Here is a 111,878-nt window from a genome sequence, read left to right as displayed (position 1 = left end):
TTGGCGACGGTGTGCCCGTGCCAGTCCAGCGTGACCGGTTCCTCCCAGGTGGCCGACCAGCGGGCCAGGTCGTCGCCGGTGACCAGCCCGGCGTGGGCGTGCCCGCTGGAGTCGCGGAACGGCAGCCGGCTGAACGCGTCGATCGCCTCCGCGACGAAACCCTCCCGCCAGGCATGACGGGCCGCCTCGATCTGCGCCTCGCGGTCGGTACCGGCGGCCCGTCCCGCGTCGACGAGGCGGCGCAGCGTGTCCGCGTACGCCGGGTTGGTGACCATCTCCCCCGGCGCGGGTGGGCGGCCGTGGCGGAGCCAGAGGCGCGCGGAGGTCGGCCAGTGGTCGGTGAACAGCGACCGGACCCGCGCGACGGTCTGCCCGGCGGCGCCGACGAGCGGGTGACCGGCGGCGGCGTAGCCGATCGCCGGTTCCAGCACCTCGGCGAGCGTGCGGGTGCCGTGGTCGCGCAGCAGCAGCAACCAGGCGTCGACAGCGCCCGGCACCACGGCGGCGAGCGGACCGGCGCCGGGCACGAGGTCCAGGCCGAGTGAGCGGAAGTGCGCCACAGTGGCGGCGGCCGGGGCCGGGCCCTGACCGCAGAGCACCCGCGGGGTGCTGTCGGTCGCGGTAGCGAGGATCGCGGGCACCTCCCCGGCCGGGCCGTTGAGGTGCGGCTCCACCACGTGCAGCACGAACCCGGCGGCCACCGCGGCGTCGAAGGCGTTGCCGCCGCGTTCCAGCACGCCCATCGCGGACTGGCTGGCCAGCCAGTGGGTGGAGGAGACCATGCCGAACGTGCCGCGCAGCGTCGGCCGGGTGGTGAACGTCATCGGCGGTGAGCCTACGCGGTGCCCGCGACGTCGGCACGGTTCGTCGCGCCGGCGCCGTCCCCCTCGCCGCCGTCGAGCGGGAACAGGCACGCGGCGTGGTGACCGGGGGCCACCTCGGCCGGCGCCGGGTCGGTCCCGGCACACGCGGGGCGGGCCTGGGGGCAGCGGGTACGGAAGCGGCAGCCGCTCGGCGGGTCCACCGGGCTGGGGATGTCACCGGTGAGCACGATCCGGCGGCGCTGCCGCTCGACCCGCGGATCGGCCACCGGCACCGCCGACAGCAGCGCCGCCGTGTAGGGGTGCGCCGGGTGCCGGTAGATCCGTTCCGGTGGGCCGGTCTCGACGATGCGGCCCAGGTACATCACCGCGATCCGGTCGCTCATGTGCTCGACGGCGGCCAGGTCGTGCGCGATGAACAGGTACGTCAGCCCGAGGTCGCGTTGCAGGTGCCGGAGCAGGTTCATGATCTGCGCCTGGACGCTCAGGTCCAGCGAGGCGATCGGCTCGTCCAGGACGATCAGGTCCGGCTCACCGGCCAGCGCCCGGGCCACGCCGACCCGCTGGCGCTGGCCGCCGGACAGCTCGTGCGGATAGCGCCCGGCCGTGTCGGCGCGCAGGCCGACCAGGTCCAGCAGCTCCGCGACCCGGGCCCGCCGGGCGGCGGCGGACGTGGCGAGCCGGTGCACGACCAGCGGCTCGGCGATGCTGTCGCCGACCGTCCGGCGGGGATCCAGCGACGCCTGCGGATCCTGGAAGACCATCGCCACGTGACGGCGCGTCGCGCGCAGGCGGCGGCGCGACCAGCGGGTCACGTCCTCGCCCGCGACCCGGACCCGGCCGGCGGTCGGGTCGACCAGCCGCAGCAACGCCAGACCGGCTGTGGACTTGCCGCTGCCCGACTCGCCCACCAGCCCGAGCGTCTCGCCCCGGCGTACGGCGAGGCTGACGCCATCCACCGCGCGGACCGTTCCGGCCGGCGTCGGGAAGTGCACCTTCAGGTCGTCCAGCTCGGCGACCACGTCCGGGGTGTCGGCGCTCATCCGGCCTCTCCACGGTAGAAGGTACGGACCGTGTGCCCGTCGCCGACCGGCGTCAGCGGGGGCAGCTCGTGCTCGCAGCGGGGATCGGCGCGTACCGGGCATCGCGGCCAGAACGCGCAGCCGGGCGGCAGGTCCAGCGGGCTCGGCGGCGAACCGGGGATGGCCACCAGGTCCTCGCCGCGCCGCGACGGGTCCGGCCGGGCCGCCAGCAGCGCCCTGGTGTACGGATGCGTCGGGGTGTCGAACACCGCGTCGACCGGCCCCTGCTCGACGATCCGCCCTCCGTACATGACCGCGACGGTGTCGGCGATGCCGGCGACCACGCCCAGGTCGTGGGTGACCCAGACGACGGCCGTGCCCAGCCGCGCCTGCAGGTCGGCGACCAGTTCGATGATCTGCGCCTGCGTGGTGACGTCCAGCGCGGTGGTCGGCTCGTCGGCGATCAGCAGGTCCGGCTCGCAGGCCAGCGCCATGGCGATGGCGACGCGCTGCCGCATGCCGCCGGAGAACTGGTGCGGGTACGCGTCGACGCGGCCCGCGGCCGACGGGATGCCCACCAGCTCCAGCAGCTCCACCGCCCGGTCGCGGGCGGCACGGCGGGTCAGGCCGAGGTGCTCCTCGGCCGCCTCGGTGACCTGCCGGCCCACCGGCAGCACCGGGTTGAGCGAGGTCATCGGATCCTGGAAGACGAACCCGACATGCCGGCCGCGCAGCTTGCGGCGGCGGTCGTCGGGCAGCGCGGTCAGCTCGTCGTCGAGCAGCCGCACCCGGCCGGTGACCGTGGCGGCGCGCGGGGCGAGGCCGGTGGCGGCGAGCAGGGTCATGCTCTTGCCGCTGCCGGACTCGCCGACCAGGGCGAACGTCTCGCCCGGCCGCACCTGCCAGGACACCCCGGCCACCGCTCGGACCGGGCCGTTACGGGTGCCGACGGTGACGGTGAGGTCGTCCACGGACAGCACTGTCGAGTCGGTCATGGGGTGCCGGCGCGGGCTCGGCATGCGCTCGGTGCGCTCGCTCATGGGGTGCTCCTGCGTGCCTCGCCGAGGGTGAGCTGGCGCGGGTCGAGCACGTCGCGCAGCGCGTCGCCGACCAGGTTGAACGCCAGCACGGTGAGGAAGATCGCCGCGCCCGGGAACACGCCCAGCCACCACGCGTCGGTGACGAAGCCGCGCCCGTCGAACAGCATCCGGCCCCAGGCCGGCGCGGGCGGCTGGATGCCGAGGCCGAGGAAGGACAGCGCGGCCTCGGAGAGGATCGCGAACGCCAGCGACAGCGACGTCTGCACGATCAGCGGCGCGGCGATGTTCGGCAGCACGTGCCGGCGCATGATGCGCAGGTCGGACGCGCCGATGGAGACGGCGGCCCGGACGAACACCTGCTCGCGTACCGACAGCACGCCGGCGCGGGTGATCCGGGCGAAGATGGGTGTGTAGACCACGCCGATGGCGACCATGGCGGTGAGCAGGCCGGGGCCGAGCACCGCCACGATGGCCACCGCCAGTAGCAGCACGGGGAACGCGAACAGCACGTCCATGCAGCGCATGAGCACGCTGTCCAGCCAACCCCGGTAGTAGCCGGCGAGCAGCCCGAGCGTCACGCCCGCGACCAGCGCGATGCCGACGCTGACCGCGCCGACCTGCAGCGACACGCGGGCGGCGACGAGCACCCGGCTGAGCACGTCGCGGCCCAGCTCGTCGGTGCCGAACGGGTGCGCGCCGCTGGGCGGGCGCAGCATCTGGTCCACGTCGACGTCGTTGACCCCCGCCGGTGCCAGCCACGGGCCGGCCACGCCGACCACCACCAGCAGCGCCAGCACGATCGTGCCGCCGACGGCGAGCGGGTCGCGGCGCAGCGCGGCCAGGACGCGGCGTCCGGTGCTCTCGGTCGTGGCGCTCACTTGACCGTGATCCTCGGATCGAGGCGGGCGTAGAGGATGTCCACCAGCAGGTTGACCAGCAGGAACAGGGCCGCGACGAGCAGCACCGCGCCCTGCAGGACGGGATAGTCGCGGGCCTGCACGGCGTCGAAGGTGAGTCGGCCGATGCCGGGCCAGGCGAACAGCACCTCGATGACGATGACGCCGCCGAGCAGGCTGGCGAGTTGCACCGCGACCACGGTGACGACCGGGATGAGCGCGTTGCGCAGCACGTGCCGCAGGATCACCACCCGGTTGCGCAGCCCTTTCGCCTCGGCGGTCCGCACGTAGTCGGCGGACAGCACCTCCAGTACGGAGGAGCGGATGAACCGGGTGAGGATCGACGCGGTGACCAGGCCGACGGTGACCGCCGGCAGCGCCACGTGGGTGGCCCACCGGCCGGGGTCGTCGGTGAGCGCCACGTAGCCCGACGGCGGCAGCCAGCCCAGCACCCCGGCGAACAGCAGGATGCCCATGATGCCCATCCAGAAGTCCGGCACCGAGACGCCGAACTGGCTGAACACGCGGGCGGCGTGGTCGACGGCGGAGCCGCTGCGGACCGCCGCGACGATGCCCAGCGGGAACGCGACGAGCAGCGCGAACACCACGGCGGTGACGGCGAGCGACAGCGTGGCGGGCAGCCGTTCCAGCACGATCGCGCTCACCGGCTGGCCGGTGCGGAAGCTGACCCCCAGGTCGCCGGTGAGCGCGTGCCCGAGGTAGCTGGCGTACTGCACGGGTAGCGGCTGGTCGAGGCCGGCGCGCTCGCGCAGCGCGTCGTACGTCTGCGGGTCGAACCGGGTGCCCAGCGCCACCCGGACCGGGTCACCCGGCACCAGTTGCAGCAGGAGGAACACCACGAGGGTCACGCCGACCAGCACGACCGCGGACTGGAGGACCCGCCGCAGGACGAAGCGGGCCATCACTTCGCCAGGGCGACCGACCGGAAGCGGATCGCCCGGTCGGTGCGCACCTCGTAGCCGGACACCTTCTTCGACCAGCCCTGCACGACGTCCGGGTTGTAGAGGTAGAGGTAGCTGGCGTCGTCGACGATCTGCTTCGCCGCCTGCTCGTACGCCTGCTTGCGGGCGCCCTGGTCGGTCTGGGTACGCGCGGCGTCCAGCAGCTTGTCCACCGCCGGGTTCCGGTACTTGTGGAAGTTGAACGTGCCGCTGCTGTGGTGCTGGGCGTAGTAGAACTCGTCCGGGTCGATGTTGCCGAGCCAGCCCAGCATGAACCCGTCGAAGTTGCCCTTGGCCTGCTCATCGAGCCACTGGGCGAAGTCCAGCGTACGGATCTTGACGGTGATGCCGACGTCCTTGAGCTGCGCGGCGATGACCTGCGCGGCGGTGACCGTCTCCGGGTACTCGCTGGTGACCATCAGGTCCATGGTCAGGTTGGCGACGCCGGCCTGGCCGAGCATCTGCTTCGCCTTGCCCGGATCGTGGCTGTAGGGCGCGTAGTCATAGTAGAACGCGCTGGCCTTCGGGATGGCGGTCTGGTTGACGGTGGCCAGCCCGAACTTCGCCGCCTTGGTGATCGCCTCGCGGTCCAGCGCGTAGCCGATCGCGCGCCGCACCTCGGGGTTGTCGAACGGCTTACGGGCCTGGTTGAGCGCCACATACCAGTAGTCGGTGGAGGCCGCCGACCGCACCACCGGGTCGTCGCCGTCCTGCAGCGACTTCACCTGCTGGGGCGGCAGGTTGTCGGTCCACTGGACCTGGCCGCTGCGCAGGTTCTGCAACGCCACCGTCGGGTCCTTGACGAAAGTGAACGTGACGCCGTCCAGCTTCGGCTTCTCACCCCAGTAGGAGTCGTTACGCACCAGCTTGACGCTGTCGCCGGAGGTGTAGCCGGCCACCTTGAACGGGCCGCTGCCGACCGGTGCGGTCTTCACCGCGCCGGACTCCACGTTGGACTTCTCCACGATCGCCACGCCCTTGAACCCGCCCAGGTTCGCCAGCAGGTTCGGCGTGGGCGCGCTCAGCGTCACCACCACCGTGGCCGGGTCGGGCCCGGTGACCGACTTGACGGTGGCGAACTTGTACGCGTTGTTCAGCTTCTCCTTGATGATCCGCTCGTACGAGTAGACGACGTCCTCGGAGGTCAGCGGCGATCCGTCGGAGAACGTGACGCCCTCGCGCAGCGTGAACGTCCAGGTCAGCTGGTCGTCGCTGGTGGTCCACTTCGTCGCCAGCGACGGCACCATCTTCAGGTCGGCGTCCGGCTCGACGAGCGTGTCGTAGACGTTCTCCAGCACCTGGAAGCTGTAGTACGCCGAGGTCTTGTGCGGGTCGAGCTGGTCCGGCTCGCCACCGATCGCGGCGTTGAGGACGCCACCGGCGGCGCCGGCGTTCCCCCCGCCACCGACGTCGACCGCCTCGCCTCCGGTGCATCCGGACAGGACGCCGACGGTCAGTGTGAGTGCGGCGCCGAGCACGCCGAGCTTTTTCCTGGACACAGGCCCCCCTAGCCATTTCCCGGACAAATGAAAGTTTCGGCGAGTCTTCTCTCCGAGCCGGATGATGTCAAACGAATCCAGCCAAATTGACTTGTCAACGAGTGCTTGCCGGTGCGGAGTGAACGATGGTTCAATCCGGGCCCGACCTGAACCGCCACCCGCGCTGGGAGTTGCCGCCGTGACCACACACGAGGTCGTCAACCAGGTTCCGCCGATGGTCGGCCACGACACCGCCGACGACCCGGCGCTGTGCGACGGTGTGACCCGTGAGGGCGCCGGCTGGGCGCTGCCCGGCCTGCACGAGCTGGGCCGGCTCGCCGGTGGTGAGGAGGCGGCCGAGCACGGGCGGCTCGCCAACGAGCACCCGCCGGTGCTGCGCACCCACGACCGGTACGGCCATCGGGTCGACGAGGTGGAGTTCCACCCGTCCTGGCACGAGCTGATGCGTACCGCCGTCGGGCACGGTCTGCACGCGGCGCCGTGGGCCGACGACCGGACCGGCGCGCACGTCGCCCGGGCGGCCGGCTTCTACCTGTGGCGGCCCGACGCCGGGCACGGCTGCCCGATCTCGATGACCTACGCGGCGGTGCCCGCGCTGCGGCACAGCCCCGACCTGGCCGCCCGCTACGAGCCGCTGCTCACCACCCGCGAGTACGACTTCGGGCTGCGCCCGCCGCACGCCAAGCGCGGCCTGCTCGCCGGCATGTCGATGACGGAGAAGCAGGGCGGCTCGGACGTCCGCGCCAACACCACGACGGCCCGACCGGAGCCGGACGGCAGCTACCGGCTCGTCGGCCACAAGTGGTTCACCTCGGCGCCCATGTGCGACCTGTTCCTCACGCTCGCCCAGGCGCCCGGCGGCCTCACCTGCTTCCTGGTCCCCCGGGTGCTGCCCGACGGCACCCGCAACCCGATGCGGCTGATGCGGCTCAAGGACAAACTGGGCAACCGCTCCAACGCCTCCGCCGAGATCGAGTACGAGCACGCGGTGGCGTGGCGCGTCGGCGACGAGGGCCGGGGTGTCCGCACCATCATCGACATGGTCAACCTGACCCGGCTCGACTGCGTGATCGGCGCGGCGGCCGGAATGCGCCACGGTGTGACCACCGCCGTGCACCACGCCACGCACCGGCGGGCGTTCGGCGGCTACCTGGCCGACCAGCCGCTGATGCGCAACGTGCTGGCCGACCTGGCCGTCGAGTCCGAGGCGGCCACCGTGCTGATGCTGCGGCTGGCCGGGGCGACCGACCGGTCGGCGCGCGGCGACGAGGGCGAGACCGCGTTCAAGCGCCTCGCCCTCGCCGTCGGCAAGTACTGGGTGTGCAAGCGCTGGCCGGGGCACGCCGCCGAGGCGCTGGAGTGCCTGGGCGGCAACGGCTACGTGGAGGAGTCCGGGATGCCGCGGCTGTTCCGCGAGTCGCCGCTGAACTCGATCTGGGAGGGCTCCGGCAACGTCGCCGCGCTGGACGTGCTGCGCGCGCTCACCCGGGAACCGCAGGTGCTCGCCGCGTACGAGGCGGAGGTGGCCGCCGCGGCCGGCGCGGACGCCCGGCTGGACGCCGCGGTGCGCCGGGTGCGCGACGAACTGGTCGACCACACCGACCTGGAGCTGCGGGCCCGCCGGGTGGTCGAGCGGTTGGCGCTGGTACTCCAGGGCGCGCTGCTGGTGCGCCACGGCCACCCGGCGGTCGCCGACGCGTTCTGCGCGTCCCGGCTCGACGGCGACCACGGGCAGGCGTACGGGACGCTGCCGGGCAGGCTGGACCTGGCCGCGATCATCGACCGCGCCACGCCCAAGATCGGCTGAGGGCGTGGTGATGCGGCTCGTCTCGGCCCACCTGTATCCGGTCAAGTCACTCGGCGGTGTCGGCGTGGACCGGGCCGACGTCCAGCCGTGGGGCCTGCGCCACGACCGCCGCTGGCTGGTGCTGCGCCCGGACGGCGGCAAACTGACGTCGAGTGCCCTGCCGGCGCTGCTCGGCCTGACCGCCGCGCCCGGCGCCGGGTCGATCACGCTCGCCGCCCGCGACGGCTCGTCGCTGACAGTCGTCGAACCGGCCGACGGGCCGCCCGTCCCGACCGACGTGTCCCGGCTGGGCACGGTCCGGCTCGCCGCCGACGAGGCCCACGACTGGCTCTCCGCACGGCTGGGCCGACCCGTACGGCTGGCCTGGCTGGACGACCCGCACCGCCGGCCGATGTCGGCCGAGCACGGCGGCGGGCCCGGTGATCCGCTGAACCTGTCCGACGCCGGGCCGCTGCTGGTCGCCACGGTGCCGTCGCTGCGGCGGCTGCGGGACTGGATCGTCGAGGGCGCGCTGGAGGCGGCGAGCCCACGCCGGAGCCGCTGGCGATGGCCCGGTTCCGGCCGACTGTGGTGCTGGACGGACCGGCCGAACCGTTCGCCGAGGACGGCTGGAGCCGGGTACGCATCGGCGCCGTCGACTTCCGGGTGTCCGAACGCTGCGACCGCTGTTCGGTGACGCTCATCGACCCGGAGACGCTCGCGACCGGGAAGGAGCCGATCCGGACGCTGTCCCGCCACCGGCGCCACGACGGGAAGACCTGGTTCGGCATCCGGCTCGTGCCGCTGACCACGGGCGAGATCCGGGTCGGCGACGAGTGCGAGGCGACATGAACGCCCGCCCCGACACGGTGCTGCTCGCCCGGGAACCGGTCAGCCCGTCCTGAGCCCGGCGCCACTCGTCGGCCAGGACCGCGTAGACGAGCTGGTCGGCCCAGCCGCCCCGGAACCGGTAGCTGCGCACGTGCCGCGCCTCCCGCCGCATCCCGAGCCGGGCCATCAGGCGGGCGGACGGTTCGTTGTCCGCGTGGCACCGGGCGATCACCCGATGCAGCCCGAACTCGCCGAAACCCCAGTCCAGCAGCGCCCCGGCCGCCTCCGTGGCCAGTCCCCGGCCGCCGTGGCCGGGGTGGAACACGTACCCCAGCTCGGCGGTGCGGTCCGCCGCGCTGCGCCACACCAGCTCGACCGCCCCGATCACCCGCGTGTCGCTGACCACGGCGAGCGTCAGGCAGTCGCCCTCCGCGCGCAGCGCGTCCTCGCCGGCCATCGCGGTCACCGACGCCAGGGACTCCACCCGGGTACGCGGCGCGGCGCCGGCCATCCAGCGGACCACGTCCGGGCGGTGCTGCCAGGCGTGCACGTCGTCGAGGTCGCCGAGCGTGACCGGGCGCAGCAGCAGCCGAGGCGTGCGCAGCGGGTACGCCGGGTGGGCCATCGGGCGATGGTAGGCCGAGCCTAGGGTGGGCCGCATGGTCGTTTCCGCCGACGACGGCAACCCGCTCACCCAGCTCACGCTCGACCGGCTCCGGCAGCGCACCAGCGTGAAGTGGCGGCTGTACCCGCCGGACGTCCTGCCGCTGTGGGTGGCCGAGCAGGACGTGCCGCTGGCCCCGCCGGTGGCCGAGGCGCTGCGCCGGGCGGTCGAGCTGGGCGACACCGGCTACGCGTACGGCACCGCGTACGCCGAGGCGGTCGGCGGGTTCGCCGCCCAGCGGTGGGACTGGGCCGACTTCCCGGTCGGCCGCACCACGCTGGTGCCGGACGTGATGATGGGCACCGTCGAGGTGCTGCGCCTGGTCACCGGCCCGGGCGACGCGGTGGTGGTCACTCCCCCGGTCTATCCGCCGTTCTACGCGTTCGTCTCGCACGCCGACCGGCAGGTGATCGAGGCGCCGCTCGGCACGGACCTTCGGCTCGACCCGGCCGCGCTGGAAGAGGCGTTCCGCCGGGCCCGCGCGATCGGTGACCGGCCGGCGTTCCTGCTGTGCAACCCGCACAACCCGACCGGTGTGGTGCACCGGCCCGGCGAGCTGGCCACAGTCGCCGAGCTGGCCGCCCGGCACGGCGTACGGGTGGTCGCCGACGAGATCCACTCGCCGCTGGCGCTGCCCGGGGCGCGGTTCACCCCGTATCTGACGGTGCCGGGTGCGGCGAACGCGTTCGCGCTGGTGTCGGCGTCGAAGGCGTGGAACCTGGCCGGGCTCAAGGCGGCGCTGGCGGTCGCCGGGCCGGACGCGGCGGACGACCTGGCCCGGATGCCGGAGGAGGTCAGCCACGGCCCCAGCCACGTCGGGGTGCTCGCGCACACCGCCGCGTTCCGGGCCGGTGGGCAGTGGCTGGACCGGCTGCTCGACGGCCTGGACGCGAACCGGGCGCTGCTCGGGCCTCTGCTGGCCGAGCACCTGCCCACCGTGTCGTGGCGGCCGCCCGAGGGCACGTACCTGGCCTGGCTGGACTGCCGGAACCTCGGCGTGCCCACCGAGGCGGGCGACGGGCCGGGGGTGGCGAGCGACCTGGCCGGCCCGGCACGGATGTTCCTCGACCGGGCGCGGGTGGCCCTCAGCTCCGGGCACGTCTTCGGGGCGGGCGGGGCCGGTTTCGTGCGGCTCAACTTCGCCACCTCCCCCGCCGTGCTCACCGAGGCGGTCACCCGGATGGGCCGCGCCGTGCCCGCCTGACCGGCCGCCTGGCGGGCGGCGACGCGTACCCCTGGGTGTCGCCCTCGGACAGGAACGACACCAGCGCCACAGCCCTCGACGCCGCGGTGATCGCGCGCAGCGGCGTGACCACGACGACGCCCGCGTCGACCGTCCAGGTCGCGACGACCCGGCCGGCTCAGGTGGTGGCCTGCCCGTCGATGCTCTCGCGCAGGATGTCCGCGTGCCCGGCGTGCTGCGTGGTCTCGGCGATGACGTGGATCAGCACCCGGCGGATGCTGCGGACCGAGCCCGGTTCGTTCCACGGCGCGTCCGGCACCGGCCAGGTAGCCGACAGGTCCTCGACGGCGGCGACGATCTCCTCGGTACGGGCGGCGACGCGGGCGTACCGGTCCAGGATGGCCGGCAGCGTGTCCTCGGGCAACATCTGGAAGTCCCGCTCCCGGTCGACCGCCCACTGCGGCAGCTCGCGGGCCTGGCCGGACATGAAGTCCGCCCAGGTGACACCCTCGGGCAGGGCGAAGGACATCGCCGACGAGCCCTCGACCACGAACCGCAGCCAGCTCTCCTCGGTGAACGCGACGTGCTTGACCAGGCCGCCCAGGCAGAGCGCGCTGACGGTCGGCTTCTGCCCGGCCTGCTCGTCGGTGAGGCCGCGCACCGTGTTGGTCAGCATGTTCCGGGCGTCGGCGAGCTCGGCCAGCAGATCGGCCCGTTCGGCGTCGAGGGTGGCGGGGGTCGTGGTGGTGCCGGTCATCGTCATCGGTTCCTTCCGGTCCTCATCGGGCACGGGTCCACCCTCGCAGCCGTAGCGGTCAGGATGTGTCCTCTTCTCGAGGCAGAATGCGTGTCGTGCCGAAGACTTCCGCCCGACTGCTCTCGCTGCTGTCCCTGTTACAGGCGCGACGGGACTGGCCGGGGCCGCTGCTGGCCGAACGGCTGCGGATCAGCCCGCGTACCGTGCGCCGCGACGTCGACCGGCTGCGCGAGCTGGGTTATCCGATCGAGAGCGCCAAGGGCCCGGACGGCGGCTACCGGCTGGGCGCCGGCTCGGCGCTGCCGCCGCTGCTCTTCGACGACGAACAGGCCGTGGCGCTGACCGTGGCGTTGCAGACCGCCGCCAACGGCGTGACCGGCATCGAAGAGGCGGCGGCGCGGGCGCTGACCACGGTCCGGCAGGTGATGCCGCCGCGGCTGCGGCACCGGGTGGACGCGCTGCGGGTGGTCGACGTGCAACGCGCCGGCACGCCGGCCCGGCACCGGGTGGAACCGGCGCTGCTGATGACGCTGAGCGCCGCCGTGCACGCCCGCGAGGAACTGCGCTTCGACTACGAGTCGGTGTCGACGTCGCCGCCGGTCCCGGGCCGGCCGCCGCGCCGGGTGCAACCGCACCACCTGGTCACCTGGGGCGGACGCTGGTACCTCGTCGCCTGGGACCTCGACCGCGACGACTGGCGCACGTTCCGGGTCGACCGGATCAGCCCGCGTACGCCCACCGGCCCCCGGTTCACGCCCCGCGAGTTGCCCGGCGGGGACGTGGCCGCGTACGTCGCCGGCCGGTTCAAGGGCGCCACCGGGCCGGGCGACTGGCCCTGCCGGGGCGAGGTGCTCCTCGACCTGCCCGCCCGGACGGTGTCCGGGTGGACCCGCGACGGGATCGTCGAGGAACTGGGCCCCGACCGGTGCCGGCTGGTGCTCGGTGCCTGGTCGTGGGCCGGGCTGGCCGCTGTGCTCGGCCGCTACGACGCCGACATCGAGGTGGCCGGGCCGCCGGAGCTGCGGGAGGCGTTCGCCCGCCTGGCCCGCCGCTACGCCGCCGCCGCGGAGGCCCGGCGCCACGGTTAGCCGGGTGGACGTGGGCGATCGCCGCTAGCTGTGCGGGCGGGCCCGGTTGGTGGCTCGCCACGAGGGCCAGCCCTCCGGCCACGTGTCGGGCCAGTCGTCGCCGCCCTGACCGGGGCCGGCGAACGCGCCGTACCGCGGGCCGACCACGTTCCGCGCCAGGTGCTCGGCGATGTCGGCGACATCGGCTGCGGACAGGCGTACCCGGCCGTAGAACCGGGTGCCCAGGGCCCGGTTCACCAGCGTGGCGCTCCGCTCCTCCGGCAGGCCGGCGGCGGTCAGCAGCCAGGTGAGGACCCGGTCGCACCAGCCCTGCCACCCGTCGTCGTCCTCGACCCAGGCCACCGTCGCGGTCAGCAGCTCGGTGATCGCCGCCTCCCAGGCCGCGACGGTGTCGTCCGGCCCGGCCGCGGCACGCAGCGACGGCAGCAGGCGGCCGAACCGGTCGGCTGTCCCCTCCAGACAGCGCCGCCACCGCGTCAGCTCCTGGGCGACCAGGACCAACGTCTCCTCGGGGCTGGTGACGACCGGCGCCCAGCGATCCCACGTCACGTGCGGGCCCATCCCCCAGCCGGAGGCCCACGGGCCGTACTCGCGCACCAAGGCGTCGGCCATCGCCGTGTTCCATTCCAGCGACTGCTGGCAGGCCCACCGGTAGGCGTCCCAGGCTATCGGATCGCAGGGCCGCAAGGACGGGAAGGCGGGCGCGGCGGGTGGCACCGGGGGCGCCAGGCGCCGTACCACGTCCACCGCGGCGGCCGGGTCGTACGGGTGGGGGGCGGGATCGACCTGCGCCCAGTGGTTCAGCCGGACCACACTCGTCATCACCGCCACTCTAGGACGATCCACGCCTTCGGCGCCGCCCCGACTACTGCTCGCAGCAGGATTACCAGGTCTTCCCGGGCGCCGACTCGTCGCCCGCACGAGCGGCGACCACCACCGAGATGCCGTCGAGCACCCGCTGGAGGCCGAACTCGAAAGCGTGGTCCGGCCCGTACGCCCCGCCGTGCGCCATGCCGGCGGCGGTGCCGACCCGTGCGGCGAGCGGGAAGCTACCGGCCGTCATGAACTTCGCCAGCCACGGCCCGTGCGTCTGCCACCACTGGTCGTCGGTCATCCCGGTCTCGCGTTCCAGCTCGGCCACGTCCAGCGCGACCCGGGCCGCGCTCTTGGCGTGCCCCAGCACGAGCGTGAGCACCGCGTCCATCTCCACGTCGTCGAGCCCGATGTCCGCCACCGCGTGCAGTTCGTAGTCGTACTTGGCGAGCACGTTCGGGCCGAGCACCGGCCGGGTCGTCTCGGCGCGCAACAGCCACGGGTGGGCCCGGTAGAGCGCGAGGTTGTCCCGCGCGATGCGTTCCAGCCGCCCACGCCAGCCACCCGGCACGTCGGACGGGCGCGGCAGGTCGCCGAGGACGGCGTCCACCATGACGTCGAGCAGCTCCGCCTTGCCCGGCACGTACGTGTAGACGGACATCGTGCCCACGCCGAGTGCCTCGCTGACCCGGCGCATGGTGAGCCCGTCGATGCCCTCGGCGTCGGCGATCTCGATCGCGGTACGCACGATCCGGTCGACACTGAGGCCGGGGCCGGCGCCGCGGCTGGCCGGCTCCCGGGTACGCCAGAGAAGGGCCAGGCTGCGGGCGGGATCGGCCTTGCGCCGGCGCTCCTTCGACATGGTGCCGTCATCCTACCGGCCACGCCGGTGAACAGCCGTGGGCGGGACGCCGGAGAAAAGCAGCCCGAGAATTGTTCGGGCAGAAAGAATGGCGGGTTCCCCCGCCACTACCAACATATAGCGCACCCCCGGTCTTGCCGCAAGACCGGGGTGACGGCGCACAATTGCCGGCCGTAACCCATCGCCGAGCCATTCGAAAGAGCCGCGAAGAGCGGAGGCTCGGCCGTGCCCGTGATCGGAGACGAGTTGAACCTGCCCGCCACGAGCGTTTTCGATCTTCCCGAGCGTCTGTCGGCGAAGGCCGACCCGGACCTGATCGCCGCCGACGAGCGGCACTTCGCCGCCATCGCGGACAGCCTGCGCCGCTCGATCGCCGAGTTGACCGACCGGCTCGACGCGACGCGCCGGGCCGCGGGCGGCCGGGGCCGGCAGGCGGTCGACCGGGATCAGGAGGTCCGGCGGCTGAGCGCGCGCCTGCGTACGCTGCGCCGCTACGGCCTGGACCTGTGCCTGGGCCGGATGGTCGGCGCGGACGGCGCGGCCCCGGTGTACGTGGGCCGGCTCGGCCTGACCGACGGCGCGGGCGGCCGGCTGCTGCTGGACTGGCGCTCCCCCGCCGCCGAGCCGTTCTTCGGCGCCACCCACGCCGACCCGATGGGCCTGGTCAGCCGCCGCCGGTACCGGTGGGGCGCAGGCCGGATCACCGACTACTGGGACGAGGTGTTCACCGCCGACGCTCTGGCCGGGCACGCCGCGCTGGACGACCAGTCGGCGTTCATCGCCAGCCTGGGCGCGACCCGGTCGGCGCGCATGCGCGACGTGCTCGGCACCATCCAGGCCGACCAGGACGCGATCATCCGGGCCGGGTCGCGGGGCGCGCTGGTGGTCGACGGCGGTCCCGGCACCGGCAAGACTGTGGTGGCGCTGCACCGCACCGCGTACCTGCTGCACGCCGACCCGCGCCTGGGCGAACGCCGGGGCGGGGTGCTGGTGGTCGGGCCGCACCAGCCGTATCTGAACTACGTGTCGGACGTGCTGCCCAGCCTGGGTGAGGAGGACGTGCAGATCTGCACCCTCGCCGACCTGGTGCCCGAGGGCGCGGCGGCGGCGCCGGAGACCGACCCCGAGGTGGAGCGGCTGAAGGCGTCCGGGGACGTGGTCCGCGCGGTCGACGCGGCGGTGCGGTTCTACGAGGAGCCGCCGTCCGCCGGGATGACGGTCGGGGTCGGGGACAGCGAGCTGCGGCTGACCGCCGGCGACTGGGCGACGGCGTTCGAGGCGGCCGGGCCGGGCGTCGGGCACAACGAGGCCCGCGACGACGTGTGGGAGGAACTGCTGACGATCCTGGTGGAGAAGTACCACGGCGACGAGCCGCAGGAGGCGGTCCGCCGGGCGCTGGGGCGCGACCGGGAACTGGTCACCGCGTTCGGCCGGGCGTGGCCGCTGCTGGACCCGCTCGACGTGGTGGCCGACCTGTGGTCGGTGCCGGCCTATCTGCGCCGGTGCGCCCCGTGGCTGAGCGTCGAGGAGATCCGTACGCTGCGGCGGACCGACGCCCGGGCCTGGACGGTGGCGGACCTGCCGTGGCTGGACGCGGCCCGGCGGCGGGCCGGCGATCCGGAGGCGTCGCTGCGGCGGCGCCGCGACGAGGCGGTGCTGACCGCGCAGCGCGCCGAGATGGACACGGTGGTCGACGCGCTGATCGCGTCGCACGCCTACGACGACGGCGAGGGTTTGATGACCATGCTGTCCGGCGAGGACATGCGCACCAGCCTGGTCGACGAAAGCGCGTTGAGCGCGGCCGATCCGGACCTGCTGGCCGGGCCGTTCGCGCACATCGTGGTGGACGAGGCGCAGGAGCTGACCGACGCGCAGTGGCAGATGCTGCTGGCGCGCTGCCCGTCACGCAGCTTCACCGTGGTCGGCGACCGGGCGCAGGCGCGGCGAGGGTTCATCGAGTCGTGGCCGCAGCGGCTGGCGCGGGTCGGGTTCGACCGGGTCGAGGTGGCGACGCTGACCGTCAACTACCGCACTCCGGCGCAGGTGATGGCGGCGGCCGAACCGGTGATCCGGGCCGTGCTCCCGGATGCCAACGTGCCCACGTCCATCCGTGACGGCGCCCCGGTGCGGTACGGCGACCGCGCCGAGCTGCCCGCGGTGGTGGACGGCTGGCTCGCCGCCCACGCCGAGGGCGTCGCGTGCGTCATCGGCGATCCGGCGTACCCGGCCTGCGACCGGGTCCGGTCGCTGAGTCCGGTGCTGGCCAAGGGGCTGGAGTTCGACCTGGTGGTGCTGGTCGACCCGGAGTCGTTCGGCGACGGGATCGCCGGGGCGGTGGACCGGTACGTGGCGATGACCCGGGCCACCGGCGAACTGGTGGTGCTCACCGGTCCGTGACCGGTGCCCCGGGGGCGGCGCACGGCCGCCGCCCCCGGGTGTGGCTCAGCGGCTCAGCGCCCGGTAGCGGCGCAGCGACAGCGGCAGGAACACCGCGACCAGCACCAGCGGCCAGAGCACCGCCAGCAGCGGGTGGTGCGCGGCCACCCACGAGTCGCCGCCCCAGCCGGGGTTGCCGAACAGCTCCCGGGTGGCCCCGACCGTCGCCGACAGCGGGTTCCACTCGGCGACCGCGCCCAGCCACGCGGGCATGGTGGACGGCGCCACGAACGCGCTGGACAGGAAGCCGAGCGGGAACTCAAGCGTCTGCACGGCGGTGACGGCGCTCTGCCCCTTCACGGTCAGGCCGAGGAAGATACCGACCCAGACCAGCGCGAACCGCAACAGCAGGATCAGCCCGAGCGCGGCGAGCGTGTCTCCGAGGTCGCCGCGCGCCCGCCATCCGACGGCCAGGCCGACCAGCAGCAGCACGGCGAGCGTCACCACCGCGAACATCAGGTCGGCGACCGCGCGGCCGAGCAGCGGGGCCAGCCGGGACACCGGCATGGACCGCAGCCGGTCGGTGACGCCGCGGTCCAGGTCCGCCGAGACCGCCACGGTGGTCATGCTGATACCGAAGACCATTGCCATGGCGAACATGCCGGGCATCAGGAACTCGCGGTAGCTGCCGCCGCCGGGCACCTGGAGCGCGCCGCCGAACAGGTACGCGAACATCAGCACGATCAGGATGTCGAAGCCCAGCGAGCCGATCAGCGGGCCGGGCTCGCGCCGCCAGTGCGCCAGCGCGCGCCCGGTGAGCGTCAGGCCGTCACCGGCCAGGGAGGGGCGCCGGGCCGGGTTCACCGTCGCGGTCACGCGGTCACCTCCACGGCGGCACGGGCGGCGGACGGCGCGCCGGTGAGCTGGAGGAACACCTCGTCCAGGGTGGGTCGCCGCAGCGCCACGTCGGCCACGCCCACGCCGTCGGCGTCGAGCGCGCGCAGCACCTCGGTCAGCGCGCCGGCCCGGTCGCCGACCTGGGCGCTGACCGCCCGCCGGTCCGGATCGACTGCCGGTTCGGCGCGGGCGACGGCGCGCAGCCGCCCGGCGGCGGCGGCCAGGTCGGCGGCGTCGCGGACGACCAGTTCGATCCGGTCACCGCCGAGGCGGGACTTGAGCGCGTCAGGGGTGCCCTCGGCGATCACCCGCCCGGCGTCGAGCACGCAGACGCGGTCGGCGAGCTGGTCGGCCTCGTCCAGGTACTGCGTGGTGAGCAGCACGGTGGTACCGCCGCGGACCAGGTCGCGTACCGCCTCCCACACCTCGTTGCGCCCGCGCGGGTCCAGCGCCGTGGTCGGTTCGTCGAGGAACAGCACCGCGGGCGCGAGGATCATCCCGGCGGACAGGTCGAGGCGGCGGCGCATGCCACCGGAGTACGTGCGTACCGGCCGGTCGCCGGCGTCGGCGAGCCCGAACCGGTCGAGCAGTTCGCCGGCCCGCCGTCTCGCCCCGGCCCGGTCCAGGTGGAACAGGCGGCCGAAGATGACCAGGTTCTCCCGGCCGCTCAGTGCCTCGTCCACGGCCGGGTGCTGCCCGACCAGGCCGATGCGGTGGCGTACCCGGTCGGCCTGGCCCGCCACGTCGAAGCCGGCGACCTCGGCCCGCCCCGCGTCGAAGCGCAGCAGCGTGGCGAGGATGCGGACGGCTGTGGTCTTGCCGGCGCCGTTCGGGCCGAGCAGCCCGCACACGGTGCCCGGCGGCACCCGCAGGTCGAATCCCTCGAGCGCGGATCTGTTCCCGTACCGCTTGCGCAGGCCCTCCGCGAGGATCGCGTGTTCCACGTCTGTTCCCCCTCCGTCGACGAAGGCACTAACGTACAACGTACGGTAGGCCGTCCGCCAGCGGCGGTTCCGCGACGGCGGCCCGGGGCGCGCGCCGCGCCCGGGCCGCCGGGCCTACCGCTTGAGTAACGCGCGCAGGGCCTCGGCGCGGACCGGTCGCCGCGCACCTGGACCGCCTCGACGCCGCACTCGGTACGACCGGCGGTCAGGACGGTTCATGAGAGGCGGCTCAGGCGGAACGCGCCCTCGGCTAGGGTGCGGCGATGGACGACCTGAGACACCTGTTCCGGCGCGCCGCCGACCACGCGGCCGACTACCGGCTGTCGCTGCCGGACCGGCCGGTCGGCGTCCCCGTGGACCAGGCCGCGCTGACCCGGGCCTTCGCCGGCCCGCTGCCGGACGCGCCCACCCCGCCCGAGCAGGTCCTCGCGGAGCTGGTGGCCGCCGCCGAACCGGGACTCGTCGCCAGCGCCGGGCCACGCTACTTCGGCTTCGTCATCGGCGGTGCGCTGCCCGCCGCCACCGCCGCGGACATGCTGGCCGCCGGGTGGGACCAGAACGCGTTCAACGCGGTCGCCTCCCCCGCCTCGGTGGCCGCCGAGACGGTCGCCGGAACCTGGCTGAAGGAGCTGCTCGGCATCCCGGCGACCGCGTCCGTCGGGTTCGTCACCGGCGGGCAGGCCGCCAACACCGCCGGGCTCGCCGCCGCCCGCCACCAGGTACTCACCGACGCCGGCTGGGACGTGGAACGGCGCGGCCTGACCGGCGCACCGGCGGTGCGCGTGTTCGCCGGCGCCGAACGGCACGCGACCGTCGACCGGTCGCTGCGGCTCCTCGGTCTCGGCACCGACGCGCTGCGCGCGGTGCCGGTCGGCCCGCAGGGCGCGATCGACCCGGACGCCCTCGCGGCGGCGCTGCGCGACGCCGGTCCCGGCCCGACGATCGTGTGCCTGCAGGCCGGCAACGTGAACACCGGCGCGTGCGACGACCTGCGCCGCGCCTGCGGCCTGGCCCACCGGTACGGCGGCTGGGCGCACGTCGACGGCGCGTTCGGACTGTGGGCGGCGGCCAGCCCGGCCACCCGGCACCTGGTCGACGGGCTGGCGGCAGCCGACTCGTGGGCCTGCGACGGCCACAAGTGGCTGAACCTGCCGTACGACACGGCGTTCGCGTTCTGCGCCCGGCCCGACGCGCACGCGGCGGCCATGTCGCTCGCCGCCGCGTACCTCGTGGGTTCCGGCGGGGTGCCCGCGGGCGCGGACCTGACTGCGGAGTCCTCCCGCCGCGCCCGTGGTCTCGCGGTCTGGGCGGGCCTGCGGGAGCTGGGCCGCGACGGCGTCGCCGCCCTGGTCGAGCGGTGTTGCGCGCTGGCCCGGCGGTTCGCCGACGGGCTGACCGCGGCCGGGTTCGAGGTGGTGAACGACGTGGTGCTCAACCAGGTGCTGGTCGGGTTCGGCGACGACGCGCGCACCGACCGGGTGGTGGCCGCGGTGCAGGCCGACGGGACGTGCTGGGCCGGCGGGACGACGTGGCGGGGACGGCGGCTGATGCGGATCTCGGTGTCGAACGCGACCACGACGGAGGCGGACGTGGACCGCTCGGTCGCGGCGATCGCCCGGCTGGCCCGCTGAGCGGTGTCAGCCGGGCAGACGCAGCAGGTGCCGCCCGGGGAAGGGGCCGCCGTGCTCCCGCTCCCAGGTGGCGAGGTGACGCTTCTTCTCCGCAGGCGTAGGGGCGAGGAAGTCGAAGTAGGCGAGGATCACCGTGCGGGCCTCGTCGACCGTGTACGACGCTCCCGACGGCACCGGTCCGAGGCTGTCCACGTTGACGCCGGTCGGTGTGCAGCGCACCACCGTGGAGTTGCCCTCGTACTCCTCGTAGTCCGAGCGCCCGGACATCACGTCGTCGATGCACTGCAGCAGCTCGAGACAGTCCGGGGCGTAGGTCTGGATGTCGCTGACGAGCTGGGAGGCGAACGGGCGGAAACGCGCGTCACCGCTGGTCATGGTGGGCGCGCCGTTCTGATTGCGCCCGAACTGGATGTCACCCACAGCTAGCGTCCCCCCCACCGGCCAAGCCGAATACCACGTCGTGCCACCGGGATTGTAGAAGCCCTCCACGAGCAGCCCGTTCGCCCGCCCCTGCCATTTGTTCGGGTCGTCCGGGTGCGGGCCGCCGGACCGGAACGCGCCCTCGATCGTCTCGTCGACCCGCTGCGGCGTCCAGTTGTCCGGGAAGAAGGTGCTCGAACCGCGCTTCTGGCGCCAGACACCGCCGTCGTCCTGCACGTCGACGCGAGCGCGGTACGTGCCGTCGGCGTGCCGTTCGAGGATCATCTCGCGGCCGTCCGCGTCGACCCGGACCCGGGCACCCGGCGGGTTCTCTCCCATGAACCGGTGGTGGAAGCCGGTGCCCCGGGGCGGAGTGGCGTTGGTGTTCACGTGGCCGCGGAAGATGTGCGCATAGCGGCGGTGCCGCATCCGGGCCCGGAGCCATTTCTCCACCGGCGTGAAGAGACCGGCCTTTCCCCGCCTACCCACCGAGCACCGCTTCGGTGGCCAGGTTGAGCAACTGGTCGATGAGGACACCGGTGATGAGCTTGAAGATCGGGATCTCCAGCAGGGAGGCGCCGAACGTGACAGCGGCCGTGGCGACCGCCTGCGCTATCTGAATCGCGAGAAGCGTCAGCTGCACGATGACGTTGATCTTCAACGCGAGGACAATCCCGGCGCACACCATGAGCCCGGTTCCGATGAGCGCCGCCGCGGACGCCCCGTCGTCCAGGTTGGTCTTCGCCGAGTCGGCGGCCTGCCAGCTCGTCTGGAAGCGTTCGATGGCGTCGTCGCGGTTCTGGGTCCACATCTGCTGCGCCGACCGATCGGCGTCGGCCACCGGAGCACGGAGCCGGTCCGGGAAGGCGAGCCACGCCTGGCCCATCTCCAGCAGCTTCGTCTCGTCGGCCTCGGGCCACGTATAGCCGAGCATGGCGAGCAGGGACACCAGCTCTCCCGGCAGGGTCATTCCCATGTCAGCCGAGCACCTCACGGAAGCGGCCGAGGCTCTCGGCGATCATGCGTTCGGTCTCCTGGTAGTTGAGACCCATCACCCGGCTCAGCTTCCCGATGTCCTCGATCTCGACGAGGTTCGCCTCGTAGCTCTCCAGCGCCAGGTCGCGGATCGTCTCGTACACCATCCCGATGAGCGAGCCGAGGTCGTCGTTGCCCCACGGGGTGCCGAAGGCCGCCAACTCGGCGTCGAACGCGGACAGTGCGGCACGCAGACGCTGCGCCGAGGCGACGATGTCGTCGCCCGCCCCGATGATCGATTCGGGATCGATCTCGATCTCGCGGGCCATCAGCGCTCCCCTCCGTCGATCATCGTCCCGGCTCCCGGATGGTCCGCATCACGCCGGTAAGCGCGCCGGTGAGCGCGGACATCTGACGGACGCTCGCCTCCTGCAACTCGCGCAGCCGCGCGTCGAGCACGGCGGAGCCCAGCCCCTGCGGCGCCGAGACGGAAGGCTGGCCGCCAGCGCGTCGAGCACCTCGGGCGGACAGCCGCGCCGATGCCGTGCGTGGTAGGTCGCCACCTCACCGCCGAAGCCGTCGCCACACCGGCAGCCTGCCCGCCGTGGCGGTTCCGAGGCCAGCGGTTCTGCTCAGGGCACGCACCCGACCGCCTCGACCGCCGCGCCCGTCCCCCTGCGCGCCGCAGGTCGCAACTGCCGTACGGCATCCGCACCATCGCCTCCGGTCCCGATCGCCTACCGTTCGGGGATGGACACCCCGTCGGCGTCGAGCGGTGAGCCGTCCTGCGCACGGTCGGTCTCGACCACTGTCAGTCGCACGACCACGTTGCCGTCGTTGTCAGGGAAACGGCTGAACGTCATCAGGACGAACCCCAACCGCTTGGTGCCCCGTACGGCGTTGTCGAGGGGGGTCATGCCGACGCCCTCGACCAGCCACTCGTAGACCGGCTGCGCGTCCTCGTCCCGCCAGCCCTTGAAGCGGGCCTGGTGAACCGCCAGGGTCAGCTTCTCGGCCAGGTACGACGGGTCGCACACACTGACGATCGTCAGGTCGAGTTCCTCGAACCGGTGCCCCGCCCCGAACTGCCATCGGACCCGCACCTCGCGGACTCCCGGGGTCAACGGACGCCCGAGGAACATCCAGAAGTAGGTCTCCGTGACGGGCGCTTGGGTGCTGAGCCAGTTCTCCCGGTCCTGCTCCAGCACGATCCAGGGTGCGGGGACGTCGTTGAACTCGTCGGCCCACACGACCTCGGGGATCTCCCAGTCCTCCCACCAGGACCGGACCCGATCCCGGTTGGCCAGGAACTTCGCCCGTAGCTCCTCGTGCCGGCGGCGGCGTCCGAACATGATCGATCACTCCCCGTGGTCCCAGTCGAGGCCCCAGATGCGGACGGTGCCCTGGAAGTCGCCGGTGACGACGGTGCTGAAGGAGCCGTCGGCGCGTACCGCGTTCACCCAGGCGAGGTGACCGTGCAGCGTGCGGATCCGGCGTCCGGTTCGCAGGTCCCAGACGTCGACGGTCTGCTCGCCCGGGTCTCCCGCGACGGCGAACGTGCCGTCGGCGGACACCGCCACGTTGTCGATCCCGTACCCGGGGTGGTCGGGATCGCCGACGGCCCTTCCGTCGAACACCAGGTCTCCGGTCGCGGTGTGCCAGACGACGAAGCCCTGCTGACCGGCGATGGCGGCGAGGCGACGGCCGCCGGTGAAGGACAGGGTGGCCGAGGAGGTGTGCTTCACCCACTGGATCTCGTACAGCGGGCGCCGGTCACCCGGTCGCCACGCGGTCAGGCGGGTCATCCCGGCCATCAGCAGCACACCGGAGGCGAAGCGGATCTCCGTGTGCGCGTCGACGTGCGGGAAGGTCCGCACCAACTTTCCGGTGTCCGTCGACCGGACCTCCACGGTGTTCGTGTCGCCCGTTCGCAGGTGCACGGCGATCAGCCGGGATTCCTCGTCGGCCGTGACGCCGGCGATGGTGCCGCGCCCGGTACGGACCGTCGCGACGCAGGCGGCGGCCTCCAGCGACCACACCGTCGCCAGGCCGTACCCGAATCCGACGGTCAGCAGGTCGCCGGAGAGATCGAGCGTCGTGGTCCCCTCGTCGCTGGGCAGCGCACCGGCGACCCGGATCCGTGGCTGGAACGTCGCGGTGTCGTGACAGGCGACCGACCCGTCCGAGTAGACGACGACCAGATCGCGGTCGCCCCTGGCGAAGCGCAGCGTGGTGGCGGGGTTGCGTTGCTGGGTCACCGAACCCGTCTTCTCAAGGGTCTCCAGGTCGAAGATCTCCACCTCGTCGACGTTGGCGGGAAAGGCGAACAACCTGCCGGAATCACTGACGTCGAAGGTTCCGCGGGTGAGCATGATGTCGGACAGCTCCTGCTGCACCCAGACGCCGGCCAGCCCGGTGCGCCGCAGATCCCGGCCGGCGGCCCGGGACGCACGGCGCAGGCGCGGGTGGCGGTGATAGCCGGGAATGGCCCTGGCCTCGCGGATCGCCTCCGCCGCCGCCCGTCGCCCCCCGGACTCGATCAGCGCTTCGATTCGATCCATGACCTGCTCGAATGCGCTCTCCTCGTGGGCGAGGACACCGACCGGGCGGGGTGGCGCGTACGACCACGGGGCGAGGTGTCCGCTGAGCGGCATGGGCAGGCGGGACAGCGAGGTCTGGCCGCGGGGAAAGCCCACCGACTCGGCGACGACGGCGTACCCGCAGTCGCCGCTGAACGTCGTCGCGTCGCGACGCGTACCCCGCTCGAAGTCCTTGTCGAAGGTGCGGACGCAGCGGCGGTTGGCCAGTTCGAGGACCTGGAGGTCTCCGGTCCCGGGGTCGACCAGCGCCCAGCCCGCACGGCCCGAGACGCCGAGCAGGTCGTAGCTCGTCAGCCAGGGAATCTCCCACTGGCGCGGCCCGTCCCAGACCCGCATGTCCACCGCCATCAGCGAGCGGAAGCCGCGCCTCAGGACGGTCGAGCCGTCCGCTGCCACTGCGACCTTCTGGTGGTCGGGCTCCACCTCGTCGGGAGGTATCTGCAGGCCCCGCATCCGGGTGCGACGCAGCGGCCACCACTGCTCCACCCGGTGGTCGACCCCCGAGTGGACACGCCCCAGCGAGGCCGAGACGAGCACCTCGGCGTCCGGGCCGAGGACCACCCGGGTGATCCTGCCCTGGTGGGGCCGGATGTCGGCAACCGTCTCCCACGTGCCGGCGCGGAGGACGAGGACGCGGCCGTCGGCCGTGCCCACGGCCGCGAAGCCGCCCTCGGGGCTGAGCGCCACGGCCGTGCCACCCTCCCACCGGCCGTCCGGCTCGGCGGCTCCGTCCACCAGGCGCCACGCCTCGACCACGGCATCCCGGTGGCAGACCAGGATCCGGGTGCCGGCGTGGTCGATGGCGACATCGACGGGAACCCGACCGGAATCGGCGAGTTCGGCGACGACCCGGCCGGTGAACGCGTCCCAGATCCGCACCCGGCCCGACTCCTCCGCCACCACGACGTGTGTCGCGTCGTGGTCGCAGGCCATGGCCACGACCGTGCCGGACGTGCGCCCGAACACCTCAAGGGTGCCTCTCGGCTCCAGCCGGGCGCAGCGTTCCCGCGCGACCGCGATCTCGGGTGAGCCCGGGTGCTTCCGGTCCGCCTCGGTTAGGTGGCGGGCGGCGAGGACACCGTCGCCGCGTTCCATGTGCACCATCGCGGCCAGGTAGTCCGCCTCCCAGGAGTCGCCGGTGGCGCGCAGTTCCGACAGCAGCGTCTCGTCGGTGACCAGGCCGTCGGCCCACCTGATCAGCCCGTGGTTGTAGACCGCGCGGACGTTGTTCGGGTCGATCGTCTTGGCCCGCTCGAACAGCTCGATCGCCCGGCTCTGCTCACCGAGGTCCCACAGCGACAGCGCCTTGTTGGACAGGCCGTCGGCCCGAAGCGACGGCGGGACCTGGCCGGAGTGCGGGTAGGGGCTTCCGGTGCCGTCTGCGTACACGTCCAGGAGCACGGCCTCCGCCTCGGCGGTGTCGCCGACCCGCGACCGGGGATCGCGGTCGAGGCAGCCCGCCAGCAGGTCTCGCAGCGCCGGCGGGAGATCGTCGCGTAGTTCGGCCAGCGCGTCCGCACCGTCGTGGCCCCACTTCCAGAGCCGGCGCCCGTGCAGCAACTCGATCACTGTCAACGCCCAGGACCACATGTCGCTGGCCCGGCCGATCCGGCCCGCCGGATCGACCTGTTCCGGCGAGCAATATTGCGGGGTGAAGCCGCCGAGCGTCGCGTACCCGGTCTCGTCGCCACCCTGCGGGGGCGAGGAGACGGATGCCTTCGCCTTGGCCGTGCCGAAGTCGGTGACCCTCGCCGTCTCGCCGTCGTACATGACGTTTGACGGCTTGACGTCCTGGTGCACCAGGCCCGCCGCGTGGGCGTGCCCGATGCCGCGCAGCATCTGGATCGCCACGTCGAGCGCCCGCGGCAGGTCGCGGCACCGGCCGTCCCGGACCGCCGCGGTCAGGTCCCCGCCCGCGACCCATTCCGCGAAGATCACCGGGTACGCCCCGACGCGCTGTACGTAGTTGCAGCCGACCACGTTCGGGTGCGGGTCGAGGTCGGTCCAGGCCTGCGCCTCCTGGGCGAGCAGGTCGAGGATCCCGGGCGCCGAGGCCAGGTCGGGGCGCGGTGTCTTCACCGCCAGGTCGACGCCCCAGCCGAGGTGATGCGCGCGGTAGACGAACCCCGTGCCGCCGGTCTCGACGACCTCCTCGATGCGGAACGTGTCGAGGACGGTCTCCCCCGGCTGCCACCGGATGACCTGCCCCGCGTCCACGCCGAAGCCCTAGTCGACGAGCGCCACGTAGATCGGACTACCCAGCAGCGTGCCGTTCGCCCCTGGTTTCTCGGCCAGCCGCTTGGCGACGAACTCGACCCGTTGCGCCGGCCCCGGCAGCGCGGCCCCGATCTGCGCCAGCGACTCGTGGAAGCGCTCGTCGTCGAACTCGCCCGGGTCGGCCCGCAGTTCCCGAAGTTTGCGGAACAGGTACGGCGGGACCGATCCGACCGGTTCGGCGTCGCCGCCACCGACCACGTGCGACGCCGATCCGCCGAGGATGACGACCTGGTCGTCGAGCGTCCCCGCGAAGACGACGATGCCGGCGGTCGGGAAGACCTGCCAGCGCATCTCCAGGCAGGCCTGGACGTAGGGGCGTTCCTCGTAGGCGGCGCCGATCTGGTCGGCGTCCTGCAGGTGCCGGATCACCTTCTCCAGCTTGTCGAGGTCGTGGCGCTCGGGTAGGACCGCCTTGCGGCTGTAGCGGACGACCTTCAGGTCCACGGCGAGTTCGGTCTCGTGCTGCGCGGCGGAGGCGACCTGTGCGGCCAGGAGCCCGATCTTGAGGTGCGACAGGTAGAGGTAGTACTTCAGGCTCAAGATGCACTCCGGTTACGGGGAGACGTCCGAGCCCCACCCTACGTGACGCACGCTCGCGCTACTTGCCCCCGATCGACGATTATCGGTATCTGCGCGGAGCGATCTTGTTTGTCGGACCGTTCGTGCAGGATGAGCGCCCTGACGGCGCAGCACTGCCACGTCACCAACCACGACACCCTCGCCTTCGTCGACGCCGGCACCGCCACGAGGGCGGCCGCGGAGATCCGGGCGCTCGCCGCTGCCCGTACGTGGGGCGAAGCCAGTCAGATGACGATGATCCACCTGGAGCACCCGGCCGGCCCGGAGCGCCAGGACGAAGACCCCCTATCCGCCGAGGACGTCAGGGGCTCCGCCGCCAAGCGGTAGCAGGGCGTGCCATTCGGATGATCTCTCCGCTACAGTCCACCCGTACAAGCGCGTAACGACGGGCTTCCGGTCATCGCCGGACACGCCCCCATGCGCACGATCAATTCGTGCTGCCCGGGGGCAAGTCGTGTCAGCCTTTCGTACCTCCGCCGACGGCCTGCTGCGCTACGCGGCCGGCGGCGCACTCGCCGAGCGGATCGCGGAGCACATCGGGCACAGTGTGAGCGCCTCCGAACGGCGGTCCTGGGAGCGGAGTCTGCCGGTGCTCGCCCAGGACCTCGCCGACGCGGGCCTCGGGCAGGTCGAGATGCTGGTGGAGTACCAACTCCCGCTGACCAGTAAGCGGATCGACGTCGTCCTCGCCGGCACGCATCCGAGGACGGCCGAGGACTCCTACGTCGTGGTGGAGTTGAAGCAGTGGTCCCGGGTCGAGTCGTACGAGGGATCCGAGAGCCTGGTCCTGGTCGAGCACGCCGCGACTCCTCGGCTGCATCCCGGGGCGCAGGTCGAGGACTACTGCGAGTACCTGGCGGACTTCCTCGGCGTGCTCGCCCATGCACGTAACCCGATCGCCGGGGTCGCCTACCTGCACAACGCCGTCGACCGCGACATCGACGAACTCTTCGCCCGGCGGCCGACGGAGCAGAGCCGGATCTTCACCAAGCAGCGCCGCGGCCAGTTCCTCGACCACCTGCGCAGCCATCTCGCCCCCGGCTCCGGCGCGGCCGCCGCGGACCGCTTCCTCACCAGTTCGGTACGTCCCAGCAAGCACCTGTTGTCCTACGCCGCCGCCGAACTGAAGGACCGATCCCACTTCACGCTGCTCGGCGACCAGCGCCTGGCGTACGAGTTGGTGCTGCACGCCGTCGAACGCGCGCGCAACGCCGACCGCAAGTCGGTCGTGGTGGTCGCCGGCGGGCCGGGCAGCGGCAAGAGCGTCATCGCGTTGTCGGTGCTCGGCGAACTGGCCCGGCAGCAGCGCTCGGTCATGCACGCGACGGGTTCCCGCTCGTTCACCCAGACGCTGCGCCGCTACGCGGGCAAGGGTTCGACCCGGTTGAAGAACCTTTTCGGCTACTTCAACAGCTTCATGACCGCCGAGCGCAACGGCCTCGACGTACTGATCTGCGACGAGGCGCACCGGATCCGGGAGACCTCGGTCAACCGGTTCACCCCAAAGGCGAGGCGGGAACGCTCGCGCCCGCAGATCGACGAGTTGCTCGCCGCTGCCCGGGTACCGGTCTTCCTGCTCGACGAGCACCAGGTGGTCAAGCCGGGTGAGCTCGGAAACGTCGACGTCATCTCGGCGCACGCGAGGCAGCTCAACCTGGACGTCGAGGTGGTGTCGCTGCACGATCAGTTCCGGTGCGGTGGCAGTGAGGCGTACGAGGAGTGGGTCGTCGACCTGCTCGGCCTCGACGGCGGCAAGCCGTCGGTGTGGGCCGGAGACGGACGCTTCGACCTGCGGCTGGCGGATTCGCCGGCGGAGATGGAGGCGTTTCTGGCCGCGAGGCAGGCGGCCGGGGAGACGGCGCGGATGTCGGCCGGGTACTGCTGGCCGTGGAGCGACCCGCTACCGGACGATTCCCTGGTCCCGGACGTGCGGATCGACGGCTGGGCGCGACCTTGGAACGTCAGGAGTGACCGCAGCGTCGGGGATGCGCCCGGCAGCGCGTTCTGGGCCACCGATCCACACGGTTTCGGCCAGGTGGGCTGTGTCTACACGGCACAGGGCTTCGAGTACGAATGGTCCGGTGTCATCCTCGGACCCGACCTCGTAGCGCGGGACGGCCGGCTCGTCACCCAGCGCGCGGAGTCGAAGGATCCGGCATTCCGCAGCCGGAAGACGCTCAGCGACGCGGAGGCGGACCGCCTGATCCGCAACACCTACAAGGTCCTGATGACGCGAGGTATGCGCGGCACGATTCTGTACTCGACTGACGCCGAGACCCGGGCATGGCTCGACTCGCTGATTCGGGTGGAACGCGATCTCGAAACGGTCTACGAACCCAGCGGCGGCTGAGATCCCGGTAGCGCCCTTCGCATCGATGCGTAGTGCCCCACAACGCTTGCCTCGGCGGCCCGTCCGGGAGTTGGCTGTCGGGTATGGCCCGCATCGCGTACCACGACGCCGACGCCGAGGCGTTCGCCGCGACCCGGCACCTCACCGACGACGGTCTCACGGCCTGGCGGGCCGCCGTCACCCGCCACCTCACCCCGCGCCCGGGGATGCGACTGCTCGACCTGGGTGCTGGGACCGGCGCCTGGGCACGCGCGTTCACCGACTGGTTCCCCGGGGTCGAGGTGATCGCCGTCGAACCGTCGGCGGCGATGCGCGCCCGGTGCGCGTTCGCGCCACTCGTCGCGGGCGACGCCGGGCACATCCCCCTGACCGACGACAGCGTCGACGGCGTGTGGCTGTCCACAGTCGTCCACCACGTGCCCGACCTGGCCGCCGCGGCATACGAGCTGCGCCGGGTGCTGCGGCCCGGAGCCCCGGTGCTCATCCGCTCCGCGTTCGCCGGGCGGCACGAGGCGATCACGCTGTTCGACTACTTCCCCGAGGCGATCCGGGTGCTCGACACGTACCCCGGGATCGCCGACGTCGAGGCCGCCTTCGCCGCCGCCGGGTTCGCCACCGCGGCGGTCGAGCAGGTTCCGCAGGTCACCGCACCGTCGCTGCGGGAGGCGGCGGCCGGCCTGCGCCGGGAGGCGCACACGCCGCTTCAGCTCATCACCGACGCGGAGTACGCCGCGGGCGTCCAGCGGTTGCGCGAAGCAGCAAGGACCCAGACCGGTCCGGTCGTCGACGCCCTCGATCTGCTCGTGTTGCGCTGAAACACGCGGTTAGGGTGGGGCGATGGATCATCGTCAGTGGACGGTCGTCGGAGCCCCGTCGAGTGCCGGTGCCCACACCCCGGGCATCGAGCGCGCCCCGGCCGCCCTGCGCGCCGCGGGCCTGCTCGACCGGCTGGGCGCCGACGTCGAGGACGCCGGTGACGTACCGGGCTTCCGGTGGCGGCCGGATCCCGCGTACCCCAGGGGTCAGAACGCGGGCGCGGTGGCCGCCGTCGCCTCGGCGGTGGCCGACCGGGTCGCGGCGGCGCTGGTGCGGGGGCGCGCGCCGCTGGTGCTCGGCGGCGACTGCACAGTCACTGTCGGCCTGGTCGCCGGTTGCGCGCGGGCCGGGCTGTCGCCGGCGCTGGTGTACGTGGACGGCGGCCCGGATCTCTACACGCCGGAGACCCGCGCGAACGGCAACCTGGACGCCATGGGGCTGGCACACATGCTCGGGTTGCCGGGGACGCTGCCCGAGGTGGCCGGTGTCGGGCCGGCGGTGCCGTTGCTGTCGCCGGATCGGGTGGTGGTGTACGGGGACTCGCTGCCCCGCGGTGACCACGAGCGGGAGCTGGTGGCGGAGCTGGGCCTTACCTACGTGCCGGCCGACGAGGTGCACGCCGACGCGGGGGCGGCGGCGCGCCGGGCCCGGTCGGTGGCCGAGGGCGGGGCCGATCGGTTCGTGGTGCACTTCGACGTGGACGTGCTGAGTTTCGTGGACGCGCCGCTGGCGGACGTGCCGGAGCCGTTCGGGCTCAGCCTCGGCGAGGCGGCGGTGACGCTGGCGGAGCTGGTGGCGAGCCCTCGGTTCGCCGGGTTGTCGGTCACCGAGATCAACCCGGATCATCTGCCCGACGACGAGCTGCTCCCCCGGTTCGCCAGTGTGCTGGCCGGGGCGCTGACCGGGCGCTAGGCGGTCTCCGCGAGATGCAGCGGCAGCACCTTCGCCGCGCTGACCGCCAGGTCGCGGTCGAGCACCTCGTCGCACGGCACGAAGACCATCGCCTGCCCCTCGCCGAGCATCACGTCCTCCTGCCGGGCGTCGGTGGCGCCGCGGAAGACGTACACGGTGACGGTGTGCGGAAAGCCGTCCTCGTGTGGTCGCGGGCCGCTCCACAGCAGGTGCAGCTCACCGGCCGTCAGGCCGGTCTCCTCGTGTAGCTCACGGCGGGCGGCCTGCTCCGGTGTCTCGCCGGGCTCGATGCTGCCGCCGGGCAGGCCCCACTTGTACGGCGCGACCGGCGCGTTGCCGTCGCGGTGCTGCATGAGAATCGCGCCGGTCGGGTCGACGAGCAGGACGAGAGCGACGTCGTATGCGGCCATGTCCTGAGCCTGCCACGCGACACCGGCGACACGCAGTCGCAACTTTCCGCCGCGCGTCTCCACCCAGACATCGAAAGCCTGGTACCTGGAGATCGACATCCACTGGGCGGTCACCGGCGGCATCACCTCCGGCGAGGGCGTCGACGACCCGGAGGGCTTCACGCCGGACGTGATCCGCTCGGCGCAGCAGCGGGTGTTGCACCGCGACCCGGCCACCGGCGGCATCGCCGACCTGGGCACCGGGGTGATCGACTTCGCGCGGATCTTCCGGGGGCACCAGGTCATGGAGTACATCGTGGAGAACGACACCCCTGACGTGACGCCGCAGCGGACCGCCGAGGTCAGCTACCGCCACCTGCGCCGCCAACGCACGGCCCGATCATCCGGGGCGGCGCCCGTCTCCACGACGGGATCCCCCGGCCGGCGTCAGGTCAGGGGCACCCAGGCGAGGGTGGTCATGCCGGACAGGGCGGTCGCCTTGAGACCGGCGTCGGAGACCGTCCAGAGCACGTCGTCGATCATCAACGAGCGGCGGATCGGCGCCCACTCGCCGCCGTCGGCCAGGGCCCCCGGGTGGTCGACGGTGCCGGCGACGGTGAAGCCCTTGTCGCCCATTCGCAGTGCGAGCACACTCCCGGACGGCGGGCGCTTCGTGCCGTCGGCCTGGACGGTGTCCATGCCCGGCTGCCGTACCGGGAGCACCACCAGGCGCTCCGGCGCCCAGTAGAGGAACGCGTGCGGGTCGTGCTCGGCCTCGGACCAGCCGCCGGGGACGTGGTGCTGGGCGACGCGCGCCGGACGGGCCGGGTCGGCCACGTCGAACAGCGACACCTGGGTGCCCGTCACCCGTCCCCGGTCGGTCGCGTCCTGGCCGACCCCGATCAGGCGACCGTCACCGGCCGGGTGCAGGTACGACGAGTACCCGTTGATCTTCAGCTCGCCGGTGACCCGGGGCGCGGCCGGGTCGCGCAGGTCCACGCCGTACAGCGGGTCGGTCTGCCGGAACGTCACCACGTAGCCGATGCCGCCGACGAACCGCACCGCGAAGATCCGCTCGCCCTTGCCCAGGCCGGTCACCGCGCCGACCCGCTTGAGTGTGGCCCCGTCGGCGCGCAGCACGTACACGCCGGACTGCGAGGACGTTCCGCGCCCCCAGGTGTCGCCGGTGGTGGTGGCGACCCGCAGGTGACCGTCCCACTCGGACAGCGCGTACTGGCCGATCAGCCAGCCGGGCACGGACCCGGCGGCGACGAAGCGCGGTGTGCCCGCCACGGTGTCGAACTGGTAGATCTCGGTGCTGATGTCGCGCGCCGCGGACGGTCCGCCCCGCCACATCCGCCAGCGGTGGTCGTTGACGACGTAGAGGCGTGCGCCGTTGCTGTAGACGGCGTCGCCGTCGGCGGCCACGGTGACCGGGTCACCGGAACCCAGCGCGGACGCGCCCAGGTCGAAGCTGAGCACAGTCACCATCGACGCGCCGGAGAAGCCGGCCGGCCGGCTCAATCGGTCGCAGCCCACCCGCCCGGTGCCGACGGTCCGCACGCCGTCGCGGATCTCGTAGCCGGGCAGCCAGTCGTCGAGCGTGGCCTTGTCGATGACCGCGCGGTTGGCCGCGATCCGCTGCGCGTCGGTCCGGTGGCCGGCGAGGTGGGGGAAGTCGAGCCGGGGCGAGGACCGGATCAAGACGCGGGCGGTTGCGCCGACCTGCCGCGCGTCGACCAGAAGACCGTCGATCCGGTACTCCCCCACCACGCGGGGCGGCCCGGCGAGATCCACCAGGACCAGCCGCGCCTGCGCGTTCGTGCGCCGGACCGCCGGACCGCCCGGCACGGGCCCCCAGACAGGCTGTCCGGGACCCAGCAGCACGAGCGCCCGGTCGCCGTGCAGCAGCAGGCTCGCCTCGCCACCGGAGAACGGCTCGGCGTCGGGGTTGAGCGTAAGCCGGCCGGTCACGCGCCGGGTCGCCGGATCGACCACCGACAGCACGCCCCGGCTGACCGTGACGATCCGCTGCCCGTCGGTCTTGACCAGGTCCGGTTCGTCCACGCCCGGTTCGTGCACATTGGTGCCGGAGAAGTCGGGTGTGGACACCGCCGCCGCGTCCTCGGCGGCGCCACCTACCGCCGCCGCCCGTTTCGCGGTGTACGGCACGATATCGCCCGGTCCCAGGCCCCACGGGCCGACCGCCGCCTTCGCGGCCGTGCGGAGCTGCCGCAGCGCCTCGTCGCAGTTGTCGAAGGCCACCAGCCGCAGTCCGCCGGCCGGTACGACCCGCCCGGTGGGCGACGGGTCGGCGCGCGGCGGTGCCGCGGTGCAGCCGGCGAGGACCAACGTGGCGGCCATCATCCACCGGTACGTCCGGGATGCGTGACGGGTCATGCCGGTCAGACGCGGCGGCGACGAGCGCGGTTCCCGGCCCGGCCGCTCAACCGCCGGGCGCGGCGCTCAACCGCCCGCCATCGCGCCGAGAACGATGAACGGCTCCTTGCCGGCGACCACCTCCTCGGGCAGCGGGTCGTCCGGGGACTCGTTGGAGAGGTCCAGCTCGCAGGCGTAGAAGCGGACGAACGGCCGGCGCTTCCCGCTGTGCCGGTCGCGGATCGTGCCCAGGAGCATCGGGTACGCGGCCTCCAGCGCGTCGAGCACCTCCCGCTGGGTGGGCGGCCCGGCCACCTCGACACGGACCTCGCCGGTGACGTGGGCCAGGTTCTTCAGGTGCGCCGGCAGCACCACCCGGATCACGGCAGCACCTGGACCTCGACCGAGAGCACGCCCGGCAGGTCCCGCACGATCGGCGCCCACGTGTCGCCGCCGTCGGCCGAGTGGTAGACCTGACCACCGGTGGTGCCGAAGTAGACGCCGCACGGGTCGAGCGTGTCGACGGCCATCGCGTCGCGCAGCACGTTGACGTAGCAGTGCGACTGCGGCAGCCCCTCGGTCAGCGGCTCCCAGTGCTCACCGCCGGTACGGCTGCGGTAGACCCGCAGCTTGCCCTCCGGCGGGTAGTGCAGCGAATCGCTGGTGATCGGCACCACGTAGATCGTCTCCGGTTCGTGCGCGTGCACCGCGATCGGGAAACCGAAGTCCGTCGGCAGGTCGCCGCTGACCTCCCGCCAGTTGGCGCCGGCGTCGTCGGTGCGCATGACGTCCCAGTGCTTCTGCATGAACAGCGTGTCCGGCCGGGACGGATGCTGCGCGAGCCGGTGCACGCAGTGCCCGACCTCCGAGTCGGTGTCGGGGATCTCGCCCGAGCGGAGCCCCTTGTTGATCGGCAGCCAGCTCGCGCCGGCGTCGTCGCTGCGGAACGCGCCCGCCGCCGAGATCGCCACGTAGATCCGGTCCCGGTCGGCCGGGTCGAGCAGGATCGTGTGCAGGCACATCCCGCCCGCGCCGGGCTGCCAGGACGGGCCGGTCGGGTGCTGGCGCAGAGCGGTCAGCTCGGACCACTTCTGGGCGCCGTCGGTGGTCAGGTAGAGGGCGGCGTCCTCGCCGCCCGCGTACACGGTGTCGGGGTCGTGGCGGGACGGCTCCAGGTGCCAGATCCGCTTGAACTCCCACGGCCGTGGGGTGCCGTCATACCAGAGGTGCTGACCGACCTCGCCGCTGTAGGCGAAGTCGTTGCCGACCGTCTCCCAGGTCCGGCCACCGTCGTCCGAGCGCTGGATCAGCTGCCCGAACCAGCCGCCGGACTGGGACGCGTACAGCCGGTCCGGTTCGGCGGGTGAGCCGGTCAGGTGGTAGATCTCCCAGCCGCCGAAGTGCGGCCCGTCGACGGTCCAGTCGTCGCGCTTGCCGTCCGAGGTCAGGATGAACGCGCCCTTGCGCGTGCCGACAAGTACTCGTACGCCGCTCATGTCTCGTCCTCTCGTCCGAGGGTCATCCCCGCACTGACCGTGCGGCTCACCGGAACTCATCGCTGTCGTACTCCCCGGCTACGACATTTCCGTCCCGACCGCGCGACGGCGGGGCCGCCACGCCGGTGCGGCCGCAATGTCGGGGGCTGCGGCTAGCCTGCTCGCATGACCGGCCCCGGAGACGTCCCACCCGAGCACCTCGACCGACTGCGGCCGGTCTGCCTCGGCCTGCCGGAGACCTACGAGGAGGCGGCCTGGGTCGGCGTCCGGTGGCGCGTCCGCGGCCGCACGTTCGCGCACGTGCTCACCGTCGACCCGGGCCACCAGGCGGCGTACGCGCGGGCCGCGGCGACCGACGAGCCGGTGTGCGTGATGACGTTCCGCTCCCCCGGCGACGAGATCGCCGGGCTGCTCGCGGCCGGGCCGCACTTCTTCAAGCCGGACTGGGCCGCCGACGTGGTCGGCCTGCGGCTGGACGCGGACACGGACTGGATCGAGGTCGCCGAACTGCTCACCGAGAGCTACTGCGTGCTGGCCCCCAAGAAGCTCGTCGCGCTCGTCGACGGGCCGCCGGGGCGGTGACGGCGCCGGCCGGGACTTCCCAGGGCCGAGGCGTCGGCAGTACGGTGGGCGTGGTGTGCCGGGAAGCCTGGTCGGCGGTCGTTGCCCCGCCGGACCCTGGAGCCACGCGATGCGAGCCCACCCCGCTGTACACACCCGTGACCTGACCAAACACTACGGCCGCCTGGTGGCCCTCGACGGCCTGGATCTGACCGTCGCCGCCGGTGAGGTGGTCGGCCTCCTCGGCCCGAACGGCGCCGGCAAGTCCACCACCATCCGGCTGCTGCTCGGCCTCGCCCGTCCGACCCGGGGTCTCGCCCGGATCTTCGAGGTGGACGCGGCGGATGTGCGGGCGGCGCACCGGCTGCTGGCGTACGTGCCGGCCGACGTGGCGCTCTGGCCGCAGCTCACCGGCGCGGAGATCCTCGACCTGCTCGCCGCGACCGGTCCCGGCGTCGACGCCGGCTACCGGGACGAACTCGTCGAGCGGTTCGCCCTCGACCCGTCCCGCCCGGCCGGTGCCTACTCGACCGGGAACCGGCAGAAGGTCGCCCTGGTCGCCGCGTTCGCCACCCGGGCGCCGCTGCTCGTGCTCGACGAGCCGACGAGCGGCCTGGATCCACTGATGGAGCTGCAGTTCCGCCGGGCGGTGGGCGAGGCGCGCGACAACGGGCAGAGCGTGCTGCTCTGTTCGCACCAGCTCGCCGAGGTGGAGGCGGTCTGTGACCGGGTGGCGATCCTGCGGGCCGGCCGGCTCGTGGACATCGCCCCGGTGCCGCAGCTGCGGCGGCTGCACCGCAACAAGGTGACGGTACGGTTCACCGGCTCGGCCCCGGATCTGGCCGGCGTGCCGGGCGTCGAAGCGGTCGAGGAGCGTGACGGGCTGCTGCGTTTCACCCTCGCCGGCCCGCCCGCCGCCGCGCTGCGCGCCCTGTCCGGGGCGGAGATCAGCACCCTGACCGTGCGCGAGCCCAGCCTGGAGGAGATCTTCCTCGACTACTACGGGGAGCAGGCGTGACGCGGCCGGCCGGCACAGCGGTCAGTCTGCTCGCCGTCCGCGGGATCTGGCGGCCGGCCCTCGTCGTGACCGGCGTGACAGTCGGCATGTCCGCCCTGGTGGTGGCCACCTACGCGCGGACCGTCGGCGAGGGCATGGACGCCGCCGCTCTGGAGGCGCTGGCGCGCAACCCCGCGATCCGTACGTTGTTCGGCGAGCCGGTCGCCCTGGACACCGCCGGCGGGTTCACCGTGTGGCGCACCGGCACGGTGCTGGCCGTGCTGCTCAGCGTGTGGAGCCTGCTGGCGACCGTCCGGACGACCCGGGGCGAGGAGGAGGCCGGCCGGTGGGGGCTGCTGCTCGCGGGCAGGCTGACGCCCGCCGCGGTGCTGCGGCGTCACCTGGCGCCGCTGATGGCGACGTCGGCACTGGCGGGGACGCTGCTCGCGGCCACGCTGACGATCGCCGGCACACCGTGGCAGGGTGCGCTGCTGCACGGCGCCGGTCTCGCCTCGGCCGGCGCGTTCGCGGCCGCGTTGGGCGCCGTCGTCGTGCAGGTCCAGCCGACCCGGGCGGGGGCGACGGGCACCGGCCTGGCCGTGCTCGGGGCCGGCCTGCTGGCGCGCATGGTCGGCGACGCCGGGCCGGCGTCGGCGTGGCTGCGGTGGCTGCCGCCGTACGGCCCGCTCGCGCTCACCCGTCCCTACCACGACAACCGGTGGCTGCCACTGCTCGTGTCGCTGACCGCCGTCGTTCTGCTGGCCGGGGCGGCGCTGGCCCTGTGCCGCCGGCGCGACGTGGGAGCGGGACTGCTGCGCCCGCCGGCCGGCCGGGCGCCGCGACGCGGCCTGCTCGGCTCGGTGCCGGCCTTCGCGGTACGACGCGCCCTGCGCCCGCTCGCCGGCTGGACCACCGGCGTCGCCGCCTACTTCCTGCTGATCGGCGTGCTCGCCACGTCGCTGACCGGCTTCCTGGAGGAGAACCCCGCCTTCGCCGACCTCGCCGCGCGGGCGGGCTTCGGCGGGCTCGACCACGTGCGGGGGTACGTGGCCACGCTGTTCGCACTGCTGGCGGTGCCGATCGGCGCGTTCGCCACCGCGCGGTTGCACGCCTTCGTCGGGGCGGAGGCCGCCGGTCGGCTCACGCTGCTGCGGGCCGGTCCGGTCAGCCGGGCCCGGCTGCTCGCCGCCGAGGTGGCCAGCGCGTCCGCCGGGGCGGTGGCGCTGGCGCTGGCCGCCGGTCTCGCGACGTGGCTGGGCACGGCCCTGGTCGGTGCCGGCCTGCCCGTCACCGCCGCCCTCGCGGGCACGCTCAACGTGCTGCCGCTCGCGTTGCTGGGCGCCGGGGCGGCCACCCTCGCCGTCGGGGCGGCACCCCGGCTGGTCGCCGTGCTGGGGATGCTGCCCACAGCCGGCGGTTTCCTGCTGACCGTGGTGGCCGAGAGCGTGCGCGCGCCCGCCTGGATCGGCACGCTGTCGCCGTACGCGCATCTCGCCGCCGTGCCCGACGCGGCGCCGAACTGGACGGCTCAGGGCGTGCTGCTCGCGGCGGCGGTCGCCCTGGCCGCCCTGGGCGGGTGGGCCTACGGCCGCCGGGACCTGGCGGGATGAGTCAGCCGAGCTTCTTGCGCAGCGTCTCGAACGCCAGGTCCGGACGCAGTGGCACGCCGAACCGCTCGTCGCCGTACGGGAACGGGCTCAGCTCGCCGGTACGGACGAAGCCGCGCCGCTCGTACCAGGCGATCAGGTCGTCGCGCTGGACGATCACGGTCATCCGCATCTCGCCGGCGTGCCACTGCTGCACCGCGTGGCGCTCGGCGGCGGCCAGCAGTTCCCGGCCCACGCCGCCGCCCTGCCGGCCGGGCGCGACCGCGAACATGCCGAAGTAGACGTGGTCGTCGCGGCGTTCCAGCTGGCAGCAGGCCACCAGGTCGCCGCCCTGCTCGGCGACCAGCACCACGCCGTCCTTGCCGGTGACCGCCGCGGCCACCATCTCCGGGTCGGTGCGCTGCCCGGCCAGCAGGTCCGCCTCGTGGGTCCAGCCCTGCCGGCTGCGCTCGCCCCGGTACGCCGACTCGATCAGGTCGACGAGGACGGCGACGTCCTCGGGGCGGGCGACCCGGACGGTACGGGGTGCGGGGCTGGTCATGGCGGTTCTCCACGGTCGCGGCGGCGTACCTGGTCAGCGTACGCACGCGGGTGTCCCGGACGGCGGCGGGGACCACCGGGGGCGGACGGTTCGTGGTTCACTGCCCGGCATGGAGACGACTGTCGGCGCGGCGGGCCTGCCCGCGGTCCTCGACCGGCCGTCCGGGCCGGTGCGCGGCGGCCTGGTGGTGTTGCACGGCTCGCACGCCGGGCACCGCTCCTTCTTCCTCTACGAGCACCTGGCCCGGCTGTTGCCTCCGGCCGGGATCGCGGTGCTGCGGTACGACCGCCGCCCGCGGGTGGACGGGCACGACGTGCCACTTGCCGACCAGGCCGAGGACGCGTCGGCAGCGGTGACCGAGTTGCGCCGGCACATCGGGCCGGTCCCGGTCGGGTTGTGGGGTTTCAGCCAGGGCGCGTGGGCGGCGGCGCTGACCGCCACCCGGCACCCGGTCGGCTTCCTGGTGCTGGTCGGGTGCAGCGCGGTCAGCCCGGCCGCCCAGATGCGGCACGGCACCGCCGAGCAGCTCCGCCGCAACGGCTACGGCCCGGCCGACCTCGCCGAGCTGGCCGAGGTGCGGCGCGTCGCCGAGGGCTTCCAGCGCGGCGACGTGCCACGGCCGCTGGCACAGGCCGCGATCGACGCGGCGACGCGGCGGCAGTGGTTCCCGCTGGCGTTCCTGCCGGAGGAGTTGCCCGCGGTGCCCGGCACCTGGACCGACATGGACTACGACCCGGCGCCGGTGCTGGCGCGGCTGACCTGCCCGGTGCTGCTCTGCCACGGCGAGACCGACGCGTGGATCCCGATCGAGGACAGCCTGGCGGTGTGGCAGCGGGCGGCACGCGACGCCGAGCTGACGGTGGCCCGGCTGGCCGGCTGCGACCATGCGCCCACGCTGGGCGGGGGCGAGGGCCTGGACAGCATCGCACCGCAGTACGAGCGGGTGCTCCTGGACTGGCTCGACCGGCGGCTGCCGGTCGACGGCTGGCCCGGCCGTCAGTCAGGGGACCGCAGGCCGGCGAGCAGCAGACCGACCAGCCGGCGCGCGTCGTAGCGCGGGTCGCTGTCCGCGCCGATGCAGAGGTTGCCGACGCCGCGCAGCAGCTGGTACGCGTCGACGTCCCGGCGGATCTCGCCGGCTTCCGCCGCGGCGGCGAGCAGATCGGCGCAGACGGGCACCAGCCGGTCGACGAAATAGCTGTGCAACGCGTCGAACTGCCCGCTGTCGGCGCGCAGCGCGGCGGCGAGCCCGTGTTTGGTGACCAGGAGGTCGACGAAACTGTCGATCCACCGGGTCAGCGCCGCGTACGGGGTGGGCCCCTCGGCGAGGCAGACCGGGCCGGCTTCGGCGCACGCCTCGACCTGATGCCGGTAGACCGCGACGACGAGGTCGGCCCGGGTCGGGAAGTGCCGGTAGACGGTGCCCACGCCGACGCCGGCCGCGGCGGCGATGTCGCGGACCGGGGCCTCGACGCCGGAGGCGACGAAGACCGCGGCGGCGGCGTCGAGCAGCGAGCGCTGGTTGCGCCGCGCGTCGGCCCGGCGGCGGCCCGGTTCGGTGGTGTCGGTCACGTTCGGCGTCTCCTCCTGGCCGGCGCTTGTTAAGCGGAACAGCGTTCCGTATGGTTAACGGAGCAGTGTTCCGCATGGCCATGGTGCCAGGTGGGACGTGAGATCACCGAATCAGGTCGCGCCCGTCGCGGCCACCGGAGGGAAACCCATGCAGTACCGCACCCTGGGCCGCACCGGCGTACAGGTCAGCGCGCTCGCGCTCGGCGCCATGAACCTCGGCCCGATCGGGGGCACCACCCAGGAGGAGGCCACCGCGCTCGTCGGCGCCGCCCTGGACGCCGGGATCAACCTGATCGACACCGCCGACGTCTACGGCAACGGGATCTCCGAGGAGATGGTGGGCCGGGCGATCGCCGGCCGCCGCGACGACGTGGTGCTCGCCACGAAGGCCGCCCTGCCCATGGGCGAGGACCGCAACCGCCGCGGCAGCTCCCGGCGCTGGCTGCTCACCGCGCTGGAGGACAGCCTGCGCCGGCTCGGCACCGACCACGTGGACCTCTACCAGATCCACCGCTGGGATCCGGCCACCAGCGACGAGGAGACGCTGTCGGCGCTCACCGACCTGCGGCAGGCCGGCAAGATCCGGCACTTCGGCACCTCCACCTACCCGGCCCACCGCCTGGTCGAGGCGCAGTGGGCGGCCCGCGAGCATCACCTCGGCCGGTACGCCACCGAGCAGCCCAGCTACTCGATCCTGCAACGCGGCGTCGAGGCGCACGTCCTGCCGGTCACGCAGCACTACGGGCTCGGCGTCCTGGTCTGGAGCCCGCTCGCGTCGGGCTGGCTCTCCGGGGCGATCCGGGCCGGCCGCGAGATCACCACCCACCGGTCCACGTTCATGCCGCAGCGCTTCGACCCGGCGGTCCCGGCCAACCGGGCCCGGCTCGACGCGGTGGAACGGCTGGCCGGTGTCGCCGACGACGCCGGTCTCACCCTGATCCAGCTCGCGCTCGGCTTCGTCACCGCGCACCCCGCCGTGACCAGCGCCATCATCGGGCCGCGTACGCCGGAACACCTGCACAGCCAGCTCGCCGCCGCCGGCACCGTGCTCAGCGCCGACACCCTGGACGCGATCGACGCGATCGTCGCCCCCGGCGTCGACCTGGCCCCGCAGGAGAAGAACGACACCCCGCCCGCTCTGCTCGACCCCGCGCTGCGCCGCCGCTGACCGCTACGCTGCCGCATGGCAGCCGGCCGGCCCACGTTCGGGAGCAGCCGGCTCGGCGATCCCGGGTTCACGGCGGACGACGACACGCCGGCCGCGCGGCAACGCTTCCGGCTGGTCGAGACGCTCTGACGGCGGCCCGGCCCACCGCGCCGCTCACTCGGTGGCGAGCCAGGCGCGCAGCTGGGCGCCGTGCTCGTCCAGCTCCGGGGGCGGCAGGTCGTAGCGGGGCGGCGCCCCGGACAGGCCGATCGGGTTCCGGATGCCCGGCACCCCGCCGGTCGTCACCACCGGGTCCAGGCCCAGGCCCTGGGCCAGCGCCACCCCCTCGGCCACCGAGTTGATCGGGCTGCACGGCACGCCCGCGGCGCGCAGCTCGGCGAACCAGGCCCCGCTGCCGCGCCGGGACAGCGCCGCCACCAGCAACGGGCGCAGCTGGTCGCGGTGCGCGGTGCGGTCGGCGTTGCGGCGGAACCGCGCGTCGTCGGCCAGCTCCGGCACGCCGAGCACCCGGCAGAGGGTACGGAACTGGCCGTCGTTCCCGGCGATCACCACCAGTTCGCCGTCGGCCGTGGGCAGCGGCTCGTACGGCACGATGCTCGGGTGCGCGTTGCCCATCCGGTGCGGCGCCGCTGCCCCCGCGACGTAGGCGCCGGTGTGGTTAACCAGGCCGGACAGCGCCGAGGAGAGCAGGTCCACAGTGACGTGCTGCCCGCGCCCGGTGGACTCCCGGTGCCGCAGCGCGGCCAGGATCCCGACCGCCGCGTGCAGTCCGGCGATCACGTCGAACACGGCCACCCCGGCCTTGTAGGGCGGACCGTCCGCGTCCCCGGTGAGGCTCATCAGCCCGGCCGCGGCCTGCACCATGAGGTCGTACCCGGGCAGGTCGGCGCCCCCGGCGTCGCCGAAGCCGCTGATCGAGGCGTACACCAGGCGGGCGTTGCGGGCGGTGGCCGAGTCGTGGTCGAGGCCGAAACGGCGCAGCGCGCCCGGGCGGAAGTTCTGGATCAGCACGTCGGCCCGGTCGGCGAGCCGGTGCGCCAGCGTCAGGTCACCGGGATCGGTCAGATCGAGCACCAGCGAACGCTTGTTGCGGTTGACCGCCAGGTAGTAGGTGGAGACGTCGTCGCGCACCGGGGGCCGCCACCCGCGGGTGTCGTCGCCGCCGGGCGCCTCCACCTTGACCACGTCCGCGCCGAGGTCGGCCAGGAGCATCGTCGCGTACGGCCCGGCGAGGATCCGGGAGAAGTCGGCGACGAGCACCCCGCGCAACGGACCCGACATGACACCCTCCCTCGCCGCCGACCACGATGACACATACCCGACGGCGTGCCCGGCAGGGGTGGCCGGCCCGGCTACGGTCGCGGTACGCCGGGCGGACACACCGGGATGGGGCGCGCGTGTCACCGCTGAGTCGCCCCGCTGGACCTGGCCCGGCGCTCGCCCGACCCGGGGCAGCAGGTGACCGCGTACGTGGAGGGCGACGGCGTGGCCGAGACGGAGCTGATCGACTTCGTGGCGCGGCACCTGTCCGCGCACAAACGCCCCCCGGCAGGTGCGGCTGCGATGGGCAAGGTGCAGAAGTCCCGCCTGACCGAGGCGTGACCCGCACCCCGCCGGGAACCAGCGCACCGCTTCCGACGACTATCCCTACATGGTGTGTGAGCAGTGGCGGGAAATCCTGTCGGCGCAGCTGGACGGTGAGGCGTCCGGCTCGGAGATCGAGGCGGCCGAGGCGCACCTGACCGGCTGCCCCGGATGCCGCGGCTGGTTCGACTCGGCCGCGTCGGTGACCCGGCGGGCCCGTACGCAGCTCGCCCCGCGGGTGCCCGACCTGGTCGACGCGGTCCTGGCCGCCGCTCCCCCGCCCCGGCCCGGTCGCCGTCACCGGATCACGCTCGGGCTGCGCGGGGCGCTCGGCCTGCTCGGCGCGGTGCAGCTCGTCCTCGGCCTGGCCCAGATCGGCCGGGAGGCGGTCGTCACGCACGCGCACACCTCCGGCCAGCACCTGTGGCACGAGTCGGCGGCGTGGAACGTCGCCGTCGGCGCCGGGTTCCTCTACGTGGCCGCTCGCCGGTCCGCTCCGTCCGGTCTGCTGCCGATGCTGAGCGCGTTCGTCGCGACGCTCGTGCTGCTGTCGGTGAACGACCTGATCACCGGGCAGGTGGCGATGACCCGGCTGGTCAGCCACGGCTTCCTGTTGGTCGGCTGGGCGGTGACGCTGGTGCTGTCCCGCCTCGGCCGACGCCCCGGCGACACCCCGCCCGGTCAGCGCCGGCCGGACCGGTCCCGGTGGGCGCTGCCGGCCGAGGAACCGGCCACGCCGGCGCTGCGGCTGGTGCCGCCCGGCCCGTACCCGGCACAGGCCCGCGACCGGCGCGCCGCCTGACCGTCCGCTCAGCGCGCGGCGGGCCCCGGCCGGTCGCCGTCTCAGCGGGCCCGGCGGTCGCGGGCGTCGCCGGACCAGGCGGCCACCAGGTCCTCCCGGGCGCGGGCCACGCGGGAGCGGATGGTGCCCACCGGGCAGCCGCACACCTCGGCCGCCTCGGCGTAGGACAGGCCGAGCACCTGGGTGGCCACGAACGCCTCCCGCCGGTCCGGCGGCAGCGTGGCGATGAGGCCGCGCAGCACCACCCCGTCCTCCCCGCCGCCGTTCACCGCGCCGGCCGCCTCGGCGGCGGCCTGCCAGTCCGGCAACGCGGCGACCCGGGGACGGGCGATCGCCGTCCGCACGTGGTCCACCGCGACCCGGCGGGCGATGGTGAAGATCCAGGTACGCGCCGACGACCGGCCCGCGAAGCCGGGCAGGCTGCGCAGCGCGCGCAGGAACGTCTCCTGGGCGAGGTCGTCGGCCTCGGCGGGCCCGGCGAGATGGGCGAGGAAACGCCACACCGGTGCCTGGAGGGCCCGGACGAACGCGGCGGCGGCCATCTGGTCTCCCCGGGCGGCGCGTCGCGCCCACCCGGTCACCTGCTCGTCGTCGGCGTCCGCGCTCATCCGCGGCCGACCCGCCGGTCCGGCATGCTCATGCCGGACGGTACGGATGCGCGCCCCGCTCGGTTCATTCCTGGCGTCCCTCCTGCGACGCCGGAGTGCCGGTCGCCCCACGGTTGGTCGGCCGCAGGATGGCAGAAGTTCCCGAACCGGGTCAATCGTCCACGGACGCGGTGACCGGCCCGACCCGCAGGACGCCGTCGGTGAGCGGGGCGCACCGGACACCGCCGTGGCGGCGCAGCGCCTTCCACGTACCGGGAGCGACCACCACGTCGAGCCAGGCGCAGGGCGGCGCGGCCCGGTGGACCCGCAGCCGGACCGGACCGTCGCCGGAGTCGAGCGTGAGCACTCGGCCGACCAGCTCGTCCACGGGGATGCCCTCGGTCAGGACGTTGCGGCGCAGCTGGGTGAGGTCCGCGCCGGGCGGCAGCGACTCCCGCGCGATCAGCGTGACGCTCGCCTGCCGGTGCGCGGGCCGGCCGAAGTAGCGGTCGCCGACGACGCCGAGCCCGGCGCGTAGCTCCACCCGGTCGACCAGCTCGCCGGGCGGCGCGGGGGCGGGTCCGTCCGCCGGGCGGCCCACGTACCGGTGCACGGGCGAGGCCAGCAACTGGACGATCCGCGGCATGCCAGCAGTCTAATCGCGGGCATACCAGCGCCAAACCGGACGATAGCCGCGCTCACGTATCCGCCCTCTCCGCTGGGCGTTGTACCAGGCGTGACGGCGAGGCGACCCGATGCGATCGGAGCACATCCGCAGCGGCGGCTGGCCTGGGCGAGGCGCGAGAACGAGCGCCGGCGCCAGGCGTACGAGTCGGCGGCCCGGATCTGGCGCCGCCGCGCCGAGCACCTCGACCGGCTGTCGATGGAGGCAGCGGGCTTCCGCGGCTGTGCGCTGCCCGGCACCGCGCTGCCGGTGCCGCTGGACGACGGCGAGGTCGTCTACCGGATCCTGCCCGCCGTCGACCTGGTCGAGGCCACGGCCCGGCACCTGCCCGGACTGCCGGCGCCGGGCCGCACGCTGGCCGGCTGTCTCGATCCGGCCGACGGCCCGTTACCGGCGGTACTGCGGGTGGTCGACAGCGGCGCCGCAGTGGTGACCGACCGGCGGGTGGCCTTCGCCGGGCACGACGCCCGGCGGGACTGGTCCCTGCCGGACGTACGCGGCCCCGGGCATCACCCGGACCGGCCGGTCACCCTGCTGCACGACGCCGACGGCGGCACACCGGCGGGCCTGCGCGTACCGGCTGCGGGGGCGGCGAACACCAGGTTCTACCTCACCCTCGCCCACGCTGTCGCCACCGGTAAGCGGCAGGCGATGGTCGAGGACGTCGAGGCGCTGCGGTCCGCCCACCGGGCCGCCCGGCCCCGGCCACCCCGGCCGCTCGGCCCGTGGGACGCCCCGGCCGAACGGGCGCTGTCCCAGCGGCTGGCCGCGGCGGGTGTCGCGGCGGTGGCCGTGCTGCTGGGCGTCACCTCCGCCGGCACCTGGACGGCCACCGCAGGGCAGACCGACCCGGGACACCGCCCAGCCGCCCGCCCGGTCGCTCCCGCCACGACGGCCGCGCCTCCCGTTTCTTCGGCGCCGCCCGCGGCGATCCCGGTCGCACCGTCGTCGCCGGCGGTCCGGCCGGCCCGGTCCGCGCCGCCACCGAAGCGCCCGAACGTGACCCCGGAGTCCGGGGCGCGGGTCCTCACCACCGCACCGCCCGTGGCCGGTTCGCCGCCGGCCCGCGTCGGCGACCACCCGTCGACGCCCGTCGAGCCGCCCGGTTCTCCTGCCGATCAGGTGACTCCGGTGCCGACCGCGAGCCCGACGGGCGAACCGGGTCCGACCGGAGGGCCCGGTTCCACCGGCGAGCCGAGCCCGACCGTCTCGTCCGAGCCGCCGCACCCCTCGGGGTAGCCGAACCCTTAACCCTGTCGATCCTGCACTTACCGCCCTCAAGATTGGCGATTCATGCCGCTTTCGCGGGTCAGCAAGTGCAAGATCGCGGACGTGTGGGTCAGGGGGTGTGGGGGGTGAGGAGGTAGTCGCCGTCGTCGGGGCTCCAGCGCAGTTCCACGGCGCCGCCGGTCGCGGCCGCCTTGCAGAACTGCAGGAAGCTGCGATAGCCGAGCTTCTTCTCGCTGAAATCCGGCCGGGCCCGCCGGAGCTGGTCCTTGAGGCCGGACAGCGCCACCGCGCCGCCCTCGCCCGCGAGGTCGACCACCACCGAGCGGAGCAACCCGAACGCGACCTCCCGGTCGCCCTGTTCGGGAAGCGACACCTCCGGGTCGCCCTTGGCGGGCCCGGCGGCCAGCTCCACCACGTTGTGCGCCGCGAGGTGGCGCAGCAGTTCCCCGAAGGTGCGGAAACCGTAGTCGGACTCGCTGAACGTGGGATCCTTACGCAGCAGTGCGCGCTTGAGCGAGGAGGCTGTCACCTCACCGCTGGAGCTGCCCTGCATGCCGGCCACCGTCTGCACGAGCTGCACGGCGAGCGTGTCGACATCCCGCGCCGACTCGTCCTCGCCCGGTGCGGTCTCCACCGCGCGCTCGGGCACCTGCTCCGCCGGTACGGGACGGGCCGGGCGGGACCGGCGGGCGGCCGGGGGCGGTACGTCGACGCCTTCGAGCCGGTCGTAGTAGAGGAACTCGTCGCAGGCCGGCGGCAGCAACGCGGAGGTGGACTTCTCCACCCCGACGCCGATCACCCGCTTGTTGAGTTCGCGCAGCTTGTGCACCAGCGGGGTGAAGTCGCTGTCCCCCGTGCAGATCACGAACGTGGAGATGTAGCCGCGCTCGAACGCCAGCTCGACCGCGTCCACCGCCATCTTGATGTCAGCCGCGTTCTTGCGCGAGGCGCCCATCCGCTGCGGGATCTCGATCAGCTCGACGTGCGAGCGGGTGAGCATCCGCCGGTCCTCGTCGAAGTACGACCAGTCGGCGTACGCCCGGCGCACCACGACGCGTCCCCGCTCGGCGAGCGCGTCGGCGATCGGCCGGAAGTCGAACGGTCGGCCGCCGTGATGGTCCCGTACGCCCAGGGCCAGGTTCTCGTAGTCGAGGAACAGCGCGATCCGGTCTTCGTGATCCACACTGGCAGCCTAGCCCGGCCGGAGCGCCTGGCCGGTCAGCGCCGCTCGTCGCGGTAGAGCGTCTCGCGGCGGGCCATCCGCTGGATCGCGTAGCTGGCCACCAGCAGCAGCAACGCGAGCACCACCTCGACGCCCGCGACGGTGCCGGTGGCGACGGTGAGACCGAGCAGCAGCAGGATCAGCCCGACGACCGCGAGCAGACCCGCCAGCAGTAGTCGGTTACGCCGTCGCGCCGACCGCTGTGCGTCGTCTGCGCCCACGCTCACCGCCTCTCCCCGGCTCCGGTCTCCGATCCTAGGCGCTGACGGGCATTGCGGTGGCGGATCAAGAAGCCGGGCCGGACGCGAGCGCGTCCGGCCCGGGGTCACGGCGGCGGTCAGTGGATCGGCACGGGCACCTGACGCTTGTCCTCGCCCGGTTCGCCGTCGAGCAGGTGCGAGGGCTCCCGGCGGCGGGGCAGGAACGCGGCCGGGACGAAGGTCAGCAGCACCAGGCCGAACGCGACCCAGAAGGTGGTGGAGAAGGAGTCGGCCGCGAAGTCGAGCCCGCGCTCGATCAGCGACGGCGGCACCGGGAACTGCTGGATCAGCTCGGGCTGCTGCTGGGCGGCGATGGCGAGCTGGGCCTCGGTCAGCGGGGCGCCGGTGGCCGGGTCGGTGGCGCCGGGGATCGGCCGGGAGCCGTTCAGCTCGCTGGTGAGGATGACCGACATGATCGCGGCGCCCACCGAACCGCCGATCTGCTGGAGGATGTTGACGAGCGTGGACCCGCGCGCCACCTCCACCGCGGTGAGCGTCTTGAGCGCCGACGTCATGATCGGCATCATCGTGCCGCCCATGCCGAGGCCCATCACGAACAGCGAGCCGCAGAGCAGCCAGTACGACGTGTCGGTGCCGAGCTGGGTGAAGGTGAAGAAGCCGGCCGCGATGAGCACGAGCGCGAACGGCACCGTCCGGCCGACCGGCACGCGGTCGGCGAGCATGCCGGCGATCGGCATGGTCAGCATCGCGCCGATGCCCTGCGGCGCGATCAGCAGGCCCGCGGCCAGCGTCGTCTCGCCGCGCACCTGGAGGAAGTAGCTCGGGAACAGCAGGCCGGCGCCCATGAACGCGATGATGAACACGAACATGGTGACGGCGGCGATGGTCAGGCTGCGGTTGCGGAACAGCCGCAGGTCGAGCAGCGGGTGCCGGGGCCGGAACGAGTAGAGCACGAAGGCGACCACGAGCGCGCCGCCGACGAGCATCGGCAGCCACACCTTGGTGTCGGCGACGGTGCCGGTCTCCGGCAGCGTGGAAATGCCGTAGAGGAACAGCGCGAGACCCGGCGAGAGCATGAGCATGCCGAGGAAGTCGAACGACTCGGACGGCGCGGCGTTGTCCCGGGGCAGCGCCAGCTGGGCGTAGACGAGCGCGACCAGGCCGATCGGCAGGTTGATCAGGAAGATCCAGTGCCAGCTCGCGACGTCGATCAGCCAGCCGCCGAGGATCGGGCCGGTGATCGGGCCGAGCAGCATCGGGATGCCGAGCACGGCCATGAGGCGGCCGATGCGGTGCGGGCCCGCAGCCCGGGTGATGATCGTCATGCCGAGCGGCATGAGCATGCCGCCGCCGAGGCCCTGGATCACCCGCCAGGCGATCAGCTCGCCGATCGAGTCGGCCGTGGCGCACAGCCCGGAGCCGATGGTGAACAGCGCCAACGCCACCATGTAGAGGCGTTTCGTGCCGAACCGGTCGGCGGCCCAGCCGCTGAGCGGAATCACCGTGGCGAGCGCGAGCGTGTAGCCGGTCATGGTCCACGCGACGCGGGCGTACGTGGCGTCGAACTCGCTCTGGAACGTCGGCAGCGCCACGCTGACGACTGTCACGTCGAGGATCGACATGATCGCACCGAGCACGACGACGCCGGCCACCTTGAGTACGGCGGCGTCGAGCTTCGTCGACGTCGCAACGGGTTGCTGGGTCACTGACGGTCTCCTGGATCCGGTCCGGCGCTGGGAGGCGGTGGCCGTGCCGCGCACCGTCTGCGGAGCGCGGGCGGAACGCGCGGCGGCGTCCGGGCGACAGCGTAGCCATGACCTGGGACGAGGCGCGGCCGGTTTTGCCGACGGGCGAACCGCACCGGCACGGCTCAGTGCCCGCCACCGGCTCGGAAGCGATCCGTCGGCTCGCGGAAAGGGCTGGTGCGCGCCGGTTCGCGAGCCTTGCGGGGGACGACCGGCGGCGGCGACCGTGACGAAGGTCATGCTCCGTCCGGCCGGCTCCAGGAGATGAGCCGGGCCCGCCGCTCAGCCCAGGCCGGCCATCAGCTCGACCTCGGCCGTACGCGAGCGGTCGATGCGGCGGGCGAGGTCGCGTACCCGCTCGCTGGTTCCGGCGGCGACCTGGGCGCGGGCCAGGTCGGCCGCGGTGCGCTGGTGCCGGCTGAGCACGTCGAGCAGCACCCGGTCGGCGTCGGCGGGCGGGGCGGCGCGCAGCCGGGCCAGTCCGGCGGCGGCGTCGCTGTGCCCGGAGTGGTCGTGCCGGGCGGCCGCGGCGGCGGCGGACGGGCCGGCGTCGCGCAACCATCGGCGCATGGTGGCCAGTTCGTCGGTCTCGGTGGCCCGCACGGCAGAGATCAGCGTGCGGATCCGCTCGTCGGTGACCCGGTCGAGGCCGAGCCCGACGATCTCCAGCGTCTGCTCGGTGTGCGCTTCCATCATGGCCAGGAACAGCGCGTCGATCCCGCTGATCGTGGCCTCGGCGCCGGCCGGAGGCGGGGCGGTGCCCGGGAGGGCCGGATCGGCGGCGGGCGGCCCGCCGCACCCGGCCAGGGCGAGCACCGTCGCGAGCAGCGCCGTGGCCGGCCCGGTGGCGGCGGACGCGCGGCGGAGCCGGGGACCGGCCGGCTCCGCCGCGCGGGCTCGCGGGCTCAGATCTGCTGCCACAGCGCCGGTACGTTCGGCGGCTCCCAGCCGGCGATCGCGGTGTGCGCCTGGCGGCAGCGGTAGGTGCGCCCGTCGTAGGTGACCGTGTCACCGACCTGGTACGCCCGCCCGGCGGTCCACGTGCCGCCCGGCGCCGGGGTGCTGGTCCAGCTGGGCGTGGGCGAGGGCGCGGGTGTGGTGGGTGCCGCGGTCGGGGTGGGCGGCGGGGTCGGGTTGCCGCCTCCGCCACCGATCTGGAGGTCGACGCAGGAGTAGAACGCGTTGGCGGTGTCGGAGATGTTCCAGATCGCGAGCAACTTCTGCCGGCCGGAGAAGCCGCCGAGGTTGACGGTGTGCGACACGGTCGCGCCGGGCTGCCGGCCGCCGCCGTCGACCACCGCGACCCGGCTGCCGCCGATCCAGTACTCCCAGTTGGCGGTGGCGTGGCGGGCGGTGTTGACCCAGGTGAACGTGGCGGTGCTGCCGACCGCCGTGGCCGGCCAGTTGCGGCTGTCGTCGTTGAGCACCGCGAACTGGGCGATGCCGGCGTGGCAGCTGCGCAGGCCCTTGGGGCCCTCGACGCTCTGCGGCTCGTACTTGATCTGGCCGCAGTCGGGCACCCGGTTCTGCGCGCAGAGCGCCTGCCGGCTGGGCGGGGAGGAGACGTACCCGTGGGCCTGCGCGGGCGCGGCGAGTGCCAGCGTGCCGGTGACGGCACCGGCGGTGAGCAGCGGGAGGGTGATTCTTCGGCGCATGGTGGCAACTCCTTCGGGGGAACGGAAGGTGCCCCGAACATAAATTAAAGATTGTTAACAGTAAAGACTCCTGTCTATAAATTGAGCGGTACGCACCGAAGTCTCCACCGCCGGCCCGAAGATCGACTTCGTGGACGCGTACTGGTGCCCGGGTGGCAGCGCCGCCGACTCGCTGGCCCGCACCAACCACCTGCCCGACGCGGCCTGGCTGCTGCGCCGGTAGATCACCCGGTACGCCGGCCCGTACGGGCTCAGCGGCGGGCGCGTTCCTCCCGGCCGGCCGGGTCGGCGCTCACCTCGTCGAAGGCGGGCGCGGCGTCGACGGCATCCGCTCCCACCGCCACCGAACGGCCGGGGTCCGGCAGGTCGAGGCTGGACCGCAGGGTGACCGGGCGCAGCAGCAGCGCGGCCACGACACCCACCACCGCGATGGCGGCCGAGATCAGGAAGATGTGCCCCGTCGCGTCTCCGTACGCGGCCCGCACGATCTGCCGGACCGGCTCGGGCAGCGCGTCGAGGTTGAGCGTGCTGCCGCCGCCGGCGGAGGCCGGGATGCCGGCCGCGGCCAGGTCCTCGGTGATCCGGTCGGTGACCCGGCGGGCCAGCACCGCGCCGAGCACCGACACGCCGATGGTGCCGCCGAGCGAACGGAAGAACGCGACCGCGGCGCTGGCCGCGCCGATGTCCCGCAGCGCCACCGTGTTCTGCACGGCGAGCACCAGGTTCTGCATGGTCGTGCCGACGCCGACGCCGACGCCGAACATCGCGAGGCCGACGAAGACCAGTGAGGTCCCGTGGTCGATGGTGCCGAGCATGGCGAAGCCGGCGACGAGCACGACCGCCCCGAACACGATGTACGGCTTGACCCGTCCGGTGGCGGTGATCATCCGGCCGGCGACGATCGAGGAGATCAGCACGCCGACCATCATCGGGATGGTGAGCAGGCCGGCTTCGGTCGGGCTGTAGCCGCGGCCGATCTGGAAGTACTGGCCGAGGAAGACCGCGCCGCCGAACATCGCCATGCCGACCGCGAGGCTGCCCAGGACCGCCAGGGCGGTGGTGCGCTCGCGGACGATGTGCGGCGGCACCACCGGCTCGGCGGCCCGTGCCTCCACCCGGACGGCGAGCGCGAGCAGCAGCACCGCGCCGCCGACCATCGCGCCGGTCTGCCAGGACAGCCAGGCGAACGAGCCGTCGACGAACGAGATCCAGATCAGCAGCACGCTGACGCCGGCGGCGATGAGCGAGGCGCCCAGATAGTCGATCTTGACGTTCGTCCGGCGCACGGTGGGCAGGTTCAGGGTGATCTGGAGCAGGAACAGCGCGACGGCCGCGACCGGCACGCCGACGAAGAAACACCAGCGCCAGCCGAGCCAGGACGTGTCCACGATCAGGCCGCCCAGCAGCGGGCCGCCGACGGTGGCCAGGGCCATGACGCCGCCCAGGTAGCCGTTGTAGCGGCCCCGCTCACGCGGCGGGATCATGGCCGCGATGGCGACCTGCACCAGCGCCTGGAGACCGCCGACGCCGATGCCCTGGAAGGCCCGGGCGGCGATGAGCTGGCCGGCGCTCTGCGCGAAACCGGCCGCCACCGACCCGATCAGGAACACCACGATGGCGACCTGGATCAGCAGCTTCTTGTTGAACAGGTCGGCCAGCTTGCCCCAGATCGGAGTGGTCGCGGTGGCGGTCAGCAGGGTGGCGGTGACCACCCAGGTGTACTGCGTCTGCGAGCCGTTGAGCGCTCCGATGATCTTCGGCAGGGCGGTCGAGACCACGGTGCCGCTCAGCATGGCCACGAAGAGCACCAGCAGCAGACCGCTGAGTGCCTCCAGCGTCTGCCGCTTGCTCATGGGGGCGGCCTCGGCCGTCGTGGTGGGTGCGCTCATGCGCGCGTCCTCCGGGGTGTCGATTCGGGGTGGCGCTTCGTTGCCTCAAGCAATCAACACCAGAAACTGCCTAGTAGGCAAGTTTGCCCACTGAGAAATCCGTCACCTACGCTGGCCGCCATGGACGAGTGCACCGGGCTGCGGGCACGGAAGAAGGCGGCCACCCGCCTCGCGCTGCACGAGGCGGCGCTGTCCCTCGCCGTCGAGCGCGGCCCCGACCGGATCACCGTCGAGGCGATCGCCGACGCCGCGAACGTCTCCCGGCGGACGTTCTCCAACTACTTCGGTGGCAAGGAGGAGGCGCTCTTCCACGGCGACACGCTGCGGCTGCGCCGGCTCCGCACGCTCGTCGCGGAACAACCGCCCGAGCTGTCGCCGTGGGCCGCACTCACCCGGGCCGCGCTGGTGCAGGCCGGGGACGGCTACGACGACCCGGCCGAGCCCTGGCTCAACCGGCGCCGCCGGCTGCACGGTCACCCGAGCCTGGCCGCCCACCAGGTCGGTGCGTACGCGGCCCTGGAGCGGGAGATGGCCGCGGAGTTGGCCCACCGGCTGACCGGCCCCGGCGCGGCGCTGCGCGCCCGGATCGTCGCCGCGACGTTCCTCACGTCCCTGCGGGTCGCCGCGAACGAGTGGCTGGAGCACCCCGGGCGGCCGTTGCGCGACGTGCTGCGCGACGTGCTCGCCCACGCCGCCCCGGCGGCGGGCTGAGTGGTCCCCGGCTCGCCGCTCCCCCGCCGGACCGGTGGCACGCCCGGCGAAAGCGACGCCCCGCCCGACCTGGGCTGACACACTCGTCCGGTGGGTGGCGACCGGTGGCGCAGGGGGCTCGGGCCCGCGACCGGCGTCGCCCCCGCCACCCGGGTCGACCGGTTCGAGATCTTCTTCGACCTCGTCTTCGTGGTGTCCTTCTTCATCATCACGCGCGCCACCGCCGCGAACGTGACCCCGGGCGAACTGCTGCACGCGCTGCTGGTGCTCGCCGTACTCTGGTGGTGCTGGGTGGTGCACAGCGCGGTCGCCGCCCGGCTGCGTCTCGGCGAGGGCTTCGTGCCGATCCTCATGGTGGTCGGCATGGTCGCGCTGTTCACGTTCGCGCTCGCGCTGCCGCAGACGTTCGGCGACCTGGACAAGGGCAGCGCCGGACCGGTCCTGGTCACGATCAGCTACGTCGTGATCCGGCTCGTGCACACCGCCCTGTACCGGTACGCCACACGTGACGATCCGCCGGCCCGGCGCAAGCTGCGGCTGTTCCTGCCGGAGGCCCTGATCTCGGCCTCCCTCCTGCTGGTGGCGGCGCTGCTGCCGCCGCGCGTGTCCCCGGAGGTCGGCCCCTGGCTGCGCGACGGGCTGTGGATCGCGGTGGTGGCCATCCAGTACAGCAGCGGCCTGCTGGCCGGCACCGACGGCTGGAAGATCACCTCGGCCGAGCACTGGACCGAGCGGTACGACCTTATCCTGATCATCGCGCTCGGCGAGTCGGTCATCTCGGTCGGCGTCGGGGGCAACCTGCTCGGCCAGGCCGTGACCTGGCCGGCGATCCCGGCGGCGATCTCCGGCATCCTGTTCACCGCGGCGCTCTGGTGGGCGCACTTCGACATGATCGGCCCGTCCGCCCGGATCGCCCTGCACGCCGCACAGGGCCACGCGCGGGTGACGCTCGCCCGCGACGCGTACGCCTATCTCTACCTGCCCATGATCGCCGGGGTGATCCTGTTCGCGATCGGCGCCGAGGAACTGGTCCGCATCGTCACCGACCCGGCGGGCGGCCCGATGGAGCACGGCCACGGGCCGGCGGTGCCGCTGCTATTCGCCGGCGTGATGGTCTATTTCGCCGCCAACATGGCGTTCCAGTGGCGCGCGCTGCGGACGCTGTCGTGGACCCGGGTCGGCGTCCTGGCCCTGCTCGCCGCGGCGCTGCCGGTCGGCCAGCACCTGCCGGCACTCGGCGCGCTGGGCCTGCTCACCACGATCTGCGTGGCCCTGGTGGCGGCCGAGCTGGTGATCTTCGCCGACTCCCGGGCCGCGTTGCGCCGGCTGATTCACGAGGAGAAGGCCAGCGCCGAGGAGAACGAGGCCGCCTGGCGGGCACGGTGGCACGACGGCGGAGAGAGCGCACCGCACCGGCCTTGACACAGGCCCTAGAGTCTCCGCGTGATCGAGATCGTCACCGAGGTCGACCTGTTCCACCCGCCCGCCCGGATCTGGCGGGCGCTCACGGAACGCGCGTTGCTGGCCAAGTGGTTCGCCGACAGCGCGCCCGGGTCCGACCGGTGGATCCTCGCCACCGCCGCGCTGCCCGGCTACGACAGCGACACCGAGGTGGAGACAGTCGAACTGCGCGCGCCGGACCGGCTGGTGGTCCGCTGCCGGGAGACCGGCCGGGCCACCCGCCTCGCCTGCGACCTGACGTCCACCGCGCACGGCACCCGCCTGTCCGTCCGCGAGGTCCTCGAAGAGGGCGACTGGGACGCCGACGCCCGCGCCGAGCAGCACGAGCAGGCGATCACCGGGCGGCTGCCGGCGATCCTCGACTGGCTGGCGTTCCAGAACGTCGACCTGCGCCGCGCCGAGGGCGGACTGACCGCCGAACTGCCGGTGGTCCGCCTGCTCGGCGACGACCGGCGGCGGCCCGGGCGCCACCGGGTGCTGCTGGCGACCGGCGCGGTCACGCTGATCGCCGCCACGGCCGGGGCGACGGTGTGGGCCACCGTCGGCGAGTCGCCCGCACCGGCTGCGCCGACGCCCACGACCTCGCTGGTCATGCCCTCCAGCGCCACACCCGCCGCCCGGCCCACGACCGCGCGGCCCACGCCCAGCGCCAGCCGCCGCAGCCCGTCGCCCTCGCCGACGCCGTCGCCCACCCCCAGCCGTACGGCGAGCCCGAAGCCCTCGACGGTGGGGGTGCCGCTGAGCGCCACCTACGAGACGGTCACCGACCGGATCTTCGGCTACCGGGGCGAGGTGGTGCTGCGCAATCCCGGCCCGTCACCGCGTCCGGGCTGGACGGTCACCGTGATGTTGCACGACGGCGCCACCGTGGGCGGCGTGGACGGAGCCGAGGCCACTCAGGACGGCGCTGTGGTCACGTTCACCGGCGAGGCGTTGCCGGGCGGCCAGTCCGCCATCATCCGCTTCGACGTCCGCGACCCAAACCCCTCGCACGACGCCCCCGCCGCCTGCGCCACCGGAAACACCCCCTGCGCTCCCGCCTGACCCCCTGGCTCCACCCCCTCCACCCCGTCGATCACGGAGCACCGCGCCGTTGTCGTTGTTGACGAGCTGCCACGACCCGATCGAGGATGCGCGTCAGGACACGTCGTCAGCCACGCGTACGTCTCCGGCGTGACCGGCACCGTCGCGCCCCGATGAGGCCGGCCCGCCCAAGGTGCCCGCCGGTGTGGCGCCGCCCCGGGTGCGCTGGATGAGCACGACACAGGCCAGCACCGCGCCGGCCACCACGAGCGTGCCGGGCGTGACCGCCTCACCGAGCAGCACTGCGGACCAGATCAGCGTGAGCACCGGCTGGACGAGCTGGATCTGGCCCACGGTGGCGATGCCGCCCCGGGCCAGCCCGGCGTACCAGGCGAAGAAGCCGAGGAACATCGACACCACGGTGAGGTAGCCGAACCCGGCCCAGGCGCCGACGCCGCCCTGCGGCCGGTGGACGAGCGCGGCTACCGCAGTGACCGGCACGGTGACCGGGAGCGACAGCAGCAAGGCCCAGCAGATCGTGCGGGCACCGCCGAGTTCGCGGGCCAGCCGGCCGCCCTCTGCGTACCCGAGACCGCAGAGCACCACGGCGGCGAGCAGGAACACGTCGGCCGGGGACGGCGCGCCGCGCAACGAGCCGCCGGCGGCGAGGAACGCCAGCACCAGCGCCAGGCCGGTGGCACTGGCGATCCAGAACAGCGGCGGCGGCCGTTCGCCGGCTCGCAGCACCGCGAACACGGCGGTCGTGGCTGGGAGCACTGTGACGACCACCGCGCCGTGCGCGGACGTCTGCGTGGTGAGCGCGAGCGAGGTGAACAGCGGGAAGCCGACGACGACGCCGAGCGCGACGATCGTCAGCCGTCGCCACTGGTCCCGGGTGGGGCGCGGCGCGCCGGTCAGCAGCAGGTAGGCCCACGCGAGCAGCGCCGCGCCGACCGCCCGTCCGAACGCGACGAACCACGGGTCGAGCGCGTGCACCGCGACGCGGGTGGCCGGCAACGACATGCTGAAGGCCAGCACACCCAGCGCGCCCAGGGCGATCCCGGCGCCCGGTCCGGCCGCTACCGTCACCGGCGCAGTAGCGCTACTCTTTACTGTCATGAATGATGGTAGCGCTATCGACCGCGTGGTCCGGCACCTGGGTGCGCTGGCGGCGGATGCCGCCCCCGGCACGCGGCTGCCGTCGGTCCGGGAGCTGACCGCGCACCATCACGTCTCCCCCGTCACCGTCGCCGAGGCGACCCGGCGGCTCGTCGCGGACGGGCTGGTGGAGACCCGGCCTGGTCGCGGCGCGTTCGTGACGGCCCGGCGCCCCGGTCCACCGCGGGCGGACATGTCGTGGCAGACGGTCGCGCTCGGCTCGCGGCGGGGCGGCGAGGACGAGATGCAGGCGCTGCTGGAGTTGCCGCCGTCGGGCGCGATCCCGCTGACCGGCGGCTATCTCGACCCGGATCTCCAGCCGGCCGCCGCGCTCGGTGCGGCGCTCGCCCGCGCGGCCCGGCAGCCGGCCGCCTGGCAGCGCGGCCCGGTCGAGGGACGCCTCGACCTGCGCGCCTGGTTCGCCCGCGAGGCGGGCGGCGGCCTGCGCGCCGAGGACATGGTGATCTGCCCGGGCGGGCAGGCCGCGCTCTCCTCCACGCTGCGGGCGCTCACCGTCCCCGGCGACACGGTCCTGGTCGAGTCCCCCACCTACCTGGGGGCGCTCGCCGCCGCGCGGGCGGCCGGGTTGCGGGTGGTGCCCGTACCCGCCGACGCCGACGGCGTACGCCCCGACCAGCTCGCCGCCGCGTTCGCCCGCACCGGTGCCCGCCTGTTCTACTGCCAGCCGCTGTACGCCAACCCGCACGGCGCGACGCTCTCCCCCGCGCGGCGCGCCCGGGTCACCGAGGCGGTGCGCGACGCCGGGGCGTTCCTGGTCGAGGACGACTACGCCCGCGATCTCACCATCGACGGCCAAGCCCCGCCGCCGCTGGCCGCCGACGACCCGGACGGGCACGTCGTCTACCTGCGCTCGCTGACCAAGCCCACGGCGCCCGGTCTGCGGATCGCCGCGATCGGCGCGCGCGGACCGGCCGGGGCCCGGCTGCGCGCCGCCCGCCTGCTCGACGATCTCTTCGTGGCCGGGCCGCTGCAGCAGGCCGCCGTGGAGTTCCTCACCGCGCCGGCCTGGGACCGGCACCGCCGCGGCCTGCGCGTCCAGTTGCGGGCCCGCCGCGAGGCGCTGCTCGCCGCGCTGGACCGGCACCTGTCGTCGCCGGCCCCGCGCACCGTCCCCCGCGGTGGGCTGCATCTCTGGGTACGGCTGCCCGACGGCACCGACGACGTAGCGGTGACGACGGCTGCCGCCGCGGCGGGCGTCACCGTCTTCCCCGGCCGCCCCTGGTACGCCGCCGAACCGCCGGCCCCGCACCTGCGCCTCACTTACGCCGCCGCCCCGCCCGAGCAGATGGACGAGGCGATCCGCCGCCTGTCCACAGCCCTCCCTGACTGACCGCAGTGGCGGCTCACCCCCGTCGCATCCACCCCACCGCGGATCGGAGTTCGGCCTGACCGACCTCGGCGGCAACGACGGCGGCTGGCTGGCGCCGTGGCTGCTGCCGAACACCGTCACCTGCGACGACCGATCGCCGGTGGTGCCGCCGCCCCGCCCTCGCGCTGGTGACACGACGCGACCCCCGCCGGACGGGCCGGCGGGGGTCGCGTTCGGGGTCGGTCAGGCCTCGGTGAGCTGGCCGCGCAGCTTGGTCAGCGCGCGGGCGAGCAGCCGGGACACGTGCATCTGGGAGACACCGACCCGGGCGGCGATCTCGCTCTGGGTCAGGTTGCCGTAGAAGCGCAGCGTGAGGATCTTCTGCTCGCGCTCGTCGAGCGTGGCGAGCGCCGGGCCGAGCGAGGCGCGCAGCTCGGCCAGCTCGTACTCGTTGTCCTCGGTGCCGAGCGTGTCGCCCAGCTCGGTGGCGCTGTCGCCGTCGCCGATCGGGGTGGACAGCGAGACCGCGTTGTACGCGCGGGCACCCTCCAGGCCCTCCAGCACCTCTTCCTCGGTGACGTCGAGGTGGGCGGCGATGTCGGCGACGGTCGGAGCCCGGTTGAGCGTCTGGGTCAGCGTGCTGTTGGCCTCGGAGATGCGCAGCCGCAGCTCCTGGAGGCGGCGCGGAACCCGGATGTTCCAGGTGCGGTCGCGGAAGTGCCGCTTGATCTCGCCGAGGATGGTCGGGATGGCGAAGCCGGCGAAGTCGACGCCGCGCGAGGCGTCGAACCGGTCGACGGCCTTGATCAGCCCGAGCGCCGCGGTCTGGGCCAGGTCGCCGGCCGGCTCGCCGCGACCGCTGTAGCGGGCGGCCAGGTGGTTCGCCAGCGGCAGCCACGCCTCGATGACCTGGTTGCGCAGGGCGGCCCGCTGCGGGTGGTCGGCGGGCAGTGCGGCGAGCGCCGCGATCAGCTCGCTGGCGCGGGACTCCTCACCGGTCTGCGGCGCGCGGTGCACCTCGGTGGCGGTCGATCCCATGGTCATCGTGGTCATGCTGCCCTTCCTGTCCTCGGAGAACGGGTGGCCTCCCACACCGGTCGTGCCAGCCACACTAGACCAAAGGCCACCGCCAAATCAACCGAAAGGACGATGGAGATTTCGGGTCATAAGCGGACACTCCCGCTGGGAAGGCCGTCAGCGAGGCAACAGCGGGCGGTAGTCGGCCGCCGTGAGCGGCAGCGCGGAGAGGCTCCCGTCCGCGCGTGGCACCTCCAGCGGCTGCCCGTCCCGGCGGAACGCCACGCTGTACACGTCGGGCCGCTGCGTGAGGCTGCACACGATCTGCCCGAAGGCCAGCACTTCGTCGTTGCGGCCGGTCTCCTCCCCGGCCTGGCGTACGTCGACGGTGGCCAGCGTGCCGTCGAGCGTCGCCCCGGCCACCGCCACCGTGCCGGGCAGAGCCGTGGCCAGCCCTCGACTGCGCTCGCCGCCGTCCGGCCCGGCCAGCAGGTGCTGGAGGTGCGCGTCCACCCCCGGCAGCCCGTTCACCCGGCGCTCGACCACGACCAGCCCGTCGTCGCGGACGAAGCAGAACGGCTCGTCCACCCGCCCGTCCCCGTCGGCGGTCGAGGAGACGGTCGGCGTCGGGAAAGCGCCCGGAGGCGTCTGCACCAGGCGGGGCTCCTCGTCCACCGGCACCCCGCAGCCGGCCAGCAGCACCACTGCGAGCAGGCCCGGCAGGAGCCGCCGGCGGCTCATCGCAGCGCTCCGGGCAGCTCGACCCGGAACCGGGCGCCGGGCTCGCGGTCCAGCACCGCGGCCGTACCGCCGTGCGCGGCGGCGTGCTGCGCCACCAGCGCGAGCCCGAGGCCGGTGCCGTCGGTACCGGCCCGGTCGTGCGCCGCCCGCCCCCTGACGAACCGGTCGAAAATGATCTCGCGGTCACCGGGCGGCACGCCCGGGCCGTCGTCGTCGACCTCCAGCACACCCACCCCGGCACGCCCGCCGAGGCGTACCGCGACCGGCCCGCCGCCGTACCGGTCGGCGTTCTCCAACAGGTTCAGCAGCGTCTGGGCGAACCGGCGCCGGTCGACCCACCACAGGCGCGGGGCGTCGCCGTCCACCGTCACCAGGCTCTCCGGCAGCGACCGCTCCCGGCAGACGGTACGAGCCAGCTCCGCCACGTCGACCGTCTCGCGGTGCGCCGGCTGCTCGGTGCGGGCCAGCTGGATGAGGTCGTCGACCAGGCGCTGGAACCGGGTGACCTCGTCGGCGACCAGGCCCGCCGCGGTGGCGGTGCGTTCGTCCTGGTGCTCCCGGCGCCGGTTGAGCACGCTCGCGGCGGCGGCCAGGGTCTGCAACGGCGAGCGCAGCTCGTGGCTCACGTCGGCGGCGAAGCGACGGTCCCGCTCGATATGGCGCACCAGCTTGTCGACCATCTCGTTGAACGAACTGGACAGGCGGGTGAGGTCGGGATCGGTGGTCGGGTCGAGCCGGGTGGCGAAGTCGCCGGCCGCGATCCGTTCCGCCGCGTCGGCGACCGCTGTGAGCGGCCGCAGGCTGTGCCGGGTGGCGTACCAGCCCAGCGCCGCGCCCGCCCCGGCCACCATGATCGCCACGGCGATCAGCGCCAGCCCCACCACCTGGAACGTCTCCTCGACCTCCCGCAGCGAGGTCAGCTCGTAGTAGCCGAGCGCGCCGGGCAGCGGCACGCCGACCAGCAGCGCGGGCTGCCCGTCGAGCCGGATCCGCTGCACCGCGGGCTTGCCGTCGGCCACCATCCGCTGCAACTCCACCGGCACCGAGCTGGCGCCCACGTCGGCGGTGCGGGCGTACCAGCCGTCGGGCAGGTGCAGCAGCGGGCGGCGGGCGCTGCCGGTGTCGAGCGAGCGCAGCACGGCCACCACGTCCGGGGCGCCGGTGTCCAGGCCGGAGCGGACCACTGCGGCGTCGTAGTAGGCGGCCCGAACCGCGGTGCGCTCCCGCTCGTCGAGCAGCGAGCGCCGGGTCAGGTCGTACGAGAAGAGGGCCATCAGCGCGGACAGCAGCAACGCCCCGACGGCGAACGCCGCGGTGACCCGGGCGCGCAGGCCGGGCCGGGTCATCGCTGGAGCTTGTAGCCGAGGCCGCGCAGCGTGACCAGGTGGCGTGGATTGGCCGGATCGGATTCGATCTTCTGCCGGAGCCGGCCCACGTGCACGTCGACGAGCCGCTCGTCGCCGGTCTCGTAGCCCCAGACCCGGCTGAGCAGCTGCTGGCGCGACAGCACCCGGCCGGCGTGCTCGGCCAGCTCGCAGAGCAGCCGGAATTCGGTGCGGGTGACCTGCACCGGCTGTCCCGAGCGGCGCACCTCGCCGGCCTCCGCACTGATCTCCAGGTCGCCGAAGAACTGGGCGGGCACCGGGCCGGCCACCGTGCGTACGCGCCGGCGCAGCGCCCTCAGCCGGGCGGACAGCTCCTTGATCGCGACCGGCTTGACCACGTAGTCGTCGGCGCCCGCCTCCAGCGCGGCGACGATGTCGTGGGTGTCGTCGCGGGCGCTGATCACCACGACCGGCACGTCGTCGTCGCGGCGCAGCTGACGGATGCAGTCGAACCCGTTCATACCGGGCAGCATCAGGTCGACGAGCACGTAGTCCGCCGGCTTCTCCCGCTGCCGGCGCAGGCCGTCCTCGGCGGTCGGCGCGCCGTACGCCTCGTAGCCCTCCTCCTCGAGGGCGAGCTGCAGCGCGAGCCGGATGCGGTCGTCGTCCTCGATCACCAGTACGGCCGTCATATGGGCATCATGACGGGCCCGGCACGGGTCGCCCAGTCGCGTGGGCCGTTCGTGGCTTTTGTCATCGAACCGTCATACAACCGTCCGGTGACCTCCAAGATCCCTGCGCAGAGTGGGGTCTGACCCGATCCCACCACGGAAGCGACCCGATGCCTGCCAGCCTGCCGTCCCCGCCGGAGTCCGCCGTGCCGCACGTGCGCGTGGACATCAGCGACGAGCTGGACCTCACCGGGCTGCCCGAGGTCGCCCACGTGCTGGACCGCATCCTCGCCCTCCGGCCCCGCGAGCTGACCATCGACCTCGCCGGGTGCCGGCATGTGGACGCCGCCGCCGTCTCGCTGCTGCTGGACGTGCACCGCCGGCTGGCGCGACAGGGCGGCCTGCTCACGCTGAGCAACCCACATCCGCGGATCCGGCGCATCCTGGAGAACTCCGGGCTCGGCGCCGTACCCGTCGTCGACACGCCCCGACCGGCCGCGCGCGGCCGGGCCCGGGTCGCGTCCGCAGCACGCTGAGGAGGAGTGGTGACCAGCAGCACGCTCGTCGGAGCGCTCGTGGTGGGTCTGGCCGTCGGCGGGCTGGGACGGCTCGTCCTGCCGGGGCGCAAGGCCGTCCCGGTGTGGCTGACACTCGCGCTCGGCGTGGCGTCCGCGCTGCTCGGCGCAATCGTGGTCGGGCTGGTGGACCACCGCACCGACGGATCGCCCGTGCTGCCGCTGGTGGTGCAGACCGGCTTCGCCGCCGTGGCGGTCGTGCTGGCGGTGGTCGCCGCCGGCCGGCCGGAGGCGGAGGGGCAGACGCCGCCCGGTACGGGCGGCCGGGGGAAGGAGGAGGTGTGACCGTCGTACCCACCGACCACCTCATGATGCTCATCTGCGACGGCTGCGGCGACAGCGTCACCGGCACGGGCGCCACGCTGCCCGACGCGGAGGTGGTGTGGACGCTCGTGTTCGAGCACGACTGGGTCGGCTCGCCGTTCGCGTCCGGACCGCATCACTGCCCGCGGTGCAGCACCCGAGCGGCCATCGCCGACGACGGTCTGGGCCTGGACGACCTGGAACAGGTCGCCGGCACCCCGGCCGCCCACGACGCCGACCCGGCCACCGCGGTCCGCCGCGCTCTCGACGAGCGTTCCCTGGGCGACGACATGGAACTGGTCGACCTGTCCCGCCTGGAGGTGATCGACTCCGCCGGGCTCAGCCTGCTGGTGCGCGCCCACCAGGACGCCCGCCGCGACGGCCGGCAACTGTGCCTGATGTCCCCGTCGCGGTTCGTGCTCACCGTGCTGCACACCATGCGGCTCGACGGCGTCTTCACCGTCGTCGACGGCCGCGTCCCGGTGCCGGGCCCCGCGTCCCGGCAACCGGTCCTGACCGAACAGAAGGAGCCCTCCCCGTGGTGATGCCCTGGCCGTACCCCGAGTTCCCGTATACCGGCGACGGACCGGAGCCCGACGACGCGGACACCCGGCTCGCATCGCTCGTCGCGCAGCGGCTCAGCGCCGACTGGACCACCCGCCGGCAGCAGATCACCGTGACGGTGCAGAACCGCGTGGTCATCCTCGCCGGCCTGGTGGCCGACCCGGCGACGCGCCTGGTCGCGGCCGAGCTGGCCTGGGACGTGCCGGGCGTGTTCGACGTCTGCAACGCACTGCGGCTCTACGGCGGACGGCGCGGCGGCCGCTGAGCGGCGGCTGTCGCACGCATCGGCATCCGCCTCCACGCCCGGCCGTGGGAGCGCCTCCCAGGCCGCAGCGCCGGGCTTTCCGGGCAGGTTCACGACGGGCACCGTCCGGTCACCATCCAGACGACGGGACCTTCCCGCATGTTCTCGACTCCCCACCGGCACCTGCTCGTCGGCGGCGCGGTCGGGAGGCGGCTTCACCGCGACAGTGGCGGTACGCAACCTCGGCGACCCGGTGAGCAACTGCGCCCCGCCCTGGCCGCCGGACGACGGGTGATCCGGCCCGTACCGTGAAGGGATGACGCCTCCCGCCACCGTGCTGCTGGTCTTCGGCCGTGGGGTGGTGGCCGGCGCGGGCGGCTACCGGCTCACCACGGAGAGCGTCGCACGCACCGAGGCGGCGGTGGCCTACGTCCGCGCGCACGCCGAGGCGTTCCGCCGCGCGCCCGGCGCCCGGGTGGTGTTCACCGGCGGCTGGCCGCACGGCCCGGCCGGCGCGCCCGCCCCGCCCGCCGGATACCGCGAGGCGGAACTGATGCGGGCCCTCGCACGCGCGGCCGGGCTCGACACGTACGCCCGGTCGGCCGCCGAGACCCGCTCCCGCACCACGGTGCAGAACCTCGCGCACACCGTCCAGGACGGGCTCCTCGACACGGCGGAGTTCACCGCGCAGCGCCCGCTCGGGCTGGTCTCCCACCCGTGGCACCTGCCCCGCGTCCGGCTGCTCGCCGCGCGCGTGCTCGGCCTGTCCGGCCCGGCGCTGGCCGACGTGCCGGTGACCTCGCCCGACCCGGTGCCCGTGCGGCGGGAGCGGGCCGCGCGGGCGTTCAGCCGGATCGGCTTCCTCGGTGTGCGCACCCCGGAGGCGTCGCTGCGCCGCGAGCGCGCGCTGACCCGCGCGGCCGACCGGATCGGACGCCTCACGCCCCGCCGGTGATTCACCGCCGCGCACCGGGGGTACGAGCGTCCTCGATCGACCCGGCGGGCCGTACCGGCGGGCGAGTCCACCCGGGAGGTTCCGTGATCGTGATCGTGCCGGTGTACCGACCGGGTGACCGGCTGCCGCCGCTGGTCGGCGACCTGCGCGCGGCGCTGCCCGGCGCGGACGTGCTCGTCGTCGACGACGGCAGCGGCCCGTCCGCCGCCGGGGTGCTGCGCGCGGCCCGCGACCGGGGCGCGACGGTGCTGCGCCGCCGGGTCAACCGGGGCAAGGGCGTGGTGCTTCGCACCGGCTTCCGGTACGCCTCGACGCGCCACCCCGGACGCGACGTGGTCTGTGTGGACGCCGACGGCCAGCACGGCGTGCCCGACGTGTGCCGCGTGGTGGACCGGATGCGCGCCACCGGGGCGCCGGCGCTCGGCGTCCGCGAGTTCGACGGCGAGGTCCCGGCACGCAGCAGGTTCGGCAACGCGGCGACCCGGGTGGCGTTCCGGCTGGTAACCGGCCGGGACGTCCGGGACACCCAGACCGGGCTGCGCGCCTACCCGGCCGCGCTGCTCGGCTGGCTCACCACGATCCCGGGCGACCGCTTCGAGTACGAGATGACGGTGCTGCTGCGGATGGTGCGCGCCGGGCTGCCGGTCGAGCAGGTGGACATCGTCACCCGGTACCACGGCGACAACTCGGGATCGCACTTCTCGGCGCTCGCCGACTCGGTGCGGATCTACCGGCCGCTGGCCGCCTCCGCCGTCGCGCGCGCGACCGGGCGCTCCGAGGTGGACGAGGTACCGGCCATCGGGCTCAGCCCTGCCAGTCCTTCCGCCGCCGGTCGGACTTGTTGAGGACGAACAGCTCGCCCCGGCGCCGGACCATGATCGGGCCGGCCTTGCGCTTGAGCCCGCGCAGGGACGGTCCGGCGGTCGCCTCCCCCATCTCGTCGCCGGGCTGTGGAAGGCTTGTCCGCGTGGCACATCGACAGCCGATCCTTCTGATCGACTCCCCCAGCCTCTACTTCCGCGCCTACTTCGGCATTCCCGAGTCGGCCGCGAAGACCGGCGACGGCCAGCCGGTGAACGCCGTACGCGGGTTCCTCGACATGCTCGCCCAGCTCGTACGCACCCGCCGGCCCGGCCGCATGATCTGCGCGCTCGACCACGACTGGCGCCCGGCCTGGCGGGTCGAGCTGCTGCCGTCGTACAAGGCGCACCGGGTCGCGCCCGAGGGCGGCGAGGTCGTGCCGGACACGCTGTCCCCGCAGGTGCCGATGATCCTTGAGGTGCTGGACGCGCTCGGCATCCCGGCGGTGGGGGCCACCGGCTACGAGGCCGACGACGTGCTCGGCACGCTCGCGGCGACCCAGCCGGGCCCGGTCGAGGTGGTCTCCGGCGACCGCGACCTGTTCCAGCTCGTCGACGACGCGCACCCGGTGCGCCTGCTCTACGTCGGCCGGGGCGTGGCCAAGCTGGACGACTGCGACGATACGGCGGTCCGCGCCCGCTACGGCGTACCGGCCGACCGGTACGCCGACTTCGCGGCGCTGCGCGGCGACCCCAGCGACGGGCTGCCCGGCGTGGCAGGGGTCGGTGAGAAGACCGCCGCCCGGCTGATCGACCGCTACGGCGGGCTGGACGGCATCCTGGCCGCGCTCGACGACCCCCGCTCCGGTTTCGCGCCGGGGCTGCGGGCGAAGCTGGACGCCGCCCGCGACTACCTGGCCGTGGCGCCGAAGGTGGTCCGGGTCGCCACCGACGTGCCGCTGCCCGAGCTGGACCCGGCGCTGCCCACGTCCCCCGCCGACCCGGACCGGCTGCTGGAGCTGGCGCAGCGCTGGAACCTGGCCGGCTCGTGCCGCCGCCTGGTCGACGCGCTGGCGGGCGACCGATCGTGATCAGTTGATCACGAAGGGCGGTCGGTGCTCCGGCGGGACGGGAACGGCGCGCCGGGCTGCGCCAGCGTCGAGCGGGCCCGCAGGCCGACCGGGTCCGGCGCGGGTTCGGCGGCCACCGTCTGCGGCGCCACGTCGAGCCGCGAGCTGACGTACGCGGCCCCGGCGCGGTCGTCGTCCGACGGCGCGGCGAGCAGCGCGTAGACCAGGCCGACCACGCCGAAGACCACTGCCAGCACGATCGGCACCAGCAGGCCACTGACCTCGGTGCCGGAGACCGGGCCGCTGCCCTCGTGCAGGTGCACCGACAGCGCGCTCATGCCGGTGAAGTGCATGCCGTTGACCGCGATGCCCATGACCAGCGCCGACGCGGCGATGGCGAGCCCTCGCCGGACGGTCATCGCCAGCCAGAGCGCCACGGTGGCGGCCACGATCGCGATGACCACCGACAGCGTGACCCGTAGCGGGTCGTAGCCGAGCGAGCCGTCCAGGCGCATGGCGGCCATGCCGGTGTAGTGCATGGCGGCCACCCCGGCGCCGGTGAAGGACCCGCCGACCAGCAGCCGCGGCGCGGCCAGCCGGCCGGTGCCCACGATGGCCAGCCCGATGCCCACCGCGGCCACCGCGATCGCCGTGCTGGCGGCCGTCAGCGGCACGTCGTAACGGATCCGGGTGCCGCCGACGGCGAAGCCCAGCATCGCCATGAAGTGCATGGCCCAGATGGCCGTACCGCCCAGCGCCCACGCGGCGAGCAGACCCCACCAGGCGCGCTGACCGCCGCTGGTGGCGGTCCGGATCCGCCCGGCGCAGACCAGCCCGAGCGCCGAGCCGAGCACCGACAGCGCGTAGCTGAGCGCCGGTGTGATCCACCCGTACTCAAAGTGATTGATCTCGCCCACGACGCCTTCCCTCACCATCGACCGGAGGGCGCCCCACGGCGCGCCCCTGGCAATGATGGGACAGGCCCTGACCAGGGCACACATCGGCCCCCCGATAATTCATCCGGTGGCAGCGCCGTGACGCAGCGGTGCGTCGATTTCCGGCAAGTGGTGACCGAAAGTGACCGTCAGGCGGAGGCGTGGTAGGCCAGTACGCCCCGGTTGACCGCCGCGATGGTCTGCCGGGCGGTGCCGCGCAGCTCGGCCGTGGCACCACCCGAGTCGGCGATCTGCCCGAGCAGGTCGACCACCTGGCGCGCCCAGCGGACGAAGTCGCCCGCCGGCATCTCCCCGTCGATCTGGTGGCCGCTGGCCAGCACCTTCGCCAACGCCTCGCCGCGCGCCCACCGGTAGATCGGCCAGGCGAAGCCGAGATCGGGCTCCCGGGTCACGGCCAGGCCGCGCGCCGCCTCGTCCGCCTCGATGTCGCCCCACAACTCGAGCGTCGCGTCGACCGCGTCGGCCACCCCGCCGCGCGGCAACGACGCCCGCTCGTCGACGTCGCGGCGCGCCTCGAAGACCACCACCGACACGGCGGCGGCCAGCTCGGCCGGGGACAGGCCGTCCCACACCCGGCGGCGCAGGCACTCGGCCACCAGCAGGTCGGCCTCGGTCCAGATCCGTGCCAGCATCCGCCCGGCGTCGGTGACCTCGCCGTCGGCGGCCAGGTAGCCGCGCGCCGTCAGCAACGCGACGATCCGGTCGAAGGTACGGGCCAGCGAGCCGGTCCGCCCGGACACCCGCTGGCGCAGCTCCTCGGTGTCGCGTTCCAGCCGGCGCCGCCGCTCCGCCCAGCGGGCGTGTTCCTCCCGGTCCGGGCAGGCATGACACGGGTGGGCGCGCAGCTCGACGCGGAGCTGGCTGAGCCGGTGGTCCTCCCCCACCGCCTGACGGGACCGGCCACCCCGCCGGCCACCCCGCCGGCCACCGTGCCGGTCCAGGCCGGTGCCGCTGACCGCGGCGGCCAGATCCCGCCGGGCCGCGGGTGAGCGGTGGTTGAAGTGCTTCGGCACCCGGATGCGGGTGAGCACCTCGGCCGGGGTGGTGAAGTCACCAGGGGTGACCCGCCCGGCCCAGCGGTCCTGGGTCAGGACCAGCGGCCGGGGCTCGCCGAAACCGCCGGTGGCCGGGTCCAGCACCACCGCCAGGCCGGCCCGCCGCCCGGACGGCACCCGGATCACGTCACCGACCCGCAGCCGCTCCAGCGAGGCGACGGCCGCCGCCTTGCGCTGGGTCTGCCCCTGCCGGGCGATGGCGCGTTCCCGGTCGGCGATCGCCACCCGCAGCGCGAAGTACTCGTCGAAGTCGCCGTGGTGGCAGGCGGCCTCCGCGCCGTACGCGTCGATGGTCTCGGTGTTGCGCTGCACCTGCCGGGCCAGGCCGACCACCGACCGGTCGGCCTGGAACTGCGCGAACGAGGACTCGAGCAGCTCCCGGGCCGGCGCCGCGCCGACGCTGCCGACCAGGTTGACGGCCATGTTGTACGACGGCCGGAAGCTGGAGCGCAGCGGATAGGTGCGGGTGGAGGCGAGCCCGGCGACGTGCCGGGGATCGGTCTCCGGCGACCAGACGACGACCGCGTGGCCCTCCACGTCGATGCCCCGGCGGCCGGCCCGGCCGGTGAGCTGGGTGTACTCGCCGGGGGTGAGGTCGACGTGGGCCTCACCGTTGAACTTGACCAGACGTTCCAGCACCACGCAGCGGGCCGGCATGTTGATGCCCAGCGCGAGCGTCTCGGTGGCGAAGACGGCCTTGACCAGCCCGCGGACGAACAGCTCCTCGACGACCTCCTTGAACGCCGGGAGCATGCCGGCGTGGTGCGCGGCGAGGCCGCGCTCCAGGCCGTCGAGCCACTCCCAGTAGCCGAGCACCGACAGGTCCTCGCCGGGGATGGCGGTGACCTTGGACTCCACCACCCGGCGGATCTCGGCACGCTCGTCCGGGGAGGTGAGTCGCAGCCCGGCGGCCAGGCACTGCTGCACGGCGGCGTCGCAGCCGGCCCGGCTGAAGATGAACAGGATGGCCGGGAGCAGCCCCTCGCGGTCGAGCCGGTCGACGACGTCCGGGCGCATCGGGCCGCGCCAGCGCGGGCCGCGCCGTCCGCCGCCGGGGCCGGCGCTGCGGCCCTCGCCCAGCTCCAGCCGGCGCATCGTGTCCCGGGTGTAGCGCAGCAACTCGGGATGGACGTCGTGCTTGCGGGCGGCGTCGGCGTCGTGGAAAAGGTCGAACATCCGTTTGCCGACGAGCATGTGCTGCCACAGCGGCACCGGCCGGTGCTCGGAGACCACCACGGCGGTCTCGCCGCGTACGGTGACCAGCCAGTCGGCGAACTCCTCGGCGTTGGAGACGGTGGCCGACAGCGACACGAGCGTGACCGACTCGGGCAGGTGGATGATCACCTCTTCCCAGACCCCGCCGCGGAACCGGTCGGCCAGGTAGTGGACCTCGTCCATGACCACGTACGCCAGGCCTTCGAGGGTGGCCGAGCCGGCGTAGAGCATGTTGCGCAGCACCTCGGTGGTCATCACCACCACGGGCGCGTCGCCGTTTATCGCGTTGTCACCGGTCAGCAGGCCGACCTGCGCGGCGCCGTAGCGGTCCACCAGGTCGTGGTACTTCTGGTTGGACAGCGCCTTGATCGGCGTGGTGTAGAAGCACTTGCGCCGGGTCGCGGGCGCGTCGCCGCCGGGCCGGCCGCGCAGCGCCAGGTGCACCGCAAACTCGCCCACCACGGTCTTCCCGGCGCCGGTGGGCGCGCAGACCAGCACGCCGCTGCCCCGCTCCAGCGCCTCGCACGCCTCGCGCTGGAAGTCGTCAAGATCGAACCCGAGATCCAGCGAGAATTCGTCCAGGGCCGGGAAGGCGGAGGCCTGCGCGGCCCGGCGGCGCGCCGCGGCGTACCGCTCGGCGGGGCTCGACATGGTTCCAAGATTAATCGGTGCCGCCGACGAGTACCGGTCAAGGCCATCCGGCAGGACGATCGGAGCGGTCGGTAGGGTGCACGACGTGCCGGACCGTACCGAACTGCCCCACGTCTCGAGCGGCGCCGACGACGCCGTCCGCCCGGGCCCGTCCCGCCGGCCCGTGGAGGCGGTGCTCTTCGACTTCCACGGCACCCTCGCCCAGGTGGAGGAGCCACTGGCCTGGGTGCTCGCCGCCGCGTCCGCCTGCGGCGTCGAGCTGGACCGGATCCGGGCCACGTCGCTGGCCGACCGGCTGCTCACCGCCGGGCGCGCCGGTGGCCCGCTGCCGGCACGGGTGCCGCCCCGGCTGGCCGAGCTGTGGGCCGACCGTGACCTCTACCCGCACGCGCACCGGGGCGCGTACACCGGGCTGGCCGAGACCGTGGACACCGGCATCGACGGGTTCGCCGACGCGCTCTACGAGCGGGTGCTGGTGCCCGAGGGCTGGGTGCCCTACCCGGACACCGCGCCGGTGCTGGGCGCGCTGCGGTCCGCCGGGGTCAAGGTGGCGGTGGTCAGCAACATCGGCTTCGACCTGCGGCCGCTGTTCGCCGCCTGGGACCTCGACGCGCTCGTCGACGCGTACGCGCTGTCGTACGAGGTGGGGCGCTGCAAGCCGGACCCGGGCATCTTCCTGCGGGCCTGCGGCATGCTCGGCGTCGACCCGGAGCGCACGCTCATGGTGGGCGACACACCGGCCGACGCGGGCGCGGTGGCCGCCGGGTGCGGGGTGCTGGTGCTGCCCTGCGCCGACGCGGGCCGCGCGAACGGGCTCGGCGCGGTGCTGGACCTGGCCGGGGCCGCCTGACCGCTGGGCCGGGGTGAGCGGCGCGGACCCGTCCCGGTCCACCGGCTACCGTCAGGGGCATGACCGGTGCCCACCCCTTGCCGCAGCGTGCGCCGGGACGGCTCGGCGGGGTCGCGCTGGTGCTCGGTGGGGCGCTGTCGGTGCAGTTCGGCTCCGCGCTGGCCGCGCTGCTGTTCCCGCGGACCGGGGTGGCCGGGGCGGTGACGCTGCGGCTGACCGTCGGCGCGCTGCTGATGCTCGTGGTCTGCCGGCCCCGGGTACGCGGGTACGGGCGCCGCGACTGGGCCGCCGTGCTGGCGTTCGGGCTGGCCCTGGCCGGCATGAACTCGATCTTCTACCAGGCGATCGAGCGGATCCCGCTCGGCCCGGCCGTCACGCTGGAGGTGCTCGGCCCGCTGGCGCTGTCAGTGGTCGCCGCGCGTCGGCCGGCCGCCTGGTGCTGGGCCGCGCTGGCGCTGGCCGGGGTGGTCCTGCTCGGGCAGGGCGGGTTCGACCGGCTCGACCCGGCCGGTGCCGCGCTGGCGCTGACAGCGGGTGCCATGTGGGCCGCGTACATCGTCTGCTCGGCGCGGATCGGCGCGCGGTTCCCCGGCGCCGACGGGCTGGCGCTCGCGCTGACCGTCGCCGCGCTGCTCACCCTGCCGTTCGGGCTGGCCGACGGGGGTGGTCGCCTGGCCGATCCGGTGGTGCTGGGGCTCGGTACCGGGCTGGCGCTGCTCGCCTCGGTGCTGCCGTACAGCCTGGAACTGGCCGCGCTGCGGCGGCTGCCGACCGCGACGTTCGCGGTGATGATGAGTCTCGGTCCGGCGATCGCCGCGGTGGCCGGCTGGCTGGTACTCGGCCAGGCGCTGCGCCCGGTCGAGATGCTCGCCATCGGACTGGTGGTCGCCGCGAGCGCGGGCGCGGTCCGCGCCGCCGCGCCGCCGTCTTCTCCCGCGCCGCCCGCGCCGCCCGGAATCGGCCCGCCGGGTGCCGAGGACCCGGCGGTCAGCGCAGCAGCCGCAGCGCCGCCGGCACGGCGGTGACGGTCACCGGCAGGTCGAAGGAGCGCTCCCCGTCGGCGTACGCGGTGATGCCCTCGGCGGACAGCTCCACCGTCCGCGTGCGGTAGACGCGCACCAGCGGGTGCGTGACGTGGGTGCCCTGGTAGATCTGCGGCTTGACCCGCATCAGGGTGCGCCTGTCGAACCGGCCGCCGACCACCACGTCGAGCAGGCCGTCGTGCGGGTCGGCGTCCGGGCAGATCCGCATGCCGCCGCCGTAGCTGGCCGCGTTGCCCACCGCGACCAGCACCGCGTCGATCTCCTGCGTTACCCCGTCGAGGACCAGCCGGTAGCGGCGGGGCCGCAGCCGGGCCAGCTCCACCACGATCGCCAGGTCGTACCGGCGCGGGCCGCGCGGCCAGCGCATCCGGTTGGCGCGTTCGTTGACGATCGCGTCGAAACCGGCCGCGAGCACCGCGCCGAACCAGCGGTCCGTCTCCCCGGGCCGGGACAGCTGGGCCAGGTCGACCGGGCGGGCGCGGCCGGCGGCGAGCGCCGCGGTGATCACGTCGACGGCGGCGATCGGGTCGGCCGGGAAGCCGGTCTCCACCGCGAAGTCGTTGCCGGTGCCCGCCGGGACCGGCCCGAACGCCACGGCCGTGCCGGCTACCGCCTGCATCGCCCGGTGCACCGTGCCGTCGCCGCCGACCGCGACGAGCGCCCCGGCGCCGCCGGCGACCGCGGCGTGGCACGCCGCCTCCGCCTCCTCGGGGGTACGCGCGCGCAGCAGCTCGACCGGGCGGCCCGCTCCGGCGAGGCGCTGAAGGATCCCGGGCAGCAGACCGCGGTGCCGCCCCCGGCCCGCGGTCGGGTTGGCGAGCACGGCGACGGGGCCGGGCGGGACATGATCGTGCGCGGTCACGGCGAGCACCGTACGGCACGGCTCGCGCCGCCCACCAGAGCCAGGTCGCGCCGCGGGCAGGCGGCACACGCCGACGGCGCCCGGCCGGGGGTGCCGGACGCCGTGGCGGGGTGGTTCAGGGGAGGTCGATCGGGCGCAGCACCCGGTTCACCGCGTGCGCGATCTGCTTGTTGCCCTTGTTGATGTCGTACCGCACCACCCACGCGTCGCGGTCGCTGGTGTCGGCATCGACCAGCCGCACCTGCCGGCCGAACCAGTGGTGCTTCACGTCCACCTCGACGGTGGCGCCGAGCGCGGTGGTCAGGTCAGCGCCGTCGGCCGTCAGCGCCGCCTTCCGGTCGATCGTCGCGCCCGGCACGACGTGGTAGAGCAGGACGTCCTCGACGGTGTCCACGCCCAGGCCGGCGACCGCGTCGAACGCGGCCTTCTCGCCGGGCAGCCTCGTCGCGGCGGTGATGTCCCGGACCAGCTCGCGGAACGCGTAGTCGTTCGGCACGAACGCGGTCACCGCGACGGTGCCGTCGGTGAGCACCTTGACCGGCGAGTCCGGCTTGGCCTGCAGCACCGTCAGGACCGCCTTCGTGAGGACGTCGAAGTCCCACGGGTTGTGGTCGAAGCCGCTCTTGTCGGCGGTGAGCACGGCGGCCAGCGACCGCGTACCCGGCTGCTTGGCACCGGCCTGGGCGGGCACGGCGACGGCGGTGGCGCCCACGGCCAGCCGGGCGGCGAGACGAGCGATGTTGTCCCCGGTGGATGCACCCGGATCGACCGACTTCGGGTCGGCGTTCCCCGCGCCTCAGCGCACCACCAGCGGCTTGCTCACCGACGCCACGCCGTCGCCCTTGACCTTCAGCGACCACTCGCCCGCCGCGCCCAGCGTCACCACCGTCTCGGCGGTGCCGTTGGCCTCGGCCTTCATCTCGGCGACCCGCTTGCCCTCGGGGTTGAGCACGTACAGCGTCCGGGCCCCGGCGGTCTTGTTCGTCACCTTGAACGCGAGCTTCTCGCCGGGCTCGGCGATCAGCGCGTCCGCGCCGGTCAGCGCGTCGCCGGTCAGCTCGATCGTCACCGACCGGTCGTAGGCCACCTCGGCCGCGGCGCTGGCGAGGTTGCCGTCGTCGGAGACGGTGATCGTGGTCCGGACACCGTCGCCCTGCCGGCCGGGCTTGCAGGCCACCTCGTAGGTGCCGGTCTGCAGCGACGCGCGCAGGTCGCCGGTGCGGCCCGCCGGCACGTCCGCCACCTCGGCGATCACCTTGGTGAAGGCGTCGCCCTCCCGGCCGTAGACGTAGACCCCGGTGGCCTGCTGACCCCGGTTGGTCACGGTGAACGTGACGGTACCCGGGGTGAACAGCGTGGTGGTGACCTCGCAGCTGGTGTCGGTGGCGGTCACCGGCACCTGCTGTCCTTTCGGCGCGGGCTCGTCGTCACCGCAGGCGGTGAGCGCGGTGGCCGCGCAGAGGACGGTCAGGACGGCGGCGGTACGGCTCTTCATCGGGCTCTCCGGAGCGCAGGTCAGACGGGCTGACCGGAACGGGACGCCGACGCACCCCGGCATACCGCCCGGGGGGCTCGGCGGAGTCAGCAGAGTCTAAGCGGGTACGGCGTCCCGGCAAGGCCCGAGGGCGACCCGATGTCCGTTCCGGGCCGGCCCCGGGACGCGGCGGTCCACGCGAGGGGCATGATGGCGGGCATGCGGCTGGTCTCCCTGCTCCCCTCCGCCACCGAGATCGCGTACGCGCTCGGCCTCGGCGACGACCTGGTCGGCGTCACCTTCGAGTGCGAGGTACCCGCACGCTACCGGTCGGGCACCACAGTGGTCGTCGGCGGCCGGGACACCCGGGGCATGAGTCCCGGCGACATCGACGCGTACGTCCGGTCGCAGGTCGCGGCCGGTGCCGACCTCTACACGCTGCACGCCGGCGCGCTGGCCGGACTCGATCCGGACCTGATCCTCACCCAGGACCTGTGCCGCGTCTGCGCACTGCCCTCGGGCCGGGTCGCCGACGCCGTGGACCATCTGGGATGCCGGGCCGACGTGCTGTCGCTCGACCCGTACACCCTGGACGACGTGCTGGAGTCGATCCGCGCGGTGGGCGCGGCGGCCCGGGTGCCGGATCGTGCGGAGGCGCTGGTCGACGGCCTGCGTGCCCGGCTCGCGGCGGTCGGCGCGGCGGTGGCGGGCCGACCCCGGCCCCGGGTCGCGGTGGTCGAGTGGGTGGACCCGCCGTTCGGCGCCGGGCACTGGATCCCGGACCTCGTCGACGTCGCCGGCGGCGAGCCGGTGGCCACCCATCGCGGCGCCCGGTCCACGCCGACCACCTGGGAGGCCCTGCGGGCCGCCCGCCCCGAGGTGGTGCTGGTCGCGCCGTGCGGGTTCCGTCTCGACGGCGCGGCCGAACAGGCCGCCGCGGTGGCCGGGCACTTCCCGCAGGCGCAGGTGTGGGCGCTGGACGCGGACGGGCTGATCGTGCGCGCCGGCCCGCGCCTGGTCGACGGTGCCGAGACGGCAGCCGCGATCCTGCACCCCGGCGCGGTCCCCCCACCCCACCCCGAAGCCGCCCGCCGCATCACCTGACCCCCCGCCCCGCCCGCCCGCCCGCCCGCCCGCCCGCCGCGATCTTGCAGTTTCGGCCCCGACAAAGAGCGGATATCGGGCACTGGAGGGGCACAAAGTCCAAGATCGACGTGGGATGGGGCGGTGGCGGAGACGCGGACGCCGCCCCCGGGAGGAGGGGACGGCGTCCGGGGGTGCGCGGGTTCGGTCAGGTCATGTCGTCGTAACGGCGCTCGATCGGCTTCGGGGCGACGATCGGCTCGGGTGCGTCGATCGGCCCGGACGCCTCGATCCGGCTGCCCGCAGGCACCGGCTCGTTCGGCAGGTCAAGCGGTGACACCTCGTCGTCGGCGATGCCGGCGTACACCTCACGGCCACGGCCGCGCCGCTTGTCGTTGAGGAACGCCACCCCCACCGCGGCGAAGTAGAGCGCGCAGAGGCAGATCGCCAACGCGCTCATGCCGAACGGGTCCGGTGTCGGCGTGACCACGGCGGCGAACGCGAAGAACACGAACACCGCCACCCGCCACCAGCTGAGCAGCCGCTTGGCGCTGGCCAGACCGACGAAGTTGAGCATCAGCACGATCAGCGGGAACTCGAACGCCACCCCGAACAGCAGGATGAGATTCGTGACGAACGAGATGTACCGGGTCACCTCGAGGTTCGTCGCGATGTCGTCGCCGGAGATGTCGAGGAGGAACTCCAGTCCCTTGGTGGTGACGAAGAACGCCAGCACCGCGCCGGCCGCGAACAGCGGGGCCGCGAGCGCGGTGAAGACGTACGCGTACCGCCGCTCGTGCCGGTGCAGGCCGGGCGCGATGAACGCCCAGAGCTGGTAGAGCCAGATCGGCGCCGCGATGATCAGGCCCACCCAGAGGCCGATCTTGAGGTTCAGCAGGAAGACGTCGGCGACACCGAGCTGCACGAACTTGCACTTGCCGGTCGCCGCGTCGTACGACTGCGGCAGGTCGCAGTAGGGCTTCGACAGCAGCACCCGGACCGGCTCGGCCAGCCAGATGCCGAAGCCGAAACCGACAAGGATCGCCAGCGACGCCCGGAACAGCCGGTTGCGCAGTTCACGGATGTGCTCGATGAGCGTCATCGAGCCGTCGGCCGCGCGCGCGAAACTGCTCGGGCCGCGCTTCTTCAACCCGAAGGCCACGGTGATTGGGGCCCTCTCGGATCAGTTCTCGCGGACGCGCTGCACCGGGTCGGCCGGCGGGGCCACGGGCTGCTGCGGCTGCGGCGCGTACGGCTGCTGCTGGGCGTACTGCTGCTGGGGGTACGGCTGCTGCACGTACGGCTGCCCCTGCACCGGCTGCTGCGGCTGGAGCGGCTGGTAACCGGCCTGCGCGTCCGCCTTCTCGGCGAGGTCGCGGTCGTCGTCGTGCAGGCTCTTGGTCTCGGCCTTGATGATCCGCAGCGAGCGGCCCAGTGAGCGGGCCGCGTCGGGGAGCCGCTTCGCGCCGAACAGCAGGATCAGCACGACCACGAGTACGGCGATGTGCCACGGTCTGAGGGCACCCATGGGAAGCTCCAGTCGCTCTGTGTCGGTGAGGGGTGGGTCGTCGCCCATCGTACGTGTGTCGCAGCGGCTTGCCACCCCTGCGGGCCTGCCGGTGCGGGCCCGATCGGTGAAGTTTCGACCAACCCGAAGTGTCCCGTCAACCGTCCAGGTCCGCGCATTTCTGCGCGTAACCGCCCGGGAACGCGCAGCCGACGCTCACCGGGACGACCGGCGTCGATCAGTCCCCGCGCCTGGCCTTGATCAACGTGATCCGCTCCTGCGCGAGCGCCGCCCGCTCCTGGAGCGACTCGGCCCGCGCCTGCAACTGCTCGGCGGCCGACCGCAGCGACTCGACCTCGGCCGCCCGGCGCTGCAACGCCAGCGCGGACCGGCGCAGCCCGGGCAGGCGGCTCACCACCGGCCGGACCGCCAGGGCCAGTACGACCAGCGCGAACACCACGACCCCGAGCACGATCCACGTCACCACGGCGGTCAGCCTAACGGGTGCCGCCGACGGCTGCCGGATCGGCGCTGCCGGCCGGGGTGGCGTACGCGTCGAGCGCGGCCACGGCCTGGGCGCGGACCTGCTCGGCCAGCTCGGCCGGGGCCACCACCGTCACCTCCGGGCCCAGCCCGAGCACGAACCGCCGGGCCCACCCGAGGTCGGTGACGCGCAGCGACACCAGCCACTGCTCGCCGTCGGCCTCGACCCGCTCGCACGGATAGTATTCGGTGATCCACCGCTCGCCCCGGCCGATCCGCAGCGTGATCAGCGGCAGGTCGGCCGACGGGCGGAACACGCCGTCGCGGAGATCGTGCGGGCGGGCCTGCGGCGGCACCACAGCCTGCTCCGGCAGCTCGGTCACCGCGTCGATCCGGTCGGCCCGGAACAGCCGCACCGCCTCGGCGCGGCGGCACCACGCCTCCACGTACGCCCGGCCGCCGACCATCAGCATCCGCAGCGGGTCGATGGTGCGTTCGGTGGTCTCGTCCCGGGCCGGGGTGTAGTAGGTGATCCGCAGCGCCCGGCCGCGCTCGACGGCGGCGCGCAGTTCGCGTACCCGTGCGGAGTCGCCGGGCAGGCGGACCTCGACCGGCGCTCCCGCCAGGTCACCCGCGGCGTTCTCGATCTTGGCGAGGGCCCGCTCGACCGCCTCCCGGTTCGCCACGCCCGGCGTCTCCGCGAGCATCCGCAACGCCACCACCAGGGCCAGGGCCTCGTCCGGGGTGAGCCGCAGCGGGCGGTCGATCCCGGCGTCGTAGGTGATCGTCACCCGGTCGCCGTCGAACGCCATGTCGATCAGGTCGCCGGGACCGTAGCCGGGCAGCCCGCACACCCAGAGCAGTTCCAGGTCCTCCCGGAGCTGCTTCTCGGTCACCCCGAGGTCGTGCGCCGCCTCGGCGATCTCGATGCCGGGACGGGCCAGCAGGTAGGGCACCAGGTTGAGCAGCCGGGCCAGCCGGTCGGCGGAGGCACGGCCCGCGCGGGCCGCCGGGCGGGTCACCGGGCACCCCCGGTCACCGCGAGCTCGTCGTGGCGGGCCGCGACCTCCTTGAGCCGCTGGATGACCGCCTCTCGCACCTCCGGTGGCTCCAGGACGCGGACGTCCGGGCCGTACCCGACGATCTGGCCGGCCAGGGAGTCGGCGTCGGCGTACGGCAGCACCAGCCGGTCGCCGCCCGGACCGGCCTGGCACTCGACGGCCCAGCGGCGCAGCCCGGCCGCGCGGCCCGGCGTGGCCAGCACCGTGGCCCGGCCGGTGTGCTCCACCGGCCCGGACCAGCGGGCCACATGGCTGATCAGGTCGACCCCGGCGGGCGGCTCGTAGGCGCCCGGCTCGCCGGTCGACCGGACCGTGCCGACCACCCGGGACAGCCGGAAGCAGCGGGTCGCCGCCCGGTCCAGGTCGTGGCCGACCACGTACCACCGGCCGCGCCAGCAGACCACGCCCCACGGTTGCACCCGGCGGCGGGAGGGCGCGTCCCGGTCCGGGACGCGGTAGTCGAAGCTGACCTCGCGCCGGTCCCGGGCGGCGGCGGTGAGCGGCGCGAACGCCGGATCGACCGTCACCATCGGCTCCAGGCCCAGCGTGGCCTGCGGATCGACGTCGATGCCGGCGGCGCGCAGCTTCGCCAGCCCCGACGACGCGGCGGCGGCCAGCCCGGCGTGCTGCCACAACCGGGCGGCGATACCCACGGCGGCGGCCTCGTCCGGTTCGAGCGGGATGTCGGGCAACGCGTACGCGCGCGGCGCGATCCGGTAGCCCGGCTCGGCGTCGAAGACGCTCGCCGTGCCGGTCTCCAGCGGCACACCCAGCTCACGCAGCTCGGCCTTGTCGCGCTCGAACTTGCGCTGGAACGCCTCGTGGTCCTTGGCGTCGTCCGGGTCGTGCTCGTAACCGGGCACGGTCGCGGCGATCTGCGCGGCGGTCAGGAAGCGTCGCGTCGACAGCAGGCAGATCACCAGGTTGACCAGGCGTTCGGTACGGGTCCGGGACACGCCCAAACGCTAGCAGCCCGCGCGTCGGGCGCGGGCACCCGCGCGGCGCGGCGCGGGGGTCTTCGACCCGGCGGCGGGCATCGACCGGTCACAGGGTGATCGCGCGGCGGCACCGGAGGTCAGGACCGCGAGCGTCGGCACGGTCGTGGTGGCCGGCGCGGCGAGCCTCCCCATCGCCGTCGCCAAACTGGTCGCGGGCCTCGTGGCGGGCTTCGCCGTCACGCACGGCGTCACCACCATCCCGGTGCACGAGCACAGCGGCGAGTACCTGCGCCTGACCGCCGCCACCACCGTCAAGGCGGTCTTCGTTGAGGACAGCGCCGCGCCGATCGGCCTGCTGGTCGGCCGCGCCGACCCCGACCGGCTGCACCGGCGCATCGAGCGGGAACTGGCGGACGTGCCGACGGTGGGCCGGGGCGACACCCGATGACCATGTTCCTCTGCCCGGACGACATCCTCGTCGCCGCCAAGGTCGACTTCCGCGACCACGCCACCGGCGCCGAGATCGAGGCCGCCGCCACGCCGCCGAACGCCGGCTCACCGGGCACTTCCCGGAGATCGCGTACGTCCTCCTCGACCCCGCCCGGTCCCGTCCGGGCGGCCGGACCGGCCGCACCACGCAGGACGGGGCGGGCCGCCCGGCCGACGACCGGAACCCCTGACCCGCCCGGGGGCCGTCCCGGCGGCGGCCGATACCGTGCACCGCATGGTGCGATGGCGGTCCGGCACGGTCACGGCGGTACGGCGACGGTGGGCCGGCGCTGCCGAACTCGACGTCGACCTGCCCGACGGCGCCCGCATGCGCGCCCTGGCTTACCCGGCGCTGGTCGGCGAGCCCGAACCCGGCGACCGGGTGCTGCTCAACGCCGGGGCACTGCTGATGGGCCTCGGCACCGGCGGCTACGCGCTGGTCGTGGCGCTGCCCGACCGCCTGCCCCCGGACCCGCCGCAGGCCGGCGACAGCCGCGACGCCGGGCACCTGGTCAAAGCCCGCTACACGCCGCTGCAACCGATCCTGCTCGGCGTGGACGAGGAGGCGTCACCGCACCACGACCGGCTGGCCGCCGCCGACACCGTCGACGGCATGCCGGTGGTCACCGCCGACCTGCACTCAGCGCTGCCGGCGATCCTGGCCGGCGTACGCGCCGACGCCCCCGCCGCGCGGGTCGCGTACGTGCTGACCGACGGCGGGGCGCTGCCGGCCTGGTTCTCCCGCACCCTGGCCGGGCTGGCCGGGCACCTCGTCGGCACGGTGAGCGTCGGCCAGGCGTTCGGCGGTGACCTGGAGGCGAGCACGCTGCACACCGGCCTGCTCGCCGCCCGGCACGTGCTCGACGCGGACCTGACGATCGTGGCCCAGGGGCCGGGCAACCTCGGCACCGGCACCCGCTGGGGCTTCTCCGGCGTCGCCGTCGGCGAGGCCGTGAACGCGGTCGCCGCGCTGGGCGGGCGTCCGGTCGGCTCGCTGCGCATCTCCGACGCCGACGCCCGCCCCCGGCACCGCGGCGTCTCCCACCACAGCCTGACCGCGTACGGCCGGGTCGCGCTGGCCCCCGCGGAGCTGGTGGTGCCGGACGGTCTCGCCCCCGGCCTGGCCGCGGAGGTCGCCGCGGCGCTGGCGCCGCTGGCCGACCGGCACCGGATCGTCACAGTGCCCACCGACGGCCTGGACGCGGCGCTGCGCGCCACCCCGGTCGGCCTGTCCACGATGGGTCGGGGCCTGGACGCCGACCACGCCTACTTCCTCGCCGCGGCCGCCGCCGGCCGGTACGCCGCCGGCCTGCTCGGCTGACCGCGCCGCCGTCAGACCGGCGGGTACGTCCGCGACGAGGTGGCCGGCGGCTCGCGCGTACGCCTCGGGATCGCGCGGCGTCCAGGTGCCCAGCCCGTCGACGTAGCGGTTGAACGTGCAGAACACGGCGATCAGCTCCCGCTCGCCCGGCGTCAGCGTGGAATGAGGAGCGCGCAGCAGCACCTCCGCCAGCTCACCCAGCGGCTTCGCCGGAAGAACCTGGGCCCGCCCGGTCTTTCCATACTGGCCGGAGACTCGACCCCGGCCCCACCGTTCCCCTGACAGGCGTCGATCCCGGCTGCCCCGGGGAACCTGTGCAGCCGCCGTTCAGGAGACCGATCCATGCCACTGCGACAGTTCCCGGACGCGACGCCCGGCGCCGGAGTCTCCCCCCACCGACCCCGGCGCCGGCCCACGCCCGCCCTGGTCAGCGCGGCGGCCGGCGTGCTGCTGGCCGTCCTGTGGTCGTTCGAACTGGTCGACAAGGTCATCGGCGACAACGTCGCGAACACCGTGCTGGGCCACGCTGGCGTTCACGCTGCAGTCGCTCGGCAACATCGTTCTCGTCACCGTCGTCTACTGGGACGTACGCGTGCCGGCCCTGTTCGGCTTCGGCTGGCTCCACCGGATGCCGTACGACTGAACCGACCGGAGACCTTCAGCCGAGGAACAGGATCAACGCCAGCCAGGCGCCCACGATCAGCGCCAACGCCGCCGCCAGCACCCAGGTCGGCACCGTGTAGTCGCCGCGCCTGTTGCGTTCGATCTCGGCCCGGATCTTCTCCCGCCGGCGATCGATCCAGTTGAGCTTCTCGGTGCCGTCCCGGTCCGAGGACGTCTCGCGGCCGGGCCCACCGGCGGATTCGGAAGTGTTCATCGCGACGCCAGCGTACCCGTGGACCGGCGGCCGGTGCCGGGCACCGGCCGCCGCCACGATCACATGCTGGCGATCAGCCGTTCCACCCGCTCGTCGTAGGCCCGGAACGGGTCCTTGCACAGCACCGTGCGCTGTGCCTGGTCGTTCAGCTTCAGGTGCACCCAGTCCACGGTGAAGTCGCGCCGCTTCTCCTGGGCGTGGCGGATGAACTCGCCGCGCAACCGCGCCCGGGTCGTCTGCGGCGGTGTCTCCTTCGCCTCGAAGATCTCCGGGTCGGTGGCCACCCGGTCGACCTCGCGGCGGCGCTCCAGCAGCCCGTACAGGCCGCGCCCACGTCGCAGGTCGTGGTAGGCAAGGTCCATCTGCGCCACCCGCGGGTGCGACAGCGGCAGGTCGTGCTTGCGCTGGTAGCGCTCGATCAGCTTCAGCTTGGTGACCCAGTCGATCTCACGGGCCACCGGGTCCAGGTCGCCGGTCTCGACCGCGCGCAGCACCCGGCCCCACAGGTCGACCACCCGCTTCGCGGTCTGGTCACCGCCCCGGCGCTCCACGAACTCCGTCGCCTTGGCCAGGTATTCCTGCTGGATCTCCAGCGCCGAGACCTCCTTGCCGGAGGCCAGCCGCACCTTGCGCCGGCCGGTGATGTCGTGCGACACCTCGCGGATGGCCCGGATCGGGTTCTCCAGCGTCAGGTCGCGCATCACCACGCCGGCCTCGATCATCCGCAGCACGATGTCGGCGGTGCCGACCTTCAGCAGCGTGGTGACCTCGTTCATGTTCGAGTCGCCGACGATCACGTGCAGCCGGCGGTAGCGCTCGGCGTCCGCGTGCGGCTCGTCCCGGGTGTTGATGATCGGCCGGCTGCGGGTGGTCGCCGACGAGACGCCCTCCCAGATGTGCTCGGCCCGCTGGGACAGGCAGTAGACCGCGCCCCGCGGCGTCTGCAGCACCTTGCCCGCGCCGCAGATGAGCTGCCGGGTGACCAGGAACGGGATGAGCACGTCGGCGAGCCGGCCGAACTCGCCGTGCCGGGACACCAGGTAGTTCTCGTGGCAGCCGTACGAGTTGCCGGCCGAGTCGGTGTTGTTCTTGAACAGGTAGATCTCGCCCGCGATGCCCTCGTCGTGCAGCCGCTTCTCCGCGTCGACGAGCAGCCCCTCCAGGATCCGCTCACCGGCCCGGTCGTGCGCCACCAGGTCGGTCACCGAGTCGCACTCCGGAGTCGCGTACTCGGGGTGCGAACCGACGTCGAGATAGAGGCGGGCGCCGTTGCGCAGGAACACGTTGCTCGACCGGCCCCACGACACCACCCGCCGGAACAGGTACCGCGCGACCTCGTCGGGGGACAGTCGGCGTTGCCCGCGATAGGTGCAGGTGACGCCGTACTCGGTTTCGAGGCCGAAGATTCGCCGCTCCATGATGAGACACTAGCCGCCCGGAGCCTCCGATGGGCAGCGCCGACGCTCGCCGCTTGCGATCTCCCCCGCAGATCGGGGAGGTGGCGGCATCCGTACACGGAAGACCCCACCACCTCGGCGAGGTGGCGGGGTCCGCAGACGAACGTCACTCGGCGGGCTTGTCCTCCGCGTTGCCCTCCAGATCGGCCGAACCCGCCGACGTGGTCGGCTTCTTCGCCTCCTCCGTCGGCACCGTCGGCGTCTTCGCCCGGCCCGGCGCGGGCGCCGTGTCGGCCCCGGCGTCGCCCTCCAGCAGCGCGGTCAGCGCCGCGCCGGTCACCCGCCGGAACGTACGCCCCACCCGGCCCCGGTCCAGGACCGCCACCTCCAGCTGGTTCGCGGCGATCGTGCGGGCCGCCCCGCCCTCGCCGCCGACGCTGCTCAGCGCCTTCACCGCGGCACGGACCGCCTCCGACAGCGACATCTCCGGCCGGTGCTCGTTCTTCAGCACCCCGCTGATCGCCTCGGCCTGGCCGCCCATCGCCATCCGGCCCGGCTCGTCGTTCACCGAGCCGTCGTAGGTCACCCGGTAGAGGGAGTCGTCCTCGGCCGTGGCACCCACCTCGGCCACGCAGATCTCCACCTCGAACGGCTTCGACTGCTCCGTGAAGATCGCGCCGAGCGTCTGCGCGTACGCGTTCGCGAGCGCCAGGCCGGTCACGTCCCGCCGGTCGTAGCTGAGCCCGTTGAGGTCGGCCATCCGCACGCCCGCGCGGCGCAGGTTCTCGAACTCGTTGTACCGGCCGACAGCGGCGAAGCCGATCCGATCGTAGATCTCGCTGACCTTGTGCAGCGTGCTGGACAGGTTCTCGGCGACGAAGAGCACCCCGCCCGCGTAGCTCAGGACCACCGCGCTGCGGCCCCGGGCGATGCCCTTGCGGGCCAGCTCGGAGCGGTCGCGCATGATCTGCTCGGGCGAGGCGTAGAACTGCATGGCCACGGCGGCGGTTCTCCTTCTGCGGGACTGCTGACTCGGTGGACGGTGGGAGCGGCCTCAGCCGCCGGGGTTCTCCATCCGGCCGGACACCACGCTCTCCGCGATCGCCGCCGTCTCGGCGTCGGTGAGCCGGTGGGTGCCCTCGGCGGTGGCGGTCATCACGACCGGGTAGATCCGCCGGGTCAGGTCGGGACCGCCGGTGGCGGTGTCGTCGTCCGCCGCGTCGTACAGCGCCTCGACCGCGAGCCGCGTCGCCTCCTCGACCGGCAGGCCGGCCCGGAACCGCTTCTTCAGCGCGGACTTGGCGAACAGCGAACCGGAGCCGATGGCGTCGTAACCGGTCTCCTCGTACGGGCCGCCGGTCACGTCGAAGCTGAAGATGCGCCCGGCCCGTGCCGGGTCGCCCGCGGCCAGGTCGAACCCGGCGAACAACGGGATCACCGCCAGGCCCTGCATGGCCGCGCCCAGGTTGCCGCGGATCATCGACGCCAGCCGGTTGGCCTTGCCATCGAGCGAGAGCATCGCGCCCTCGATCTTCTCGTAGTGCTCCAGCTCCACCTGGAACAGTCGCATCAGCTCGATGCCGATGCCCGCGGTGCCCGCGATGCCGACCAGCGAGTACGCGTCGGCCGGGTGCACCTTCTCGATGTCGCGCTGGGCGATCAGGTTGCCCATCGTGGCGCGCCGGTCGCCGGCCATGACCACGCCACCGGCGGCCGAGATGGCCACGATGGTGGTCGCGTGCGGGGCCATGTCGGCGGCCATGCCGGGCGGCAGCGGCCGACGGCCGGGCAGCATCTCGGGGGCCACCTTGCTCAGGAACGCTGTGAAGGAGGACGTCCCCGCGTTGGTGAACACATCTGGAAGACGCCCGGATGGATCAAAACCCGCTGCCACGTGGTTCCTCTCAGGTACGTGATCGCCCTGGCCAGGACGTCGGCGTTGTCCTTGAACTGGCCAAGACCACCGTTGCAGTTGAAGCAGAGTATCCCGCGCACCCATCCGGTGCGATGATCGTGGTCCAGATGTTCCGGATCAGGGCGCCGACAGATCACGCAGACGCCGCCCTGCTCGGCCAGGAGTTCCTGGAACTCCTTCTCCCCGACCCCGTAGCGGCGACGCAGGTGGTACTCGCGATTGCCACCGTAGAGCCGCTGCTTGCTCTCGTTACCACGGGCGATGTGGCACGGCTTGCAGTAGCTGTGCCGGCCGCTGGCGTTGGTCGTTCGGGGGAAATCGTCGACAGGCTTGATCTGCTCGCAGTCGGGGCACCACTTGAGGCCGTCCGCTACCGGCACGGCAGCCCTTCGCTGCGGCGCGATGCCACGTTTCCGACGACTCGCCTCTGAGCGAGCAGCGGCACACGTCTTGCAGTAGAACGCCAGACCGTCTGGACGACGCCGATTACGGTGGAACGCCGACGCGGGAAGCGAGCGGCGACACTGGGGGCAAAGCTTGTCCGAAGCCTCCGGCAAATCGGACATAAGCCTCATTGACCCCCTTTCTGCACATATCCCCTCACAAATTCCTCTGCGTTCTCCTCCAGCACGGAGTCGATCTCGTCGAGCAGGTCGTCGACGTCCTCGGTGATCTCGGCGTGCCGCTCGGCCACCTCGGGGTTGGCCTCAGCGGTGACCTCCTCGACCTCCTCGCGGGACTTGCCGGACTGGGTCTGCCCACCCTCTTGCGTCGCCATGGTGGTGCCTCCTCCACGATCGCCTGCGATCAACTTACCTCGCGGGAGCGACGAAAGGCCCGTCGCGTGCCCGTTTCCGGCACCCGGCGGGCCTTCCGGCATCGGGGTCACCCGCCGGTGAGCGTCTCCAGCAGATCCTTGGCGCTCGCGCAGCGGTCGAACAGCTCGCCGACGTGCGCGCGGGTGCCCCGCTCGGGCTCCATCATCGGCACCCGGACCAGCGACTCCCGGCCCACGTCGAAGATGACCGAGTCCCAGCTCGCGGCGACCACCTCGGAGGCGTACCGGTCGAGGCAGCGGCCCCGGAAGTAGGCCCGGGTGTCCTCCGGCGGCTCGGTCATCGCGGTGCGGGTCTGCTCGTCGGTCAGCAGCGTCTTCATCGAGCCGCGCTGCACCAGACGATGGTAGAGGCCCTTCTCCGGCCGCACGTCGGAGTACTGCAGGTCGACCAGTTGCAGCTTGTGCGAGCCCCAGCTCAGCTTCTCCCGCTCCCGGTAGCCCTCCAGCAGCCGCAGCTTGGCCACCCAGTCCAGCTCGTCGGCGCACTCGAACGCGTCCCGGCCGAGCCGGTCCAGCACGCTCTCCCAGCGGCGCAGCACGTCCGCGGTCTGCGGGTCCACGTCCTGGCCGTGGCGGTCGTCCACGAAGGAGGCGACCCGCTCCAGGTACGCCCACTGCACGTCCAGCGCCGTGAGCTTGCGGCCGTCGCGCATCCGCATCAGGTGCTTGAGCGACGGGTCGTGGCTGACCGCGCGCAGCTCGGCCACCGGGTCGGCGATGCCGAGGTCCGCGCCGAGCGCCTTCTCCTCGATCATGGCGAGGATCAGCGAGGTGGTGCCGACCTTCAGGAACGTGGAGATCTCGGACAGGTTGGCATCGCCGATGATGACGTGCAGCCGGCGGTACTTGTCGGCGTCGGCGTGCGGCTCGTCCCGGGTGTTGATGATGGGCCGCTTGAGCGTCGTCTCCAGCCCCACCTCGACCTCGAAGAAGTCGGCCCGCTGGGAGATCTGGAAACCGCTCTGGCCGCCGTCCTGGCCGATGCCGACCCGCCCGGCGCCGCAGACGATCTGCCGGGTGACGAAGAAGGGCGTCAGGTACGCCACGATGTCGGCGAACGGCGTCTGCCGGCGCATCAGGTAGTTCTCGTGCGAGCCGTAGCTGGCACCCTTGTTGTCGGTGTTGTTCTTGTACAGGTGGATCGGGTGGGTGCCCGGGATGGTCGCGGCGCGCCGGGCCGCCTCGGCCATCACCCGCTCCCCCGCCTTGTCCCACCGCACCACGTCGAGGGGGTTCGTCACCTCGGGCGTGGAGTACTCCGGGTGGGCGTGGTCGACGTAGAGGCGGGCGCCGTTGGTGAGTATGACGTTCGCCAGCCCGAGATCCTCGTCGGCGAGCGCCTCGGCCGGGTCGTACGCGGCGCCGGAGTAGGTGAACCCGCGGGCGTCGCGCAGTGGCGACTCCTCCTCGTAGTCCCAGCGGGCCCGGCCGCCCCGGTTGAGTTCCGGCCGCGCCCCGTAGGCGTTCACCACCTGGGAGGAGGTGACCATCGGATTGGCTCCGGCCTGACCGGGCACGGAGATGCCGTACTCGACCTCGGTGCCCATGATCCTTCTGACGCTCATCGACCTACCCGCTCCGCTCGCCGTCGGGGTCCCCGTCACGTCGAGCGTAGTCGGCGTGACGCGCGCAGGGGGCGTGGCGGCGGCGCCGGGTCCGGTGTGGCGGCTTCCCCTGGTACGCGCGAAGGCCCGTGGCGAACCCGCCACGGGCCTTCGTCGAGTGGACCGGACTACAGGTACTGTCCGGTGTTGCTGGCGGTCTCGATGGACCGTCCGGCCTCGGCGCCCTTGCCGCCGGAGACGAGCGTGCGGATGTAGACGATCCGCTCGCCCTTCTTACCGGAGATGCGGGCCCAGTCGTCGGGGTTGGTGGTGTTGGGCAGGTCCTCGTTCTCGCGGAACTCGTCGACGCAGGCGTCGAGCAGGTGCTGCAGGCGCAGCCCCTTGCGTCCGGAGGTGAGGAACTCCTTGATGGCCATCTTCTTGCCCCGGTCGACGATGTTCTGGATCATCGCACCGGAGTTGAAGTCCTTGAAGTAGAGGACTTCCTTGTCGCCGTTGGCGTAGGTGACCTCGAGGAAGCGGTTCTCCTCGGTCTCGGAGTACATCCGCAGGACCACCGCGTCGATCATCGCCGCGACCGTCGCCTGGGCGTCGCCGCCGTGCTCGGCCAGGTCGTCGGCGTGCAGCGGCAGGCCGGCGAGGATGTACTTGGAGAAGATGTCCTTCGCCGCCTCGGCGTCCGGCCGCTCGATCTTGATCTTCACGTCGAGCCGGCCGGGGCGCAGGATCGCCGGGTCGATCATGTCTTCCCGGTTGGAGGCGCCGATGACGATGACGTTCTCCAGGCCCTCGACACCGTCGATCTCGCTGAGCAGCTGCGGGACGATGGTGTTCTCCACGTCGGAGGAGACGCCGGAGCCGCGGGTGCGGAACACCGAGTCCATCTCGTCGAAGAACACGATCACCGGAGTGCCCTCGCCGGCCTTCTCCCGCGCCCGCTGGAAGATCAGCCGGATGTGCCGCTCGGTCTCGCCGACGTACTTGTTGAGCAGCTCGGGGCCCTTGATGTTGAGGAAGAAGCTGGTGTGCCGCTCCTTGCCCTCCCGCTCGGCGATCTTCTTGGCCAGCGAGTTGGCCACCGCCTTGGCGATGAGCGTCTTGCCGCAGCCGGGCGGGCCGTAGAGCAGGATGCCCTTCGGCGGCCGGAGCTGGTGCTCGCGGAACAGGTCGGAGTGCAGGAACGGCAGTTCCACCGCGTCGCGGATCTGCTCGATCTGCGCCTGGAGGCCACCGATGTCCTCGTAGTTGACGTCGGGCACCTCCTCCAGCACCAGCTCCTCGACCTCGCTCTTCGGGATCCGCTCGTACGCGTACGCCGAACGGGGCTCGATCATGAGCGAGTCGCCGGCCCGGATCGCGCTGCCGATCAGGGTCTCGGCGAGGTGCACGATGCGCTCCTCGTCGGAGTGCGAGACCACGAGCGCCCGGTCACCCGGAGCGCCCTCGGGGCCCGCCAGGATCTCCTTGAGCATCACCACCTCGCCGACCCGCTCGTAGCCGAACGCGTCGACGATGTTGAGCGCGTCGTTGAGCAGGACCTCCTGGCCACGGCGCAGCTCGTCGACCTCCAGCGAGGGCGAGACGGCCACCCGGAGCTTGCGCCCGCCGGTGAACACGTCCACCGTGCCGTCGTCGTGCTTGGCCAGGAAGACGCCATAGCCACTCGGCGGCTGGGCGAGCCGGTCGATCTCCTCCTTGAGCGTCACGATCTGCGCGCGGGCCTCCTTGAGGGTGCTCACGAGCCGTTCGTTGTTCTCGGTCAGCCGCGCCAACTGTGCCTGGGTGGCCGCCAGCCGCTCTTCGAGCTGCCGGACGTGTCGGGGGCTTTCGGTCAACTTGCGCCGCACCAGAGCGAGTTCCTCTTGCAGGAACGCGACCTGCGTGGAGAGATCGTGGGCTTCCTTTTCCCACCGTGCGGCGCGCGAGTCCGCGTCGTCGCTGCGTGCCACGTCCCACCTCCCCGGGGGGCTTGAACGTTCTGACCTAACACTAGCCGCTATGAGCCCGATTCGGTCCACAGCAACGCGCTCGTCACCGAAGCTTGATCGCGAAGGGCTGGTCGCGGGGCGGGTACCGGCGTTCGGGTACCGTCGGAGCGTGGGACGGGAGAACATGGGGGGTGCTTCGTGACCGACGTCGCGACCGACCAGTTGCAGGTCTGGGTGGACCAGGATCTCTGCACCGGTGACGGGCTCTGCGTGCAGTACGCGCCGGAGGTCTTCGAGTTCGACGTCGACGGCCTGGCGTACGTCAAGGGCCCCGACGGCGAGCTGCGGCAGGCCCCGGGCGCCCGGGTGGACGTGCCGGAGCACCTGCGCCTCGAGGTGATTGACTCGGCGAAGGAGTGCCCGGGCGAGTGCATCCACGTCGTCCGCGGCAGCGACGGCGTCGAGGTGGCCGGCCCGGAGGCCGAGGACTGAGGCGGAGACGGACACGACGGGCCGGGGACGTGTGGTCCCCGGCCCGTCGTGCGTCCGCCTCAGAGCAGGGGCCGGCCGACGACCGAGGCGACCAGCCGGGCGAACTCCTCCAGCCGGGCGATCTGCCCCGCGCCGCCGTCGTCCAGCGTCTTGCCGAAGCGCAGCGCGTCGTGCCGGGGCGCGCCGATCGCCTCGTCGCTGGGCGGCGCCTCGTCGAGTGAGCTGAGCAGCAGGTACACGTCGATGCTGTCGACCCGTACGGTGCCGTTGTCGGCGCGCATGAGCCGCCGCCGGCAGCCGACCTCGGTGACCGTGGACAGCGGCACCACCCGCAGCGACGAGGTCATCGCGCCGGGCGGCCCCTCCCCCGGCGGCACGTCCTCGCCGTGCCAGAGCACCAGCCGGCTGCCGTCGCAGACGACGACCTCCTGCCACACCCCGTTCACCTCGTTGACGAAGCGCTCCAGCGTGAAGCCGAGCACCGACGCGCCCCGCAGCACTCCGTCGAGCGCCTCCAGCGCGATGTCCGGGTCGCGCAGGTACGCCCGGGCGGCCGACTCCAGGTCGGTGTAGGGCGACCAGTCCGGGAAGACGGCGGGCAGGTCGCCGTTGCCGTAGCCGGGGTTGCTCACGCCGCCTCCCGCCCGGCCGCGCCGCCGTGCTGCCACCGGTCCCGGTCACCGGCACGGGCGCGCCGCCCGACACGCGCCCCGATCCGCTCGCTCATGCCACCGTCTCCACCCGCTCAGGTGTCGTCCCCACCGGCACACATGATCCGCCCGTGCGCGCACGGGCGCGCGGCGGGGGTCAGGGCTGCTCCGGCTCCTCCGCCGCGCGGGCCGCGGCGGCGGCGCGCAGGGCGTCGCGGCGCTGCGCGTACGCCTCGGCGCCCTTGCTGGGCTTGCGCCGGCGCGGCGGCGCGGTGACCCCGGGGGCGAGCTTGCGCGCGGAGACCAGGAACGCGGTGTGGGCGATCATCCGGTGGTCCGGGCGGACCGCGAGCCCTTCGGCGTGCCAGTCCCGCACCAGCGACTCCCAGGCGCGCGGCTCGGTCCAGCCGCCGCGCTCGCGCAGCGCCTCGACCAACTCGGACAGCTGCGGGGTGGTGGCCACGTAGCCGATCAGCACGCCGCCGGGCACGAGCGCCCGCTCGACCATGTCGAGCATCTCCCACGGGGTGAGCATGTCGAGGATGATCCGGTCGAAACCGGTCTCGGCGCAGCCGGCGACGTCGCCGACGTGCAGCCGCCAGGCCGGGTGCGGCCCGTTGAAGAACGCCTCGACGTTGCGGCGGGCGATCTGGGCGAAGTCGTCACGCACCTCGAACGAGTGCAGCTCACCCTCGGTGCCGACGGCCCGCAGCAGCGAGCAGGACAGAGCGCCGGATCCGGCGCCGGCCTCCAGCACCTTGGCGCCGGGGAAGATGTCACCCATGGCGACGATCTGCGCCGAGTCCTTCGGGTAGATCACCTGAGCACCGCGCGGCATGGACAACACGTAGTCCGACAGCAGCGGCCGCAGCGCCAGGAACGCGGTGCCGCCGCCGGCGGTGGTGACCACGCTGCCGTCGGGCAGGCCGATCAGGGTGTCGTGCTTGAGGATCCCGCGGTGGGTGTGGAACTCCTTGCCGGGCTCCAGCGTCACGGTGTGCATCCGGCCCTTCGGGTCGGTCAGCTGGACCCGGTCGCCCGGCCGGAACGGCCCGCGGTGGACCGGGGGCAACGCCGGGACGGTGGAGATCTCTGCGGTCACGTGTTCGTCTTCCGTTCGGGTTCCAGGAGCTGGGCGAGATCCGCGATGTGCAGCACGCCGACCACATCTTCGCCTGACGTCACGACGTACTGCGCGCCCGGGTGGGTGCGCACGGTCTCCAGCACCCGCTCGCCGTCCGCCCCGACCGGCAGGGCCGGCACGGCGGACAGGTCGCGGGCCACCTCGTCCACCGCGACCCACGGCCACCGTTGCCGGGATACGGCGGCGACGCGCGCCGGGTCGACCAGGGCGACCGTGCGGCCGGCCGAGTCGACCACGCCGAGCGCCGCCTCGGGGGCGCCCGCCTCGTCGCGGCGGCGCTGGGCCTCGGCCAGCGGCGTGCCGGCGGGCACCGGCAGTACCGCGCGGGCCAGCCGGGCCAGGTCGACCAGGTGCAGCCGGCGGCCGATGCGCGCCATCCGGATCGACTGGCCGGCGCCGCGCCACAGCGTCAGCGCGACGAGCAGCAGCAGCGGCAGGGCCAGTGGGGCCAGCGCCCGGCGCATGGTGAGCACCACGACCAGCACCAGCGTGCCCAGCGCGACCACCCGCCCCACCCAGCCGGCCACCTCGGTGCCGCGGTGCCGGTCGCGGGTGAGCGCCCACACCGCGGCGCGCAGCGCCCGGCCGCCGTCCAGCGGCAGGCCGGGCAGGCTGTTGAAGATCGCCACCACCACGTTGCTGACCGCGAGCTGGAAGGCGAGCTGGTGGCCGAGCGTGCCGGCGGGCAGGGCGAGGGTGGCGGCGACCGCGCCGACGCCGAGCACCGCCGAGACGGCCGGGCCGGCCAGGGAGATCAGCAGCTCGACCCGGGGACTGGGGGCGTCCCGGTCCATCTCGGTGTAGCCGCCGAGCAGTTCCAGCGTGATCCCCCGCACACCGATGCCGTAGCGGCGGGCGGTCAGCGCGTGACCCAGCTCGTGCAGCAGCACGGAGCCGAGCAGCGAGATCACGAAGCCGAGGCCGACCAGGTAGCCGCCGAGCGGGCCGAGGTCGAGCTGGCGGCGGGCCAGCGCCGCGTACAGCACCGTGACCACGACGGTGAGCAGCAGCATCGAGGCGTCGACGCGCAGCGGCACCCCGAGGATCCGGCCGAGGCTGAGCCCCGGCCGGTGGGGTCCTCGGCTCCGCTGCTGCACCGGCCCGATGCTACGTGAGCGCGGGGAGCGAGCCGCCGCGGTCGCTCGGTCCCGATCATGCTTGGTGCGGCGACGCCGGCCCTGTCACACGCGTGCCCTAACCTTCCGGTCATGACGGCGGAACCGACGATCGACAGTCACGGCGACCAGACGGCGACACCGGCGCCGGTCACCGTGCGGGCCTCGTTGTCGCCGTCGCGGGCGGCCGACTTCAAGACCTGCCCGCTGCTCTACCGGTTCCGCAGCATCGACCGGCTGCCCGAGCGGCCGACCGTCGAACAGGCCCGGGGCACGCTCGTGCACGCCGTATTGGAGCGGCTGTTCGACCTGCCGGCCGCCGCGCGCACCCCGGAGTCGGCGGGTGACCTGGTCGCCCCGCAGTGGGACCGGCTGGTCACCGAGGAGCCGGAGCTGTCCATGCTGTTCGCCGACGGCGACGTCGTCGGGCCGCAGGAGTTCCTCCGGTCGGCGACGGCGCTGCTGGACGGCTACTTCGCGGTGGAGGACCCGCGCCGGCTGGAGCCGGCCGAGCGTGAGGCGCTGATCTCCGCGGTGGTGGACGACGAGTTGCTCATCCGGGGCTATCTCGACCGGCTCGACGTCGCGCCGGACGGCGCTCTGCGGGTGGTCGACTACAAGACCGGCGGGGCGCCGCGGGAGGCGTTCGAGGCGCGGGCGCTGTTCCAGCTCAAGTTCTACGCCCTGGTGCTGTGGCGCACCCGGGGCGTGGTGCCGCGCGTGCTGCGCCTGCTCTACCTCAAGGACGCCGAGGTCTGCGACTACGCGCCGGAGGCCGACGAGCTGGTGCGGTTCGAGCGCACCGTGGTGGCGCTGTGGCGGGCGATCGAGCAGGCCACCGCCCGGCAGGACTTCCGTCCCCGGCCGAGCCGGCTGTGCGACTGGTGCAACCACCAGGCGCTGTGCCCGAGCTACGGCGGGACGCCGCCGCCGTTCCCGACCTCCGCCGCCGCACCCGACCCGCTGGTGGACGCCCGCTCCCGCCCGGTCGCACCCGGCGCTGACGAGTAACCTCCGCTCCCGCCGCAGAGTACAGGGGCTGATGACCTCCGCTCCCGCCGCAGGGACGCCCGGGCTGATCACCCCCGCTCCCGACGCAGGGTCCCCGGGCTGACGCCGGGCCGGACCGCCCCGGCCCGGCGGGCGATCCCGCGCAGGGCCGGCCCGCAATCCCGCGCGGCCCGGCGCGGAGCGCACCCGATCCCGATGCGTACCCGGCGGGAGTGGACCGACGACACCGAGACGGCCCGCTCGGCGGTGGCCGGAAGGGCCGGTCGCCCTGGGCCGCCGGCCCTTCCGGTCGGTGTTGGCCGGGCACGCGAGCCACCTCGGGGCGAGCCCGGCACACAGACCGCCCGCGACCTCGCGCGTGCCGGGCGCGCGGAGCCCGGCCAACCGGCGGGATCGGGGCGGCCTGATCGGCGACCGCGCGGGCGGCGCCTCTACGGTGGTTACCGCCCGGTTCGCGCCGGATGGATCGCGGGCGCGTGCCGGCGCCGACGGGTCCCGGCCGGACCGCCGCCCGGACGACGAGGGGGACGCATGACCGAGGGCGCCGTCTCCCGGCCGGTGCGGATTCTGCTCGCCGACGACCAGCCGCTGCTGCGTACCGGATTCCGGATGGTGCTCGGCGCGGAGGACGACCTCGACGTGGTGGGCGAGGCCGGCGACGGCGTGGAGGCGGTGGAGCTGGCCCGGCGGCTGCTGCCCGACGTGGTGCTGATGGACATCCGGATGCCGCGCCTGGACGGGATGGCCGCCACCCGCGCGATCGTGTCGGCCCGGCTGCCGGTACGCGTGCTCGTGCTCACCACGTTCGCGCAGGACGACCACGTCGTCGGGGCGTTGCGGGCCGGGGCGAGCGGCTTCCTGACCAAGGACGTGCCGGCCGAGGATCTCGTCGCCGCGATCCGTGCGGTGGCCGCCGGGGGCGCGGTGATCTCACCGGGCGTCCTGCGCCGGCTGCTCGACCGCTTCGCCCAGGTGCTGCCGGACCCGGCCGCCACGCCGGCGCGGGCGCTGGAGCCGCTGACCGACCGGGAGCGGGAAGTGCTCACCCACATGGCGCGCGGACTGTCGAACACGGAGATCGCCCGGGTGCTGTCGGTCAGCGAGACCACCGTGAAAACCCATGTCGGTCATGTACTGACGAAGCTACGGTTGCGCGACCGGGTCCAGGCGGTCGTGCTCGCGTACGAGACGGGTCTGGTCCGTCCCGGCGGATAGCTGGCGCGCGTCGCCTACCGTGACCAGCGGCGGGGCTGGGGTGCGGCCCGCAGGCCGACGACGAGATCGTGATCAACGCCGCGCTGGCCGATGCCGGCAAGGTCAAGGTCGGTGACCGGGTCGGCGTGCTGACGCTCGCGCCGAAGAAGGAATTCACGATCGTCGGCGTGTTCGGCTACAGCGGCGGCCGGGACTCGATCGGCGGCGCCAACGAGGTCTACTTCACCACGCCGGTGGCGCAGCAGCTGATGCTGGGCGAGCCGGACGTGTTCAGCAGCGTCAGCGTCCAGGCCGCCGGTGGCACCACGCCGGCGGCGCTGCGCGACGAGGTGGCCCGCACGCTGGGCGCCGACTACCAGGTCAAGACCGGCGAGCAGCTCGCCGCCGACGCCTCGGCCGGCCTCAAGGAGGGACTGTCGTTCTTCAACAAGATCCTCCTCGGGTTCGCCGCGGTGGCGCTGCTGGTCGGCACGTTCCTGATCCTCAACACGTTCTCGATCATCGTGGCCCAACGCACCCGTGAGCTGGCGCTGATGCGGGCGATCGGGGCCAGCGGCAAGCAGGTCATCGGCTCGGTGGTGCTGGAGGCGCTCGCGGTCGGCCTGATCGCCTCGGTGCTGGGGCTCGCCGCCGGCATCGGCGTGGGCGCGCTGCTGGCGTACCTGTTCGGTCAGCTCGCCGGAGGTCTGAGCCTGGCCGGGCTGGGTGTGCCGCCCTCGGCGGTGATCGGCGCGTTCGCGGTCGGCATGCTGATCACGGTGGTCGCCGCGCTGCTGCCTGCGGTGCGCGCCTCGCGCATCCCGCCGATCGCCGCGATGCAGGACGTCGCCACGCCGGACCGGCCGCTGACCAAGGTCACCGTCGGCGGCGCGGTGGTCACCGGCATCGGCGCGGTGCTGCTGTTCCTGGGCCTCGGCGGGCACGCGGGTGACAGCACCCTGGCGACCATCCTGGGCGGCGTCCTGTTCGCGTTCATCGGTGTGGCGCTACTGACGCCGATCATCAGCCGGCCGGTGGTGGCGCTGCTCGGCGCGGTGTTCTCCTGGTCGGTGCCGGGCAAGCTGGGCCGGCTCAACTCGGGCCGCAACCCGCGCCGCACCGCGATCACCGCCGCCGCGCTGATGGTGGGCATCGCCCTGGTCACCGGCGTGACGGTGATCCTGGACTCGGCCAAGGGCAGCCTCGGCAAGCTGGCGGAGGACACCATCAAGGCGGAGCTGGTGATCTCCGGCGCGTCGTCCGGGCCACGTCCGGCGAGCTTCGACCCGGCCGTGCTGGAGAAGGCCGCCGCGATCCCGGGCGTGCGGATGGTCAGCGGCGAGTACGGCGACCTGGCGGTGGTCGGCGGCGAGCGGACCTGGGTGTCCGCGTCGAGCAACGTGGCGGCGCTGCAGCAGATCTTCGGGGCGAAGGCCGCCGCCGGTGACATCAGCCGGCTGGCGCCGGACCAGATGCTGGTCAGCGCGGACACCGCGCAGGCCCGCAACCTCACCGTCGGTTCGACGGTGCCGGTGCAGCTGTCCCGCGGCGAGGCCCGCACCTACACGGTCAGCGGCATCTACGAAAGTTCGCAGCTGACGAACTCGGTGACGCTGCCGCCGCAGGCCACTGCGGACTTCAGCATCCCGCAGCCGATCCAGGGCTTCCTCCAGCTCGCCCCCGGCACGTCGGTCGACGCGGTCCAGCCGCAGGTCGAGCGGCTGCTGGCGGACAGCCCCGAGGTGTCGGTGGCCGACCGGGCCGCGTTCATCGAGCAGCAGACCGGCCAGCTGGACTCCCTGCTCCAGATGATCCAGATCCTGCTGGCGCTGGCCATCGTGATCGCGGTGCTGGGCATCATCAACACGCTCGCGCTGTCGGTGCTGGAACGGACCCGCGAGCTGGGCCTGCTGCGGGCGATCGGCCTGCGCCGCGCCCAGACCATGCGCATGATCACGGTCGAGGCGGTGGTGATCTCGATCTTCGGCGCGCTGCTCGGTGTGGTGGTCGGCACCGGGCTCGGCGCGGCGGTCGTCGAGGCGCTCAAGGACGAGGGCATCACCGACCTGGTCCTGCCCTGGGGTCAGATGGTGACGTTCCTGATCCTGGCCGCGATCATCGGCGTGGTCGCCGCGGTGCTGCCGGCGATCCGCGCCGCGCGGATCAACGTCCTGGGTGCCATCGCCCACGACTGACGTGAAGGAAGGGCCCCTTCTTAACGCCTCGTGCATAGGAAGGGGCCCTTCTTAACGGTTGAGCAGGGCTGCGAGCAGCTCCAGGTCCGCCCCGAGCAGGCTCTCCACCTGGTGTACGCCGTCGGCGGGCGCCAGCGGCACCTCGGCCGGTACGGCCAGCACCGCCGCCCCGGCGGCCAGCGCGCTCGCCACACCGGTCGGTGAGTCCTCGATCGCCACGCACCGCTGCACCGGCACGCCCAGCAGACGCGCGGCGGTCAGGTACGGCTCCGGGTGCGGCTTGGCCGCGCCCACCTCGTCGCCGCAGACCACCACGTCGAAGCTGTCCCGGCCCAGCGTGTCCAGCGCCACCTCGACCAGGGGCCGGCCGCTGGAGGTGACGAGCGCGGTGGGGATGCCGGCCACGCGTACCGCCCGCAGCAGCGCCAGCGCGCCCGGACGCCACCGCAGCCCGGTGCGGAACAGGTCCAGGATCCGGGCGCTGATCCAGTCGGCGCTCTCCTGCACGTCCCGCTCCGGCTGGCCCAGGTCGTCGTGCACGATCCGCATCGCGTCGGCCATCCCGGTGCCGACGATCGCGCGGCGGGCGTCCTCGGACAGGACACCGCCGTACACGGCGGCCAGTTCCTGCAACGCGACGTCCCACAGTTTCTCGCTGTCGACCAGGGTGCCGTCCATGTCGAAGAGCACGGCGGCGGGGTGCTTGCTGCTCAGCGGGGGCCTCCTTCGGTACGCGTACCCCGCCGATCCTGCCAGCCGCGCCCGGTGCGCCGGTCACCGTCCCCGATCTCCGGTGACCCGCGGCATCAGCCGAGGCCGCAGGCGCCGAGCGACTTCTCGTATCCCCGGAAGAACGAGTCGCTGCGCTGCTCGGCGGTGCCGTGCGAGCCCTCGGCGAACCACGGCTGGTCGGGGTCGTCGCCGACCGCCAGCAGCCCTTCCCGGAACTCCTCCAGGTCGCCGTCCTCCAGTTCCAGCACCCCGGACCGCACGCTGTCCCCGAGGTACGCCCCGGCCATGCAGTCGGCCTGCAACTCCTGCTGGATGGTGAAGTCGTAGCGGCCGCCCAGCCGCACCTGCACACCGTGGGCGTACTCGTGGCCGAGCAGGTAGAACAGGAACGCGTCGCCGATCTGCCGGAACGCCGCCACCGACCAGTTCACGTCGTAGGCGATGAAGTCGCCGACCGAGCAGTACACCGCGTTGTTGCGCGGCAGCCCCTGCCCGGCACAGGTCACCTCGCCCTCGCGGCTGTAGGGCACCACCCGCCGGATCGGGGTGAACCGCTGACCGGAGGCGCGGAACTGCTGTGCCCAGTACTGTTCGGCCAGCCGGACCGCGTCCTGGATGTCCCGCTGGAACTCGGCCACGCTCGTGGTGCCGTCGGCCCGGGTGGTCTGCGACTCCGGCTGCCCGCTCCGCGGCGGTGCGGGCCGCTGCGGCTCGCCCTGGTCGACGCCGCCGGCCATGCAGCCGGCCGCCACCAGCGCGGCCACCACCAGCCTGGCGATCGGCCCGCGCCCCCGACGTCCCGCCCTGTCCCCCACCATGACCTCCCGGCTGTCGCACCCGTGTCCCGCAGCAGCAGTACCCCCGGCAGGCGCCGGTGACGCTCACCGGCTCTCACGTACCGCAGCCGGGAAACGTTCACCGGCGGCGGGGAAGGTGACCAGCAGCAGCGGAAGCCGGCAGGTCGCGGCGCCACCCTCAGCGGTGGTGCGCGCCGCGTTCCGGCGGTGCGGGAAGGAGGCCGGGCGCGATCAGTCCAGGCCGCGCATGATGTGCGGCTCACCGTCGTCGTCGCCGAAGCAGCGGTGCAGCACCTGGGCGCGCGCCCACAGGTCCAGGCTGCTCGGCGGTCCGACCGGCCCGGCGCCGGCGCGCGTGGTGGTCAGCACGGGTGCCGGTTCCAGCGGGACCTGCGACGTCACCTCGTCGGTCATGTCCGCCCCTTTCGTCGTTCCCATGCTCGCCTGCGGGCGCTTCCGCCACGTCAACGGAACGGCTCGGGCGTGGACGCGGCGCGGCTGACCCGCGCCGGGCCGCACTCCGGTGACGGTAGCCCGCCGGGCCGTCGAGCACAGCCGTATTCCCGACGTCGCCGCTGGTCACGTCCGCTGGTCACGTCCGCGCGTCGCCCGCGGCCCCGGGCCGCAGGTGGCGCAGCAGGCGTCGCGGCCCTCGCGGACCGCGACCACGGCGATCGCCAGGGCGGCGACCAGGTCGGCCCAGGACCACCTGTGCAGGCCGTTGAGGGCCAGCCCGACGAGCAGGACCACCGAGAGGTACGTGCACATCAGCGTCCGTTCCGAGTCGGCCACCGCCGACCGGGAGCCCAGTTCACGGCCCGTACGGCGTTGGGTGGTTGACAGCACCGGCACCACAACCGATCAGTGCGGTCGATGGGGCGGCGGTGCCGGCGCTGATCGCCACCACCGCCTCGATCACGTTGTAGGTGATCGTCGCGGCGACCAGCAGGCCGGTTCGTACCGGGTGCGGCGCCCCTCCGGTACGGCCACGACCAGGCCGCAACCGCGCAGACAGGCGAGGTGGTTGGACAGGTTCTGCCGGCTGGTGCCGAGCGCCTCGGCGAACTCGGCCGGGTAGCCGGGCCCGACGACTCCTGGGTGCCCGACGCCTGCACGCTGCCCACCGCCGAGCGGCCGGCGGTCGCCCGGCGGCGGGCATCGGCTCTACCCGGCCGAGACGGTCACCCTGCTGCGGGTGGTGAAGGCCGCGCAACGTCTCGGCTTCACCCTCGCCGAGGTCGCGGACCTCACCGCCGTCCGTGACACGCTGCGAGAGGCGATCTCGGCCGGCTGCGACGACCTGATCACCTGCGCCGGCAGCTCCCGCTGCCCTTCGCCGATCCGGAGCACGGCCCGGCTACGGTCTGACGCATGACTGTCGTCCGGTCCATCCTGCTGTTCCTGCTCGCCGCGCTCGCCGAGATCGGCGGCGCCTGGTTGGTGTGGCAGGGCTGGCGGGAGAACCGCGGGCTGCTCTGGATCGCCGCCGGGGTGATCGCGCTCGGCGCCTACGGATTCGTGGCCACGTTCCAGCCGGACCCGAACTTCGGCCGCATCCTCGCCGCCTACGGCGGCGTGTTCGTCGCCGGGTCGCTCGCCTGGGGCATGGTGGTCGACAAGTTCCGGCCCGACCGCTACGACCTCGCCGGCGCGGCCATCTGCCTGGTCGGCGTCGCCGTCATCATGTACGCCCCGCGCACGAGCTGACGGCGCGGTGCTGAGTTCGCGCGCCCGTGCCCGTCACACATACTTCCCTGGTCCAGCCGAGGAAGCGGCGGTGCAGCACGCCGGCCGGCGTCCAGGGCATGTCCTCCGTGGCCTGGACGAGGTAGGCACCGAGGTGGAGGGCCAGCGACACCGGCGCGTCCGGGTACTCCCCGCGCAGCTCCCGCTTGCGGATCGGGCTCGGCCATGGCATGTCGCAGCCGCCGCAGGTCCAGACCGGCATGACCGGGCCGTGGGTGGTCACCGCACACCCTTCGCTCAGGGCAAGTGGCGCGTCACTTGGCGTTGAAGTAGTTCGCCTCCGGATGGTGCACCACGATCGCATCGGTCGCCTGCTCCGGCACCAGCTGGAACTCCTCCGACAACTGCACCCCGATCCGCTCGGCGCCCAGCAGCTCCACGATCTTCGCCCGGTCCTCCAGGTCCGGGCAGGCCGGGTAGCCGAACGCGTACCGGCAGCCCCGGTAGTCGGTGCGCAGCAGGCCGGCCAGGTCGGCCGGGTCGTCGTCGGCCACGGTGCCGCCGCCGGGCAGCACCAGCTCGGCCCGGATCCGCCGGTGCCAGTACTCGGCGAGGGCCTCGGTGAGCTGCACGGACAGGCCGTGCACCTCCAGGTAGTCGCGGTACTCGTTGCCGGCGAACATCTTCGCCGTGTACTCGCTGATCGGCTGCCCGACGGTGACCAGCTGCAACGCCACCACGTCGAGCTGGTCGCCCCGGGGCCGGAAGAAGTCGGCCAGGCACAGCCGCCGCTCCTGGCGCTGCCGGGGGAAGGAGAACCGGGCCCGCTCGCTGTGCCCGTTCTCGTCCAGCACCACCAGGTCGTTGCCCTCGGAGTACGCCGGGAAGTAGCCGTACACCACGGCCGCCTCCAGCACCTGGTCGGAGATCAGTCGGTCCAGCCAGTACCGCAGCCGGGGCCGGCCCTCGGTCTCGACCAGTTCCTCGTACGACGGTCCCTTGCCGCCGCGGGCGCCGCGCAGCCCCCACTGGCCCAGGAACGTGGCCCGCTCGTCCAGCAGCGCCGCGTAGTCGGCCAGCGGCACGCCCTTCACCACCCGGGTGCCGAAGAACGGCGGCCTCGGCACCGCCACGTCGGCCGCCACGTCGGAGCGGACCGACGCGTCGTCCAGTTCGGGCAGCGCCTCGCGGACCTGCGCCCGCTGCCGCTCGCGGCGCTCCCGGCGGGCCACCAGCGCGGCCTCCCGCTCCGGGTCGACCACCGGCGCGCCGCCGCGCTTGGCCGCCATCACCCGGTCCATCAGGGACAGCCCTTCGAACGCGTCGCGGGCGTAGTGCACCTGGCCCGGGTAGATTGACCGCAGGTCGTCCTCCACGTACGCGCGGGTCAGCGCCGCGCCGCCGAGCAGCACCGGCCAGCGTTCGGCCACGCCCCGGGAGGCCATCTCGGCCAGGTTCTCCTTCATGATCACGGTGCTCTTGACCAGCAGGCCGGACATGCCGATCGCGTCGGCCCGGTGCTCCTCGGCGGCGTCGAGGATCGCGTTGATCGGCTGCTTGATGCCGATGTTCACCACGTCGTAGCCGTTGTTGGACAGGATGATGTCGACCAGGTTCTTGCCGATGTCGTGCACGTCGCCCTTCACCGTGGCGAGCACGATCCGGCCCTTGCCGTCGTCATCTGTCTTCTCCATGTGCGGCTCCAGGTAGGCCACCGCGGTCTTCATCACCTCGGCGGACTGGAGCACGAACGGCAACTGCATCTGCCCGGAGCCGAACAGCTCCCCGACCACCTTCATGCCGTCCAGCAGCAGGTCGTTGATGATGGACAGCGGCGTACGCCCCTGCGCCATCGCGGTGTCCAGGTCGGCCTCCAGGCCGTTGCGCTCCCCGTCGATGATCCGCCGCTTGAGCCGCTCGTCCAGCGGCAGCGCGGCCAGCTCCTCGGCACGCGTGGCCCGCGCCGACGCCGCGTCCACGCCCTCGAATGCCTCGATGAACCGCTGCACCGGGTCGTAGCCCTCGCGGCGGCGGTCGTACACCAGGTCGAGTGCCACCTCGCGCTGCTCGTCCGGGATCCGCGACATCGGCAGGATCTTGCTGGCGTGCACGATCGCCGAGGTCAGCCCGGCCTGGGCGCACTCGTGCAGGAACACCGAGTTGAGCACCTGCCGGGCCGCCGGGTTGAGCCCGAACGACACGTTGGAGATGCCGGCGGTGAAGTTGACGCCCGGGTAGCGCGCGGCGATCTCCCGGATCGCCTCGATCGTCTCGATGCCGTCGCGGCGGGTCTCCTCCTGCCCGGTGGCGATCGGGAACGTCAGCGCGTCGATGAGGATGTCCTCCCGGCGCATCCCCCACCGGCCGGTGAGGTCGTCGATCAGCCGGCAGGCCACCCGTACCTTCCACTCCCGGGTGCGGGCCTGGCCCTCCTCGTCGATGAGCAGCGCCACGACCGCGGCGCCGTGCTCCTTGACCACCGGCATGATTCGCGCGTAGCGGGACTCGGGGCCGTCGCCGTCCTCGAAGTTCACCGAGTTGACCACGCACCGGCCGCCGAGCATCTCCAGCCCGGCCTCGATCACGGCCGGCTCGGTGGAGTCCAGCACGATCGGCAGCGTCGAGGCGGTGGCGAAGCGGCCGGCCAGCTCACGCATGTCCTGCGTGCCGTCGCGGCCGACGTAGTCGACGCAGAGGTCCAGCAGGTGCGAGCCGTCCCGGGCCTGGCTACGCGCGACCTCCACGCAGGCCTGCCAGTCCCCGGCGAGCATCGACTCACGGAACGCCTTCGAGCCGTTGGCGTTCGTCCGCTCCCCCACCATCAGGATGCTGGCGTCCTGGGCGAACGGCACGTGGTGGTAGATCGACGCGACCCCGGCGTCCGGCTTCGGCTCCCGCGCCACCGGCGCCCGTCCGCCGAGCCGCTCCACCAGCACCCGGATGTGCTCCGGGGTGGTGCCGCAGCAGCCGCCGATCAGGGCCACGCCGTAGTCGGTGACGAACTGCTCCAGCGCGTCGGCCATCTCGTCCGGGCCGAGCGGGAAGTACGCCCCGTCGGCGGTCAGCACGGGCAGGCCGGCGTTCGGCATCACCGAGATCGGGATGCGGGAGTGCCGCGCCAGGTAGCGCAGGTGCTCGCCCATCTCCGCCGGGCCGGTGGAGCAGTTCAGCCCGATCAGGTCGACGCCGAGCGGCTCGATCGCGGTCAGCGCGGCGCCGATCTCGCTGCCGAGCAGCATGGTGCCGGTGGTTTCCACCGCCACCTGGCAGATGATCGGGACGTCCCGGCCGGCCTCGGCGCGGGCCCGCTTCGACCCGACCACCGCCGCCTTCACCTGGAGCAGGTCCTGACAGGTCTCGATGATCAGCGCGTCCGCGCCGCCGGCGATCAGGCCGGCGGCGTTCTCCTGGTACGCGTCGCGCAGCGAGGCGTAGCTCGCGTGGCCGAGCGTGGGCAGCTTGGTGCCCGGACCCATCGAGCCGAGCACGAACCGGGGATGCTCCTCCGTCGCGTACGCGTCGGCTGCCTCCCGCGCGATCCGCGCGCCCGCCTCGGACAGCTCCCGGATGCGGCCGGGGATGCCGTACTCGGCGAGGTTGGGCAGGTTGGCGCCGAACGTGTTGGTCTCCACGCAGTCCGCGCCCGCGGCCAGGTAGGCGTCGTGCACGCCGCGGACCACGTCCGGCCGGGTCACGTTGAGGATCTCGTTGCAGCCTTCGAGGCCGTCGAAGTCGTCGAGGGTGAGGTCGGCGGCCTGGAGCATCGTCCCCATCGCGCCGTCCGCGATCAGGATCCGACCGGCCAGCAGGTCACGCAACGAGGTAGGCACATGCTCCAGGTTAGTGCGCCCGAGTGCGGCAGAGTCACCCGAACCAGGCCTTCCCACATACTGCCCACCGACCCGGCGTACACCTTTGCGCCGGTTCGCCGGGGTGGTCCGGCCCGGCGACCGGCGCGGCCGACGGGCCGGGTCCGGCGGCGGCACGTAGGCTGACGGACGTGAAGGACAACAGGGGTGCGACAGTGCGACCGGGCGGCGCCGCGCCCGACGAGCAGGGTGAGGTGACGGCGTGACCGAGTTCGACGGGCTGCCGGTACTGCGCTCGCCGGTCGCCATCGCGGCCTTCGAGGGCTGGAACGACGCCGCCGACGCCTCCACCGCCGCCGTGGAACACCTGGAGCAGGTCTGGCAGGCCCGGGAGGTGACCGAGCTGGACCCGGAGGACTTCTACGACTTCCAGGTGAGCCGCCCGACGATCACCATGGCCGACGGGGAGACGCGGCGCGTCGAGTGGCCCACCACACGGTTCATGGTGGCCAGCCCGGAGGGCACCGAGCGCGACGTGGTGCTGATCCGCGGCATCGAGCCGAGCATGCGCTGGCGGACGTTCTGCGAGCAGGTGCTGGAGATCTGCCACAGCCTGGAGGTCGAACGGGTGGTGCTGCTCGGCGCGTTGCTGGCCGACGTGCCGTACACCCGGCCGCTGCCGATCAGTGGCAGCGCGTCGGACGCCGACGCGGCGAAGCGCTACCAGCTCACCCCCACCCGGTACGACGGGCCGACGGGCATCGTCGGCGTGCTGCACGACGCCTGCACCCGGGCCGAGGTCGACGCGGTGTCGTTCTGGGTGCACGTGCCGCACTACGCCAACAACCCGCCCTGCCCGAAGGCGACCCTCGCCCTGCTGCACCGGGTCGAGGAGGTGCTCGACCTGCCGGTGCCGATGGCCGACCTGGCCGAGGAGGCAGCCGAGTGGGAGCAGCGGGTGCGCAGCGCCGCCGAACAGGACGCCGAACTCGGCGAGTACGTGCGTGAGCTGGAGGAACGGGTCGGCGACGCCGGCATCACCCCGTTGACCGGGGACGAGATCGCCCAGGAGTTCGAGAAGTACCTGCGCCGTCGCGGCGGTTCCGCCGGGCCGACCGCTGGTTCCTGGTAGCTCTCCGCGTCGAGGCCGGGCTCCCTCGTGGGGCCCGGCTTTTTCGTGTCCGGGGTGGCGCCGGCACACCCTCTAGGGCATCCTAGGAACCTAGCTGTTCTGAGGAGGCGGGCATGCAGATCAACCCGGGCGCGGCCGAGTTCCCGCACCGGCAGATCGCCGCGCAGCTCAAGGCCCAGGTGCGCCGCGGCGACTGGGGTCCGGGCGAGCGGCTGCCGTCCATCCCGGCCATCGCCGAGATGTTCGGCGTCGCCAAGCAGACCGTGCAGCGCGCCGTCGACCAGCTGCGGGTCGAGGGCATCCTGATCACCAAGCCCGGCTCCGGTACGTACGTCCGGGGCACCCGGCGTCGCCTCAACCGCCTGTCCCGGGGCCGGTACGGCGGCTTCCGCGGCTACCACACCGACCTGGCGGCCCGGTACCGGCAGCAGCTCGTCTCCGTCGGCCGCTCCCCCGCCCCGGCCGAGGTGGCCGACGCGTTCGGCGTCGCCGACGGCACCGAACTGCTCTGCCGGCGGCATCTGGTACGCACCGACGACTCCCCGGTCGAGGTCGGCGCGTCCTGGTTCCTGCCCGCCGACACCGCCGGCACCTCACTGGAGCGCGCCGAGGCGTTCGGCCGGCCGCTCTACCAGGAGGCGGAGGAGGTCACCGGACGGCGGTACGTGACCGCCACCGACACGATCAGCGCGCGCCAGCCCAGCCGGGAGGAGGCGGAGATCCTCCAGATCCGCCCGGACACCCCGGTGCTGCACCTGCTGCACGTCGCCTACGACGAGCGGCACAAGCCGATCGAGGTCGCCCAGGCCACCTGGCCCGGCCCGATGACCACGCTGACCGAGGAGTACAAGATCCCCGCTCCCGCCCCCGACCAGGACCCCGACCCCGGCCTGGTCCTGGGCTGATCCGACGATCTTGCGCTTTCCGCCCCGGCGAAGGCGACATTCCCGACGACCTCGGGCCCCGAATGCAAGATCGTCGAGGGCGCCGAGGGCGGGCACGCCCGGGTGGCACACCACGGGTGTCAAACCGCCCTCGACGCACCCATCCCGTTCCACCCACGCCACAGCGGCCCTGGGCGGGCGCGATCTTGCGATTGCGGCCCGGACGAAAGAGGCAAAAGCGCCGGAACGCGGGCCGCAAGTGCAAGATCGACGCGCGGAGAGGGCGGGAAGGGGCGGCGGGAAGCGGGCGGGACTAAAGGGCGATGCCGAGGAGGGCGTCGACCGTGTCGCGGAAGAGGGCGGGAGCGGTCTCGTCCTCGGTGACGCCGGTCAAGGTGCCGTCGGCCCAGCGGTCGGCCGCCGCCAGGGCACCCGCCGTGTCCAGGTCGTCGGCCAGGCGCTCGCGTACCTCGGCCAGCAACGCCGCCCCCGACGGCCCGGCCGGCGCGGCGGCGGCCCGCCGCCAGCGGCCCAGCCGCTCCTGCGCCTCGGTGAGCAGGTCGTCGGTCCAGGAGCGGTCGCTACGGTAGTGCCCGCTGATCAGCGCCAGCCGGACCGCCATCGGGTCCACCCTGTCGGCCCGCAGCCGGGACACGAAGACCAGGTTGCCCTGGGACTTCGACATCTTCTCGCCGTTCAGGCCGATCATGCCGGCGTGCACGTAGTGGTCGGCGAACGGCGCCTCGCCGGTCAGCCGCTCGGCGTGCGCGGCGGAGCACTCGTGGTGCGGGAAGATCAGGTCGTTGCCGCCGCCCTGCACGTCGATCCGGTCGCCGAGCAGGTTCAACGCGATGACAGTGCACTCGATGTGCCAGCCGGGACGGCCCGGGCCCAGGTCGCCGCCGGGCCACGACGGCTCGGCCTCGCGGGCGCCGCGCCACAGCAGCGGGTCGAGCGGGTCACGCTTGCCGGCGCGTTCCGGGTCGCCGCCGCGCTCGGCGAACAGCTCGATCATCTGCTCGCGGGACAGGTTCGACTCGTAACCGAACCGGGGCGCGGTGGAGATGTCGAAGTAGACGTCACCGGTGCCGTCGTCGAGCCGGTACGCGGCACCGTCCTTGAGCAGCACCAGCACCTTCTCGGCGATGTCCGGGATCGACTCGACCGCGCCGACGTAGTGCGCCGGCGGGATCATCCGCAGCGCCTCCATGTCCTCGCGGAACAGCGCGGTCTCCCGCATGGCCAGGACCTTCCAGTCCTCGCCGTCGCGCTCGGCGCGCTCCAGCAGCGGGTCGTCGATGTCGGTGACGTTCTGCACGTACCGCACGTCGAGGCCGGCGTCGCGCCACATCCGCTGCACCAGGTCGAACGTGATCATGGTGGCGGCGTGTCCGAGGTGCGTCGCGTCGTACGGGGTGATGCCGCAGACGTACATCGAGGCGGCGCCCCCGGGCCGGCTGGGGTGGGCGCCCTGCCGTGCCGAGTCGTACAACCTCAGCGACACGCCCTCACCGGGCAGCCGTGGCACCTCGTGTCCCGCCCAAGACTCCATGACCGCCAGCCTAACGACCCGTCAGTCGCTCGGATGCCGCCCTACGGGTGATCAACGCGACAGCGGCTCACATCGGCGGCCAGGGCATCGCCGGCCACTCCTGCGGCGGCAGCGGGAACCGGCCGCTCTCGCGCAGCCCCTCGACCCGTTCCGCCAGCGCAGCCAGTTCACCGATGCTCAGATGCTCGGCCAGTTCCTCACCGAGCGGCCCGCCCAGCTGCCCGACCAGGCCGTCGAGCATCTCCACCGCGTCCGCCGGCAGCTCGCGGCCGGCCCAGCCCCACAGGACCGTCCGCAGCTTGTCCTCGACGTGGAAGCTCACGCCGTGGTCGACGCCGTAGATCCGGTCGTCCGGGCCGACGAGCACGTGCCCGCCCTTGCGGTCGGCATTGTTGAGCACCGCGTCGAGCACGACGAGCCGGGCCAGGCGGGGGTCGTCGGCGTGCGCCAGCGCGTACGCCGCCCCGTCGTCGTCGCGGGCCGCGGCCACCGGGAACCAGCGCGGCGGGATGTCCCGCGCCGGCACGAACCCGACCAGCGGCTCGGCGTCGTCCGGCTCGTCGATCCAGAGCTGGCACGAGCCCGGACCGAACGGGCCATCGCGCAGCACTGTGGGCGGCACCAGATCCCAGCCGGTGGCCCGGGACACCAGGTAGGCGGACACCTCACGGCCGGCGAGCGTGCCGTCCGGAAAGTCCCAGAGCGGGCGCTCGCCGCGGACCGGCTTGTAGACACAACGCGCGGTCACGTCCCCGAACGCGATCACGCCGCGCAGCGTGGTGTTGGAGGCGTCGACGAGCCGCCCCTCCAGGGTCAGCTCACCGTCGGCGAGCAGCCGCAGCGCCTCGGCGCCGTCCTGTCGGGGCTGCAGTTCCGACGAGGTCACCGGTGATAGCCGTTGTTCCGGGGGCAGAGGTGACCGGCCGGGTCGAGCGGCTGGCCGCACAGCGGGCAGGGCGGCCGGCCGGCGTTCACGACGCGCTTGGCCCGTTCGATGAACTCGCGGGTCGCCTCCGGGGTCAGCCGCACCCGGAGACGGTCGAGGTCGTCGTCCGGCTCGTCCGGGTCCTCGTCGGCGTCGTCGTCCGCGTCGCCCAGCTCGACCTCGACCTCCGCCTCACCGACGGCGATCGCCTCGATCACCACGGTCGCGGTGTCCACGTCGAAGGCCAGGCCCAGCGTGCCGACCCGGAACTCCTCGTCCACCGGCGTGTCGAGCGGCTCGTTGTCACCGGTCACGGTGGTCACCGGCTCCGGCAGCTTGACGCCGAAGCGGCGCTGCGCCTCGGCGAGCAGCTCCTCGAGTTTCTCGGCGAGCAACGACACCTGGACCTTCTCCAGCGACACGCTGACCAGCCGGCCGCCGCCGCGCGCCTGGAGGAAGAACGTGCGCTCCCCCGGCGGGCCGACCGTACCGGCGACGAACCGCTCCGGCGGCTCGAAGGCGTGCACCTGGTGCGTCATACCCACGACCCTATCCGGCGTGTGGAAGCACCGCGCAGCCCACCGACGCCGAATCCGCCCAGAGCGAACGCGCCGCGTACGCCCGGCTCATCCGGCCGCGCCCGCGCCCCCGCCGACCGCCGCGTCGGACTCGGCCGCCCGCGCCGGGCGCCGGCGCCGCTTGCGCGGCGGCGGGACCAGCGCCGACAGGTCCCCGCCCGTGTCGTTGAGCCGGACCAGGAACGGCCGCAGCGGGGTGTAGCGGATCGCCGTCACCGACGCCGGGTCGGCCACGATCCGCTGGAACAGATCAAGGTGTACGCCGAGCGCGTCCGCCACGATCGCCTTGATCACGTCGCCGTGGCTGCACGCCAGCCAGACCGCCTCCGGCCCGTGCTCGGCGGTGATCCGCGCGTCCCACGCCCGTACCGCGGCGACCGCGCGCGCCGACATCGCCGCCATCGACTCCCCCTGCGGGAACGCGGCGGCGCTCGGGTGCTGCTGGACCACCGGCCAGAGCGGCTCCTTGGCCAGCTTCTTCAGCGACTGCCCCTCCCAGTCGCCGTACCCGCACTCGATCAATCCGTCGTCGACCACCGGCTCGGCGCCCGGCAGCGCCAGCTCCAGGGTCTGCCGGCAGCGGATGAGCGGGCTGGTCACCACCGCCGCCAGCGGCAGCCCGGCGAGGCGCCCGCCGACCGCCGTCGCCTGCGCCCGGCCGGTGTCGTCAAGCTCGACGGGTTGCCGCCCGGCCAGGCCGCCGTCGGCGTTCGCGGTGGTCCGGCCGTGTCGCAGAAGCAGAAGGGTCGCCACGCTGACCACCCTAGGCGGTACGCCCCCCGATGATCGTCCCGCCACGTCAGCCCAGCGCCTCCCCGCCCCCGCGCCGGCCCTCACCCTCCACCCGTCGCCGTCGATCATGAAAGTTGGCTCGGACAAAACGGTCAGCTCACGCCGCCAACCTCATGATCGCCCAACACGGTGTCCGCCTCGCTCGCCTCGCGCGGCCGCCGTCAACATCATGATCGACGACTGCATCGGTCCTGCCGGAGGCGTCGATCATGAGGGGGCGGTGACGAACCGGACACAACGGGCCGTCAACGTCGTGATCGACGCGGCAGAGGGGTGGGCGGGGACGGCAGAGGGGTGGGCGGGACGGCGGTGGGGTGGGGTGTCGGGTTTCGGGGTGGTGGGGGACACCCGGGCGGCGGAATCGGTGCCGGTGGCGGGGCGTTATACCTGGTGTACGACCGCA

The 111,878-nt window shown here is 73.5% G+C and carries 111 protein-coding genes and 5 pseudogenes (1 of these 116 running past the window's edge); 44 read left to right on the top strand and 72 right to left on the bottom strand.

Going from position 1 to position 111,878, the window contains the following annotated elements:
* The 6 genes in view from GA0070215_RS06985 to GA0070215_RS06960 are tightly spaced (at most 41 nt apart) and all read right to left on the bottom strand, a layout consistent with a single transcriptional unit that may run on beyond the window.
* Window positions 1-824, bottom strand: the 5' portion of a protein-coding gene (locus GA0070215_RS06985; protein ID WP_091043104.1) for a gamma-glutamyltransferase family protein. 964 nt of this gene lie to the left of the window's left edge; 824 of the gene's 1,788 nt are visible here — the first part of the coding sequence; its start codon is at window positions 822-824; its stop codon lies beyond the left edge, outside the window.
* 11 nt (window positions 825-835) lie between these two features.
* The gene (locus GA0070215_RS06980; RefSeq protein WP_018784394.1) at window positions 836-1,864 is read right to left on the bottom strand and encodes an ABC transporter ATP-binding protein; all 1,029 of its coding nucleotides are present in this window, start codon (window positions 1,862-1,864) and stop codon (window positions 836-838) included.
* Complete coding sequence (locus GA0070215_RS06975; protein WP_091043691.1) at window positions 1,861-2,838, bottom strand: ABC transporter ATP-binding protein; 978 nt, start codon at window positions 2,836-2,838, stop codon at window positions 1,861-1,863. Before GA0070215_RS06975 ends, GA0070215_RS06980 begins: the two co-directional genes overlap by 4 nt.
* Window positions 2,839-2,879: 41 nt before the next feature.
* Entirely contained in the window at window positions 2,880-3,761 is an 882-nt protein-coding gene (locus GA0070215_RS06970) for an ABC transporter permease (RefSeq protein ID WP_018784396.1), read from the bottom strand.
* Entirely contained in the window at window positions 3,758-4,702 is a 945-nt protein-coding gene (locus GA0070215_RS06965) for an ABC transporter permease (protein ID WP_026267646.1), read from the bottom strand. Before GA0070215_RS06965 ends, GA0070215_RS06970 begins: the two co-directional genes overlap by 4 nt.
* Window positions 4,702-6,240 (bottom strand): ABC transporter substrate-binding protein, encoded by a 1,539-nt coding sequence (locus GA0070215_RS06960; protein WP_091043100.1) that lies wholly within the window; start codon window positions 6,238-6,240, stop codon window positions 4,702-4,704. Before GA0070215_RS06960 ends, GA0070215_RS06965 begins: the two co-directional genes overlap by 1 nt.
* A gap of 178 nt (window positions 6,241-6,418) precedes the next feature.
* On the opposite strand from GA0070215_RS06960, the gene GA0070215_RS06955 reads away from it, so the two are divergent.
* From GA0070215_RS06955 to GA0070215_RS28930, 3 genes are read left to right on the top strand one after another with little or no spacing between them, the layout of a single operon-like run.
* Window positions 6,419-8,047, top strand: coding sequence for an isovaleryl-CoA dehydrogenase (locus GA0070215_RS06955; RefSeq protein ID WP_091043094.1), 1,629 nt, complete (start codon window positions 6,419-6,421; stop codon window positions 8,045-8,047).
* A gap of 10 nt (window positions 8,048-8,057) precedes the next feature.
* Window positions 8,058-8,723: an MOSC N-terminal beta barrel domain-containing protein gene (locus GA0070215_RS29645; RefSeq protein ID WP_341844962.1), complete on the top strand. Its 666-nt coding sequence runs from the start codon at window positions 8,058-8,060 to the stop codon at window positions 8,721-8,723.
* The gene (locus tag GA0070215_RS28930; RefSeq protein WP_341844961.1) at window positions 8,615-8,878 is read left to right on the top strand and encodes an MOSC domain-containing protein; all 264 of its coding nucleotides are present in this window, start codon (window positions 8,615-8,617) and stop codon (window positions 8,876-8,878) included. Before GA0070215_RS29645 ends, GA0070215_RS28930 begins: the two co-directional genes overlap by 109 nt.
* Before the next feature lie 205 nt (window positions 8,879-9,083).
* Here the strand turns inward: GA0070215_RS28930 and GA0070215_RS29640 are convergent.
* A pseudogene (locus GA0070215_RS29640) lies at window positions 9,084-9,482 on the bottom strand (GNAT family N-acetyltransferase); the annotation flags it as partial.
* 34 nt (window positions 9,483-9,516) lie between these two features.
* Here GA0070215_RS29640 and GA0070215_RS06940 point away from each other — a divergent pair.
* Window positions 9,517-10,725 (top strand): MalY/PatB family protein, encoded by a 1,209-nt coding sequence (locus tag GA0070215_RS06940; protein WP_091043687.1) that lies wholly within the window; start codon window positions 9,517-9,519, stop codon window positions 10,723-10,725.
* Between the two features lie 157 nt (window positions 10,726-10,882).
* Here GA0070215_RS06940 and GA0070215_RS06935 read toward each other — a convergent pair whose 3' ends face one another.
* On the bottom strand, window positions 10,883-11,494 hold the full coding sequence (locus tag GA0070215_RS06935; RefSeq protein WP_244166900.1) for a DinB family protein: 612 nt from the start codon (window positions 11,492-11,494) through the stop codon (window positions 10,883-10,885).
* 53 nt (window positions 11,495-11,547) lie between these two features.
* On the opposite strand from GA0070215_RS06935, the gene GA0070215_RS06930 reads away from it, so the two are divergent.
* Window positions 11,548-12,549: a helix-turn-helix transcriptional regulator gene (locus GA0070215_RS06930; RefSeq protein WP_091043091.1), complete on the top strand. Its 1,002-nt coding sequence runs from the start codon at window positions 11,548-11,550 to the stop codon at window positions 12,547-12,549.
* Window positions 12,550-12,573: 24 nt separating this feature from the next.
* Here GA0070215_RS06930 and GA0070215_RS06925 read toward each other — a convergent pair whose 3' ends face one another.
* Window positions 12,574-13,371 (bottom strand): hypothetical protein, encoded by a 798-nt coding sequence (locus tag GA0070215_RS06925; RefSeq protein ID WP_141708164.1) that lies wholly within the window; start codon window positions 13,369-13,371, stop codon window positions 12,574-12,576.
* Window positions 13,372-13,432: 61 nt separating this feature from the next.
* Entirely contained in the window at window positions 13,433-14,224 is a 792-nt protein-coding gene (locus GA0070215_RS06920) for a TetR/AcrR family transcriptional regulator (RefSeq protein ID WP_091043084.1), read from the bottom strand.
* A 225-nt stretch (window positions 14,225-14,449) separates the two neighbouring features.
* Between GA0070215_RS06920 and helR the strand changes: the two genes are divergently transcribed.
* Window positions 14,450-16,621, top strand: coding sequence for an RNA polymerase recycling motor ATPase HelR (gene helR / locus GA0070215_RS06915; RefSeq protein ID WP_091043080.1), 2,172 nt, complete (start codon window positions 14,450-14,452; stop codon window positions 16,619-16,621).
* 45 nt (window positions 16,622-16,666) lie between these two features.
* On the opposite strand, the gene GA0070215_RS06910 is transcribed toward helR, so the two are convergent.
* Both GA0070215_RS06910 and GA0070215_RS06905 read right to left on the bottom strand, forming a co-directional pair.
* Entirely contained in the window at window positions 16,667-17,476 is an 810-nt protein-coding gene (locus GA0070215_RS06910; protein WP_091043077.1) for an ABC transporter permease, read from the bottom strand.
* Entirely contained in the window at window positions 17,473-18,441 is a 969-nt protein-coding gene (locus tag GA0070215_RS06905) for an ATP-binding cassette domain-containing protein (protein ID WP_091043074.1), read from the bottom strand. The genes GA0070215_RS06910 and GA0070215_RS06905 overlap by 4 nt, the downstream gene beginning before the upstream one ends.
* Window positions 18,442-18,704: 263 nt before the next feature.
* Between GA0070215_RS06905 and GA0070215_RS06900 the strand changes: the two genes are divergently transcribed.
* Window positions 18,705-20,072 carry a pyridoxal phosphate-dependent decarboxylase family protein gene (locus GA0070215_RS06900; protein ID WP_091043071.1) on the top strand — a complete coding sequence of 456 codons (1,368 nt, stop codon included), beginning with the start codon at window positions 18,705-18,707 and terminating at the stop codon, window positions 20,070-20,072.
* A gap of 6 nt (window positions 20,073-20,078) precedes the next feature.
* Here GA0070215_RS06900 and GA0070215_RS06895 read toward each other — a convergent pair whose 3' ends face one another.
* The 6 genes from GA0070215_RS06895 to GA0070215_RS06870 form a co-directional block, all read right to left on the bottom strand.
* Window positions 20,079-20,945 carry an EndoU domain-containing protein gene (locus tag GA0070215_RS06895; RefSeq protein ID WP_141708163.1) on the bottom strand — a complete coding sequence of 289 codons (867 nt, stop codon included), beginning with the start codon at window positions 20,943-20,945 and terminating at the stop codon, window positions 20,079-20,081.
* 28 nt (window positions 20,946-20,973) lie between these two features.
* The gene (locus GA0070215_RS06890; protein ID WP_026267653.1) at window positions 20,974-21,468 is read right to left on the bottom strand and encodes a WXG100-like domain-containing protein; all 495 of its coding nucleotides are present in this window, start codon (window positions 21,466-21,468) and stop codon (window positions 20,974-20,976) included.
* A 1-nt stretch (window position 21,469) separates the two neighbouring features.
* Window positions 21,470-21,796 carry a hypothetical protein gene (locus tag GA0070215_RS06885; RefSeq protein WP_091043067.1) on the bottom strand — a complete coding sequence of 109 codons (327 nt, stop codon included), beginning with the start codon at window positions 21,794-21,796 and terminating at the stop codon, window positions 21,470-21,472.
* 408 nt (window positions 21,797-22,204) lie between these two features.
* Window positions 22,205-22,819, bottom strand: coding sequence for a hypothetical protein (locus GA0070215_RS06880; RefSeq protein WP_091043064.1), 615 nt, complete (start codon window positions 22,817-22,819; stop codon window positions 22,205-22,207).
* 6 nt (window positions 22,820-22,825) lie between these two features.
* Window positions 22,826-26,284: a protein kinase domain-containing protein gene (locus GA0070215_RS06875; RefSeq protein WP_091043059.1), complete on the bottom strand. Its 3,459-nt coding sequence runs from the start codon at window positions 26,282-26,284 to the stop codon at window positions 22,826-22,828.
* Between the two features lie 9 nt (window positions 26,285-26,293).
* On the bottom strand, window positions 26,294-26,884 hold the full coding sequence (locus GA0070215_RS06870; protein ID WP_018784422.1) for a DUF7019 family protein: 591 nt from the start codon (window positions 26,882-26,884) through the stop codon (window positions 26,294-26,296).
* 129 nt (window positions 26,885-27,013) lie between these two features.
* Here GA0070215_RS06870 and GA0070215_RS06865 point away from each other — a divergent pair, with 129 nt between their 5' ends.
* From GA0070215_RS06865 to GA0070215_RS06850, 4 genes are all read left to right on the top strand, one after another.
* Window positions 27,014-27,250 (top strand): hypothetical protein, encoded by a 237-nt coding sequence (locus GA0070215_RS06865; protein WP_091043056.1) that lies wholly within the window; start codon window positions 27,014-27,016, stop codon window positions 27,248-27,250.
* A 127-nt stretch (window positions 27,251-27,377) separates the two neighbouring features.
* A complete protein-coding gene (locus tag GA0070215_RS06860) occupies window positions 27,378-29,273 on the top strand; it encodes a DUF2075 domain-containing protein (protein WP_091043053.1) in 1,896 nt (631 codons plus the stop codon).
* Between the two features lie 83 nt (window positions 29,274-29,356).
* Window positions 29,357-30,088: a class I SAM-dependent methyltransferase gene (locus GA0070215_RS06855; protein ID WP_091043051.1), complete on the top strand. Its 732-nt coding sequence runs from the start codon at window positions 29,357-29,359 to the stop codon at window positions 30,086-30,088.
* Between the two features lie 22 nt (window positions 30,089-30,110).
* A complete protein-coding gene (locus tag GA0070215_RS06850; protein ID WP_091043048.1) occupies window positions 30,111-31,001 on the top strand; it encodes an arginase family protein in 891 nt (296 codons plus the stop codon).
* Here GA0070215_RS06850 and GA0070215_RS29510 read toward each other — a convergent pair.
* From GA0070215_RS29510 to GA0070215_RS06825, 4 genes are all read right to left on the bottom strand, one after another.
* Window positions 30,998-31,696, bottom strand: coding sequence for an NUDIX hydrolase (locus GA0070215_RS29510; protein WP_279616540.1), 699 nt, complete (start codon window positions 31,694-31,696; stop codon window positions 30,998-31,000). The genes GA0070215_RS06850 and GA0070215_RS29510 overlap by 4 nt on opposite strands.
* Window positions 31,697-31,837: 141 nt before the next feature.
* A complete protein-coding gene (locus tag GA0070215_RS06835; protein WP_244166899.1) occupies window positions 31,838-33,790 on the bottom strand; it encodes a beta-propeller domain-containing protein in 1,953 nt (650 codons plus the stop codon).
* A 66-nt stretch (window positions 33,791-33,856) separates the two neighbouring features.
* On the bottom strand, window positions 33,857-34,153 hold the full coding sequence (locus GA0070215_RS06830) for a MoaD/ThiS family protein (RefSeq protein WP_018784437.1): 297 nt from the start codon (window positions 34,151-34,153) through the stop codon (window positions 33,857-33,859).
* The gene (locus tag GA0070215_RS06825) at window positions 34,150-35,265 is read right to left on the bottom strand and encodes a WD40/YVTN/BNR-like repeat-containing protein (RefSeq protein WP_091043044.1); all 1,116 of its coding nucleotides are present in this window, start codon (window positions 35,263-35,265) and stop codon (window positions 34,150-34,152) included. Before GA0070215_RS06825 ends, GA0070215_RS06830 begins: the two co-directional genes overlap by 4 nt.
* A gap of 165 nt (window positions 35,266-35,430) precedes the next feature.
* On the opposite strand from GA0070215_RS06825, the gene GA0070215_RS06820 reads away from it, so the two are divergent.
* The 3 genes from GA0070215_RS06820 (at window position 35,431) to GA0070215_RS06810 (ending at window position 38,433) form a co-directional block, all read left to right on the top strand.
* Complete coding sequence (locus GA0070215_RS06820; protein WP_018784439.1) at window positions 35,431-35,847, top strand: MmcQ/YjbR family DNA-binding protein; 417 nt, start codon at window positions 35,431-35,433, stop codon at window positions 35,845-35,847.
* Window positions 35,848-35,956: 109 nt separating this feature from the next.
* Window positions 35,957-36,844, top strand: a complete 888-nt coding sequence (locus tag GA0070215_RS06815) for an ABC transporter ATP-binding protein (RefSeq protein ID WP_091043040.1) — start codon at window positions 35,957-35,959, stop codon at window positions 36,842-36,844.
* Window positions 36,841-38,433 carry a hypothetical protein gene (locus tag GA0070215_RS06810; protein ID WP_091043036.1) on the top strand — a complete coding sequence of 531 codons (1,593 nt, stop codon included), beginning with the start codon at window positions 36,841-36,843 and terminating at the stop codon, window positions 38,431-38,433. Before GA0070215_RS06815 ends, GA0070215_RS06810 begins: the two co-directional genes overlap by 4 nt.
* A 1-nt stretch (window position 38,434) precedes the next feature.
* Here GA0070215_RS06810 and GA0070215_RS06805 read toward each other — a convergent pair whose 3' ends face one another.
* A complete protein-coding gene (locus GA0070215_RS06805) occupies window positions 38,435-38,971 on the bottom strand; it encodes a GNAT family N-acetyltransferase (RefSeq protein WP_091043032.1) in 537 nt (178 codons plus the stop codon).
* Between the two features lie 109 nt (window positions 38,972-39,080).
* Here GA0070215_RS06805 and GA0070215_RS06800 point away from each other — a divergent pair, with 109 nt between their 5' ends.
* The gene (locus GA0070215_RS06800) at window positions 39,081-40,025 is read left to right on the top strand and encodes an alpha/beta hydrolase family protein (RefSeq protein ID WP_091043027.1); all 945 of its coding nucleotides are present in this window, start codon (window positions 39,081-39,083) and stop codon (window positions 40,023-40,025) included.
* Here the strand turns inward: GA0070215_RS06800 and GA0070215_RS06795 are convergent.
* Window positions 39,968-40,543, bottom strand: a complete 576-nt coding sequence (locus GA0070215_RS06795) for a TetR/AcrR family transcriptional regulator (RefSeq protein ID WP_091043024.1) — start codon at window positions 40,541-40,543, stop codon at window positions 39,968-39,970. The two genes, GA0070215_RS06800 and GA0070215_RS06795, sit on opposite strands and share 58 nt — an antisense overlap.
* Before the next feature lie 148 nt (window positions 40,544-40,691).
* Between GA0070215_RS06795 and GA0070215_RS06790 the strand changes: the two genes are divergently transcribed.
* Window positions 40,692-41,711, top strand: coding sequence for an aldo/keto reductase (locus tag GA0070215_RS06790; RefSeq protein ID WP_091043020.1), 1,020 nt, complete (start codon window positions 40,692-40,694; stop codon window positions 41,709-41,711).
* Window positions 41,712-41,864: 153 nt separating this feature from the next.
* On the opposite strand, the gene GA0070215_RS06785 is transcribed toward GA0070215_RS06790, so the two are convergent.
* Window positions 41,865-42,992, bottom strand: coding sequence for a CaiB/BaiF CoA transferase family protein (locus tag GA0070215_RS06785; protein ID WP_091043015.1), 1,128 nt, complete (start codon window positions 42,990-42,992; stop codon window positions 41,865-41,867).
* A gap of 159 nt (window positions 42,993-43,151) precedes the next feature.
* Between GA0070215_RS06785 and GA0070215_RS27910 the strand changes: the two are divergent.
* Both GA0070215_RS27910 and GA0070215_RS06780 read left to right on the top strand, forming a co-directional pair.
* Window positions 43,152-43,313 (top strand): annotated as a pseudogene (locus GA0070215_RS27910) (acyl-CoA synthetase); the annotation flags it as partial.
* Window positions 43,314-43,362: 49 nt separating this feature from the next.
* Entirely contained in the window at window positions 43,363-44,097 is a 735-nt protein-coding gene (locus GA0070215_RS06780; protein WP_091043011.1) for a zf-HC2 domain-containing protein, read from the top strand.
* A 41-nt stretch (window positions 44,098-44,138) separates the two neighbouring features.
* Here GA0070215_RS06780 and GA0070215_RS06775 read toward each other — a convergent pair whose 3' ends face one another.
* Together GA0070215_RS06775 and GA0070215_RS06770 are read right to left on the bottom strand one after the other, a co-directional pair.
* Complete coding sequence (locus GA0070215_RS06775) at window positions 44,139-44,705, bottom strand: sigma-70 family RNA polymerase sigma factor (RefSeq protein WP_091043008.1); 567 nt, start codon at window positions 44,703-44,705, stop codon at window positions 44,139-44,141.
* A 151-nt stretch (window positions 44,706-44,856) separates the two neighbouring features.
* Entirely contained in the window at window positions 44,857-45,330 is a 474-nt protein-coding gene (locus tag GA0070215_RS06770; RefSeq protein WP_091043004.1) for a molybdenum cofactor biosysynthesis protein, read from the bottom strand.
* 90 nt (window positions 45,331-45,420) lie between these two features.
* Between GA0070215_RS06770 and GA0070215_RS06765 the strand changes: the two genes are divergently transcribed.
* Complete coding sequence (locus GA0070215_RS06765) at window positions 45,421-46,608, top strand: hypothetical protein (RefSeq protein ID WP_244166898.1); 1,188 nt, start codon at window positions 45,421-45,423, stop codon at window positions 46,606-46,608.
* A 100-nt stretch (window positions 46,609-46,708) separates the two neighbouring features.
* On the opposite strand, the gene GA0070215_RS06760 is transcribed toward GA0070215_RS06765, so the two are convergent.
* The 6 genes from GA0070215_RS06760 to GA0070215_RS06735 all read right to left on the bottom strand — a co-directional run bounded on the left by GA0070215_RS06760 (window position 46,709) and on the right by GA0070215_RS06735 (window position 53,331).
* Window positions 46,709-47,782: a PIN domain-containing protein gene (locus GA0070215_RS06760; RefSeq protein ID WP_018784452.1), complete on the bottom strand. Its 1,074-nt coding sequence runs from the start codon at window positions 47,780-47,782 to the stop codon at window positions 46,709-46,711.
* Window positions 47,783-47,817: 35 nt separating this feature from the next.
* The gene (locus GA0070215_RS06755; protein WP_018784453.1) at window positions 47,818-48,042 is read right to left on the bottom strand and encodes a hypothetical protein; all 225 of its coding nucleotides are present in this window, start codon (window positions 48,040-48,042) and stop codon (window positions 47,818-47,820) included.
* 116 nt (window positions 48,043-48,158) lie between these two features.
* On the bottom strand, window positions 48,159-49,748 hold the full coding sequence (locus tag GA0070215_RS06750) for a DHA2 family efflux MFS transporter permease subunit (protein ID WP_018784454.1): 1,590 nt from the start codon (window positions 49,746-49,748) through the stop codon (window positions 48,159-48,161).
* A 321-nt stretch (window positions 49,749-50,069) separates the two neighbouring features.
* Window positions 50,070-50,708, bottom strand: coding sequence for a DUF305 domain-containing protein (locus tag GA0070215_RS06745; protein ID WP_091043001.1), 639 nt, complete (start codon window positions 50,706-50,708; stop codon window positions 50,070-50,072).
* Window positions 50,693-51,442 carry a lytic polysaccharide monooxygenase gene (locus tag GA0070215_RS06740; protein WP_091042997.1) on the bottom strand — a complete coding sequence of 250 codons (750 nt, stop codon included), beginning with the start codon at window positions 51,440-51,442 and terminating at the stop codon, window positions 50,693-50,695. Before GA0070215_RS06740 ends, GA0070215_RS06745 begins: the two co-directional genes overlap by 16 nt.
* A 251-nt stretch (window positions 51,443-51,693) precedes the next feature.
* Window positions 51,694-53,331: an MDR family MFS transporter gene (locus GA0070215_RS06735; RefSeq protein WP_091042994.1), complete on the bottom strand. Its 1,638-nt coding sequence runs from the start codon at window positions 53,329-53,331 to the stop codon at window positions 51,694-51,696.
* A 120-nt stretch (window positions 53,332-53,451) separates the two neighbouring features.
* On the opposite strand from GA0070215_RS06735, the gene GA0070215_RS06730 reads away from it, so the two are divergent.
* From GA0070215_RS06730 to GA0070215_RS06720, 3 genes are all read left to right on the top strand, one after another.
* Complete coding sequence (locus GA0070215_RS06730) at window positions 53,452-54,042, top strand: TetR/AcrR family transcriptional regulator (protein ID WP_091042990.1); 591 nt, start codon at window positions 53,452-53,454, stop codon at window positions 54,040-54,042.
* A 90-nt stretch (window positions 54,043-54,132) separates the two neighbouring features.
* Window positions 54,133-55,464 carry a low temperature requirement protein A gene (locus tag GA0070215_RS06725; protein WP_018784460.1) on the top strand — a complete coding sequence of 444 codons (1,332 nt, stop codon included), beginning with the start codon at window positions 54,133-54,135 and terminating at the stop codon, window positions 55,462-55,464.
* Window positions 55,465-55,485: 21 nt separating this feature from the next.
* Window positions 55,486-56,547 (top strand): SRPBCC domain-containing protein, encoded by a 1,062-nt coding sequence (locus GA0070215_RS06720; protein ID WP_091042987.1) that lies wholly within the window; start codon window positions 55,486-55,488, stop codon window positions 56,545-56,547.
* A gap of 93 nt (window positions 56,548-56,640) precedes the next feature.
* Here GA0070215_RS06720 and GA0070215_RS06715 read toward each other — a convergent pair whose 3' ends face one another.
* On the bottom strand, window positions 56,641-57,645 hold the full coding sequence (locus tag GA0070215_RS06715; protein ID WP_091042985.1) for a DMT family transporter: 1,005 nt from the start codon (window positions 57,643-57,645) through the stop codon (window positions 56,641-56,643).
* On the opposite strand from GA0070215_RS06715, the gene GA0070215_RS06710 reads away from it, so the two are divergent.
* The gene (locus GA0070215_RS06710; RefSeq protein WP_091042982.1) at window positions 57,644-59,035 is read left to right on the top strand and encodes an aminotransferase-like domain-containing protein; all 1,392 of its coding nucleotides are present in this window, start codon (window positions 57,644-57,646) and stop codon (window positions 59,033-59,035) included. The genes GA0070215_RS06715 and GA0070215_RS06710 overlap by 2 nt on opposite strands.
* Before the next feature lie 222 nt (window positions 59,036-59,257).
* Here GA0070215_RS06710 and GA0070215_RS06705 read toward each other — a convergent pair whose 3' ends face one another.
* The 4 genes from GA0070215_RS06705 to GA0070215_RS06690 all read right to left on the bottom strand — a co-directional run bounded on the left by GA0070215_RS06705 (window position 59,258) and on the right by GA0070215_RS06690 (window position 62,789).
* Window positions 59,258-60,067 carry a SigB/SigF/SigG family RNA polymerase sigma factor gene (locus GA0070215_RS06705; protein ID WP_018784464.1) on the bottom strand — a complete coding sequence of 270 codons (810 nt, stop codon included), beginning with the start codon at window positions 60,065-60,067 and terminating at the stop codon, window positions 59,258-59,260.
* Between the two features lie 141 nt (window positions 60,068-60,208).
* Window positions 60,209-60,772 (bottom strand): GerMN domain-containing protein, encoded by a 564-nt coding sequence (locus tag GA0070215_RS06700; protein WP_091042980.1) that lies wholly within the window; start codon window positions 60,770-60,772, stop codon window positions 60,209-60,211.
* A complete protein-coding gene (locus tag GA0070215_RS06695) occupies window positions 60,769-62,118 on the bottom strand; it encodes a sensor histidine kinase (protein WP_018784466.1) in 1,350 nt (449 codons plus the stop codon). Before GA0070215_RS06695 ends, GA0070215_RS06700 begins: the two co-directional genes overlap by 4 nt.
* Entirely contained in the window at window positions 62,115-62,789 is a 675-nt protein-coding gene (locus GA0070215_RS06690) for a response regulator transcription factor (protein WP_018784467.1), read from the bottom strand. Before GA0070215_RS06690 ends, GA0070215_RS06695 begins: the two co-directional genes overlap by 4 nt.
* Before the next feature lie 149 nt (window positions 62,790-62,938).
* Between GA0070215_RS06690 and GA0070215_RS06685 the strand changes: the two genes are divergently transcribed.
* The 6 genes from GA0070215_RS06685 to GA0070215_RS06660 all read left to right on the top strand — a co-directional run bounded on the left by GA0070215_RS06685 (window position 62,939) and on the right by GA0070215_RS06660 (window position 66,254).
* On the top strand, window positions 62,939-63,304 hold the full coding sequence (locus tag GA0070215_RS06685) for an STAS domain-containing protein (RefSeq protein ID WP_018784468.1): 366 nt from the start codon (window positions 62,939-62,941) through the stop codon (window positions 63,302-63,304).
* A gap of 9 nt (window positions 63,305-63,313) precedes the next feature.
* The gene (locus GA0070215_RS06680) at window positions 63,314-63,628 is read left to right on the top strand and encodes a GlsB/YeaQ/YmgE family stress response membrane protein (RefSeq protein ID WP_026267664.1); all 315 of its coding nucleotides are present in this window, start codon (window positions 63,314-63,316) and stop codon (window positions 63,626-63,628) included.
* Complete coding sequence (locus tag GA0070215_RS06675) at window positions 63,625-64,191, top strand: STAS domain-containing protein (protein WP_018784470.1); 567 nt, start codon at window positions 63,625-63,627, stop codon at window positions 64,189-64,191. The genes GA0070215_RS06680 and GA0070215_RS06675 overlap by 4 nt, the downstream gene beginning before the upstream one ends.
* Complete coding sequence (locus tag GA0070215_RS06670) at window positions 64,185-64,475, top strand: BON domain-containing protein (RefSeq protein WP_018784471.1); 291 nt, start codon at window positions 64,185-64,187, stop codon at window positions 64,473-64,475. The genes GA0070215_RS06675 and GA0070215_RS06670 overlap by 7 nt, the downstream gene beginning before the upstream one ends.
* Before the next feature lie 295 nt (window positions 64,476-64,770).
* Window positions 64,771-65,409 (top strand): YdcF family protein, encoded by a 639-nt coding sequence (locus tag GA0070215_RS06665; protein ID WP_091042976.1) that lies wholly within the window; start codon window positions 64,771-64,773, stop codon window positions 65,407-65,409.
* 89 nt (window positions 65,410-65,498) lie between these two features.
* Window positions 65,499-66,254 carry a glycosyltransferase family 2 protein gene (locus tag GA0070215_RS06660; RefSeq protein ID WP_244166897.1) on the top strand — a complete coding sequence of 252 codons (756 nt, stop codon included), beginning with the start codon at window positions 65,499-65,501 and terminating at the stop codon, window positions 66,252-66,254.
* On the opposite strand, the gene GA0070215_RS06655 is transcribed toward GA0070215_RS06660, so the two are convergent.
* Window positions 66,214-66,345 carry a 50S ribosomal protein L36 gene (locus GA0070215_RS06655; protein WP_091042971.1) on the bottom strand — a complete coding sequence of 44 codons (132 nt, stop codon included), beginning with the start codon at window positions 66,343-66,345 and terminating at the stop codon, window positions 66,214-66,216. The two genes, GA0070215_RS06660 and GA0070215_RS06655, sit on opposite strands and share 41 nt — an antisense overlap.
* A gap of 31 nt (window positions 66,346-66,376) precedes the next feature.
* Here GA0070215_RS06655 and GA0070215_RS06650 point away from each other — a divergent pair, with 31 nt between their 5' ends.
* Window positions 66,377-67,300, top strand: coding sequence for a 5'-3' exonuclease (locus GA0070215_RS06650; RefSeq protein ID WP_018784475.1), 924 nt, complete (start codon window positions 66,377-66,379; stop codon window positions 67,298-67,300).
* A gap of 8 nt (window positions 67,301-67,308) precedes the next feature.
* Here the strand turns inward: GA0070215_RS06650 and GA0070215_RS06645 are convergent, their stop codons facing one another.
* Window positions 67,309-68,196: an MHYT domain-containing protein gene (locus GA0070215_RS06645; RefSeq protein WP_018784476.1), complete on the bottom strand. Its 888-nt coding sequence runs from the start codon at window positions 68,194-68,196 to the stop codon at window positions 67,309-67,311.
* A gap of 167 nt (window positions 68,197-68,363) precedes the next feature.
* Window positions 68,364-71,156, bottom strand: a complete 2,793-nt coding sequence (locus tag GA0070215_RS06640) for a DEAD/DEAH box helicase (RefSeq protein WP_091042968.1) — start codon at window positions 71,154-71,156, stop codon at window positions 68,364-68,366.
* An 85-nt stretch (window positions 71,157-71,241) separates the two neighbouring features.
* Here GA0070215_RS06640 and GA0070215_RS06635 point away from each other — a divergent pair, with 85 nt between their 5' ends.
* Window positions 71,242-72,006, top strand: a complete 765-nt coding sequence (locus GA0070215_RS06635) for an HAD family hydrolase (RefSeq protein WP_091043674.1) — start codon at window positions 71,242-71,244, stop codon at window positions 72,004-72,006.
* Window positions 72,007-72,065: 59 nt separating this feature from the next.
* Window positions 72,066-73,031 carry an EamA family transporter gene (locus GA0070215_RS06630; protein WP_018784479.1) on the top strand — a complete coding sequence of 322 codons (966 nt, stop codon included), beginning with the start codon at window positions 72,066-72,068 and terminating at the stop codon, window positions 73,029-73,031.
* Here GA0070215_RS06630 and GA0070215_RS06625 read toward each other — a convergent pair.
* From GA0070215_RS06625 to GA0070215_RS06615, 3 genes are all read right to left on the bottom strand, one after another.
* Complete coding sequence (locus GA0070215_RS06625; protein ID WP_091042965.1) at window positions 72,994-73,920, bottom strand: diacylglycerol kinase family protein; 927 nt, start codon at window positions 73,918-73,920, stop codon at window positions 72,994-72,996. The genes GA0070215_RS06630 and GA0070215_RS06625 overlap by 38 nt on opposite strands.
* Before the next feature lie 106 nt (window positions 73,921-74,026).
* Window positions 74,027-74,623, bottom strand: a complete 597-nt coding sequence (locus tag GA0070215_RS06620; protein WP_244166896.1) for a fasciclin domain-containing protein — start codon at window positions 74,621-74,623, stop codon at window positions 74,027-74,029.
* A gap of 84 nt (window positions 74,624-74,707) precedes the next feature.
* On the bottom strand, window positions 74,708-75,406 hold the full coding sequence (locus GA0070215_RS06615; RefSeq protein WP_091042959.1) for a hypothetical protein: 699 nt from the start codon (window positions 75,404-75,406) through the stop codon (window positions 74,708-74,710).
* 198 nt (window positions 75,407-75,604) lie between these two features.
* Here GA0070215_RS06615 and GA0070215_RS06610 point away from each other — a divergent pair, with 198 nt between their 5' ends.
* Window positions 75,605-76,489 (top strand): ABC transporter substrate-binding protein, encoded by an 885-nt coding sequence (locus GA0070215_RS06610; RefSeq protein ID WP_026267667.1) that lies wholly within the window; start codon window positions 75,605-75,607, stop codon window positions 76,487-76,489.
* A 187-nt stretch (window positions 76,490-76,676) separates the two neighbouring features.
* On the opposite strand, the gene tatC is transcribed toward GA0070215_RS06610, so the two are convergent.
* The 5 genes from tatC to GA0070215_RS06585 form a co-directional block, all read right to left on the bottom strand.
* Window positions 76,677-77,630, bottom strand: a complete 954-nt coding sequence (gene tatC, locus GA0070215_RS06605; protein WP_018784483.1) for a twin-arginine translocase subunit TatC — start codon at window positions 77,628-77,630, stop codon at window positions 76,677-76,679.
* 21 nt (window positions 77,631-77,651) lie between these two features.
* Window positions 77,652-77,996, bottom strand: coding sequence for a Sec-independent protein translocase subunit TatA (gene tatA, locus GA0070215_RS06600; protein ID WP_026267668.1), 345 nt, complete (start codon window positions 77,994-77,996; stop codon window positions 77,652-77,654).
* 217 nt (window positions 77,997-78,213) lie between these two features.
* Window positions 78,214-78,462 (bottom strand): hypothetical protein, encoded by a 249-nt coding sequence (locus GA0070215_RS06595; protein ID WP_091042956.1) that lies wholly within the window; start codon window positions 78,460-78,462, stop codon window positions 78,214-78,216.
* 10 nt (window positions 78,463-78,472) lie between these two features.
* Window positions 78,473-79,480, bottom strand: coding sequence for a helix-turn-helix transcriptional regulator (locus GA0070215_RS06590; protein ID WP_018784486.1), 1,008 nt, complete (start codon window positions 79,478-79,480; stop codon window positions 78,473-78,475).
* Window positions 79,477-80,475: a helix-turn-helix transcriptional regulator gene (locus tag GA0070215_RS06585; protein ID WP_091042952.1), complete on the bottom strand. Its 999-nt coding sequence runs from the start codon at window positions 80,473-80,475 to the stop codon at window positions 79,477-79,479. Before GA0070215_RS06585 ends, GA0070215_RS06590 begins: the two co-directional genes overlap by 4 nt.
* A 145-nt stretch (window positions 80,476-80,620) precedes the next feature.
* Between GA0070215_RS06585 and GA0070215_RS28925 the strand changes: the two genes are divergently transcribed.
* Both GA0070215_RS28925 and GA0070215_RS06575 read left to right on the top strand, forming a co-directional pair.
* On the top strand, window positions 80,621-80,905 hold the full coding sequence (locus GA0070215_RS28925) for a hypothetical protein (protein WP_244166895.1): 285 nt from the start codon (window positions 80,621-80,623) through the stop codon (window positions 80,903-80,905).
* Between the two features lie 276 nt (window positions 80,906-81,181).
* Entirely contained in the window at window positions 81,182-82,267 is a 1,086-nt protein-coding gene (locus tag GA0070215_RS06575; RefSeq protein ID WP_018784489.1) for a DUF3866 family protein, read from the top strand.
* Window positions 82,268-82,925: 658 nt separating this feature from the next.
* On the opposite strand, the gene GA0070215_RS06560 is transcribed toward GA0070215_RS06575, so the two are convergent.
* The 8 genes from GA0070215_RS06560 to arc all read right to left on the bottom strand — a co-directional run bounded on the left by GA0070215_RS06560 (window position 82,926) and on the right by arc (window position 90,808).
* Entirely contained in the window at window positions 82,926-83,144 is a 219-nt protein-coding gene (locus GA0070215_RS06560) for a hypothetical protein (RefSeq protein WP_026267669.1), read from the bottom strand.
* Between the two features lie 59 nt (window positions 83,145-83,203).
* The gene (gene pafA, locus GA0070215_RS06555) at window positions 83,204-84,562 is read right to left on the bottom strand and encodes a Pup--protein ligase (protein ID WP_013286109.1); all 1,359 of its coding nucleotides are present in this window, start codon (window positions 84,560-84,562) and stop codon (window positions 83,204-83,206) included.
* Window positions 84,563-84,707: 145 nt separating this feature from the next.
* Window positions 84,708-85,541, bottom strand: a complete 834-nt coding sequence (prcA, locus tag GA0070215_RS06550) for a proteasome subunit alpha (RefSeq protein ID WP_018784493.1) — start codon at window positions 85,539-85,541, stop codon at window positions 84,708-84,710.
* A gap of 54 nt (window positions 85,542-85,595) precedes the next feature.
* Window positions 85,596-86,435, bottom strand: coding sequence for a proteasome subunit beta (prcB, locus tag GA0070215_RS06545; RefSeq protein WP_208600296.1), 840 nt, complete (start codon window positions 86,433-86,435; stop codon window positions 85,596-85,598).
* The gene (locus tag GA0070215_RS06540; RefSeq protein ID WP_091042945.1) at window positions 86,354-86,836 is read right to left on the bottom strand and encodes an endonuclease VII domain-containing protein; all 483 of its coding nucleotides are present in this window, start codon (window positions 86,834-86,836) and stop codon (window positions 86,354-86,356) included. The genes prcB and GA0070215_RS06540 overlap by 82 nt, the downstream gene beginning before the upstream one ends.
* 191 nt (window positions 86,837-87,027) lie before the next feature.
* Entirely contained in the window at window positions 87,028-87,234 is a 207-nt protein-coding gene (locus GA0070215_RS06535; protein ID WP_013286106.1) for a ubiquitin-like protein Pup, read from the bottom strand.
* Between the two features lie 107 nt (window positions 87,235-87,341).
* Window positions 87,342-88,859 carry a depupylase/deamidase Dop gene (gene dop, locus GA0070215_RS06530; RefSeq protein ID WP_036344993.1) on the bottom strand — a complete coding sequence of 506 codons (1,518 nt, stop codon included), beginning with the start codon at window positions 88,857-88,859 and terminating at the stop codon, window positions 87,342-87,344.
* 167 nt (window positions 88,860-89,026) lie between these two features.
* Window positions 89,027-90,808, bottom strand: a complete 1,782-nt coding sequence (gene arc, locus GA0070215_RS06525; RefSeq protein WP_018784497.1) for a proteasome ATPase — start codon at window positions 90,806-90,808, stop codon at window positions 89,027-89,029.
* Window positions 90,809-90,985: 177 nt separating this feature from the next.
* Here arc and GA0070215_RS06520 point away from each other — a divergent pair, with 177 nt between their 5' ends.
* Window positions 90,986-91,279 (top strand): ferredoxin, encoded by a 294-nt coding sequence (locus GA0070215_RS06520; protein WP_013286103.1) that lies wholly within the window; start codon window positions 90,986-90,988, stop codon window positions 91,277-91,279.
* A gap of 59 nt (window positions 91,280-91,338) precedes the next feature.
* On the opposite strand, the gene GA0070215_RS06515 is transcribed toward GA0070215_RS06520, so the two are convergent.
* The 3 genes from GA0070215_RS06515 to GA0070215_RS06505 form a co-directional block, all read right to left on the bottom strand.
* Window positions 91,339-91,911, bottom strand: a complete 573-nt coding sequence (locus GA0070215_RS06515) for a hypothetical protein (protein WP_013476950.1) — start codon at window positions 91,909-91,911, stop codon at window positions 91,339-91,341.
* A gap of 175 nt (window positions 91,912-92,086) precedes the next feature.
* Window positions 92,087-93,031 (bottom strand): tRNA (adenine-N1)-methyltransferase, encoded by a 945-nt coding sequence (locus GA0070215_RS06510; RefSeq protein ID WP_018784499.1) that lies wholly within the window; start codon window positions 93,029-93,031, stop codon window positions 92,087-92,089.
* Window positions 93,028-94,119: a M50 family metallopeptidase gene (locus tag GA0070215_RS06505; RefSeq protein ID WP_091043672.1), complete on the bottom strand. Its 1,092-nt coding sequence runs from the start codon at window positions 94,117-94,119 to the stop codon at window positions 93,028-93,030. Before GA0070215_RS06505 ends, GA0070215_RS06510 begins: the two co-directional genes overlap by 4 nt.
* A gap of 162 nt (window positions 94,120-94,281) precedes the next feature.
* Here GA0070215_RS06505 and GA0070215_RS06500 point away from each other — a divergent pair, with 162 nt between their 5' ends.
* From GA0070215_RS06500 to GA0070215_RS06490, 3 genes and pseudogenes are all read left to right on the top strand, one after another.
* Window positions 94,282-95,199, top strand: a complete 918-nt coding sequence (locus GA0070215_RS06500) for a RecB family exonuclease (RefSeq protein WP_091042942.1) — start codon at window positions 94,282-94,284, stop codon at window positions 95,197-95,199.
* A gap of 531 nt (window positions 95,200-95,730) precedes the next feature.
* A complete protein-coding gene (locus GA0070215_RS06495; protein WP_018784503.1) occupies window positions 95,731-96,414 on the top strand; it encodes a response regulator in 684 nt (227 codons plus the stop codon).
* A gap of 38 nt (window positions 96,415-96,452) precedes the next feature.
* A pseudogene (locus tag GA0070215_RS06490) lies at window positions 96,453-98,588 on the top strand (ABC transporter permease); the annotation flags it as partial.
* A gap of 51 nt (window positions 98,589-98,639) precedes the next feature.
* On the opposite strand, the gene GA0070215_RS06485 reads toward GA0070215_RS06490, so the two are convergent.
* The 6 genes and pseudogenes from GA0070215_RS06485 to GA0070215_RS06465 form a co-directional block, all read right to left on the bottom strand.
* Entirely contained in the window at window positions 98,640-99,278 is a 639-nt protein-coding gene (locus tag GA0070215_RS06485; RefSeq protein WP_018784506.1) for an HAD family hydrolase, read from the bottom strand.
* 116 nt (window positions 99,279-99,394) lie between these two features.
* Window positions 99,395-100,135, bottom strand: a complete 741-nt coding sequence (locus tag GA0070215_RS06480; RefSeq protein WP_091043668.1) for a neutral zinc metallopeptidase — start codon at window positions 100,133-100,135, stop codon at window positions 99,395-99,397.
* Between the two features lie 213 nt (window positions 100,136-100,348).
* Complete coding sequence (locus GA0070215_RS06475; RefSeq protein WP_018784508.1) at window positions 100,349-100,531, bottom strand: hypothetical protein; 183 nt, start codon at window positions 100,529-100,531, stop codon at window positions 100,349-100,351.
* A 216-nt stretch (window positions 100,532-100,747) separates the two neighbouring features.
* Window positions 100,748-100,975: pseudogene (locus GA0070215_RS29955) on the bottom strand (cobalt transporter); the annotation flags it as partial.
* Window positions 100,929-101,120, bottom strand: a complete 192-nt coding sequence (locus GA0070215_RS29950; RefSeq protein WP_446686005.1) for a hypothetical protein — start codon at window positions 101,118-101,120, stop codon at window positions 100,929-100,931. The pseudogene GA0070215_RS29955 and the gene GA0070215_RS29950, both read right to left, overlap by 47 nt.
* Window positions 101,066-101,203: pseudogene (locus GA0070215_RS06465) on the bottom strand (helix-turn-helix domain-containing protein); the annotation flags it as partial. The pseudogene GA0070215_RS06465 and the gene GA0070215_RS29950, both read right to left, overlap by 55 nt.
* 100 nt (window positions 101,204-101,303) lie before the next feature.
* Here GA0070215_RS06465 and GA0070215_RS06460 point away from each other — a divergent pair.
* Together GA0070215_RS06460 and GA0070215_RS06455 are read left to right on the top strand one after the other, a co-directional pair.
* Window positions 101,304-101,492, top strand: coding sequence for a MerR family DNA-binding protein (locus GA0070215_RS06460; protein WP_244166916.1), 189 nt, complete (start codon window positions 101,304-101,306; stop codon window positions 101,490-101,492).
* Window positions 101,489-101,824: a YnfA family protein gene (locus tag GA0070215_RS06455; protein ID WP_018784511.1), complete on the top strand. Its 336-nt coding sequence runs from the start codon at window positions 101,489-101,491 to the stop codon at window positions 101,822-101,824. The genes GA0070215_RS06460 and GA0070215_RS06455 overlap by 4 nt, the downstream gene beginning before the upstream one ends.
* On the opposite strand, the gene GA0070215_RS06450 is transcribed toward GA0070215_RS06455, so the two are convergent.
* Window positions 101,799-102,086 (bottom strand): hypothetical protein, encoded by a 288-nt coding sequence (locus tag GA0070215_RS06450; protein ID WP_091042934.1) that lies wholly within the window; start codon window positions 102,084-102,086, stop codon window positions 101,799-101,801. The genes GA0070215_RS06455 and GA0070215_RS06450 overlap by 26 nt on opposite strands.
* Before the next feature lie 31 nt (window positions 102,087-102,117).
* Entirely contained in the window at window positions 102,118-105,633 is a 3,516-nt protein-coding gene (metH, locus tag GA0070215_RS06445) for a methionine synthase (RefSeq protein WP_091042931.1), read from the bottom strand.
* 241 nt (window positions 105,634-105,874) lie between these two features.
* Between metH and GA0070215_RS06440 the strand changes: the two genes are divergently transcribed.
* The gene (locus tag GA0070215_RS06440) at window positions 105,875-106,744 is read left to right on the top strand and encodes a PAC2 family protein (protein ID WP_013286081.1); all 870 of its coding nucleotides are present in this window, start codon (window positions 105,875-105,877) and stop codon (window positions 106,742-106,744) included.
* Window positions 106,745-106,857: 113 nt separating this feature from the next.
* On the top strand, window positions 106,858-107,649 hold the full coding sequence (locus GA0070215_RS06435; RefSeq protein WP_030504101.1) for a GntR family transcriptional regulator: 792 nt from the start codon (window positions 106,858-106,860) through the stop codon (window positions 107,647-107,649).
* Window positions 107,650-107,941: 292 nt separating this feature from the next.
* Here the strand turns inward: GA0070215_RS06435 and mshC are convergent, their stop codons facing one another.
* From mshC to GA0070215_RS06415, 4 genes are all read right to left on the bottom strand, one after another.
* The gene (gene mshC / locus GA0070215_RS06430) at window positions 107,942-109,180 is read right to left on the bottom strand and encodes a cysteine--1-D-myo-inosityl 2-amino-2-deoxy-alpha-D-glucopyranoside ligase (protein ID WP_091042927.1); all 1,239 of its coding nucleotides are present in this window, start codon (window positions 109,178-109,180) and stop codon (window positions 107,942-107,944) included.
* A gap of 67 nt (window positions 109,181-109,247) precedes the next feature.
* Window positions 109,248-110,066 carry an SCO1664 family protein gene (locus tag GA0070215_RS06425; RefSeq protein WP_018788386.1) on the bottom strand — a complete coding sequence of 273 codons (819 nt, stop codon included), beginning with the start codon at window positions 110,064-110,066 and terminating at the stop codon, window positions 109,248-109,250.
* The gene (locus GA0070215_RS06420; RefSeq protein ID WP_018788387.1) at window positions 110,063-110,644 is read right to left on the bottom strand and encodes a DUF3090 domain-containing protein; all 582 of its coding nucleotides are present in this window, start codon (window positions 110,642-110,644) and stop codon (window positions 110,063-110,065) included. The genes GA0070215_RS06425 and GA0070215_RS06420 overlap by 4 nt, the downstream gene beginning before the upstream one ends.
* Window positions 110,645-110,731: 87 nt before the next feature.
* A complete protein-coding gene (locus tag GA0070215_RS06415; RefSeq protein WP_018788388.1) occupies window positions 110,732-111,445 on the bottom strand; it encodes a histidine phosphatase family protein in 714 nt (237 codons plus the stop codon).
* A gap of 199 nt (window positions 111,446-111,644) precedes the next feature.
* Between GA0070215_RS06415 and GA0070215_RS28640 the strand changes: the two genes are divergently transcribed.
* A partial coding sequence (locus GA0070215_RS28640; protein WP_208600295.1) for a hypothetical protein occupies window positions 111,645-111,878 on the top strand: 234 nt, incomplete at its 3' end.

It is taken from the genome of Micromonospora marina, from assembly GCF_900091565.1.
Classification (GTDB): Bacteria; Actinomycetota; Actinomycetes; order Mycobacteriales; family Micromonosporaceae; genus Micromonospora; species Micromonospora marina.
Note: the sequence above shows the minus strand (reverse complement) of the source record. Positions and strands in the feature narration are given on the sequence as shown.

What these genes read in the sequence shown, in the direction of transcription:
- GA0070215_RS06980 (WP_018784394.1), bottom strand. Translation starts at nt 1,864, where the DNA reads ATGAGCGCCGACACCCCGGACGTGGTCGCCGAGCTGGACGACCTGAAG.
- GA0070215_RS06975 (WP_091043691.1), bottom strand. Translation starts at nt 2,838, where the DNA reads ATGACCGACTCGACAGTGCTGTCCGTGGACGACCTCACCGTCACCGTC.
- GA0070215_RS06965 (WP_026267646.1), bottom strand. Translation starts at nt 4,702, where the DNA reads ATGGCCCGCTTCGTCCTGCGGCGGGTCCTCCAGTCCGCGGTCGTGCTG.
- GA0070215_RS29645 (WP_341844962.1), top strand. Translation starts at nt 8,058, where the DNA reads ATGCGGCTCGTCTCGGCCCACCTGTATCCGGTCAAGTCACTCGGCGGT.
- GA0070215_RS06940 (WP_091043687.1), top strand. Translation starts at nt 9,517, where the DNA reads ATGGTCGTTTCCGCCGACGACGGCAACCCGCTCACCCAGCTCACGCTC.
- GA0070215_RS06930 (WP_091043091.1), top strand. Translation starts at nt 11,548, where the DNA reads ATGCGTGTCGTGCCGAAGACTTCCGCCCGACTGCTCTCGCTGCTGTCC.
- GA0070215_RS06925 (WP_141708164.1), bottom strand. Translation starts at nt 13,371, where the DNA reads ATGACGAGTGTGGTCCGGCTGAACCACTGGGCGCAGGTCGATCCCGCC.
- GA0070215_RS06920 (WP_091043084.1), bottom strand. Translation starts at nt 14,224, where the DNA reads ATGTCGAAGGAGCGCCGGCGCAAGGCCGATCCCGCCCGCAGCCTGGCC.
- GA0070215_RS06900 (WP_091043071.1), top strand. Translation starts at nt 18,705, where the DNA reads ATGGACGACCTGAGACACCTGTTCCGGCGCGCCGCCGACCACGCGGCC.
- GA0070215_RS06890 (WP_026267653.1), bottom strand. Translation starts at nt 21,468, where the DNA reads ATGGGAATGACCCTGCCGGGAGAGCTGGTGTCCCTGCTCGCCATGCTC.
- GA0070215_RS06885 (WP_091043067.1), bottom strand. Translation starts at nt 21,796, where the DNA reads ATGGCCCGCGAGATCGAGATCGATCCCGAATCGATCATCGGGGCGGGC.
- GA0070215_RS06880 (WP_091043064.1), bottom strand. Translation starts at nt 22,819, where the DNA reads ATGTTCGGACGCCGCCGCCGGCACGAGGAGCTACGGGCGAAGTTCCTG.
- GA0070215_RS06865 (WP_091043056.1), top strand. Translation starts at nt 27,014, where the DNA reads ATGAGCGCCCTGACGGCGCAGCACTGCCACGTCACCAACCACGACACC.
- GA0070215_RS06855 (WP_091043051.1), top strand. Translation starts at nt 29,357, where the DNA reads ATGGCCCGCATCGCGTACCACGACGCCGACGCCGAGGCGTTCGCCGCG.
- GA0070215_RS06850 (WP_091043048.1), top strand. Translation starts at nt 30,111, where the DNA reads ATGGATCATCGTCAGTGGACGGTCGTCGGAGCCCCGTCGAGTGCCGGT.
- GA0070215_RS29510 (WP_279616540.1), bottom strand. Translation starts at nt 31,696, where the DNA reads ATGACCTGGTGCCCCCGGAAGATCCGCGCGAAGTCGATCACCCCGGTG.
- GA0070215_RS06835 (WP_244166899.1), bottom strand. Translation starts at nt 33,790, where the DNA reads ATGACCCGTCACGCATCCCGGACGTACCGGTGGATGATGGCCGCCACG.
- GA0070215_RS06825 (WP_091043044.1), bottom strand. Translation starts at nt 35,265, where the DNA reads ATGAGCGGCGTACGAGTACTTGTCGGCACGCGCAAGGGCGCGTTCATC.
- GA0070215_RS06820 (WP_018784439.1), top strand. Translation starts at nt 35,431, where the DNA reads ATGACCGGCCCCGGAGACGTCCCACCCGAGCACCTCGACCGACTGCGG.
- GA0070215_RS06815 (WP_091043040.1), top strand. Translation starts at nt 35,957, where the DNA reads ATGCGAGCCCACCCCGCTGTACACACCCGTGACCTGACCAAACACTAC.
- GA0070215_RS06805 (WP_091043032.1), bottom strand. Translation starts at nt 38,971, where the DNA reads ATGACCAGCCCCGCACCCCGTACCGTCCGGGTCGCCCGCCCCGAGGAC.
- GA0070215_RS06800 (WP_091043027.1), top strand. Translation starts at nt 39,081, where the DNA reads ATGGAGACGACTGTCGGCGCGGCGGGCCTGCCCGCGGTCCTCGACCGG.
- GA0070215_RS06790 (WP_091043020.1), top strand. Translation starts at nt 40,692, where the DNA reads ATGCAGTACCGCACCCTGGGCCGCACCGGCGTACAGGTCAGCGCGCTC.
- GA0070215_RS06785 (WP_091043015.1), bottom strand. Translation starts at nt 42,992, where the DNA reads ATGTCGGGTCCGTTGCGCGGGGTGCTCGTCGCCGACTTCTCCCGGATC.
- GA0070215_RS06780 (WP_091043011.1), top strand. Translation starts at nt 43,363, where the DNA reads ATGGTGTGTGAGCAGTGGCGGGAAATCCTGTCGGCGCAGCTGGACGGT.
- GA0070215_RS06775 (WP_091043008.1), bottom strand. Translation starts at nt 44,705, where the DNA reads ATGAGCGCGGACGCCGACGACGAGCAGGTGACCGGGTGGGCGCGACGC.
- GA0070215_RS06770 (WP_091043004.1), bottom strand. Translation starts at nt 45,330, where the DNA reads ATGCCGCGGATCGTCCAGTTGCTGGCCTCGCCCGTGCACCGGTACGTG.
- GA0070215_RS06740 (WP_091042997.1), bottom strand. Translation starts at nt 51,442, where the DNA reads ATGCGCCGAAGAATCACCCTCCCGCTGCTCACCGCCGGTGCCGTCACC.
- GA0070215_RS06735 (WP_091042994.1), bottom strand. Translation starts at nt 53,331, where the DNA reads ATGAGCGCACCCACCACGACGGCCGAGGCCGCCCCCATGAGCAAGCGG.
- GA0070215_RS06730 (WP_091042990.1), top strand. Translation starts at nt 53,452, where the DNA reads ATGGACGAGTGCACCGGGCTGCGGGCACGGAAGAAGGCGGCCACCCGC.
- GA0070215_RS06710 (WP_091042982.1), top strand. Translation starts at nt 57,644, where the DNA reads ATGAATGATGGTAGCGCTATCGACCGCGTGGTCCGGCACCTGGGTGCG.
- GA0070215_RS06715 (WP_091042985.1), bottom strand. Translation starts at nt 57,645, where the DNA reads ATGACAGTAAAGAGTAGCGCTACTGCGCCGGTGACGGTAGCGGCCGGA.
- GA0070215_RS06705 (WP_018784464.1), bottom strand. Translation starts at nt 60,067, where the DNA reads ATGACCACGATGACCATGGGATCGACCGCCACCGAGGTGCACCGCGCG.
- GA0070215_RS06700 (WP_091042980.1), bottom strand. Translation starts at nt 60,772, where the DNA reads ATGAGCCGCCGGCGGCTCCTGCCGGGCCTGCTCGCAGTGGTGCTGCTG.
- GA0070215_RS06695 (WP_018784466.1), bottom strand. Translation starts at nt 62,118, where the DNA reads ATGACCCGGCCCGGCCTGCGCGCCCGGGTCACCGCGGCGTTCGCCGTC.
- GA0070215_RS06690 (WP_018784467.1), bottom strand. Translation starts at nt 62,789, where the DNA reads ATGACGGCCGTACTGGTGATCGAGGACGACGACCGCATCCGGCTCGCG.
- GA0070215_RS06685 (WP_018784468.1), top strand. Translation starts at nt 62,939, where the DNA reads ATGCCTGCCAGCCTGCCGTCCCCGCCGGAGTCCGCCGTGCCGCACGTG.
- GA0070215_RS06665 (WP_091042976.1), top strand. Translation starts at nt 64,771, where the DNA reads ATGACGCCTCCCGCCACCGTGCTGCTGGTCTTCGGCCGTGGGGTGGTG.
- GA0070215_RS06655 (WP_091042971.1), bottom strand. Translation starts at nt 66,345, where the DNA reads ATGGGGGAGGCGACCGCCGGACCGTCCCTGCGCGGGCTCAAGCGCAAG.
- GA0070215_RS06640 (WP_091042968.1), bottom strand. Translation starts at nt 71,156, where the DNA reads ATGTCGAGCCCCGCCGAGCGGTACGCCGCGGCGCGCCGCCGGGCCGCG.
- GA0070215_RS06630 (WP_018784479.1), top strand. Translation starts at nt 72,066, where the DNA reads ATGACCGGTGCCCACCCCTTGCCGCAGCGTGCGCCGGGACGGCTCGGC.
- GA0070215_RS06615 (WP_091042959.1), bottom strand. Translation starts at nt 75,406, where the DNA reads ATGAAGAGCCGTACCGCCGCCGTCCTGACCGTCCTCTGCGCGGCCACC.
- GA0070215_RS06610 (WP_026267667.1), top strand. Translation starts at nt 75,605, where the DNA reads ATGCGGCTGGTCTCCCTGCTCCCCTCCGCCACCGAGATCGCGTACGCG.
- tatA (WP_026267668.1), bottom strand. Translation starts at nt 77,996, where the DNA reads ATGGGTGCCCTCAGACCGTGGCACATCGCCGTACTCGTGGTCGTGCTG.
- GA0070215_RS06575 (WP_018784489.1), top strand. Translation starts at nt 81,182, where the DNA reads ATGGTGCGATGGCGGTCCGGCACGGTCACGGCGGTACGGCGACGGTGG.
- GA0070215_RS06560 (WP_026267669.1), bottom strand. Translation starts at nt 83,144, where the DNA reads ATGAACACTTCCGAATCCGCCGGTGGGCCCGGCCGCGAGACGTCCTCG.
- pafA (WP_013286109.1), bottom strand. Translation starts at nt 84,562, where the DNA reads ATGGAGCGGCGAATCTTCGGCCTCGAAACCGAGTACGGCGTCACCTGC.
- GA0070215_RS06535 (WP_013286106.1), bottom strand. Translation starts at nt 87,234, where the DNA reads ATGGCGACGCAAGAGGGTGGGCAGACCCAGTCCGGCAAGTCCCGCGAG.
- dop (WP_036344993.1), bottom strand. Translation starts at nt 88,859, where the DNA reads ATGAGCGTCAGAAGGATCATGGGCACCGAGGTCGAGTACGGCATCTCC.
- GA0070215_RS06500 (WP_091042942.1), top strand. Translation starts at nt 94,282, where the DNA reads ATGACGGCGGAACCGACGATCGACAGTCACGGCGACCAGACGGCGACA.
- GA0070215_RS06495 (WP_018784503.1), top strand. Translation starts at nt 95,731, where the DNA reads ATGACCGAGGGCGCCGTCTCCCGGCCGGTGCGGATTCTGCTCGCCGAC.
- GA0070215_RS06475 (WP_018784508.1), bottom strand. Translation starts at nt 100,531, where the DNA reads ATGACCGACGAGGTGACGTCGCAGGTCCCGCTGGAACCGGCACCCGTG.
- GA0070215_RS06455 (WP_018784511.1), top strand. Translation starts at nt 101,489, where the DNA reads ATGACTGTCGTCCGGTCCATCCTGCTGTTCCTGCTCGCCGCGCTCGCC.
- GA0070215_RS06435 (WP_030504101.1), top strand. Translation starts at nt 106,858, where the DNA reads ATGCAGATCAACCCGGGCGCGGCCGAGTTCCCGCACCGGCAGATCGCC.
- mshC (WP_091042927.1), bottom strand. Translation starts at nt 109,180, where the DNA reads ATGGAGTCTTGGGCGGGACACGAGGTGCCACGGCTGCCCGGTGAGGGC.
- GA0070215_RS06420 (WP_018788387.1), bottom strand. Translation starts at nt 110,644, where the DNA reads ATGACGCACCAGGTGCACGCCTTCGAGCCGCCGGAGCGGTTCGTCGCC.